Origin of the sequence: Amycolatopsis sp. cmx-11-51, assembly GCF_047608665.1 — a bacterium.
In the GTDB taxonomy this organism is placed as follows: domain Bacteria; phylum Actinomycetota; class Actinomycetes; order Mycobacteriales; family Pseudonocardiaceae; genus Amycolatopsis.
In genome coordinates, this window is the sequence record NZ_JADNQO010000017.1 from 56,570 (window position 1) to 139,468 (window position 82,899).

77 protein-coding genes, 1 tRNA gene and 1 pseudogene (1 of these 79 running past the window's edge) are annotated in these 82,899 nt (G+C 67.5%); 31 read left to right on the forward strand and 48 right to left on the reverse strand.

What is annotated here, in order from left to right; genetic code table 11:
- Positions 1 to 55: the 5' portion of a pyroglutamyl-peptidase I gene (gene pcp, locus ACM6LU_RS34095; RefSeq protein WP_414941954.1), read on the reverse strand. The gene continues 581 nt to the left of window position 1, outside the view; only the first 55 of its 636 coding nucleotides appear in the window; the start codon lies at positions 53 to 55; its stop codon lies off the left edge, out of view.
- Between the two features lie 27 nt (positions 56 to 82).
- Positions 83 to 1,498, reverse strand: coding sequence for a M1 family metallopeptidase (locus ACM6LU_RS34100; RefSeq protein WP_414941955.1), 1,416 nt, complete (start codon positions 1,496 to 1,498; stop codon positions 83 to 85).
- Positions 1,499 to 1,694: 196 nt separating this feature from the next.
- On the opposite strand from ACM6LU_RS34100, the gene ACM6LU_RS34105 reads away from it, so the two are divergent.
- Positions 1,695 to 4,877, forward strand: coding sequence for a BTAD domain-containing putative transcriptional regulator (locus ACM6LU_RS34105; RefSeq protein ID WP_414941956.1), 3,183 nt, complete (start codon positions 1,695 to 1,697; stop codon positions 4,875 to 4,877).
- A gap of 244 nt (positions 4,878 to 5,121) precedes the next feature.
- On the opposite strand, the gene ACM6LU_RS34110 is transcribed toward ACM6LU_RS34105, so the two are convergent.
- Positions 5,122 to 5,919 carry an ABC transporter permease gene (locus ACM6LU_RS34110; RefSeq protein WP_414941957.1) on the reverse strand — a complete coding sequence of 266 codons (798 nt, stop codon included), beginning with the start codon at positions 5,917 to 5,919 and terminating at the stop codon, positions 5,122 to 5,124.
- Entirely contained in the window at positions 5,916 to 6,893 is a 978-nt protein-coding gene (locus ACM6LU_RS34115) for an ATP-binding cassette domain-containing protein (RefSeq protein WP_414941958.1), read from the reverse strand. Before ACM6LU_RS34115 ends, ACM6LU_RS34110 begins: the two co-directional genes overlap by 4 nt.
- A gap of 135 nt (positions 6,894 to 7,028) precedes the next feature.
- Here ACM6LU_RS34115 and ACM6LU_RS34120 point away from each other — a divergent pair, with 135 nt between their 5' ends.
- A complete protein-coding gene (locus ACM6LU_RS34120; protein WP_414941959.1) occupies positions 7,029 to 8,036 on the forward strand; it encodes an endonuclease/exonuclease/phosphatase family protein in 1,008 nt (335 codons plus the stop codon).
- Positions 8,037 to 8,148: 112 nt separating this feature from the next.
- Here ACM6LU_RS34120 and ACM6LU_RS34125 read toward each other — a convergent pair whose 3' ends face one another.
- The 3 genes from ACM6LU_RS34125 to ACM6LU_RS34135 form a co-directional block, all read right to left on the reverse strand.
- Positions 8,149 to 8,961, reverse strand: a complete 813-nt coding sequence (locus tag ACM6LU_RS34125; RefSeq protein WP_414941961.1) for an SIR2 family NAD-dependent protein deacylase — start codon at positions 8,959 to 8,961, stop codon at positions 8,149 to 8,151.
- Positions 8,954 to 9,262 carry an antibiotic biosynthesis monooxygenase family protein gene (locus tag ACM6LU_RS34130; RefSeq protein WP_076155856.1) on the reverse strand — a complete coding sequence of 103 codons (309 nt, stop codon included), beginning with the start codon at positions 9,260 to 9,262 and terminating at the stop codon, positions 8,954 to 8,956. Before ACM6LU_RS34130 ends, ACM6LU_RS34125 begins: the two co-directional genes overlap by 8 nt.
- A 288-nt stretch (positions 9,263 to 9,550) precedes the next feature.
- Complete coding sequence (locus ACM6LU_RS34135) at positions 9,551 to 10,993, reverse strand: M1 family metallopeptidase (RefSeq protein ID WP_414941962.1); 1,443 nt, start codon at positions 10,991 to 10,993, stop codon at positions 9,551 to 9,553.
- On the opposite strand from ACM6LU_RS34135, the gene ACM6LU_RS34140 reads away from it, so the two are divergent.
- Positions 10,992 to 11,774: an alpha/beta fold hydrolase gene (locus tag ACM6LU_RS34140; RefSeq protein WP_414941963.1), complete on the forward strand. Its 783-nt coding sequence runs from the start codon at positions 10,992 to 10,994 to the stop codon at positions 11,772 to 11,774. The genes ACM6LU_RS34135 and ACM6LU_RS34140 overlap by 2 nt on opposite strands.
- A gap of 17 nt (positions 11,775 to 11,791) precedes the next feature.
- Here ACM6LU_RS34140 and ACM6LU_RS34145 read toward each other — a convergent pair whose 3' ends face one another.
- The 3 genes from ACM6LU_RS34145 to ACM6LU_RS34155 form a co-directional block, all read right to left on the reverse strand.
- Positions 11,792 to 12,232: a thioredoxin family protein gene (locus ACM6LU_RS34145; RefSeq protein ID WP_414941964.1), complete on the reverse strand. Its 441-nt coding sequence runs from the start codon at positions 12,230 to 12,232 to the stop codon at positions 11,792 to 11,794.
- Positions 12,233 to 12,263: 31 nt separating this feature from the next.
- Positions 12,264 to 12,614 (reverse strand): rhodanese-like domain-containing protein, encoded by a 351-nt coding sequence (locus ACM6LU_RS34150; protein WP_414941965.1) that lies wholly within the window; start codon positions 12,612 to 12,614, stop codon positions 12,264 to 12,266.
- Between the two features lie 199 nt (positions 12,615 to 12,813).
- The gene (locus ACM6LU_RS34155) at positions 12,814 to 13,767 is read right to left on the reverse strand and encodes a LysR family transcriptional regulator (RefSeq protein ID WP_414941966.1); all 954 of its coding nucleotides are present in this window, start codon (positions 13,765 to 13,767) and stop codon (positions 12,814 to 12,816) included.
- Between the two features lie 166 nt (positions 13,768 to 13,933).
- Here ACM6LU_RS34155 and ACM6LU_RS34160 point away from each other — a divergent pair, with 166 nt between their 5' ends.
- Genes ACM6LU_RS34160 through ACM6LU_RS34170 form a run of 3 tightly spaced genes read left to right on the forward strand, consistent with a single transcriptional unit; the run spans position 13,934 to position 16,910 of the window.
- Positions 13,934 to 14,620 (forward strand): tRNA-dependent cyclodipeptide synthase, encoded by a 687-nt coding sequence (locus tag ACM6LU_RS34160; protein WP_414941967.1) that lies wholly within the window; start codon positions 13,934 to 13,936, stop codon positions 14,618 to 14,620.
- Positions 14,621 to 14,622: 2 nt separating this feature from the next.
- A complete protein-coding gene (locus ACM6LU_RS34165) occupies positions 14,623 to 15,936 on the forward strand; it encodes a purine-cytosine permease family protein (RefSeq protein ID WP_414941968.1) in 1,314 nt (437 codons plus the stop codon).
- A complete protein-coding gene (locus tag ACM6LU_RS34170; protein ID WP_414941969.1) occupies positions 15,933 to 16,910 on the forward strand; it encodes a LysR family transcriptional regulator in 978 nt (325 codons plus the stop codon). The genes ACM6LU_RS34165 and ACM6LU_RS34170 overlap by 4 nt, the downstream gene beginning before the upstream one ends.
- A 113-nt stretch (positions 16,911 to 17,023) precedes the next feature.
- On the opposite strand, the gene ACM6LU_RS34175 is transcribed toward ACM6LU_RS34170, so the two are convergent.
- Positions 17,024 to 18,481 carry a M1 family metallopeptidase gene (locus ACM6LU_RS34175; protein WP_414941970.1) on the reverse strand — a complete coding sequence of 486 codons (1,458 nt, stop codon included), beginning with the start codon at positions 18,479 to 18,481 and terminating at the stop codon, positions 17,024 to 17,026.
- A 770-nt stretch (positions 18,482 to 19,251) separates the two neighbouring features.
- Here ACM6LU_RS34175 and ACM6LU_RS34180 point away from each other — a divergent pair.
- Positions 19,252 to 20,406, forward strand: coding sequence for an MFS transporter (locus ACM6LU_RS34180; RefSeq protein ID WP_414941971.1), 1,155 nt, complete (start codon positions 19,252 to 19,254; stop codon positions 20,404 to 20,406).
- Here the strand turns inward: ACM6LU_RS34180 and ACM6LU_RS34185 are convergent.
- From ACM6LU_RS34185 to ACM6LU_RS34200, 4 genes are all read right to left on the reverse strand, one after another.
- Positions 20,351 to 21,313 carry an N-acetylmuramoyl-L-alanine amidase gene (locus tag ACM6LU_RS34185; RefSeq protein WP_414941972.1) on the reverse strand — a complete coding sequence of 321 codons (963 nt, stop codon included), beginning with the start codon at positions 21,311 to 21,313 and terminating at the stop codon, positions 20,351 to 20,353. The genes ACM6LU_RS34180 and ACM6LU_RS34185 overlap by 56 nt on opposite strands.
- Before the next feature lie 88 nt (positions 21,314 to 21,401).
- The gene (locus ACM6LU_RS34190) at positions 21,402 to 22,277 is read right to left on the reverse strand and encodes an A/G-specific adenine glycosylase (protein WP_414941973.1); all 876 of its coding nucleotides are present in this window, start codon (positions 22,275 to 22,277) and stop codon (positions 21,402 to 21,404) included.
- 131 nt (positions 22,278 to 22,408) lie between these two features.
- Positions 22,409 to 22,900 (reverse strand): beta-class carbonic anhydrase, encoded by a 492-nt coding sequence (locus ACM6LU_RS34195; protein WP_414941975.1) that lies wholly within the window; start codon positions 22,898 to 22,900, stop codon positions 22,409 to 22,411.
- A 52-nt stretch (positions 22,901 to 22,952) separates the two neighbouring features.
- A complete protein-coding gene (locus tag ACM6LU_RS34200; RefSeq protein WP_414941976.1) occupies positions 22,953 to 24,053 on the reverse strand; it encodes a LacI family DNA-binding transcriptional regulator in 1,101 nt (366 codons plus the stop codon).
- Between the two features lie 200 nt (positions 24,054 to 24,253).
- On the opposite strand from ACM6LU_RS34200, the gene ACM6LU_RS34205 reads away from it, so the two are divergent.
- Genes ACM6LU_RS34205 through ACM6LU_RS34215 form a run of 3 tightly spaced genes read left to right on the forward strand, consistent with a single transcriptional unit; the run spans position 24,254 to position 26,905 of the window.
- Positions 24,254 to 25,186 (forward strand): metal ABC transporter solute-binding protein, Zn/Mn family, encoded by a 933-nt coding sequence (locus ACM6LU_RS34205; RefSeq protein ID WP_414941977.1) that lies wholly within the window; start codon positions 24,254 to 24,256, stop codon positions 25,184 to 25,186.
- Positions 25,186 to 26,019: a metal ABC transporter ATP-binding protein gene (locus ACM6LU_RS34210; protein WP_414941978.1), complete on the forward strand. Its 834-nt coding sequence runs from the start codon at positions 25,186 to 25,188 to the stop codon at positions 26,017 to 26,019. Before ACM6LU_RS34205 ends, ACM6LU_RS34210 begins: the two co-directional genes overlap by 1 nt.
- 4 nt (positions 26,020 to 26,023) lie before the next feature.
- Positions 26,024 to 26,905: a metal ABC transporter permease gene (locus ACM6LU_RS34215; RefSeq protein ID WP_414941979.1), complete on the forward strand. Its 882-nt coding sequence runs from the start codon at positions 26,024 to 26,026 to the stop codon at positions 26,903 to 26,905.
- Here the strand turns inward: ACM6LU_RS34215 and ACM6LU_RS34220 are convergent.
- The 4 genes from ACM6LU_RS34220 to ACM6LU_RS34235 form a co-directional block, all read right to left on the reverse strand.
- Positions 26,902 to 28,215 (reverse strand): alginate O-acetyltransferase AlgX-related protein, encoded by a 1,314-nt coding sequence (locus ACM6LU_RS34220; RefSeq protein ID WP_414941981.1) that lies wholly within the window; start codon positions 28,213 to 28,215, stop codon positions 26,902 to 26,904. The two genes, ACM6LU_RS34215 and ACM6LU_RS34220, sit on opposite strands and share 4 nt — an antisense overlap.
- 118 nt (positions 28,216 to 28,333) lie before the next feature.
- Positions 28,334 to 29,557, reverse strand: a complete 1,224-nt coding sequence (locus ACM6LU_RS34225) for a DUF445 domain-containing protein (protein ID WP_414941982.1) — start codon at positions 29,555 to 29,557, stop codon at positions 28,334 to 28,336.
- 50 nt (positions 29,558 to 29,607) lie between these two features.
- Positions 29,608 to 30,834: a DUF445 domain-containing protein gene (locus ACM6LU_RS34230; RefSeq protein ID WP_414941983.1), complete on the reverse strand. Its 1,227-nt coding sequence runs from the start codon at positions 30,832 to 30,834 to the stop codon at positions 29,608 to 29,610.
- A gap of 47 nt (positions 30,835 to 30,881) precedes the next feature.
- Complete coding sequence (locus ACM6LU_RS34235) at positions 30,882 to 32,111, reverse strand: DUF445 domain-containing protein (protein ID WP_414942034.1); 1,230 nt, start codon at positions 32,109 to 32,111, stop codon at positions 30,882 to 30,884.
- 124 nt (positions 32,112 to 32,235) lie between these two features.
- Between ACM6LU_RS34235 and ACM6LU_RS34240 the strand changes: the two genes are divergently transcribed.
- Both ACM6LU_RS34240 and ACM6LU_RS34245 read left to right on the forward strand, forming a co-directional pair.
- Complete coding sequence (locus tag ACM6LU_RS34240) at positions 32,236 to 33,171, forward strand: hypothetical protein (protein ID WP_414941984.1); 936 nt, start codon at positions 32,236 to 32,238, stop codon at positions 33,169 to 33,171.
- Between the two features lie 80 nt (positions 33,172 to 33,251).
- Positions 33,252 to 33,902, forward strand: a complete 651-nt coding sequence (locus tag ACM6LU_RS34245; RefSeq protein ID WP_414942035.1) for a class II aldolase/adducin family protein — start codon at positions 33,252 to 33,254, stop codon at positions 33,900 to 33,902.
- Here the strand turns inward: ACM6LU_RS34245 and ACM6LU_RS34250 are convergent.
- The 5 genes from ACM6LU_RS34250 to ACM6LU_RS34270 all read right to left on the reverse strand — a co-directional run bounded on the left by ACM6LU_RS34250 (position 33,899) and on the right by ACM6LU_RS34270 (position 37,681).
- Entirely contained in the window at positions 33,899 to 34,582 is a 684-nt protein-coding gene (locus ACM6LU_RS34250) for an HD domain-containing protein (protein WP_414941985.1), read from the reverse strand. The two genes, ACM6LU_RS34245 and ACM6LU_RS34250, sit on opposite strands and share 4 nt — an antisense overlap.
- Before the next feature lie 61 nt (positions 34,583 to 34,643).
- A complete protein-coding gene (locus ACM6LU_RS34255; RefSeq protein WP_414941986.1) occupies positions 34,644 to 35,282 on the reverse strand; it encodes a hypothetical protein in 639 nt (212 codons plus the stop codon).
- 40 nt (positions 35,283 to 35,322) lie between these two features.
- Complete coding sequence (locus ACM6LU_RS34260) at positions 35,323 to 36,369, reverse strand: hypothetical protein (protein ID WP_414941987.1); 1,047 nt, start codon at positions 36,367 to 36,369, stop codon at positions 35,323 to 35,325.
- 149 nt (positions 36,370 to 36,518) lie between these two features.
- Positions 36,519 to 37,124, reverse strand: coding sequence for a transglutaminase-like domain-containing protein (locus ACM6LU_RS34265; RefSeq protein ID WP_414941988.1), 606 nt, complete (start codon positions 37,122 to 37,124; stop codon positions 36,519 to 36,521).
- Positions 37,121 to 37,681, reverse strand: a complete 561-nt coding sequence (locus ACM6LU_RS34270; protein ID WP_414941989.1) for a TetR/AcrR family transcriptional regulator — start codon at positions 37,679 to 37,681, stop codon at positions 37,121 to 37,123. Before ACM6LU_RS34270 ends, ACM6LU_RS34265 begins: the two co-directional genes overlap by 4 nt.
- Positions 37,682 to 37,769: 88 nt before the next feature.
- On the opposite strand from ACM6LU_RS34270, the gene ACM6LU_RS34275 reads away from it, so the two are divergent.
- Positions 37,770 to 38,489 (forward strand): alpha/beta fold hydrolase, encoded by a 720-nt coding sequence (locus ACM6LU_RS34275; protein WP_414941990.1) that lies wholly within the window; start codon positions 37,770 to 37,772, stop codon positions 38,487 to 38,489.
- Here ACM6LU_RS34275 and ACM6LU_RS34280 read toward each other — a convergent pair.
- From ACM6LU_RS34280 to ACM6LU_RS34330, 11 genes are all read right to left on the reverse strand, one after another.
- Positions 38,417 to 38,896, reverse strand: coding sequence for an HIT family protein (locus ACM6LU_RS34280; RefSeq protein WP_414941991.1), 480 nt, complete (start codon positions 38,894 to 38,896; stop codon positions 38,417 to 38,419). The two genes, ACM6LU_RS34275 and ACM6LU_RS34280, sit on opposite strands and share 73 nt — an antisense overlap.
- An 8-nt stretch (positions 38,897 to 38,904) precedes the next feature.
- The gene (locus ACM6LU_RS34285) at positions 38,905 to 39,255 is read right to left on the reverse strand and encodes a hypothetical protein (protein ID WP_414941992.1); all 351 of its coding nucleotides are present in this window, start codon (positions 39,253 to 39,255) and stop codon (positions 38,905 to 38,907) included.
- Positions 39,256 to 39,285: 30 nt separating this feature from the next.
- Complete coding sequence (locus ACM6LU_RS34290) at positions 39,286 to 40,719, reverse strand: MBOAT family O-acyltransferase (protein ID WP_414941993.1); 1,434 nt, start codon at positions 40,717 to 40,719, stop codon at positions 39,286 to 39,288.
- A gap of 102 nt (positions 40,720 to 40,821) precedes the next feature.
- The gene (gene rlmB / locus ACM6LU_RS34295; protein WP_414941994.1) at positions 40,822 to 41,778 is read right to left on the reverse strand and encodes a 23S rRNA (guanosine(2251)-2'-O)-methyltransferase RlmB; all 957 of its coding nucleotides are present in this window, start codon (positions 41,776 to 41,778) and stop codon (positions 40,822 to 40,824) included.
- A 36-nt stretch (positions 41,779 to 41,814) separates the two neighbouring features.
- Positions 41,815 to 43,206: a cysteine--tRNA ligase gene (gene cysS / locus ACM6LU_RS34300; RefSeq protein WP_414941995.1), complete on the reverse strand. Its 1,392-nt coding sequence runs from the start codon at positions 43,204 to 43,206 to the stop codon at positions 41,815 to 41,817.
- 46 nt (positions 43,207 to 43,252) lie between these two features.
- On the reverse strand, positions 43,253 to 43,939 hold the full coding sequence (locus tag ACM6LU_RS34305) for an HAD family hydrolase (RefSeq protein ID WP_414941996.1): 687 nt from the start codon (positions 43,937 to 43,939) through the stop codon (positions 43,253 to 43,255).
- Positions 43,940 to 44,045: 106 nt separating this feature from the next.
- A complete protein-coding gene (locus tag ACM6LU_RS34310) occupies positions 44,046 to 44,441 on the reverse strand; it encodes a PPOX class F420-dependent oxidoreductase (RefSeq protein ID WP_414941997.1) in 396 nt (131 codons plus the stop codon).
- Between the two features lie 13 nt (positions 44,442 to 44,454).
- Positions 44,455 to 44,850 (reverse strand): PPOX class F420-dependent oxidoreductase, encoded by a 396-nt coding sequence (locus ACM6LU_RS34315; protein ID WP_414941998.1) that lies wholly within the window; start codon positions 44,848 to 44,850, stop codon positions 44,455 to 44,457.
- 29 nt (positions 44,851 to 44,879) lie between these two features.
- Positions 44,880 to 45,350 (reverse strand): 2-C-methyl-D-erythritol 2,4-cyclodiphosphate synthase, encoded by a 471-nt coding sequence (gene ispF, locus ACM6LU_RS34320; protein ID WP_414941999.1) that lies wholly within the window; start codon positions 45,348 to 45,350, stop codon positions 44,880 to 44,882.
- A gap of 116 nt (positions 45,351 to 45,466) precedes the next feature.
- Complete coding sequence (locus tag ACM6LU_RS34325) at positions 45,467 to 46,102, reverse strand: IspD/TarI family cytidylyltransferase (protein WP_414942036.1); 636 nt, start codon at positions 46,100 to 46,102, stop codon at positions 45,467 to 45,469.
- 74 nt (positions 46,103 to 46,176) lie between these two features.
- Positions 46,177 to 46,668: a CarD family transcriptional regulator gene (locus ACM6LU_RS34330; protein ID WP_005165253.1), complete on the reverse strand. Its 492-nt coding sequence runs from the start codon at positions 46,666 to 46,668 to the stop codon at positions 46,177 to 46,179.
- A gap of 298 nt (positions 46,669 to 46,966) precedes the next feature.
- Between ACM6LU_RS34330 and ACM6LU_RS34335 the strand changes: the two genes are divergently transcribed.
- The 3 genes from ACM6LU_RS34335 (at position 46,967) to ACM6LU_RS34345 (ending at position 50,599) form a co-directional block, all read left to right on the forward strand.
- Positions 46,967 to 47,683 (forward strand): hypothetical protein, encoded by a 717-nt coding sequence (locus tag ACM6LU_RS34335; protein WP_414942000.1) that lies wholly within the window; start codon positions 46,967 to 46,969, stop codon positions 47,681 to 47,683.
- A gap of 149 nt (positions 47,684 to 47,832) precedes the next feature.
- Positions 47,833 to 49,191, forward strand: coding sequence for a DNA repair protein RadA (gene radA / locus ACM6LU_RS34340; protein WP_414942001.1), 1,359 nt, complete (start codon positions 47,833 to 47,835; stop codon positions 49,189 to 49,191).
- A 946-nt stretch (positions 49,192 to 50,137) separates the two neighbouring features.
- Positions 50,138 to 50,599, forward strand: coding sequence for a hypothetical protein (locus tag ACM6LU_RS34345; protein WP_414942002.1), 462 nt, complete (start codon positions 50,138 to 50,140; stop codon positions 50,597 to 50,599).
- A 231-nt stretch (positions 50,600 to 50,830) separates the two neighbouring features.
- Here the strand turns inward: ACM6LU_RS34345 and ACM6LU_RS34350 are convergent, their stop codons facing one another.
- Positions 50,831 to 51,013 carry a hypothetical protein gene (locus ACM6LU_RS34350; RefSeq protein WP_414942003.1) on the reverse strand — a complete coding sequence of 61 codons (183 nt, stop codon included), beginning with the start codon at positions 51,011 to 51,013 and terminating at the stop codon, positions 50,831 to 50,833.
- A gap of 167 nt (positions 51,014 to 51,180) precedes the next feature.
- On the opposite strand from ACM6LU_RS34350, the gene ACM6LU_RS34355 reads away from it, so the two are divergent.
- Complete coding sequence (locus tag ACM6LU_RS34355; protein WP_414942004.1) at positions 51,181 to 51,846, forward strand: C39 family peptidase; 666 nt, start codon at positions 51,181 to 51,183, stop codon at positions 51,844 to 51,846.
- 158 nt (positions 51,847 to 52,004) lie between these two features.
- Positions 52,005 to 52,961, forward strand: a complete 957-nt coding sequence (locus tag ACM6LU_RS34360; RefSeq protein ID WP_414942038.1) for a glycoside hydrolase family 6 protein — start codon at positions 52,005 to 52,007, stop codon at positions 52,959 to 52,961.
- A 555-nt stretch (positions 52,962 to 53,516) separates the two neighbouring features.
- On the opposite strand, the gene otsB is transcribed toward ACM6LU_RS34360, so the two are convergent.
- From otsB to ACM6LU_RS34375, 3 genes are all read right to left on the reverse strand, one after another.
- On the reverse strand, positions 53,517 to 56,045 hold the full coding sequence (gene otsB / locus ACM6LU_RS34365; protein ID WP_414942005.1) for a trehalose-phosphatase: 2,529 nt from the start codon (positions 56,043 to 56,045) through the stop codon (positions 53,517 to 53,519).
- A gap of 51 nt (positions 56,046 to 56,096) precedes the next feature.
- The gene (locus ACM6LU_RS34370; protein ID WP_414942039.1) at positions 56,097 to 57,536 is read right to left on the reverse strand and encodes an alpha,alpha-trehalose-phosphate synthase (UDP-forming); all 1,440 of its coding nucleotides are present in this window, start codon (positions 57,534 to 57,536) and stop codon (positions 56,097 to 56,099) included.
- 93 nt (positions 57,537 to 57,629) lie between these two features.
- A complete protein-coding gene (locus tag ACM6LU_RS34375) occupies positions 57,630 to 59,195 on the reverse strand; it encodes a threonine/serine ThrE exporter family protein (protein WP_414942006.1) in 1,566 nt (521 codons plus the stop codon).
- Positions 59,196 to 59,344: 149 nt separating this feature from the next.
- On the opposite strand from ACM6LU_RS34375, the gene ACM6LU_RS34380 reads away from it, so the two are divergent.
- From ACM6LU_RS34380 to ACM6LU_RS34395, 4 genes are all read left to right on the forward strand, one after another.
- Positions 59,345 to 60,916: an alkaline phosphatase D family protein gene (locus ACM6LU_RS34380; RefSeq protein WP_414942007.1), complete on the forward strand. Its 1,572-nt coding sequence runs from the start codon at positions 59,345 to 59,347 to the stop codon at positions 60,914 to 60,916.
- 46 nt (positions 60,917 to 60,962) lie between these two features.
- Positions 60,963 to 61,035: transfer RNA gene (locus tag ACM6LU_RS34385), tRNA-Thr, on the forward strand.
- Between the two features lie 474 nt (positions 61,036 to 61,509).
- Positions 61,510 to 62,295 carry a hypothetical protein gene (locus ACM6LU_RS34390; protein WP_414942008.1) on the forward strand — a complete coding sequence of 262 codons (786 nt, stop codon included), beginning with the start codon at positions 61,510 to 61,512 and terminating at the stop codon, positions 62,293 to 62,295.
- Positions 62,282 to 63,463 carry an XRE family transcriptional regulator gene (locus tag ACM6LU_RS34395; protein ID WP_414942009.1) on the forward strand — a complete coding sequence of 394 codons (1,182 nt, stop codon included), beginning with the start codon at positions 62,282 to 62,284 and terminating at the stop codon, positions 63,461 to 63,463. The genes ACM6LU_RS34390 and ACM6LU_RS34395 overlap by 14 nt, the downstream gene beginning before the upstream one ends.
- Here the strand turns inward: ACM6LU_RS34395 and ACM6LU_RS34400 are convergent.
- On the reverse strand, positions 63,366 to 63,830 hold the full coding sequence (locus ACM6LU_RS34400; protein WP_414942011.1) for a (d)CMP kinase: 465 nt from the start codon (positions 63,828 to 63,830) through the stop codon (positions 63,366 to 63,368). The two genes, ACM6LU_RS34395 and ACM6LU_RS34400, sit on opposite strands and share 98 nt — an antisense overlap.
- A gap of 618 nt (positions 63,831 to 64,448) precedes the next feature.
- On the opposite strand from ACM6LU_RS34400, the gene ACM6LU_RS34405 reads away from it, so the two are divergent.
- The gene (locus ACM6LU_RS34405; RefSeq protein WP_414942012.1) at positions 64,449 to 65,261 is read left to right on the forward strand and encodes an aminoglycoside 3'-phosphotransferase; all 813 of its coding nucleotides are present in this window, start codon (positions 64,449 to 64,451) and stop codon (positions 65,259 to 65,261) included.
- A 799-nt stretch (positions 65,262 to 66,060) separates the two neighbouring features.
- Here the strand turns inward: ACM6LU_RS34405 and ACM6LU_RS34410 are convergent.
- Positions 66,061 to 66,636 carry a PadR family transcriptional regulator gene (locus ACM6LU_RS34410; RefSeq protein ID WP_414942013.1) on the reverse strand — a complete coding sequence of 192 codons (576 nt, stop codon included), beginning with the start codon at positions 66,634 to 66,636 and terminating at the stop codon, positions 66,061 to 66,063.
- Between the two features lie 107 nt (positions 66,637 to 66,743).
- Here ACM6LU_RS34410 and ACM6LU_RS34415 point away from each other — a divergent pair, with 107 nt between their 5' ends.
- Positions 66,744 to 68,360: an FAD-dependent monooxygenase gene (locus ACM6LU_RS34415; RefSeq protein ID WP_414942014.1), complete on the forward strand. Its 1,617-nt coding sequence runs from the start codon at positions 66,744 to 66,746 to the stop codon at positions 68,358 to 68,360.
- An 89-nt stretch (positions 68,361 to 68,449) separates the two neighbouring features.
- Here ACM6LU_RS34415 and ACM6LU_RS34420 read toward each other — a convergent pair whose 3' ends face one another.
- Positions 68,450 to 68,923, reverse strand: coding sequence for a hypothetical protein (locus tag ACM6LU_RS34420; RefSeq protein ID WP_414942015.1), 474 nt, complete (start codon positions 68,921 to 68,923; stop codon positions 68,450 to 68,452).
- A gap of 438 nt (positions 68,924 to 69,361) precedes the next feature.
- The gene (locus ACM6LU_RS34425) at positions 69,362 to 70,108 is read right to left on the reverse strand and encodes a hypothetical protein (protein WP_414942016.1); all 747 of its coding nucleotides are present in this window, start codon (positions 70,106 to 70,108) and stop codon (positions 69,362 to 69,364) included.
- Between the two features lie 860 nt (positions 70,109 to 70,968).
- Here ACM6LU_RS34425 and ACM6LU_RS34430 point away from each other — a divergent pair.
- On the forward strand, positions 70,969 to 72,186 hold the full coding sequence (locus ACM6LU_RS34430; RefSeq protein ID WP_414942017.1) for an alpha/beta hydrolase family esterase: 1,218 nt from the start codon (positions 70,969 to 70,971) through the stop codon (positions 72,184 to 72,186).
- A gap of 413 nt (positions 72,187 to 72,599) precedes the next feature.
- Here ACM6LU_RS34430 and ACM6LU_RS34435 read toward each other — a convergent pair whose 3' ends face one another.
- Positions 72,600 to 73,043 carry a MarR family winged helix-turn-helix transcriptional regulator gene (locus tag ACM6LU_RS34435; RefSeq protein WP_414942019.1) on the reverse strand — a complete coding sequence of 148 codons (444 nt, stop codon included), beginning with the start codon at positions 73,041 to 73,043 and terminating at the stop codon, positions 72,600 to 72,602.
- 99 nt (positions 73,044 to 73,142) lie between these two features.
- Between ACM6LU_RS34435 and ACM6LU_RS34440 the strand changes: the two genes are divergently transcribed.
- From ACM6LU_RS34440 to ACM6LU_RS34460, 5 genes and pseudogenes are all read left to right on the forward strand, one after another.
- Entirely contained in the window at positions 73,143 to 73,535 is a 393-nt protein-coding gene (locus ACM6LU_RS34440; protein ID WP_414942020.1) for a nuclear transport factor 2 family protein, read from the forward strand.
- An 81-nt stretch (positions 73,536 to 73,616) separates the two neighbouring features.
- Positions 73,617 to 73,667: pseudogene (locus ACM6LU_RS34445) on the forward strand (hypothetical protein); the annotation flags it as partial.
- Positions 73,668 to 73,827: 160 nt separating this feature from the next.
- Positions 73,828 to 74,016, forward strand: coding sequence for a winged helix-turn-helix domain-containing protein (locus tag ACM6LU_RS34450; protein WP_414942021.1), 189 nt, complete (start codon positions 73,828 to 73,830; stop codon positions 74,014 to 74,016).
- A 38-nt stretch (positions 74,017 to 74,054) separates the two neighbouring features.
- Positions 74,055 to 74,588 (forward strand): ABC transporter permease, encoded by a 534-nt coding sequence (locus ACM6LU_RS34455; RefSeq protein ID WP_414942022.1) that lies wholly within the window; start codon positions 74,055 to 74,057, stop codon positions 74,586 to 74,588.
- 30 nt (positions 74,589 to 74,618) lie between these two features.
- Positions 74,619 to 74,813: an integrase core domain-containing protein gene (locus ACM6LU_RS34460; protein WP_414942024.1), complete on the forward strand. Its 195-nt coding sequence runs from the start codon at positions 74,619 to 74,621 to the stop codon at positions 74,811 to 74,813.
- Positions 74,814 to 74,847: 34 nt separating this feature from the next.
- Here ACM6LU_RS34460 and ACM6LU_RS34465 read toward each other — a convergent pair whose 3' ends face one another.
- From ACM6LU_RS34465 to ACM6LU_RS34480, 4 genes are all read right to left on the reverse strand, one after another.
- The gene (locus ACM6LU_RS34465; RefSeq protein WP_414942025.1) at positions 74,848 to 77,151 is read right to left on the reverse strand and encodes a helix-turn-helix transcriptional regulator; all 2,304 of its coding nucleotides are present in this window, start codon (positions 77,149 to 77,151) and stop codon (positions 74,848 to 74,850) included.
- Between the two features lie 120 nt (positions 77,152 to 77,271).
- Entirely contained in the window at positions 77,272 to 78,855 is a 1,584-nt protein-coding gene (locus tag ACM6LU_RS34470) for an alpha/beta hydrolase domain-containing protein (protein ID WP_414942026.1), read from the reverse strand.
- 86 nt (positions 78,856 to 78,941) lie between these two features.
- Entirely contained in the window at positions 78,942 to 80,459 is a 1,518-nt protein-coding gene (gene glpK, locus ACM6LU_RS34475) for a glycerol kinase GlpK (RefSeq protein ID WP_414942027.1), read from the reverse strand.
- Positions 80,460 to 80,623: 164 nt separating this feature from the next.
- On the reverse strand, positions 80,624 to 81,532 hold the full coding sequence (locus ACM6LU_RS34480) for an alpha/beta hydrolase family protein (protein WP_414942028.1): 909 nt from the start codon (positions 81,530 to 81,532) through the stop codon (positions 80,624 to 80,626).
- A 279-nt stretch (positions 81,533 to 81,811) separates the two neighbouring features.
- On the opposite strand from ACM6LU_RS34480, the gene ACM6LU_RS34485 reads away from it, so the two are divergent.
- Positions 81,812 to 82,765, forward strand: coding sequence for an alpha/beta hydrolase (locus ACM6LU_RS34485; protein ID WP_414942030.1), 954 nt, complete (start codon positions 81,812 to 81,814; stop codon positions 82,763 to 82,765).
- Positions 82,766 to 82,899 lie beyond the last annotated feature (134 nt).

Here is an 82,899-nt window from a genome sequence, read left to right on the forward strand (position 1 = left end):
GGTTCACCCGCTCACCGCCGAACGGATCGAAACCGGTGAGGAGCACTGACGTCATGCCTCTCACCCTAACGTGTGACGGAGGTCAGGCCGCCGGCTTGAGGTCCCCGGGGTAGAGGAACTCGGGCGCGGGCTTGGTGTTGCCGTAGAACCACGCGTCGAAGAAGCCTTGGAGGTTCTTGTGCGCCATGCGTTCGGCGAACCTCTGGAACTCCGGCAGGCTCGCGTTGCCGTCGCGGTGCAGTGACGGCCACGTCTTCAGGATGCGGTCGAACGGAGCCGCGCCGATGTAGTTCTTCAGCGCGTGCAGTGCCGCCGGGCCCTTCGAGTACACGTAGGTGAACTCGTTGCCGGGCCCCATGTCGTACAGCTTCCCGGCCCAGAACCGGTCCGTCGCCTTTTGCACGGCGGTCAGGTAGCGCGCCTTGAGGTCCTGGCCCGACTTCGCCTCGGACCACATCCACTCCGCGTAGGAGGCGAAGCATTCGTTGAGGCAGACGTCCTTCCACTTGTCGACGGCGACCGAGTCACCCCACCACTGGTGGGCGTTCTCGTGCACGATCGTCGGGATGTTGCCCGCCGCGCCCGAGTAGATCGGCCTGCTCAGCGTCTCCAGCGAGAACCCGATCGGCTCGGCGAGGAAGATGCCGCCCGCCGCGTCCACCGGGTACCGCCCGAACCTCGACGCCAGGAAGTCGATGATCTCCGGCAGCCGCGCCTCGGCCTGCTTGGTCGCGGCGGGGGTGCCGGGGGCATAGGCGTTGACGACCGGGGTGCCGTCGGACAGCTTCGTCCGCTCGAACTCCCATTTGTCGATCGCGACCGTCGTCATGTACGGCACGGCCGGGGTCTCCTCGGCCCAGACGTACGTGGTGTTCTCGCCGTTCTTGAACCGCCCCCGCTCGCGGCCGTTGGAGATGACGCCCCACTCCGAGGGCACGGTGACCGTGAGATGGAAGGTCGCCTTGTCGCGCGGGGTGTCGTTGACCGGGTACCAGGTCGTCGCGGACTTCGGCTCGCCCGCGACGAACGCGCCGCCGGATTTCGCGAACTGCCAGCCGTTCTCGCCGAGCAGCGGATCTTCGATCGGCCGCGGGACGCCGTGGTAGGCGATTTCGGCGGTGAACCGCTCGTGGCCGCGCAGCGGGCGGGCCGGGGTGATCACCAGTTCGTGGTCACCGGTCCGGGTGAAGGCCGCCTTCCGCCCGTTGACCTTGACCGAGTCGACGGTCAGCCCGCGCAGGTCGAGGTTGAACGAGCTCAGGGACTGCGTCGTCCGGCCGGTGATCGTCTGCAGGCCGGTGAGCTGTTTGGTGGCCGGTTCGTAGCCGATTTTCAGGTGGTAGTCGCCGACGTCGTAGCCGCCGTTGCCGTCCTGCGGGTAGTAGCTGTCGCCCGCGCCGTCGGCGCCGGGTTCGCCGGTGTCGGCGAGGGCGGTCCCACCGCCGAGGACACTCGCGGCCAGGACGGCGGCGATGACGGCCGCACTCCGGTACCTCATTCACGCTCCCAGTCGATCGGCTGTCGCTTCGGACCCGAACGTAGCCCGGTGACCGCGGCCGTCCGCCCGGAAAGCTCCTCCGTGCCCGGATAATCCCCACTTCCGTCGCCTGAACGGAGTCCGGAGTCCGACAGCGCGCTCTGAGATACCCGGCCTGGCCGGGCTGTCCGTTCGCGGGTTCTGGAAAGCTGGGGTCGTGCGTGTGACGCTGCTGGGCCCGGTCGGAGCGGAGGCCGGAGACGGCACCCCGGTCGACATCGGCGGTGTCCGCCTCCGCATGCTCTTGGCGAGGCTGGCGCTGGACCCCGGCCGGGGTGTCCCGGCGACGGTCCTCATCGACGGTCTCTGGGGCGCGGAACCGCCCGCCGACGCGGCGAACGCGCTGCAGTCCCTGGTCTCGCGGCTGCGCAAGGTCCTGCGTGCCGACGGCGTCACCCTCGACTCGGGCACTGGCGGTTACCGGCTGGACGTCGCCCGCGAGGACGTCGACGTGTACCGCTTCGAACGGCTGGCCGCGGAGGGGCGGGCCGAGCTGGCGGCGGGCCGGGACTCCGGTGCGGCCGCGATCCTCGCCGAAGCACTCGGCCTCTGGCGTGGCCAAGCGCTGTCCGACGTGCTCGAAGCCCCCTTCGCGCAGGCACCGGCGACCCGGCTGGAGGATCTGCGTCTCGAAGCCGCCGAAGATCGCTTCGAGGCCGAGATCCGGCTCGGCGGGCAAGACCGGGTCCTGGCGGACCTCAAGGAGGCGGCCGCGGGGAATCCACTGCGCGAACGTCTCGCGGGGCTGTGGATCCGGGCGTTGTGCGCGGCGGACCGGCAGTCCGACGCACTCGCCGTCTACGAGGAGGTCCGGGCTGCGCTGGCCGACCAGCTTGGCGTCGACCCCTCGTCCGAGCTCCAGGAGATCCACCTCGCCGCGCTGCGCGGCGAACTCGGCCCGCCACCCGCGGCCGCCGACCATCTCCCGGTCCGGCTGACCAGCTTCGTCGGCCGTGACGACGAGTTGAAGCTGGTCGCCGAACTCCTCGCCGGCGCTCGGCTGGTGACGCTGGTCGGGTCCGGCGGCGCCGGGAAGACGCGGCTGGCCACCGAGGTCGCGACGCGGCATCCGGCGCACGCGCGCGGGCGTGTCTGGTTCGTGCCGCTCGCCGGCGTCCGCGACCCTGGCGACCTGCCCGGCGCGGTCTTCGCGGCGCTGGAACTGTGGGACCTCGGCCTCTCGCACGGCGACCCGATGCGGCGCCCGGTGGACGCGCTGGCCAGGGCCGTGGAGACGCTCGGCGCCGGTGACGCGCTGCTGGTGCTGGACAACTGCGAGCATCTGGTCGACGCGGCCGCCGAGCTGGCGAACACCCTGCTGCGCCGCGTGCCGACCCTGCGGATCCTCGCGACGAGCCGCGAGGCGCTGGCCATCGACGGTGAGACACTGTGCCCGCTCGGCCCGCTCGCCGTGCCGGACGGGACGCCGACCGTGCCGCAGGCGGCCGAAGCCGGGGCGATCCGGCTGTTCGTCGACAGGGCCGTGGCCGTCCGCCCGGACTTCGTCCTCGACGAGTCCACTGTGGACGAGGTCGCGCAGATCTGCCGACGGCTGGACGGGATGCCGCTGGCACTGGAATTGGCCGCCGCGCGGCTGCGGTCGATGACCGTCGCGCAGATCTCGCAGCGCCTCGACGACCGGTTCCGCCTGCTGACCTCGGGCAGCCGGACGGCGTTGCCGAGGCAGCGCACGCTGCGTGCCGTCGTCGAATGGAGCTGGGATCTGCTCGACGACGCCGAACGCGTCCTCGCCAGACGGCTGTCGGTCTTCGGTGCGGGTGCCGAGGTCGAAGCGGTCGAAAGCGTCTGTGCCGGTGAAGGACTGCCCGCCGAAGACGCCCTGTACGTCCTTGGTTCACTGGTCGAGAAGTCCATCGTGGACGCCATGGCGGGCGATCAGGGCGAGCCCCGGTATCGCATGCTGGAGACCATCCGGGCTTACGCGGCGGAGCGCCTCGACGAGGCGGGAGAGCGTGCGAGGCTGGCGAAGGCGTACCACCGCTACTACGCCGAACTCGCCGAGCGGCTGGAGCCGTCGCTGCGGACGAGGAACCAGCTCGTCGCCATCTCGCGGTACGACGCCGAGAACGGCAACCTCGTGACGGCGCTCCGTCAGGCGATCGACGCGGACGACGTGGAGATGGCGACGCGCCTGTTCGGTGGCTCCTTCTGGTACTGGCTGATCAAAGGTGACAGTGACCGGTTGGAGGGGTTCGTCGCCGAGGTGCTCGCTTTCGGTGACCGCCTGGAGGAGGACTTCGCCGCCGCGTTCCGGGCGATCCGCGCGATGATGGCGATGGTGCCTGGAATCGGCGATCCGGAAGAGGGCGTCGCGTTGATCGACCACTGCGTGCGGACGAACGCGCAGGAACGGTTCGCCGGACTGGCTCTCGGGCTGCCGATGCTCGCGTTCTTCTGTCAGGACAAGGAACTCGCGCACCGCGAGGTGACGCGGGCGCTGCTGAGCCTGGACCCGTGGGCGCGCGCCGCCGCTTCGTGGGCGCAGAGTTTCATCCTCGGTGACGAAGGGGACCCCGAGGGGGCGGGACAGGCGAGGGACCGGGCCTTCGAAGGGTTCTCGGCCGTGGGCGACCGGTGGGGCACCGCGATGGCGGTGGGCATGAAGGCGTCCGACATCTCGATGTCCGGTGACCACGAAGCCGCGATTTCGCTGTACCGGCAAGGGATCGCCCTCGCCCTCGAACTGGGTTCGCAGGACGACGTGATCCAGCAGCGCTGGCGGCTCGCGACGGAGTACGCGCGGGCCGGTGACCTCGACACGGCGATGCGCGAGATCCGGGAGGCGGAGCGCTACGCGATCGACACGGGCAACGATCAGCTCGCGGTGATGGTGCTGGTGGGCAAGGCCGACCTGCTCAGCCGCGCCGGCCGGGTGGACGAGGCACGCGAGGTCGCCGCGCGGTTCCGGGCGCGGATGGCCCAGGTGCCGCTGCCGGGCCTGTTCGGCGAGGAGTTCGGCGGGCTCATCGACACGGAGGTGGCGCTGGCCGCCGGCGAGCTGGACGAGGCCGAGCGCGCGGCCGTCGTCGTCGTGAAGTCCACCAAGGAGCGGGGCGACATGGCCGACCTCGGCCGGATCGTCGAGATCTTCGCCCTGATCCGCTTCCGGCAGGGACGGGCCGAGAGCGCTGTCCGGCTGGTCGGCGCGGCGAAACTCCTCCGCGGCAAGCTTGACCTCGGCGAACCGTCGATCCGGGTGTTGATCGACGACCTTCGCGAGCACTTCGGGGAGGAGCGCTACGAGTCGCTGCTCGGCCAGGACGCTGGACTGCCCCGGGCCGAATTGCTCTCCTGGCTGAGTTCCGAAGCGAGTACGTGAAGCGGGCCTTCAAGGTCCGGGTCCAGGCAAAGTCGACGCCGCGGGGCTATACCGGTTGCGGAGCTTGATCAACAGGGGTTCGAGGACATGCCTCGCCCAAGAACTCCCCGCTCGGCTCTTGCGGGCACGAGCGATGTCAAGTCCCGATTACCAAGAACAGCCCTGACCAGCGGCTCTGCGACTTTGCCGGGACCCTGCCCTCGAGGTAGCGAAGGAGGCCTTAAGCGCGTTCCCCTGACCCCCGTCAGACGCGCTTCCGATAGGCCCAAGTGGCGAGCGGGAAGAAGACCGCGATCGCGGCCGCCATCCAGATCAGCGCGCCGGTGAGCGGCCCGGCGACCGGTCCGCCGTTCATCAGCCCGCGCAGCACGTCGGACATCTGCGTCACCGGACTGATGTCCGCCCACGCCTTCAGCCAGCCGGGCATGGTGCCGGTCTGCACGAACACGTTGCTGCCGAAGGTCAGCGGCATGAGCACCACGAACATCAGGCCCTGAACCGCGCCGGGGCTCTTCACCAGCATCCCGACGAACACCGACGCCCAGCAGAACGCCAGCGCGAACGCGATGACCAGCACCACGGCCAGCGCGAACTCCGCCGGGCCGGTCTGGATCCGGTAGCCCATGATCGTCGCGACGATCATCAGCACGGTGATGCACACCAGGTAGCGCACGATGTCGGCCAGCACGGCGCCGATCAGCGGGGCGGACCTGGCGATCGGCATCGCGCGGAACCGGTCGAACACGCCCTTGGTGACGTCGGTGTTGAGCTGGACCCCGACGGTCATGCTGGCCTGCAGGATGTTGAACACCATGATGCCGGGCACGATCATCTGCAGGTAGTCGTCGATGCTCGGGGCGAGCGCGCCACCGAACAGGTAGACGAACATGACCAGGAAGATGATCGGCGCGATGGTGACGTCGGCCAGCTGCTCCGGGTTCTTGCGGATCTTCAGGATTCCGCGCCAGGCAAGGGAAAGTCCGTGCTGGACGCTGCTGGACAGTGAAACGCGCGCCTGCGCGGGCGCGGCGATGGTCGTCATACCAGGCTCCCTTCCGGAGTCGTGTCCTTTGTGGACTCTTCGGGCCGCTTGCCGGTGAGTGCGAGGAAGACCTCGTCGAGGCTGGGCAGTCGCAGCGCCAGCTCGTCCGCGGTGATCCCGGCTTCGTCCAGTTTGCGGACCAAGGTGGACAGCAGGACGGGGTCGGCGACGGGCGCGGTGAGCAGTCCCGTGTCGTTGTCCCGGTTCGGCCGGACCCCGGTGAGTCCGGCCAGGATGCGCTCGACGGCGTCGAGATCGGCGAGCGCGGTCGGCCGGACCTGCAGCGTCTGGCCGCCGGTCCGCCGCTTGAGCTCGTCGGCCCGGCCGTTCGCCACGACCAGCCCGTGGTCGAACACGGTGATCGTGTCGGCCAGCTGGTCGGCCTCCTCCAGGTACTGCGTGGTGAGCAGCACCGTCGTCCCGTCCGCGACCAGCGTCCGGACCACGGCCCAGACCTCGTTGCGGGCGTGCGGGTCGAGTCCGGTGGTCGGCTCGTCCAGGTAGAGCACCTTCGGACGGCCGACAAGGCTCGCGGCGAGGTCGAGCCGTCGCCGCATCCCGCCCGAGTAGGTCTTGATCGCGCGTCCGGCGGCGTCGGTCAGCTCGAACCGCTCCAGCAGATCGGCAGCCCGCTTCTTCGCGTCGGCCCTGGAGAACTCCAGCAGCCTGCCGATCAGCACGAGGTTCTCCGTGCCGGAGAGGTCCTCGTCGACCGACGCGTACTGCCCGGTCAGCCCGATCATGCCGCGGACCTGCATCGGGTTCTTGACGACGTCGTAGCCGAAGACGCTCGCGTGGCCGCGATCCGGCCGGATCAAGGTGGCCAGGATCCGGACGGCGGTCGTCTTCCCCGCGCCGTTCGGCCCCAGCACCCCGACCACCTTGCCCGACGGGACCTCCAGATCGACCCCGTCGAGCGCCTTCGTCTCCCCATAGTGTTTGACCAGGCCTTCGGCCCTGATCGCGTGAGTCATGTTTCCTCCTGTGGATCTCGCCCCGCGGACAAAGGTGCCCTCCCAGGCTGGCAGACCGCGCACAGCGCGCTGGCAAAACCTGGCAATCCCTGATAAGCGCTGGTAGGCACGGTGTGAGGAGGTTGTGAAGGTGTTGTGGAGGTCGCCGTCACACCGCGCATGATCGGCATACTCGACGTCATGGTGATCGAAGACCGGGTGCGCGTGAGCCCACGGGGGAAGCTGGTCAGCGGGCTGCTGATCGGCGCGCTGGTGCCGTTCGCGGTGCTGACGGTGCTGCGGCTGGTGGGGTACGACGGCAACACGTACACGATCGCGGCGCTCGCGCTGACGCCGTACGCCGGGATCGCGACGCTGGTGCTCGCCGTCCTCGCGCTGGGATCGCGGCGCTGGTGGACAGGGGCGGTCGCACTGGTGCTGACCTTCACGATCGCCGCGCTGGTGCTGCCCCGCGCGTTCGCGAACGAGCAGAAGGCGCTCGGCGGGAAACACGTCCGCGTGCTGGCGTCGAATATGCTCGGCGGGCGGGCGGACCCGGCCACGATCGTCGGCTATGTGAAGGAACACCAGGTCGACGTCCTGAGCCTCACCGAGATGACGGCCGAGGCGATCGCCGGGCTGGAACGCGCCGGGCTGTTCAAGATCTTGCCGTTCCACGTGCTGCACCCGGCGGAGTGGGCGTCCGGCTCCGGGGTGGTGTCGAAGTACCCGCTCACGCCGTTGAAGCTGAGCGGCGACTCGAACCACAAACAGCCGAGTGCGAGCATCGATCTCGGCGACGGGATCCGGATCGAGGTCGTCGCGGTCCATCCGGCGGCGCCGATGTGGGACAGGCACACGTGGGTCGACGAGGCCAAGGACCTGCCCTACGCCGACGCGGAGCACGACATCCGGATCCTGGCGGGCGACTTCAACGCCAGCCTCGACCATTCACTCTTCCGTGAGCTGCTGACCAGGGGATACGTCGACGCGGCCGATCAGCTGGGGAAGGCGCTGCAGGGGACCTGGACGAACGGGATGGTGCCGCCGGTGCCGATCGACCACGTGCTGGCGGACAAGCGGACGGCCATCGCGGACTTCAAGGTGCTGGAGACGCCCGGCAGTGATCACGACGCCGTCTACGCGGAGATCGTCCTGCCCTGAAGCGACTTTCCGCTGATGAGGACCCACGCGGCTGTTCGGGCCGGGACCTGGTCACCGCAGGCGATCGCGGTCGAGTGGAACCAGTCCGAAACGGCGGACCGCGATCTGTGCCTCAGGCGAGCAGGGCGTCCAGCGCCTTGAGGGTTTCGAGGCCGTCGCTCGCCAGCGAGACGCCGCGGTCGTGCCGGATCTGCGGCTCGCGCGGATTGACGCGGACGAGTGAACCGGTCGCGGCGCTGGCCAGCTCCGAATAGCGCCGCACCGTCGGCACGGCCTGTCCGGCGCCGAGTTCCACCACCACGAGGTCGCGATGCGCGCGACGCCACGCTGTCAGCTCGTCGAGCTGGGCCTGGCTACGCCGTTCCAGCCAGTCGTAGTCGCCGAACATCAGGATGTTGGGCCGCGCGAGACCGCCGCAGCGCGGGCACGACGGCAGCGGTTTCAGCGCGCGCATCGTTTCCTCGTCGAGGGGGACCTCGACGTCGTCCGCGGCCCAGATCTCGGTGGTGCACCGGGTGCGGCACTGGAGATGGTGAATGGACCCGTGCGCCTCGGCGACGTGCGGGTAGCCTGCCTTCTGGAACTGTCCGTCCACATTGGACGTGAAGGCCCGCGTGCCCCCGGGTTTCCGCGCTCCCCAGGACAGCAGGATCCGGAATCCCTCGTGCGGGACGGTGTCGCGGTACAGCGCGAGCCGGTGTCCGTAGAAACCCCAGGCCAGCTCGGGGTCATCGGCGAAATGCCGCGGGTCGGCGAGTTCGACGAAGCTGATGCCCAGCCGCGCGTACGGCGGATACGCCTTCCAGAACCCCTGGTCGCCCCGGAAATCGGGCAGGCCGGAGTCGACGCCCATCCCGGCACCGGCGCAGACGAGCAGCGCGCCGGCGCCGTCGATCAGTTCCGCGGCTCGTTCGAGCTCACTCACCCGGCTTCGAAGCCTGGACGACCTCGAATTCCAGCAGGTTCGCCCCGCTGGAGACCGGCTTCGCGCGCTCGCCCGCGTGCGCCTCGCGTGCCGGGCCGGACGCCCAAGCCTGGTATGCCTCTTCGGACTCCCACTTCGTGTAGACGAAGTAGCGCGTCTCGCCGGAGACCGGGCGGAGCAGTTCGAAGCCGAGGAAACCGGGCTGGTTGTCGACGGCGTGCAACCGCGCGGCGAACCTCTTCTCCAGCTCGGGGCCTGCGCCTTCGGGGACCTCGATCGCGTTGATCTTCACGACTGCCATACCGCCACCCTACGGTGAAACTCTTTCGCGCCGCGATGTGACGCGTGGGACCCAGGCGACCGTCGTAGAGCGCGCCGTTCTTGTGCCCCGGCGGCCAGGCCGTCGACCTGCGTGGACGCCGCCTTCTGTCCTTCGCCGCTCTCCGGGCACGAGCGGTCGATGCGGCTCAAGCCGATCGCCGGCCGGACTACCCGCTCCGCGGTGACCGCAACCAGAGGACTAATTGCGTGGTGCCTGAGCCTCCCGAAGCCCCCAAGACCGCAACTAGAGGACTAATTGCGGGGGCGCTTACCCCCGCAGGGTGCCTGGGAGCAGTTCGGCGTCCGGAGGAATCGCCGTGCCGTGGAACCAGGCGTCGAAGAACGGCCGCAGGTCCTGCCCCGCGAGCTTGATCGTGAACGCCTCGAAATCCGCCCAGGACGCGTTGGCGTTCCGGTAGGCCGCCGGCCACTCCTTCAGCAGCCGCGCGAACGCCCCTTCGCCGATCTTCCGCCGCAGCGCGTGGATGGCCAGGATCCCCTTGTCGTACACGCCGTGGAATTCCTGCCCCGCCCCCATGTCGACCAGTTTCGACGTCCAGAAATCCGGGCTGCCCCGCATGATCTCGAGTGCCGCGCGGTAGCGGTCATCGAGGTTCTGGCCGTCCCGCGACTCTTGCCACAGCCATTGCGCGTACGAGGCGAGGCATTCGTTGAGGCAGATGTCGGACCACGAATTCAGTGTCACCGAATCGCCGAACCACTGGTGTGCGGTTTCGTGCACCACGGTGACCAGGTCGGCCCATTTCGCGTAGGTGGGCCTGGTCTGGGTCTCCAGTGAGAAGTGGATGTCCTCGTCGAGGTAGATCCCGCCCGCCGCGTCCACCGGGTACGGCCCGAACTTCGAGGCCAGGAAGCCGATGATCTCCGGCAGCCGCCTGCCGGCGTCTCGCCGGTCCTCCGCGCCCGGCGCGTACGCGTTGACCAGCGGAGTCCCGTCGGGGAGGGACATCCGGTCGACGGTGAACTTGTCGATCGCCACCGTGGTCAGATAGGCCGCCACGGGCGTGCGTTCCTGCCAGGACGTCGTGGACCAGCCGTTCGCCGAGGTCTTCTGGATCTCGCGTCCGTTCGAGATGACGGTCCAGCCGTCCGGCACGCGGGCGGTGAGGTTGAACATCGCCTTGTCGCGTGGGGTTTCGTTGACGGGGTACCAGAACGACGCCGAATGCGGCTCGCCGACGATGAACGCGCCGCCGTCCTTCGACTTCTGCCAGCCGCTTTCGTTGCGGCCCGCCTTGGGTGTCGCCGATGGGTCGCCGCCGTAGACGACCTTCGTGCGGAAAGTGGTCCCGTTCCGGATCGGCTCGATGGGGGTCACCACCAGCTCGAATTCGCCCTCGCGGACGAACTTCGCCGGTTTTCCCTCCACTTCGACGGATTGGACCGTCAAGCCGCGTAAGTCCAGGTTGTACCGGTTGAGGTCCTGGGTCGCTTTCGCGGTCACCGTGGTGTCGCCGTCGAGTCGCCCCTTCGCGGGGTCGTAAGTGATCCCGACCTGGTATTCGCCCGCGTCGTAGCCGCCGTTCCCGTCCATCGGGTAATACGGGTCGCCCGCGCCCGAAGCGCCCGGCGTCGGGTTCGCCGGCGGAGGCGGAGGGGGAGTGGCCGGGGCATCATCGACGCTGCAACCGATAATCAGGGCGCCGACGACCCCCAGAACCAGGCCGGCGGCGGGGACACGGCTGCGCATGGAGGGGAGCTTAGTGGTGATTCACCGCGACGGGTTGATCACTTTCGGCGGCGAAGGGCCGCCGATCGTCCTCCTGCACGGGTTGATGGGCAGGGCGACGACGTGGTGGCGGGTCGCCGGACGACTCGAACGGTACGGGCGTGTCCACGGTCTCGACGCGCGCGGCCACGGACGCGGTCCACGTGGCGGGCCATGGCGCACCGAACGGTTCGCCGACGACTTGGCCGCGGTGCTGCGGACCTTCGACGAACCCGCCGTCCTGATCGGACATTCGATGGGCGGCCTGCACGCTTGGGTCACCGCGGCCACGTATCCCGGCCTCGTCCGCGCCGTGGTCTGCGAGGACTTCGCACCAGACCAGCGGGGACGGTCCGTGGACGACTGGCGCGGCTATTTCGAGTCCTGGCCGGTCCCGTTCCGGTCACTGGCCCACGTGCGTGAGTTCTTCGGGGGAACCGGCGACTACTTCATCGAATGCGTCGAGGAACGGGAAGACGGTTATCACCTGATCGCCTCGCTTCCCGATCTGTACGAGATCGCGGCGGAATGGGGACGGCGGGATTTCTGGGAGTACGTCGAACGTGTCGAATGCCCGCTGCTGGCGATCGAAGGTGAGCGGACGGCGATGCCGCACGGGCAGCAGGCCGAACTCGCGGCCCGCGTGCCCGGCGGCCTAGGCCGTCACATCGTCGTCGAGGGCGCCGGGCACGTCGTGCACGAAGAGGCCCCGGAGACCTACCTCGGTGCCGTCGAAGCCTTTCTTTCCGACGTCATCGGGTAGGTCCCGGAGCCGCACGCTCAGCCCTTGGCCAGCTGGGCGTCGATCCATGCGCGCAACCGCGCCTCACCGGGGTAGCCGATGTTCCGCGAGGACGGCAGTTCGGCGGCGTCGCGGACGCCGACCAGCGTCGGGAGGTAGCGGATGTTGTACCGGCTCGACAGGTCTCGGCTCTGGTCGACGTCGACCTCGCCGAGCAGGAACCGGCCGCCGTACTCCGCGGCGAGCCGTTCGATCACCGGTTTCATCTGGCGGCACGGCGGACACCACGTCGCGCCGAAGTCCATGATGACCAGCTTCTGCTTCGAGATGTTCATGACTTCGGCGTAGTTGGCCGACGTCACCGTGACCACGTTCTCGGCCGTTGGCGACGGTGCGGCCGATGCCGCGCCGGAGCCGACGCCGGTGACAAGCGCCAGCACACCGGCCAGCACGCAGACGAACCGTTTGAACTTGGACAAGACGTACTCCTTTCGATTCAAGTGAGTCCACTCAGGACGAAGACCACGTCGGCAATCCGCCGGAGACCCAGTCTTCGATGCCTTCGCGGTACTTGCGGACGTTCGTGTACCCGAGTTCCAGCAGCCGCCGTCCGACGAATTCACTGTTGCGGCACGGCGTGTTCGCGCAATAGACGACGATCGCGGCGGCCTTGTCCGGAAGCGCCGACGGTGCCAGGCGGTCGGTGAATTCGGCGGCCTGTTCGTACGGGAATCCCGGAATATTGCGTGCTTCCGGAAGATGCTCCTTGTCGAAATAGGCGACCGGCATCGTGTCGACCACGACCACCGTTCCGGCCTCCATCAGGGAGAGCAGTTCCGTACGAGTGATCAACGGCAGCATGGCGCCCCTTCTCAGACAACCGTGATTGACGATTCCCATCGTCGGTCGTCTTCCGGAACGCGCTCTAGTGCCGTCTCGACATGCCGGAGGGTTATCCGGCCGGTGAGGGAAAGGTGGCGTGGAGGTCTAGGGGCGGTGAGTAGAGGTCCGCTCGCCGCATGGTCTCGTAACCGAGGCAGGCTTCGCCATCCATGCCGGGTTATCCGGCGGCCAGCCTGCCGTGGCGGTGCAGCCAGGTCCGGTACGGCGCCGTCCGCTCGGCGAGCCGCCAATATCCCGCCGTCGCCTCATGGGCGAGTTCCCGGACGCCGGTCGCGCACGGACCGTCTTCGCGCCAGGCGAGCACGTGCCGCACGCACATCGGCGCACCCGCCAGCGGCCGGATGACCAGGCGATCCGACGGCGGCCGGGTCGGCTGGACCAGCCCGACGCCGTACCCGCCGCCGACCAGGTCCTCCCGTGCGGTGTCGAAGTCGACGTCGTGGGCGATCCGGGGGTCGAAACCGTGCGCGAGACACATTTCGCGGAACACCACGCGGCAGCCGTCGCCCCCGTTCGACACGATCCAGTCCTCCCCGGCCAGTTCGGCGAGTTCGATCTCCTCCTCGTCGGCCAGCGGATGCCCGGCGGGGACCGCGACGAACGACGGCTCACTGGCCAGGGTCACGGTCCGCACCTCCGGCGGCACCGGCAGGCCGCGTCCGCCGCAGATCATGATCAGCGCGAGGTCGATGCCGCGGTTCGCGACCTGCGCGAGCAGCCGGGTGCGTGAGGTGTCCGCCCGGGTGCGGAACGGTTCGCCCGGCCGCAGGTCGCGCAGCCCGTCGAGCAGCGAACTCGTGATGGCGCTGTCGTTCCAGCCGATTCTGAGCGATTCGCCCGTCTCGGGTTCCTGACGGTGGAAGTCGTGCTCCAGTTCGTCGAAGGTGAGCACGATCGCCCGCGCCCGCCGCAGGATGAGGGAGCCGAGTTCGGTGGGCCGCACCCCTTGCTGGTCGCGGTGGAACAGCGAACCGCCGACCATCCGCTCGATCCGGCGCAACTGGTGGCTGAGCGCGGGCTGCCCGAGCCCCAGGCCGGCTGCGGCACGGTTGAGGCTGCCGGAGGAAGCGATCTCACAGATCACGCGAAGATGCCGAACCTGAATCTCCATGCCCCCGTATACCGCGATTCCGCCCGTGACCGGCACCTCCGAAAGTCGAGATCCGTAATTTCCTATAACCCGATGACAATATTTGCTGGCAATACCCGGGCCGCCCGGGCCGTGGCTACGTTCGATCAACGCCTCTCCCCGCATATCCCGCGAATCAGGAGCCGTCTTGCTGCGACCACTGCCGCTCACCGAGCATTGCGCCGATCCGCTGGCGCGAGCCGAGCACGTTTGCGTCGGCGTCAGCCCGTTCAACAGCTATTTCACGGTGGAACGGATCGCCGATCTCGCCCGCTGGGCCATGTCGGCCTTTCGAGGTTTTCATTTCTTCGTCCCGGACGGGCCGTCCGCGTTCACCATGGAGGCGCTCGGTTACGACCCGATCCGCGCCGCGCGGAAGGCGCAGCGGCAAGGCAACTACACGCGCAACAAGATCGTCCGCGCCTTGCAGCAGGTGTGCCCCTCGGATCCGGACACCCTGATCCTGGACGCCTCGGTGCTCGAAACCGACCGCGCCTACCTCGGCCTGCTTTCCGAGGCGCACCAACGCTTCGCCACCGACCCGGAGTTCGCCGAGCAGTGCCTCGGCGCGACCGGCTGGGTGCTGGACCGGCGGCTTCCCGAAGGTGAACATCCCACCCGCGATCAGCTGCGCAGCGCGGTCCGGTACTTCCTGGCCGAGCTGCCGATGTTCGTCGGCACCGTGGCCGTGGCCGGGGTCGGCAGTTCCGTGTTCGCCTATCACCAGCGGGTCCCGTTCCTCGAACGGCTTTACCGCGGCGAACTCTCCTGGCGGCCACTGCCCGGACAGGGCTTCGTCGTCTTGGAGCAGGCTGTTCCGGAACGGGCGGAGTGACCGTGGAACGCGACGACTTCTCCCTGCGCCGGGTACCCGCCGAACGCCGCTACTCCTGGGTTTCCGTCGCGCTGCAACGGTTCGGGCAGGTGTCCTCGTTCCACCAGTTCCTGCTCGGCGCCGTCCTCGGCTTCGGCATGACCTTCTGGGACGCGGTACTGGCCATCACGATCGGTTCGGTGTTGCTGGAGATCATCACCATCCTGATGGGCATCGCCGGCACCCGGGAGGGGCTGTCCACGTCGGTGCTCGCGCGCTGGACCGGGTTCGGGACCGGCGGATCCTCGCTGGTCGGGCTGCTCATGACGCTGAGCCTGGCGGGCTGGTTCGGCGTGCAGAACGACGTGTTCGCCCACGGTCTCCACGCGTTGATGGGCGGCCCGCCGGTGTGGGTGTGGGCACTCGCGGGTGGCGCGCTGGTCACCGCGATCGTCGTGTTCGGCTTCCACGCGATGGCCTGGACGGCGTATCTGACGGTGCCCGCTTTCCTCGCGCTGGCCGGATATTCGATCATCACCGCGCTCGGCGACCATTCGCTGCCCGCGCTGATGGCCGAACCGCCGCCGGGGCCGTCGATGTCGCTGGCACAGGGCACCACGCTGGTGGCGGGCGCGTTCATCATGGGCGCGATCATTACCCCGGACATGACCCGGTTCAACCGGACCGCGTCCGACGTCGTGAAGCAGACCCTGGTCAGCATCACCCTCGGCCAGTACCTGATCGGCCTGATCGGGGTGCTGCTCGCGCACGCGGCGAAAAGCTCCGACGTGGTCGGGATCATCACCTCGTCGTCCGGTGTGCTCGGTACGCTGATCCTGGTCACCGCGATCCTGAAGATCAACGACTGGAACCTCTACTCCTCCTCGCTCGGGCTCGTGAACACCGTGCAGGTGCTGCTGTCCCGGCGGCTCGACCGCACCACCGCGACCCTGTTCCTCGGCGGTCTCGGCACGGTGCTCTCGGCGATCGGCATCCTCGATCACTTCACCACCTTCCTGACCTGGGTCGGCGTGCTCACGCCTCCGGTGGCGGGGGTGGTGATCGCCGAGTACTACGTGGTCCGGCGCTGGAAGCCAAATCTGGAAGCCACCCGTGCGTCCGGGGAGTTGCCGCCGGAATGCCCGGCCTGGGTTCCCGTCGCGCTGATCTGCTGGGTCGCCGGGGCCGCGGTGGGAATTTGGCTGCCGTGGGGAATCCCCACGGTGAACTCCGTATTCGGCGCCTTTCTCCTGTATGTTCTTCTCGGCAGACGGACCACGGCCGGATCGGTTTCCGTGGCGATGACTTCTTCCGACGGGGCGAAAACCCGTACGTGACAGAGGAGTTCGACGTCGTACAGCTGGATGTTCACCACCTGCGGGTGATTCGGGCGATCGCGGACACGGGCAGCCTTTCCCGTGCCGCGATCGCGCTCGGCGTCACCCAGCCAGCGGTGTCCGCGCAACTCAAACGGCTGGAGAACATGCTGGGCTACCAGTTGTTCGACCGGCGCGAGGGCAGCGTGACACCGACACCGATGGGCGATTTGCTGTTGCGCCGGACAGCCGCTTTGCTGCCACAGCTGGACAAACTGCTCGAAGACATCGAGCAGCGCGTCTGCCCCAGCGGCCCGCCCGACGTCGTCCGGGTGGTCGCGGTGGCCAGCGCGCTGGTCGCGCACCTGCCGTCGCTGGTGACCCGGTTGTGGCCGGAGGTCTCTGAGGTTCAGGTCGTGCACGACGACCATCCCGAGCGGCTGCTGCCGCTGCTGGCACAGCGGCGCGCGGAATTGGGGCTGGTCAAAGACTATCCGGGACACGAGCTCGAAATCCCCGCGAGTGTGGACACCGCGGTGGTGGTGACCGAGCCGACCTTCGTCCTGCTGCCGGAGTTCCATCCGTTGGCGAGCAACGAGATCATCGATCTGAGCGAACTACGGGACGAATCGTGGGTGATGATGTCCGATTCGTCGGCGACCACGTTCACCAGGTACTTCGCGGAGACCTGCGCGCAGCACGGTTTCAGCCCGTCGATCACCCATCAGGTGACTTCGCAGCAGGTGGCGCTGCTGGTGGTCCGGGCGGGCGCGATCGGGCTTTCACAGCCGATCTGCGATCCGCGGAACCACGGCCTCGTGACCCGGCCACTGCGCGGGGATGTGTTGCCGCGCAGGCATATTCTCGCGTGGAACCGGGAGACCTTCGTGGCGGGACGGCAGGCGGAACTGATGGCCGCCGTGGTCGAAGCGTATTGGACCGAAGCGAGGACGGCACCGGTTTACGCCCGATACCTGGACTCACGCGAGCCGTAAGCCGTAAGCCGTAAGCCGTAGTCCGTGAAGGCCTCCTTGAGGGACCCAGAGTCCCTTAAGGAGGCCTTCACGGACTTCACCATTTTAGGGTCACGTCGCCCGGGCGGGGGGTCTCATCGCGCCGGGCGTAACGGCCCGGGGTAGAGGTGCTCGTCCGGCGGCCGTACCGTGCCGTCGAGCCACGCGTGATTGAACTCGCCGAGGTCGAGCTGGGTCATCGCGGCGACGTAGAGTTCGAAGTCGTGCCAGTTCTGGTTGCCCTGCGGGTTGATCATCGGAAAACCCGCGATAATCTGGAAGAACGCGTCGTCACCGATCAGACGGCGCAGCGCGTGCACCATCAGCACCGCCTTGGCCGTCGGCGCGAATTCGGTGCCCTTGCCAGGATCGGTGAGCTTCGGCGCCCAGAATCCCGCGTCCCCGCTCACCCTGGCCACCATGTCGCGGTACCGCCGATCGAGGTCGCCGCCGTTCTTGGCCTCGTCCCACAGCCACACCGCGTACCGTGCGATGGATTCGGGCATCAGCGCGTCGCGCCACATCTTGCCGCTCACCCCGGCCCCCCACCATTGGTACGCGGTGGCGTACACCAGATCGGCGACGGTGGCCGCGCGGCCGTACATCGGCCGGGTCTGGGCGCCGTGCGTGTAACCGAGGGCGCGGTCGAGGAACAGCCCACCCGCTGCGGATTGCGGGTAGTCACCGAACTTCCCGGTGAGGAACTCCAGCACCTCGGGCAGCTTGCCGCCGATCTTCCGCTTGTCGACGGCGCACGGGTGGTAGGCGTTGATCGCCGTCCGGCCGCCGGGCAGCGCGATCCTCTCGACCTCCCAGCGTCCGATGCCGAGCATCGCCGTGCTCGGCGCGAGGGCGGTGTCCTCCGACCAGGTGACGGTGTGTCGTCCGGCGCCGGCGGAGACGTCCGAAACCTGAATACCGTTACCCATCACGGAAAATTCGTCCAGTACGGTGACGGAGACGCGCAGGGTCGCCTTGTCGACTTCGGTGCCGTTGACCGGGAACCACGTCATCGCCGAACGCGGCTGGCCGGTGGCCACGGCGGAATCGCCGGGAGTGGCGAGCCAGCCGACGCGCCCCCGCGCCGTGCCGATCGGCTCCGGCCGCCCGTCGTAACCGATCACCACGGTGAACCGCACGCCTTCCGCCAGGGGGGTCCTCGGGGTGATCACCAGCTCGTGCTCGCCCACCCGCCGGAACGTCGCGGCGACCCCGTCGACGCTGACCGATCGCACGGTGAGGCCGCGCAGGTCCAGATCGAACCGGCTGAGGTCTTGGGTGGCCGTCGCGGTGATCGTCGCCTTGCCGCTCAACAGCGCCGAGTACGGCGAGTAGTCCAGCGCGAGCGAGTACCTGTCGACGTCGTAACCGCCGTTGCCGTCCTTCGGGTAGTAAGGATCAGCGCCGAGGACGGTGCCGTCGGGCGAGACGTGCACGTACCCGTCACTGCCGGGTGCCGGCTGAGCCGCCGCCGACGTCTGGCAGGTGCCGATCATCGTGGTGGCGAGCAACGCGGTGCACAGTGGCTCCTGCCACCGAATCCGCACGGTCATGAACGGGCCTTCTCTCTACGGGGGAGGGTGCCCGGTCATCGTGCGGGCGTCCGTGCCACGCGCGGCACTGCCAGCCGGTCATGCCGTCGGGTTATCTCGTGCGTGGTAAGGACGGTCATTGGACCGAAGGTGTCGTGTCGGGTGGTGGGTCAGGGCGGGGTGCCGGCGTCACGGTCTTCCCAGCGTCACCAGGGATCACATCGGCGGGTAGTTAAGGCCTTTTTCACGTGGCTGATCCGCGTGAAGGGGTCCTTCACGGCATTGCGGTGTGTGGGTAACGCACCCTCACCGCGACCAGAATCCGGGCCCGCCACTGATCCCCGGGAGACCTTCGGCCCTGAAGCGAGTGTCCCCAATGTGGCTTTGGGGACCCTGAGCGTCCCCAATGTGGCTTTGGGGGCAGCGGCCAACCGGCGTTGCCGCGCTGGGGTAGCGAGGGACCTTCGCTACCTCCCACCCCCCGCCCACCCCCTCCCGCAATTTGTCCTCTAGTTGCGGTAGTTCGTGGCACCAACTACCGCAACCAGAGGACGAAACGCGGGGGGTGCGGGGCTCACGAAAGCGTCAGGCGGGACGGTCGGTGAGTGGCAAGTCCGCGTGAGCCGCTCAGACCGGTGCCCCCGATGCCACATTGGGGACACTCAGCGTCTCCAATGTGGCATTGGGGGCAGCGACCCTCAGGCACGCCACCTTTGCCTTCCCCTCGATAACCCCACGGCATACCCGCCCGGGACTACCCCGCGCCACGCCGGCGGAGAGATCGTCGAGGCATGCTGCCCCTTCCGGCGCTGCTCGCGCTGACGACGACGGTCTTCCTCGGCTGCCTCACCGAAGTGCTGCCCGCCGGGTTGCTGCTGGGCATGTCCGCGGATCTGGGCGTGTCCCCGTCGGCGACCGGTCAGCTGGTGACGGTCTACGCGCTCACCACCGCGCTCACCGCCATCCCGCTCACCACCCTCACCCTCCGGGTGCCGCGCAAACGCTTGCTCCTGGCGCTGATCGCCGGGTTCCTGGTGACCAACCTGCTGATCGCGATGTCTTCCTCGTACCCGCTGATCTTGGCCACGCGGGTCGTTTCCGGCGCGCTGACCGGGGTGATGTGGTCGCTCGTGGCCGGTCACGCGATGCGCCTCGCCCCGCCGGGACTCACCGGGCGCGCGCTGGCCGTTGCCATGTCGGGCACGCCGATCGGGTTCGCCCTCGGGGTGCCCGCCGGTACCGCGCTCGGCGAACTGGCCGATTGGCGCTGGGCGTTCGCCGCGATGGCGCTGGTCACCGTGCCGCTGCTGGTGTGGGTGCTCGTCGTGGTGCCCGCCGTACCCGCGGAGCCGGCGGGGCCCACCCGGCCACTGGCCGCGTCACGGCTGCCGGGGATGCGCCCCGTGCTGGCGACGGTGGCGTTGTTCTCGTTGGGGCACAACGTGGCCTACACCTACATCGGCCCCGTCCTCGCCGGAATGGACGTGGCGGGGATGCTGGGCGCGGCGTTGCTGGTGTTCGGCTGCGCCACGGTCGGCGGGCTGGTCGCGGTCGGCACCATGCTCGACCACCACCCGCGTGCCGTTCTGGTGGTCTGCGCGGGTATGACGGGCGTGGCCATCGTCCTCATGGGACTCAGCGGCGGCATCCACGGTCTGGTGTTGACCGCCGCCGCGTTGTGGGGCTTGGCGTTCGGTGGCGCGCCCACCGCGTTCCAGGCCGTCACCGCGCTGATCGCGGGCCCCACCGCCGACGCCGCCCAGTCGCTCACGATCGCGGCCTGGAACGGCGCCGTCGCGGGGGGAGCGCTCATCGGCGGGTTGCTGCTGCCGCTCGGAACGTCCCTGCTTCCTTGGTGCGCGGCCTTCGTGGTGCTCCTGCCGTTGCTGTTCAGCCGGCGAGTCGTGCTTTCAGCGCCCGTAGATCGGTGCCGGGCCCTACGATGAGCGGCCAGACGTCGGAGCCGAGGAACCCGGTCTCGTCGGTCGCCGCGGTCGCGCCGCAGGCGTCGCGCTCCAGTCCGTTCCGGGCCGCCACCGCGGCGACGGCGTCCTTTGTGGACTCTTCGAACAGGCCGTCGGTGGGGACGGCGAACCCGCGTGCCCGCAGGAGTTCCTGAGCGGTTCGCACTCGCGGTCCGGTGTCGCCGGGCTTGAGCAGCGGCCACTCCGGCAGATCCGCCTTCGGTGACGCCGAGCCGAGCACTTTCCGGACCTCGGTGCGCAGTTCCGGAAGCCGGTTGTACAGCACGGTCCCCGGGCATTCGGTCGAGTTGAAGTCCCGGTGTCCCTTGATGAACTCCGGCGAGATCCCGTACCGCGAAGCGATGTACGCGACCATCTTCACCAGCGAGGCCCAGAGCGCGGGTGTGACGTCTTCCTTGCTGTAGAGGCCCTCGTTCTCGATCCCGATGCAGGTGCTGTTGTTGTTGCCGACGTTCGCGCCCAGCACATGCCGCGTTCCGCTGCGCAGCACTTCCAGGCTGCGATGCCGTCCTTCGGTGATGTGCCCGCCGCGGCTGTTCGTGAACTGCTGGCCGCTGTCCACCCAGCCCCGCGTGTCCATGTGGAAGTTCTGGATCGCCCGCGAGGCCCAGAAAGCGTGTTCGAGTGTGTAGTCGGTGACGTTGCCAGGCTCGACGGTGTGGTGCACGACGATGTAGGTCGGCTTGTGATTCTGCACCTCGATCGTTCCGTTCGGCGGCCGGGCGCTCCACGCGGCCGTTCCGTGAATCCGTGGTTCTGGTACCCCTGGCGCCGCGGCGGCGGCGGAAATCGTCGCCGTCCCCAGCAGCCCGGCGGCGCTTACCGTCAGGCCGCCCTTGAGCGCGGTACGTCGGTCGAAGTCGGCCACGGGCGTAACTCCCATCATGCGCGTTGGCCGGAAAACTAACCCGCCATCGCGCCGATGACAACCATTGACCAACTTTTGTCGTAATGCGTCAGTGTTCGCCGGGGAGTGCGAACAGGCCGTCCCCGGTCTGTTCGAGCAAGCCGTCGACCAGCAGGGAGTCGAGGCAGCGGTCGCGCTGCCCTGATTCGTCCCAGACGAGATCGAGGCGCGCCTTCTCGACCGGGCCTTCGGTGCCGCGCAGGACGTCGAGCAGTAGCCCGCGCACCTGGCGATCGGTCCCGGCGAACTTCTGGACCTGCTTCGCGGGACCGGCGTAGGCGGGTTTGCCCGCGTGCTGCCAGGCGCAGTCGTCGTAGATCGGGCAGTCCGCGCAGCGCGGCGACCGGGCGGTGCAGACGAGCGCGCCGAGTTCCATCAGCGCCGCCGAGAGCTTCGCGGCGGGCGCGTCCTCTCGCGGCAGCAGCGCCTCGACGTCGGCCATGTCTCGGGTGTTCGACGGCGGCCCGGCGTCGCCCGCGCCGTGCACCGCCCTGGCCACCACTCGCCGGACGTTGGTGTCCACCACCGGTGCCCGCTTGCCGTAGGCGAAGGCCGCGACCGCGCGCGCGGTGTACGCGCCGATCCCCGGCAACGCGAGCAGGGTGTCCACATCGGACGGAACGACGTCGCCGTGTTCGGCGGCGAGGACGGTCGCCGCGGCGTGCAGCCGCAGCGCGCGCCGCGGGTAGCCGAGCTTGCCCCAGGCGCGTACGACTTCGCCCTGCGAAGACGCCGCCAGCGCCGACGGCACCGGCCAGCGCGCCATCCACTCGAGCCAGATCGGCTGGACACGCGCGACCGGCGTCTGCTGCAACATGATCTCGCTGACGAGTACGCCCCAGGCGGTGCACTCCGGCTCACGCCAGGGCAGGTCGCGCCCCACTTCGCCGAACCACTCGATCAGCACATCCGCGTCGACGCCCACCCGGCCAGCTTAAAAGGTGGGCCCGCGCGTCGAACGTGGGCCCAGGACGTAGCTGAAGGGGACTTTCCCCTCGTCTTACGCGGCGAAGGGCGCTTTCCCCGCATCACATGCGGGGAAAGTCCCCTTCAGCTTCACGCGACCTCGGACAACTGCCCTGTCTTCACGTCGTAGACGAACCCGCGCACGGTGTCGGTGTGCGGCAGGAAGTCGCTGCGCCGCACCCGCTGCATCGACCGGCGCACGCTGTTCTCGACCTCGCGGAACGCCTCGACGGCCCAGGTCGGACGCAGTCCGGAGGCCTCTTCGAGTTCGTCCTTGAAGTCGTCTTCGGTGACCATGGACAGGCCGCATTCGGTGTGCTGGACGATCAGCACCTCGCGCGTGCCCAGTTTCCGCTGGCTCAGCGCGAGCGAGCGGATCATGTCGTCGGTGACGACGCCGCCGGCGTTTCGCAGCACGTGGGACTCACCCTGCAGCAGGCCGAAGATCTCGAACACCCGGATACGGGCGTCCATGCAGGTCAGAATCGACACCTGGAGCGATGGCCTCGGGGACGAGCGGTCGCCAGGAGTGACGTCGCCCAGTTCCTGGTTTCGCTTGAGAAGTACGTCGATGGAGGTCACGTGACCATTTTGAACGGACACGCTCGGTGAGAGCAACGTTTTACGGGCTACATCACGGCCCGAACCAGCGTTCTTCGGCCGTTCGTGGTGGCGCCGACGTGCGGCCGACCCGCAATTCCGTCCGCAGGGTGATCACCTTCGGCCCGACCCGGTCGGCCGAGCTGAGCAGCAGCTTGCCCGCCGCCTTGCCCTTCTCGAGCACCGGCTGGTGGACCGTGGTGAGCCCGGAGCGTTCGGCCTCGGTGATGCCGTCGAAACCGGTGACCGTCAGATCCTGCGGCACCCGCAGCCCACGGCGTTCCGCTTCCGCCAGTGCGCCGAGCGCGAGGATGTCCGAAGTGCAGATCACGGCGGTGACCTGCGGATACGCGTCGAGCAGCTGGCGTGCGGCCGACGCGCCGTCGTCCACGGTGTGGTCGAAGCGTTCGACCACCGGCACCGTCGCCCAGTCGACGCCCGCCGCCGAGAACGCGGCGGCCAGCGCCTCGAGCCGGATCCGCTGGACGTGGAAGTGCGCGGCGCTCTGCCGCTGGATGGAGACGAAGTCGTCGTTGCGCTCACGGGCCAGCCGCATGCACAGCACGCCGATCTGCCGGTGGCCCAGCGAGATGAGGTGTCCGGCCATGGCGGTGACCGCGGCCGCGTCGTCCGGGCCGACCCGGTCGACGCCGTCCACGCGCGGCTGGTCGACGATCACCGTCGGCACCGGGCGCTCCAGCACCGCGCCCAGATGCGGGTCGTCGTCGGGCACCGAATAGACGACGAAACCGTCGACGCCGGCGCGGTGCACGGCCGCGACGTCCTCACGGCCCGGGCTCGCCGGGACCAGGTGCAGGCCGACGCCCGCGTCTTCACAGGCCAGCGCGAGCCCTTCGAGTACGCCGATGGCGGCGGGGTCGCGGAAGGCGTAGGAGAGGTTCTCGGTGAGTAAAAGACCGACAGCGCCCGCCTTGCGCGTCCGCAGTGAACGGGCCACCGGGTCCGGGCCCGGGTAGCCGAGGCGGCGCGCGGTCTCGAGGACGCGTCGGCGCAACTCAGGTGACAGCTGGTCCGGTCGGTTGTAGGCGTTGGAGACGGTGGTCCTCGACACACCGAGCTCTGCGGCCAACGACGCCAGTGTCGCCTGCCTCCTGGTGCGGATAGGACGGCCCATCCGCAAACCGTAACGGTTCAGAACGTTTTGCAGAAGCATCACCCGACGTGTGGCAGGTCTCGATTCAGAGTGACCCTCGGTACAGCTCCCGCCTGGATGGCGGGCACTGTCAGCCGGATGAGGTACAGTTGAATCTGACAACGGTTTCCATTACCCGGCGCCTGGGACACCTGGCCTGGGCATCCGCAGGAGTGCAGTAAATGAATTCCCGCCGTACTAAGAGTGTTTTCGCGGCCGTCTCGGCCCTGGCCGTCCTCGCGCTCGGCGCGACGGCTTGCGCGTCCGGTGACAAGGCGTCCACGGGCTCCGGTTCGCAGAACGCGTCCGCCGCGAACCCGGGCGGCGGCGAGAAGATCAAGGTCGTCGCCTCGACCGACGTCTGGGGCAGCGTCGTGACCGCCGTCGGCGGCGACAAGGTCGAGGTCACCTCGATCATCCACGATCCCTCGGCCGACCCGCACTCCTACGAGACCACCGCGAGCGACGCCATCGCCGCGAAGAACGCGAAGCTGACGCTGTCCAACGGCGGCGGCTATGACGAGTTCTTCTCGAAGCTCGCGGATCAGGCCGCCGGCGCGCAGAAGCTGGTCGCCGTCGACATCGCCGCGACCGGCAACGAGAACGAGCACGTCTGGTACAGCCTGCCCGGCGTCGAGAAGGTCGCCGACCAGGTCGCCGCGAAGCTCGGCGAGATCCAGCCCGCGTCGAAAGACGCTTTCACCGCCAACGCGACCGCGTTCAAGGGCAAGACCCAGGACCTGCTGAAGAAGGTCACCGGGCTGGGCGCCTCGGGCGGCAGGGTCGTCGCGACCGAACCTGTCGCGCACTACCTGCTCGACAGCGCGAAGGTCACTGACGCGACTCCGCCCGCCTTCGCCGAGGCCGTGGAAGCGGAGCAGGACGTGCCCGCCGCCGCGCTCAACCAGGTCAAGCAGCTGATCTCCGGTAAGCAGGTCAAGGCGCTGGTCAACAACGCGCAGACCACCACCCCGGTCACCCAGCAGGTCGTCGGCGACGCCAAGAGCGCCGGGATCGCGGTCGTCGATGTCACCGAAACGCTTCCCCAGGGTGTGACCGACTACATTGCATGGATGACCAAGGCAGTGGACGCGCTGGCGGGAGCACTCAAGTAGTGAGCTCCGTACCTGCCGAGGCGCGTGCGGGCGTCCGTGTCCGCGGGGCGAGCCTCGCGTTCGGCACCAGGACCCTCTGGTCCGGGCTCGACCTCGACGTCGAGCCCGGCGAGTTCCTCGCGATCCTCGGGCCGAACGGCTCCGGGAAGAGCAGCCTGCTCAAGGTGCTGCTCGGTCAGCAGGGACTGCCCGAGGGCACGGTCGAGATCGCGGGACGCCGCCCCGGCGGGCAGAACCGGCGGATCGGCTACATCCCGCAGCAACGCGCCCTCGACGAGGGCCTGACGATGCGAGGGGTGGACCTGGTCGGCCTCGGCCTGGACGGGCACCGGTGGGGGACCGGGCTCTTCGGCATTTCGAAACGACGTCAGCTGGTGTCGAAGGCGATCGAGTCCGTCGGCGCCCAGGCGTACGCGAAACAGCCGGTGGGGCGGCTTTCCGGCGGCGAGCAGCAGCGGCTCCGCGTCGCGCAGGCGCTCGTCGGCGACCCCGAGGTCCTGCTGTGCGACGAGCCGTTGCTCTCGCTCGACCTCGCCCACCAGCGCGCCGTGTCCGAACTGATCGACGAGCGGCGGCGTTCGGCGGACACCGCCGTCCTGTTCGTCACCCACGAAATCAACCCGATCCTGTCCTATGTGGACCGGATGCTGTATCTGGTGAACGGCCAGTTCCGGGTCGGCAAGCCGGACGAGGTGATGAACTCGGAGACGCTGTCCGAGCTGTACGGCACGCGGATCGAGGTGCTCAAGGTAGGCGGGCAGATCCACGTCGCCGGGGCGCAGAGCTCGCTGTGCGAGGACGAACCCCACCATATCGACGAACAGGCCTGCTAGCACCGTGGACAAGATGTTCGACTTCGCCCTCACCGGCGAACTTCTCGGTCTCGACTTCGTACGGACGGCGCTGCTCGCGGCCGCCGTCCTCGGGCTGGTGGCGGGCGTGCTCGGCCCGCTGGTCGTCATGCGGCGGATGTCGTTCGCCGTGCACGGCACCGCCGAGCTGGCCTTCACCGGTGCGGCGGGCGCACTGCTGCTCGGCGTCGGCGTCGAATTCGGCGGCCTCGCGGGCGCGGTCATCGCCGCCCTGCTGATCGGGATCCTCGGTGGCCGCGAGTCCGAACGCGACTCGGTGATCGGCGTGATCCTCGCCTTCGGGCTCGGCATGGGCGTCCTGCTGCTGTCTTTCTACGAAGGCCGCAGCGCCAACAAGTTCGGCATCCTCGTCGGGCAGATCATCACCATCGACTCGACCAACCTGAACCTGCTCGTCGGCGCGTCGGTCGTCGTACTGGTGGTGCTCGCGGTGATCTACCGGCCGCTGCTGTTCGCCACGGTCGATCCCTCGGTCGCGACGGCGCGCGGTGTGCCGGTCCGGCTGTTGTCGCTGATCTTCGCGGTGCTGGTCGGCATTTCGAGCGCGCTTGGCGTGCAGATCGTCGGCGCGCTGCTCGTGGTCTCCCTGATGGTGACCCCGGCCGCCGCGGCCGCTCGGGTCACGGCGAGCCCGTGGAAGGCGACCGTGCTTTCGATCGTGTTCGCGGAGATCGCGGCGCTCGGCGGGATCATCCTTTCGCTCGCGCCCGGGAAGCCGGTGAGCGCGTTCGTCACGACGATCTCGTTCGTGATCTACCTGGTCTGCCGCCTCATCGCGTGGCTGCGCGGGCGTACTTCGCGGGTCCGCGTCGAGCCGACGGCGACGCCGCGGCCCGCCTTGCGCTAGCGGATCGGGCGTTCGGCGAGTGCCTTCTTGACCGCTTCGAGGAACCCGGGGTCGATGAACGCGAGCTGACCCCCGGCCACACTGCGCTCCACGGTTTCGAGGACCACGACGTTCGCGTTCACGAAAGCGTCGACGGCCTCGGCCTGTGACGTCTTCTGGGTGAAGTGCGCCAGCATCGTCAGGTTCGTGAACGCGCCCGAGAGATACCGCGAAGACGCCTTCGTGAACGAGTCGCCGTAGATCAGGATCTTCTCGTCCACAGTCCCGATCAGCGGGCTCGCGGTGCGGTACACCGGCCGGTCGATGTCGCCGTTGGATTCGCCCGCGCGCTCCACCACGCCGTCCGGGCGGAGGCTGTACAGCGTGTTCGTCTTCGTGCCCTGCTTGTTGATCAGCGGCGGCAGGTCCGCGGCCGTGTCGTACTGGCCGACGGGAACACTCACCCAGGTCCGCGTGACACCCGGTTTGATCGCGTTCGCGATGGCGCGCGTCAGCACCAAGGCGCCTTCGTCGGCCCAGTGGGTGTCGTTCGACGGGTAGATCGGCCGCTGCACCCGGCCTTCGGACGCGCGCAGTTCGGGCCGCAGGTCGATCGCGCGGGCGTCCTTGAGCATGCGGTGCCAGGTGGTCGCCTCGGCCGAACGCGAGCAGTCCTTGCCGGGGTAGGTGTCGGGCAGGAACTGCGGGACCATCGTCGACTTGTCCGGCGCGACGACGAGTTCGAACCGCCTCCCGGACTGCTCGACCGCGCGCCGCAACTCGTTGATCTTGGCGATGGTTTCCGGCAGCGGCCGGGACGGATCGCATTTCGCGTCGGCGTCGTAGCCGTAGTACAGCCAGCCGTCGCGGCCCTGGACGACGCGGCGATAACCGGACGCGGCGTTCGGCGTCGGGCCCTGGGTGGGCGCGGTCTTGGGCGGCACGGGCGACGGCGGGGCGGGAATCGGGCCCGCCTGCTGCTGCGGCGGCGGCTGGTCGAGCGGGACATCCTCGCCGAAGACACCGCGGCTGATCGCGTCGGCGGCGGCGATCGCGCCCGGCCGGAACGACAGCTGGTCGATGGCCCAGGTCGGCAGGTCGGTGAAGAAACCCCAGCCCTTGTCGAGACCGGGGAAGCTCGCGAGCTTGTGGTTCTCGATCTCGCCCGGCCGCACGCCGAAGACCCACAGCAGGGCAGGGGTGGTGAAGAACAGCAGCGCGCTGATCAGCGCGGTCAGCTGCCTGCCGCCGTGGCGGGGACGGTGCAGCGCGTGCTCACGCGGAAGCCACGCCTCGTGGACGGCTGGCAGTTGCTGGGATTCGGACGCCACCCCTCCACCGTAATCACCCCTTGTCTCCCGCACGTGAGAACCGCCCCCAAAGCGCGTTTAGCGGGCTAAACGCGGTCCGGCCGCCTGGCCCGGCTCGCGTTTAGCCCGCTGAACGCGCTCAGTGGAGCATGAGCAGGACCTGGAGTTCCCCGACCAGGAAGCCGATGGCCCCGCCGACGGCGATGAGCTTCCACTCGTCCTGCCGGAACGCCGGCCGCAACAGCCCCTCGAACTCCAGCGGCGTCAGCCCGAGCATCCGCCGCTCGACGATCTTCGCGACGTCCATCGCCTCGGTCAGGTAGCCCTCGGCGTGGCGGATCGTCGGCGGCAGGTGTTCGAGCGCCTTCCGCGCGGCCGCTTGCTTGATCTCGCGCAGCCGTTGCCCGCCGACGGCCATCTCGACCATCGGTTTCGCGACGCTCACCTGCTCGTCGATGGCCTGCGCCACCAGCCGTTCGACCAGCGCGTACAGCCGGTCCGAGCGCGGCCCGCGCAGGACGGCGTCGAGCAGGTTCGGCACGGTGAGGATCTCGTTCGCGATCATCTCGCCGTACTGGTGCGCGACCTCGGCCCGCCGCCGCTGGAACTTGCCCTGCAGGACCACCCTGCCGATCCGCACCGGTTCGCGCGGCACGAAGATCAGCTTGATCGCCAGCCAGTCGGTGAACAACCCGATGCACCCGCCGAAGATCGGCAGTACCCAAGGTTCCTTCGTCAGCGCCCACACGAACGCCTGCACGACGCCGAGTCCGAAGCCGAAGTAGATCCCTGTGCGTGCGATGAACGCCATCTCCGGCCGTGACGTCTCGCGGATCAGCCGGACGAGCAGCTTCTTGTCGCTGGTCAGCCGCTGCACGGTCATATGCTGGAAGTCGAGTACCTCGTCGAGGTTCTCGGTCATCTCCGTCATGAACTCGCGCACCAGCCGCGGCGTCGAAGCCTGGACCTGCTTGATCAGCAGTTCCTGCGCCATCGTCGGCATGATCTCCCAGAGCCTGGGATGGTGCCGTTCCAGCACTTCGCGGGTGACCTCGTCCACCGCCCGCAGCAGCGGCTGCTCGATCTCGCGCGTGATGATCGCCGGGTCGATCCGGCGGAAAAGCTCCTTGACGTCCAGCAGGTTCGACGTCAGCAACTCGGTCGCGACGGCGGCCATCCGCCCGCCGTGCCTGGGCACCACTCCCTGCCAGCCGAGGAACGGCTTGATCCCGACGAACTCCAGCGGCTTGAACATCATCTCGATGGCGACGCGTTTGGTGACGTAGCCGATCAGCGCGGCGATGAACGGGATCGCGGCGTACAGCCACCAGTGCCGGGCGAGGTCGTCGAGGACGGCGTCCATGCGACCTCCTCGCTTGCTCTCCGAAGATGGGAAACCGTATCGGCTGGTCGTCAGTGAAGCAGCAGAAGTACCTGAAGTTCACCGACAAGGCCACCGATGACGGCGCCGACGGCGATCAGTTTCCACTCGTCCTGCCGGAACGCCGGGCGTAGCAACTGCTCGAATTCCAGCGGGTTGAGCTGCCGCATTCTGTCCACAATGGTGTTCCGGACGTCGAGCGCGTTGACCGCGTAGCCCTCGGCGTGCCGGATCGTCTCCGGGATCCGTGCCGCCGCCTTCGACGCCGCCGTCTGCTTCATCTCCTGGAACTTCCTGCTCCCGACGGCCATCGCGACGAACGGCTTCACGACGCTGGCCTGCGTGTCGATGGTCCGCTGCACCTCACGGGTGATCATCGTGAACAGTTTGTCCGACTTCGGCCCGCTCAGCACGGCTTCGAGCAGGTTCGGGATGGTGATGATCTCGCGCGCGATCATGTCGCCGTAGTCGGCGGCCACCTGGTCCTTGCGTTTCTGGAACACGCCTTGCCAGGTGTAGAAGCCGAAGAACCGCTTCGGCTCGCGCGGCAGGAAGATCATCTTCAGGGCGATCCAGTCGGTGAACCAGCCGATGGCGATACCGAACAGCGGTAGCACGATCGGCGACTTCGTCAGCGCCCACACGAGCAACTGCACGCAGCCGAGGGAGAAGCCGAACACGATCCCCGACCGCGCGATGAACCGCATCTCCGGCCGCGAGATGTCGCGGATCAGGCGGTTCAGCAACGCCTTGTCACGCACCAGGTTCGTCACGACCATGTGCTTGAGGTCGAGGACGTCCTCGATGTTCTCCGCGATCTCGCCCATGATCTTCGTGATCGCGCGTGGCGCCTCGGCCTGTACGCGTTTCAGGAGCAGCTGCTGGGCGGTGTTCGGCAGTACTTCCCACAGTCGCGGCTGGTACTGCTCCATCACCTCGCGGGTGACTTCCTCGACGACCCGCAGCAGTGGTTGCTCGATCTCCTTCGCCACCTGGGCCGGGTCGAGCCTGGCGAAGATCTCCTTCGGGTCGACGAGATTGTTCGTCAGCATCTCGGTGGCGGTGGCCGCCATCCGCTCGGCGTTCGCCGGCAGCACGCCCTGCCAGCCGAGGAACGGTTCGACACCGACGAATTCCACCGGCTTGAACATCATCTCGATGGCGACGCGTTTGGTGACGTAGCCGATCAGCGCCGCGATGAACGGCATGCTGACGTACACCGGCCAGTGCTCGCCCAGATCGGCGACGACGGCGTCCACTCGAAGCCCCTCCCGCGTCTCGCTAGAGGGAACCTAGCCGCCTGTCCTCAATGGAGGAGGAGCAGGACCTGAAGTTCACCCACGAGCCCGCCGATCACCGCGCCGACCGCGATCAGCTTCCCTTCGTCCTGCTGGAAGGCGGGTCGCAGGATCCCTTCGAACTCGAGCGGGGTCAGTTGCTGCATCTTCACGACGATCGTGTCGCGGACGTCGAGCGCGTCAGTGGCGTAGCTGTCCACGTGTTTCACCGTTTCGGGGAGGTACGCGATCACCTTCTCCGCCGCGGCCACCTTCATCTCCTGGTACTGCTTGCCGCCGACGGTCAGCGCCACCAACGGTTTCGCGATGCTCGCCTGCGCGTCGACGGTCCGCCGGACCTCGCGGCTGATCATCGAGAACAACTTGTCCGACTTCGGCCCGGTGAGCACGGCCTCCAGCACGTTCCGGACGGTGAGCACCTCGTCCGCGATCAGCGCGCCGTAGTCGCGGGCGACCGCCTTGCGGCGTTTCTGGAACATGCCCTGCCAGCTGAAGAACAGGAACCGGCGCGGCTCACGCGGGTAGAAGATCATTCTCAGGGCCAGCCAGTCCGTGACGAACCCCGTGACGAAACCGAAGATCGGCATGATCAACGGCTGCTTCGTCAGCGCCCAAGCGACGAACTGGACCAGGCCGATGACGAAGCCGAACCAGATCCCGGACCGGGCGATGAAGCGGAGTTCCGGGGTCGCGACCTCCTTGATCAGGCGGCAGGTCAGCGATTTGTCCCGGACCATCGCGTTGATCAGCATCTCGTTGACGTCGAGGACCTCGTCGATGTTCGTCGACACCTCGCGCAACAGCCGCGCGACGACCTTCGGCGCCTGCGCCCGGACCTGATCGACCAGCATCCGCTGCGCCCGCGTCGGGAGCAGTTCCCACAATCTGGGCTGGTACTGCTCCATCACCTCGCGGGTGACGTCCTCGACGGCCTTGAGGAGCGGCTCTTCCAGTTCCTTGACGACCTCGTCGGGATCGAGCCGGGAGAAGATCTCCCGCGGATCGACGAGGTTCTTGGTCAGCAGGTCGACGGCGGTGGTCGCCATCCGGCGAGAGTTGGCCGGGATGACTCCCTGCCAGCCGAGGAAGGGTTTGATCCCGACGAATTCCAGCGGCCGGAACATCATCTCGATGGCGACGCGTTTCGTGATGTAGCCGATGAGCGCGGCGATGAAGGGCATCGTGGCGTAGATGTGCCAGTGCTCCCTGATGTCGTCGAGGATCGCCGAGATGTCCAACCGGGCCTCCCCCTGCTTACGACCTGTCGACAATGCAGGATGCCAGGTGATCGGTCGGTCGCCCGCCGAGTGCAGCCGTTTGGCGGTACTACTCGACGGGCCCAAGCTCATTAAGGTGTCCGCCATGGTCGCTCCTGAGAAGACGGCGCCTCAGGCGCCCTCAGCGAAATCGCCCCAGTTCGCGGGCTCCGTCCGCGGATACGACAAGCGTCAGGTCGACGAGCGGCTCGCCGAACTGTCGACCGAACTCAAGCAGACCTCGCGCAACCGCGACGAGGCCGTGGCGACCGCCGGTGAACTCACCAAAGCGCTCGGCCACGCCCAGAAGGAACTGGACGAGACCAAGGCCGCCCTCGTGCGGATGAGCGCGAGCCCGTCCGGCGCCGGCGCGATGGCCGAACGCGTCCGCATGATGATGCAGCTCGCCGAGGAGGAGATCGCCGACCTCAAGGCGGCCGCGGAAGCCGACGCCAAGTCGACCCGCGCCGAGGCGGACAGGTATGCCCACGAGACGCAGCGCGCGAGCGACAAGGCGGCCAAGGACGCTCAGGCCGAGAGCGAGCGGCTGAACTCCGAGGCGGCGCAGAAGCGCAAGGAACTGGACATGGAGAGCGTCCGGACTCGTGCCGCCGCGGACAAGAAGGCCGAGGAGGCTTCGGCGGCTCGTCGCGCGGAGGCGGAGAAGGTCGCCGCGGACAAGATCGCGGAAGCCGACCGGGTCTCGGCGGACAAGCGTGCCGAAGCCGAGCGGCTTTCGGCGGAGAAGATCGCCAAGTCGGAGAAGTCTTCGGCGGAGGACATCGCCGCGAAGCAGGAGCAGGTCGCGGAGGCCCTCACCGACGCGAAGACCAAGCAGGCCGAGGCTCAGCAGGCCCGGAAGCTCGCGCTGGAACTCCGGTCGAAGGTCGCCGAACGGCTCTCCGCCACGGACGTCGCCGTCCAGGAGGCCATCAAGCTGCTGGCTCCCGCCCCCGAGGCACCCGCGGCCGCCGCTGCGCCCAAGGCGGCTGAAGCACCCAAGCCGGTTCCCGCCAAGACCAACGGCCCACGCCCTTCCTGATCTCTCGACGCTGGACGACGGCGAACAGCTCGTCGTCGTCCAGCCCCTGCGATCCGAGGCCTCCCGTGGAGGTTGTGACGGTGATCCTGGCCAAAGAGCGCTTGGCGGTCTGCGAATTCGCCCGCCGGATGACCACCGGCGGACTGGTGGTCGGCACGTCCGGCAACGTCTCCGCGAGGCAGGGCGAGCTGATCGCGGTGACCCCGACCGGGGTCGACTACGCCGGGCTGCGGCCGGAAGACGTGCCCGTGGTCCACCTCGACGGCAAGATCGTCGACGGCTCGCTCGAACCGACCAGCGAACTCCCGATGCATCTCGCCGTCTACCGGCAGGCGGCCGATCCGGACGGCAAGGCGGTCTCCGCCGTGGTGCACACGCATTCCGTGCACGCCACGGCCGTCTCCACCCTCGTCACCGAGGTACCGGCGATCCACTACATGCTCGCCTCGATCGGCCCGACGGTCCGCGTCGCGTCCTACGCGACGTACGGCACCGAAGAGCTCGCCAAAACCATGCTGGAGGCCATGGAAGGCCGCCGAGGCTGCCTGCTGGCCAATCACGGCACGATCACCTTCGGCGACAGCCTCGGCTCCGCGTACAGCCGGGCACAGCAGCTCGAGTGGGCCTGCCAGGTCTGGTTGACGGCGCGGGCGGCAGGAACGCCGAACCTGCTCCCGCCCGCCGAGATCGAGCACGTCGTGGAGAAACTCCGCGGCTACGGGCAGCGTTAGGAGGCGGCGGGCTCCACTTCGAGATCTACCGCGTGCACCGCGTCGAGGAGTTCGACGACGTTGGGGTCGTCGACGGCTTCCTTGATGCATTGCCACAGCTGAAGGTTCGCCAGCGCCCACCGCGAGTAGGTCTCAGCGGCCTTCGGGTTGTAGAAGTAGTAGCCGCCGTCGTGGACATCGCGTTGCTCGCCGACGATCTTGTGCGCCAGCTCGCGGAGGCTCAGCCCGTTCTCCCGCAGATAGCGGTGGGCGAGCACGACGGGCGTCACCGGCAGCGCCTTGAACAGCGTGTCGGCGTCGCTCAACGCCTGGGCCTCCAGCGAGATGTGCCGGCCGCGGGTCGCCATCTCGGCCTCGTCGATGATCTTGTCGATCCACCGGGCCACGGCGTCCTCGACGCCGCACTCCCGCAGGATGCCCAACCGGAGGTCTCGCCCGGCGGCCGCGGGGGAGTTCCGGAGCACGATGTAGTTCACGTCGTGCACCAGTGCCGCCACCTCCACGACGGTGCGATCCGCACCGTTGTGCTCGGCGAACCCCGCGGCCTTGGCCCGGACGAAACTCACGTGATGCCAGCCGTGGAACTGCAGTTTGTCCGCATAGCGCCAGCACAGTCGCCGGACGCGATGCTCGACGGCGTCGATGGTCTGGGAAGGAATCGTGTTCTTTCGCGCGCGCATACACCTCTCCGATCCCGTTTACGGGTGGAGTAATGGTATGCGCTTCGACGGCGGTGTGTAGTTAGATACGGTCGGCCAGGTCCCCCAATCGGACCTCCACCGGAACGTGACGATGCCCGATTCCGGTCTTCGGGTCATAGGAAAGACTGAACTCGCTTACCGGGCGTGATTTCACCAAAAACGTCATAGTCCCTTCGGTGGCTTCGGGAATCCGATGGAACTCGTCCGCGTACATGACGCCTACCGACCCGGCCTGGCACAGTGCGCTACGTCGTAACCGAACCGATGTGATCAATCCGGAGAGCTGGTCGCGCAGGGTCGAATAACGCTCGTGGACGTAGTGGCCACGGAGGATCGTGGTGCAGAAGTGATATCTGTGGTTGTGCACGGAATCGGCGTAGCCCTCACGCCAGTCTTGCGGTGCCTTGTACTCGTGGAGCCAGAGTGAAAAGGGATCCGTCGGGGAATCGAGCAGGCACCAGGCGAAGTGGGTGGTCGTCTCGCGGGATCGGCCGAGTACCGCGCTTGCCTCGTCCGGGCTCAGCGAATCCAGGTGCTGCCGAAGGTCCGTGCGCAGCTCGGGTCTCGACGTCCAGTCCCGGAAGATCTCGTCGACGACTTGCCAATGCTGCGCCAGCGGCAGGTCCGTCGTGCGGAGCAACGCGGACAACCGGGTGAGGGGGGACAAGCGAGTGAGCAACTTCAGCTCCTCAGTTCTAGTAATTCGTGACGCCGAGAGGTCAGGGGTTCAACTCGGCGAGTGTGGTGAACTCCTTCCGGAAGGCGTGGAATTTCGCTTCCAGTTCGAGGAAGTTCTGTTCGGATAGGGGTGAGCCCGTGATCTTTTCGTACAGGGCGAGGAAATCCGCCCTCGTCGTCGTGGTGGAGATGCGGAAGTGCCGTCCGGCGCGGGACTGGGACACCCGCAGGAATTCGGAGCGCTCCTTGTTGTACAGGAAGGAACCTTCGCTGAACCGTAGTGTCCGCGGATACAGCGTGGTCGCGCCGCGGATGTCGCTGTACAGGGTCACCCAGACGCTCTCGTCGAATACCTCGAGCCGGTCCAGCGGCGGGTCGGCTACGACGGTGATGTCCACCAGCGAGCAGCGGCTGCGGGCCAGGAACAGCCCGACCAGGCCGATGCTGATCTCGTCGTTGAGCCGGGATTGGATCGTCTCGTAGTCCATGCCCGCCTCTTCGCTGCGCAGGAGATAGCGCGCCCTGCCGCTGATGGCCCCCTCGTCGCGCGGGTCGGCGATGACCACGCGAAGCTCCCTTTCCGTGCGGGACAACAGCAATCGGGCCGCGGCGTGCCTGCCGGAGAAGCCGCGGAAGAAGTAGTGCCTTGCCACGTCGAGGTCTTCGGTCATGACCCGGTTGAACAACGGATCCGGGTCGGCGGTCGCCTCGAAGACGTGGGTGGGAAAGAATTCCTTGTTGAGCGAACGGTATTCGGCGCTGAGCGCTTCCAGCGCGCGGCGGCTTTCCTCGATCACCGGGGTCACCATCGCGCGCTGTGACGCGGCCGCGGTGATCAGGGTCTGGCCGAAGCCGACCACGGCGGAGATCAGGGTGCCGGTGCCCAGTGAAGTGAGCAGGGTCTTGCCGGCGCCGGGATCCATCATGCTGGAGATCCACAGGCTGAGGCCCGCGATGACGACCAGTACGGTGAGCAACAGGCTCGTCCTGGTCCAGAAGATCTCTTGCAGTGGGGTACGGCGGAGCCGGTCGGCGTCCGCGGGCACGGGGGTCACCTCCTTGATCCGCACCCGAACGGACGAACGCATTGCGTATCTGTTCGAGTGCGGGGAGTTACTCTACGCGCCTGGTGACCATGCCGAAATAAGAAATTCGGGGGAAAGATACCAACAGCGAACGTAACGCACGGCTATGCCTTATTCGCGGCCGAGGTTTCGCCGAAACGCGGAAAAACCGCTCACGGAGCGTGCGGAAGGATCCCTTCGTACCAAGCGGGGCCGGGCTTCGCGGACGACAGTGTTTCGACAACGGCCGAAGAGGGCGCGGAGTACACCGTGGGGAAGTCGATCTCACCTCTGGTGGGGTCCAGGGTCCACGCGAGTCGCTCATCTTCCGGCGAACTCTTTCGCAGGAAAGGAAAGTGTGCGTCCGCGCCGTTCTTGTTACCTCTCGGGTCGAGCCGGATCCACCGGTCCAGACCGGCGATGTACACGCCGTTGAGCCCGTGCAGGACGCCGATCCGCTGATAGCAGAACCCGGCCGGGATACCCTGGCTGCGAAGCAAAGCGGCCAGCAGATGGGCCTTCGCGTAGCAGAGGCCGACCCGCTCGCGCAGAACCTCGGAGGCCATAAGAGTGACTCGGGAATCGGCGGCGTCCACCGAATGGGCGATGTCGTCGCGCACGAAGTGAAACATCGAACGAATCACGTCGACTTCGGTGCCGCCGGTCGGTGACAGCACGTCAGCCGTTTCGCGGATCAGCGGATGATCGTGATCGATGACTTCGTCGACGGCGAGATAGTCTTCGAGCCGCTCGGATTCGATCTTCAAGGTGATTTTCACGTTGCGCCGTCCAGTACGGTGTCGATGGCTTCTTCGAGGAATTTCGGACCGGCTTCGCCGCCGCGTAGCAGTAGCCGGAACCAGATCGCTCCCGCGAGCAAATCCATCACCACGACCGGGTCGGCGCCTGCCCGTAGTTCGCCCCTGGTGGCGGCGCGTTCGAAGATCGGCTTTTCTCGAGTCGAACGGTCGGCGAAGAAGCTTCGCGACACATCGCCGAGTTCCGGACGGCGGGGGGCCGCCGTCAGTGTCGCCGTGACGATCGGCGCGGTGTGCTCCGAGGTCAGCAGCCGGTGGATCTGCGTTGCCACGGCGAGAAGATCTCCGCGAAGGCTGCCGGTGTCCGGGACGGCGAGCGCGAAGAGTTCCGAGTCGCGCAGCGCCGCGGCCAGGAGCGCGTCCTTGGACGACCACCACCGGTACAGCGTCGTCTTGTTGACGCCGGACCGGGCGGCGACGGCCTCGATGGCGAGCTTCTCGTAGCCGTACTCGGCCAGCAGCTCGAGGGTTGCGGCGAAGATCGCCTCGGCCTTGCGGGGACCGTTCCGCGTGCTCACCGGACGACAATACAACGCACCGTTGCGTCGTGCGACGATCGCCAGTACTTTGCAACGCAACGGTGCGTTGCATTCAGGAGGTAGATCCATGGTCCCCCTCGTCTTCGTCCACGGCGTCCGGCTCAGCGGTGCCGCCTGGGCCGAGCAACTCGAATACTCGGGCGCTTCCGCACGAGCGATCGATCTGCCGGGGCACGGCACCCGCCGAGGCGAGCGGTTCACCCTGCACGATGCGGTGGACGCCGTCGTCGACGGTATCGAGGAGCCCGCCCTGGTCGTCGGGCACTCTCTCGGCGGCTACGTCGCCATCGCCGCCGCGGCACGTCATCCGGATCGTGTCGCCGGCCTCGTCGTCGCGGATTCGACCTATCTGCCCGGGCGGACGCTGGAGACGCCGTTCCGTGTCGCGCACCGCCTGCTCATGCGCCGCCCGGACCAGGGCGAACGGCTCAGCCGGTGGCTGTTCGAGAGTGTCCTGCCGCCGAAGCTCGCCAAAGCGGTGATCGAGGGTGGCATCGCGACCGAGGTGATCCCGGAGATCGCCAAGGCCTTCGCCGAGTTCGACGTGCTCGCCGAACTCGCGACCTATCCGGGCCCGACCTGGCTGATCAACGGCTCACGCGACCACTTCCGGCGCCACGAACGCCGCTTCCTCGGCGCTTGCGCCGATGGCAGGCTGATCACCGTTCCGAAGGCCGGGCACTACCTGCCGATGGCGCGTGGCAAGGAATTCTCTCAGCTCGTGCTCGACGCGGCCCGCAGCCTGTCGATCTCTCGCGCCAACTCCAAGCGGAGCGAGTCGTGCTGAGGACCCAGAGACTCACCCCAGTTTTCACGCGGGTAAAGCCAGACCGGCCGCCCGACGAGGTCCGTCGGCTCCCAGCCGTAGCGCGGCCAGATGTGCGCGTGCAGGAACGGATCCGTGTTGCCGAGGATCTCCAGGTTGACGCGACGGAAGCCGGGATCCCTTCGCCTGCAGACGTTTTCGACCGCTTCGCCGAGCAGCTCCATGTCCGACAGGAACTCCAGCCGCCGTTCGCGTGGCAGCTCGGTCAAGCGGCAGGCGGCGGGATCGTCGGTCAGGAGAACGCAGTAGCCCGGTAGGAACTGCGTATCGCCGATCACCGCGAATCCGGTGTCCAGCCGTCGCAGCACCGTCGGGTTCTCGCCGCGCAGCGCCGACCCGACCCGATCCCGTTTCCAGTCGTCGGTCATGAGTCAGGCTAGCCGACCGGCATGAGCGAGCCTTCGGCGTTGGTCGTGAACTGGGTCGCCAGCCGGACCGGAGCCGGGTGCGGGGCCAGGACGATCGACGCGAACGGGGTCGAGGTCACCCCGGTCGCGTAGTTGGTCTGCAGATGCACGCTGACATGCACGTTCCGGTCGGCGGGGATCTCGAACGTGACGGAGCCCCACGAGACCACGTACTGCCTGCCGTCGATGCTCGTGAAAGGCGCGTAGTGGCGCACCGCGTTGGCGCTGAAGGGAGATATCTCGACAACGAGCAGCCGGCGCGGACCGTCGTGGTTGTCGACGTAGGGGATCACGCCGGGCTGAGTGGCCAGGTCGGTCATTCTCGGTGCTCCATCAGAACTGCGGCCTCTCTAGAACTGGTAGTACAGGAACGGGCTGAACGTCCCGGTCGCGATCAGGATGGCCGCGTACACCAGCCCCACGGTCATCACGCCGATCCGCAGCGCCGTCGCCGGGCGGCTCCGCGAGGACTCCAGCAGCGGCCCGGTCACCGGATGCGCGGGCAGGAACACGATCGCCAGCGCGCACAGCAAGATGATGAGCCGCTGATTGGTCACCGCGCTCTCGACGACGTCGGTGAGGCCGGTGAAGTCGGGCAGCACCATGTGCCCGATCATGCCGAGCGCGTGCGGCAGGTCCTCGGCGCGGAAGAACACCCAGCCGAAGACCACGAGCACGAGCGTCAGCGCGCGGCGGCCGATGCGGGCGGCCCGGGTCTTCGGGGTGACGTCGTAGCCGAAAGCGCGTTCCACGATCAGCAGCGCGCCGTGGTAGATGCCCCAGATCACGAACGTCCACTGCGCGCCGTGCCAGAACCCGGTCAGCACGAACACGATGCACAGGTTCCGGTACGTGTGCCCGGCGCCGGTGCGGTTGCCGCCCAGCGGGATGTAGACGTAGTCGCGGAACCAGCGCGACAGCGACATGTGCCAGCGCCGCCAGAACTCGGTGATGGTCACCGACGAGTACGGCCGCGCGAAGTTCTCCGGTAGCCGGAAGCCGAGCATGCGGCCGAGCCCGATCGCCATGTCGGAGTATCCGGAGAAGTCGAAGAACAGCTGGAGGGTGTAGCCGATCGCGCCCAGCCAGGCGATCGCGAAGGTCATTTGATCCGGTGAGGTGTTGAAGCACGCGTCCACCATCGGGCTGAGCGAGTCCGCGATGATCGTCTTCTTGCACAGCCCGAGCGCGAAGCGCGGGAAACCGGCGGCGATGTCGTCGAGGCGGTGTGACCGTTGCTGCGGCAGCTGGTCGGCGATCTCGCGGTAGCGCACGATCGGCCCGGCCACCAGCTGCGGGAACATCGCGATGTACGCGGCGAACGACACCGGGTCGCGCAGCGCCCGGCGTTCGCCGCGGTAGATGTCCACCACGTACGAGATGTGGTGGAACGTGTAGAACGAGATGCCGATGGGGATGACCAGGTCGGCCACCGGGAAGCCGCCGCCGAACCAGTGCGTCACGGCCGCGATCTGCTGGGTCGCGAAACCCGCGTACTTCCAGATCAGCAGCATGCCGACGTTGAGGCCGATGACCCCGAGCAGCAGCCGCTTGCGCCGCTTGTTCTGCAGGTCCCAGGCGTTCGGCTCCAGCGCGGGCCCGGCCAGGAAGTTGACCACCATGCAGCCGATCAGCACCAGCGTGTACGGTCCGGCGCCGGTGGCGTAGAAGATCAGGCTGCCCGCGGCGACGATGCCGTTCCGCCAGCTGCGCGGGCACACCAGCACGGCGAGCAGTACCGCCGGCATGAAGTACCACAGGAACAGTGGCGAAATGAACGACATCGGTGCGGGGTCCCCCAGGAACGGTTACGCCTTATCCGCTGGTGACCTTAGCCTGAGGTCCCCGCCCGATGTCGATGAACTGCGTGTCCGCGAAGTGCGGGGTCAGACACGTCCCGCGCTGCGGCGGCGGCGGGCCACCTCGGCCAGCAGCACACCGGCCGCGACCGACGCGTTGAGCGACTCGACACCGGCCGCCATCGGGATCGACACGGTCGCGTCGCAGGTCTCGCGCACCAGCCGGGAGAGGCCGCGGCCCTCCGAGCCGAGCACGATGACCAGCGGGTCCGCCGCGAGGTCGAGCTCGTCGATGTCCACCGAGCCGTCCGCGTCGAGGCCGACGACCATCAGGCCGTCGTCCTTCCACGCCTTCAGCTGGCGGGTCAGGTTGGTCGCGACGGCGATCGGCAGCTTGGCGGCGGTGCCGGCGGAGGTCCGCCACGCGACCGCGGTCATGCCCGCGCTGCGCCGCTCCGGCAGCAGGACGCCGTGCGCGCCGAACGCGGCGGCCGAGCGGATCACGGCACCGAGGTTGCGCGGGTCGGTGACGCCGTCGAGCGCGACGAACAGCGGAGTGCTGCCCGAGTCCTTCGCCGAGGCCATCAGGTCACCGGGGTGCGCGTACTCGAACGGCGGGACCTGCAGGCCCAGGCCCTGGTGCATGGCCCGGTTGGTCTTGCGGTCGAGTTCCTCGCGCGGGATCTCCAGTATCGAGATGCCCTTGTCGCCGGCGAGCCGGACGGCGTCGTTGACGCGGTCGTCGATCTCGATGTTGAGCGCGACGTACAGCGCGGTGGCGGGCACGTCGGCGCGCAGCGCCTCGACCACCGGGTTGCGGCCGGCGATCAGCTCCGGCTTGTCGGCCTTCTTCTGCCGTGCCTGTTCCTTGCGGTCACGCGCGCCTGCCATGCGGTACGCCTTGTGCCCTGGCCGGTCCTCGGCCTTGGGGGTCGGGCCCTTGCCTTCCAGGCCCTTCCGGCGCTGGCCGCCGGAACCGACGACCTGACCCTTCTTCGTGCCGGGCTTGCGAATAGCGCCCTGGCGCCGGGAGTTGCCTGCCATCAGTGAGAATCCTTGAGCTAGAAAAGCGAGTAAGTGTCAGACTTCCTTGACGGTCCACTGTGGACCGTTCGGGGTGTCCTCCACCACGATGCCCGCCTGCTGGAGACGGTCACGCGCGGCGTCCGCACGGGCGAAGTCCTTCTCGGCGCGGGCCTGCTGCCGTTCGGTGAGCAGCCCTTCCACGAGATCGGACAGTGCCTGCCGGGTGGGCGTTTCGTTGCCGCCCGCCTCGGACCAGCGCGCGGAGAGCGGGTCGAGGCCGAGCACGTCGGTCATCGCGCGCACGGAGGCGGCGAATTCGAGTGCCTTGGAATTGTCGGCTGCGTCGAGGGCAGCGTTACCGTCGCGGACCGTGTTGTGCAGCACTGCGAACGCCTGCGGGGTGGCCAGGTCGTCGTCGAGCGCGGCGGCGAAGTCTTTCGCGACCTCGCCGAGGTGGACGTCACCGACGACGCCCGCGGTACGCCGGAGGAACTGCTCGATCCGCCGGTAGCCCTGCGCGGCTTCGGCGACGGCCCCGTCGGAGTAGTCGACCGTCGACCGGTAGTGCGGCTGGACCAGGTAGTACCGCAGTTCGGGTGCCCGGTAGTTCTTGAGCATCTCCGGGATCGACACCGTGTTGCCCAGCGTCTTGGCCATCTTCTCGCCCGCCATGGTCACCCAGGCGTTGTGCAGCCAGAACCGCGCGAACGGGTCACCCGCCGCGTTGGACTGGGCGCGCTCGTTCTCGTGGTGCGGGAACACCAGGTCGATGCCGCCGCCGTGGATGTCGAACTCGGGGCCGAGGTAGGTCGTCGCCATCGCGGAGCACTCGAGGTGCCAGCCGGGACGCCCGGAGCCCCACGGCGTCGGCCACGACGGTTCGCCCGGCTTCGCGGTCTTCCACAGGGTGAAGTCGCGCGGGTCGCGTTTGCCCTCGGCGAGGCTCTCGCCCTGCTGGACCTCGTCGAGCTTCTGGCCGGACAGGTCGCCGTAACCGTCGAACGCCTTGACCGAGAAGTACACGTCGCCGCCGGAGGCGTACGCGTGCCCGCCGTCGATCAGCCGCCGCATCAACTCGACCATCTGTGTGACGTGCCCGGTCGCCCGCGGCGAGATCGAAGCGGGCAGGCAGCCCAGCGACTCGTACGCCGACTCGAACGCGCGCTCGTGCGTGGCCGCCCACTCCCACCAGGGACGACCCGCTTCGGCGGCCTTGGTGAGGATCTTGTCGTCGATGTCGGTGACGTTGCGGACCATCAGCACATCGAGTCCACTGTGGACGAGCCAGCGGCGCAGGACGTCGTAGTTCAGCGCGCCGCGGATGTGGCCGATGTGGGGGATGCCCTGCACGGTGGCACCACACACGTACATGGACGCCGTTCCGCTACGGGCGGGGTGGAATTCCCGCACGCTCCGGGTCGCGGTGTCATAGAGGTGTAGTGCCACCCTAAAAGGGTACGGGGTCGGGGTGAGCGATGTCGCAGTGACCGTGTTACAGCACGTTGTGGGTGCGGAGGGCGTGGAGGAGAGCGTCCGGGCGCTCGGTCGTCGGCAGCGGCTCTACCAGCGCGAACGCGCAGCCGACCTCGCGTGCGGCACCGTCGGCCTCCTCGCTGTCGCCGACCATCAGCGTCTCCGCCGGTTCGACGCCGAGCCGTTCGACGGCCGTCCGGAAGATCTCCGGCTCCGGTTTCACGGCCCCGACCTCGAAGGACAGGATGAATTCGTCGACGAAGGCGTCCCAGCCGCGGCGGCTGAAGGCCGGCCGGATGTCGAAGGCGATGTTGCTCAGCACCCCGACCCGGACGCCCTTGCCGGAGACGCCCTTGAGCACGGCCTCGGTGTCCGGGTACGGCGTCCACTGGCTGGGATCGATCAGCCGGGTGTAGAGCGCGACGGCCTGGTCGGCGTGCGGGACCCCGGACCGCTTCAGGACCTCGAGGTACACCTTGCGGTGCAGCACCGGGTCGCGGTCGCGGTGGTGCCAGGCGTACAGGTGCGCCTCGTCGAGGTCCACGACCTGGCCGACTGGCGCGGTCATCCGACGCATCAGTTCGGTCTGGGCCTCGACGTCGAGGCTCTCCCCCTCGTGGTCGGTGAGGTCGGCGAGCCAGGTCTCATCCTGCTCGAGCCGGAAGACCGTGCCGGAGAAGTCGAACAACACAGCGCGATAGGTCACGAGTCCCACACTAGCCACGATCGTGGGACTTGACCTCTCCCCGCGTGTGAGATGAACGGTCCGTTCCTTGCGAAATTCGCAAGGAACGGACCGTTCATGGCGCGGGTCAGGCGGCGTTGCCGGTGATCTTGGTCGGCGTGATCCGGACCAGCACGCGCACGACCTCCGCAGGCTCGTCCGGGTAGTCCTTGTCGAGGTACTTGTGCGAGAGCTCGTTGATCAGCTCGCGCCCGCCCTCGTCGGTCATTTCCACGGTCCCGCGGATCTCGACGTAGTCGTACGGGTTCTCCTGGTCGAACACCGACACGGACACCCGCGGGTCCCTGGCCATGTTCCGCTCCTTGAGACGGCCGCGGACGGTCGCGAAGATCACCGTGTCGCCGTCCCGCTTCGCCCACAGCACGGACGTCTGCGCGGAGCCGTCGGCGTTGATGGTGGCGAGGACGGGGAAGTTGTTGCCGTCCAGGAGTTTCTTGGTCTGGTCGTTGAAGGTCACACCCATGACGAGAGCCTAATCAACGAACGTTCCCGGCGATCCTGTCCACCCGCAGCCGGACGATCACTCGCTCGGCTTCCGGGCCTTCCGGCGGCGGGTCCTGGCCGAGGTACTTGTGGCTCAGCCGCTTCGGCAAGGTCTTCTCGGGATCGGGAATGATCGTGACCGTGCCGCGCAGTTGCGTGTGCCGGTAAGGGTTCTCCGCGTCGGTGATCGACACGCTCGCGCGCGGGTCTCGACGGAGGTTCCGCACCTTCAGCCTGTCTTCGGTGGCGCTGAAGACCAGATCGCCGTCGTCGAGGCCCACCCAGATGACCGAGGTCTGCGGGCCGCCGTCGGCGTCCAGCGTGGCCACGGTCGCGAAGTTCTTGCCGTCCACCAGTTCTCGGACCGGTTCGGGAAGTGTGACTGCCATGACAGGGGAGAACAGGCTCCCGGCGCGCCCTATTCCTGCGAGGTTAAGAGCAACGCCGTCGCGAACGCCGCGATGCCCTCGCCGCGTCCGGTCAGGCCGAGCCCGTCGGTCGTCGTCCCGGAGACGCTCACCGGCCCGCCGACAGCCTCGCTCAGCACTTTCTGCGCCTCTTCACGGCGCTTCCCGACGCGCGGCGCGTTGCCGACGATCTGGACGGTCGCGTTCCCGACGGTCCAGCCGCCCGCTTCGACCAGTCGCCGTGCCTCGGCGAGGAACTCGACGCCGTGCTTGCCTGCCCACCGCGGATCGCCGGTGCCGAACACCGCCCCGAGATCACCGAGCCCCGCCGCGGACAGTAGCGCGTCGCACAACGCGTGCGCCGCGACGTCGCCGTCGGAATGCCCCGCGCAGCCGTCGACGCCGGGCCAGAGGAGACCGGCGATCCAGCATTCGCGGCCCTCCTCGATGGGGTGGACGTCGACGCCGTTGCCGATCCTCACAGGGTTTCCTCTTCTCTTCGCCTGTTCGCGCGGTGTGTTGGCAGCCTCGGCGAGTTATGGGTCATCTTTGGAGGGGTGCGCCCGTCCGCCCACACCAGCGGCGCGGCGCGAGTGAATCAGAGGGTTTCCTCTTCTTCTCCGGCCACGGCAATCGCCTCGGCCAGTTTCAGTTCGAACGTATTGGTGACCCGCATCGCATCGGGGTGACCGGCGACGGTGTGCGCGCCGTCGAGAGACGGTTTATCGGCATACGAGAGAAAAGTCTCACGAGTGAAGCCGAGCGGGGTTTGCGCCGTGCGCAGGTACGCGCGGTCTTTGGTGCCCGTGATGACCTTCGCCGCGTCAGTCACTTTGACCGTGTCAGCCATCGGTAGTACGGGAACGACGAACGGTGAGCCCGCACGGACCGCGTCCGTGACGGCACGGATCGTGTCCGCGGGAGTGAAGGCGCGCAAAGCGTCGTGCACGAGGAAGACGGGATCCCCGGCGATTTCTTTTTCGACGGTGTCGAAAGCGTCTTTGAGCGAAGAGCCGGGTATCATCCGGCAACGCTCCGGGAAGTCGAGGAGAGCGGCCGAAAACGACAACGCACACCGCTCGGGGGCCGCCACGACCACCAGATCGAGATCCGGCAGCGCGAGCAGCCCCCGCACAGTGTGCGTGAGTAGAGCTTCACCATTGACCGGCGCGAGAGCGAGCTCCGCGTCGGAGGCGTGGTGTTGAACGGCAGTGACGAACGCGATCGTGCTCATGGGGACGGTGCTCATATGTGCACGATCGTAGAGGTCTCCCGCGCAGCCTCACCCGGCGTGGGACACCCGCCGATTCAGACTGCCGCGGTCTCCAGAACTTCGTCGAGGAGGACTTCAGCCTTGTCCTCGTCGGTACCCTCTGCGAGCGCCAGCTCGCTGACCAGAATTTGCCGCGCCTTCGCCAGCATGCGCTTCTCACCGGCTGAAAGTCCGCGGTCCTTCTCTCGCCGCCAGAGGTCGCGCACCACTTCGGCCACCTTGTTCACATCGCCAGAGGCGAGCTTCTCGAGGTTGGCCTTGTACCGACGAGACCAGTTAGTGGGCTCTTCGGTGTGCGGAGCACGCAGAACGTCGAAAACCTTGTCCAGTCCTTCTTGCCCGACGACATCACGAACACCGACGATCTCGGCGTTGTCAGCGGGCACGCGAACCGTAAGATCCCCTTGCGCGACTTTGAGGACGAGGTACTTCTTCTCCTCGCCCTTGATCACGCGGGTCTCGATGGCTTCGATGAGTGCGGCACCGTGGTGCGGGTAGACGACGGTCTCTCCGACCTTGAAAACCATGTGTCCTCTGCCCCTTTCGCTGAATTCATCTTAGCACGTGCCGACGAGGCCCACCTAGCGACCCGCGATCGTCGTTGCAGGTCAGCGGCCTGACGGTGGTCCGCCCGGGGGTTGACAAACCCAATTCGCCCATGCTCATGCAGGTGAGAAGCGAACGCTTTCCAATTCCTTTGTAGACGGTTGATCTTGGGCACGTCACCGCATTGGGTCGCGTGTCAACACGCACCGGGTTCTCCGGCCGCGACGCCGCCCGGCTAGTCTTCGCGGTGAAGAGGCCGTGAGATGGAAGGACTCCGACGTGAGGCTGCAGAATCGTCGCGTGTTCGGCGCAGGGGTGCTGGCGCTCGGCGCCGCGCTCGTGCTCGCCGGCTGCAGTGCTGGTCAGATCACCCAGACCGACTCGCAGCAGCCCGGGGTCAACGGGACGTACGCGCAGGCGAAGGATCTTGTGCTGCGGAACGCCGCGCTCCAGTTCCCGGAAGAAGGCCAGGCGTACCCGGCCGGTGCCGCCGTGCCGCTGTCGCTGACCATCGTGAACCAGGGCAAGCAGGACGACGAGCTCGTCTCGGTCTCCTCCGAGGCCGCCACCGGTGACGCCAAGATCTCCGGCGCCAAGGTCGTCGTCTCGACCCACGCGCTCGTGATCGGCCCTTCCGGCGCGGTCGAGTCGACCAAAGAGGTCGCCCCGACGAGCGCCGCCTCCTCCGCGCCGTCCTCCTCGGGTGCCCCGTCGTCCTCGGGTGCCCCGTCGAGCAGCGAGTCCGGTGCGCCGTCGTCGAGCGTCGCCGGGACGGTCACGCCGTCCGCTGGCCCGGAGCAGCCCGCCGAGGTGGGCAAGGCCACCGTCGTGCTGCAGGGCTTGAAGCAGCCGCTGTGGGCCGGGCAGACGATCAAGGTCACCTTCGTCTTCAAGAACTCCGGTTCGGTCACGCTGGACCTGCCGGTCGCGGCGCCGTCGCACCCGGGCAGCCGGGCGCCCGCTCCGGAGAAGGAAGCCAAGGGCGGCGGCCACTAACTCCCGTAGCCGAGCTGAAGGGGCCCTTCACCGCATCACACGCGGTGAAGGGCCCCTTCGCTGCATCTGATGCGGGGAAAGTCCCCTTCGGCTACCGGCGAGGTCGGTCGCTGCCGGGGATTGTCGGTGGTGGCCGCTAGCCTCGCGGGGTGGTCAAGAAAGGCAGCACCTACCGCTGCGGTGAATGCGGGTACGAGGCGCCGAAGTGGGTCGGGCGCTGCCCCGAATGCCAGGCATGGGGAACGATCGAGGAACGCGGCGACGCCCGCCCCGCGGTAGCCAGGGTCGCCGCCGGCGCGCCCAGCGCCCCGGCGCGTCCGATCGGCGAGGTCGACGTCGAGACGGCGCGTGCCAAGCCCACCGGCGTCTCCGAACTGGACCGCGTCCTCGGCGGCGGCTTCGTGCCGGGCGCGGTCATCCTGCTCGCCGGTGAGCCCGGCGTCGGCAAGTCGACACTCCTGCTGGAGGTCACCTATCAGTGGGCGGCCACCGCGGGCCGCGCGCTGTACGTCACCGGCGAGGAGTCGGCCGGGCAGGTGCGGTTGCGCGCCGAGCGCACCGGCAACGTCCACGATGAGATGTTCCTCGCGGCCGAAAGCGATCTCGCCGCGATCCTCGGCCACGTCGACGCGGTCAAGCCGGGCGTGCTGATCGTCGACTCGATCCAGACCATGGCCTCGCCACAGGTGGAGGGCTCGCCGGGCGGGGTCACCCAGGTCCGCGCGGTCACCTCCGGGCTGGTCGCGCTGGCCAAGGAGCGCGGGCTGCCGATCGTGCTGGTCGGCCACGTCACGAAAGACGGCTCGGTCGCCGGGCCGCGGGTGCTGGAGCACCTGGTCGACGTCGTCCTGCAGTTCGAGGGCGACAAACATTCGACGCTGCGGATGCTGCGTGGCATCAAGAACCGCTTCGGCGCCGCGGACGAGATCGGCTGCTTCGAACTGGTCGAGGAGGGCATCGTCGGCGTGCCCGACCCGTCGGGCCTGTTCCTGAGCCACACCGCCGAGCCGGTCGCGGGCACCGCGGTCACGGTGACCATGGAGGGTAAGCGCCCGCTGCTGGGCGAGGTACAGGCGCTGGTTTCGGCGACTCAGTCGCCGCAGCCCCGGCGCGCGGTGAGTGGTCTCGACTCGGCGCGCGTCGCGATGGTGCTGGCCGTGGTCGAGAAGCGGGCGGGTATCAAGGTCGGTGACAAGGACGTCTACGTGGCGACGGTCGGCGGCATGAAGATCACCGAGCCCGGCATCGACCTCGCGGTGGTGCTGGCCCTGATGTCGTCGGCGACGGACACCGCGCTCTCGCCCAAGCTCGTGGCGATGGGCGAGGTCGGCCTTTCGGGTGAGGTCCGGCGGGTGCCGGGCATCGGGCGGCGGCTCGCCGAGGCCGCCCGGCTCGGCTTCACCTACGCGCTGGTGCCGCCGGACTCCGGCAAGATCCCGCCGGGCATCCGGGTGCTGGAGGTCGCTGACGTCGCGAGCGCGCTCAACGCCGCCAAACACGCCCGCTAGAAGTCCAGGGTGCGCGAGAGGCCGCCGCGGCGAACCGCGCGAAGCTGCGGGCTTTGCCCGGGTGGCGGTTCCGGAAATCAAGCGAGTCGCGCTGGACGCGGAACCGTCGCGGCCACGGAGTTTTTAAGGACCGGGTATCTCGCCGCGGCGAGATACCAACGAGGCGATCAAAGTAATCGAAGCTGCGAAACTATCTGATTGAGCAGGCGAAGTCCACGCGAGAGAAGTTCAATTCGGGTGAGTTCGGAGACGTGGTAAACGGGGTTGCCGAGATGAACCTCTTATCAAGATGTTGAAGACTACGTAAGCATGCGAGACCTGAAATTTCTTGCTCAGGTTTTCGCTGTCGGCCATGTATTGAGTGTGAATTTGGCTTCGTCTCCAAATGAATGAGAGACGAAGCTGGGGGAGTCGCTACATCGATGTCCGCCGTAAGCCGCTCATGCGCCGTGACTTCGGCTTGCTTGAAGTCGCTTTCCGACGAAGAGAGGGAAGTTGACTTTGTTATAGTGTGGCTATCCAAGTTCATCGGCTCACCAATGATTTGACCGGACTTGTTCCTGCTTTTGGAAAGGTGCGGTACGGTGATATCTCTGCCCCGGGCGTGGCTGTTGTTTTGAAACGAATAAGGAGATATCGATCCGGTCACTGTCGGCGATGAGGGCGTGGCGAAGGACCGATGACCGGGTTGCCCGCGTCGAAACAAATCAGTGCGGTGATTGTCGACGAAGGTAAGAGCGTCTTGTTCAGGTCACGGTCGATCAAGGTGCGGTTTCGAGGTCAGAGTGAACGGGGTGTTCAAGCGACGCCAACTGTACTGGGATGCCGAGAAGAGGTCGCACTTCAGGGTAATGGTGGGGAGCGGTCGCACCGGTCAGAAATGGGCGATCAAATGTACTAGAATCAGGACTGAATTCGAAGTAGTTCTACGTGGTAACATTTGGTAGTGAATATGCACTACGGAACTCATCCGAATTCCCTGCGGCCGCTGTTCGATGCCATAGGCTCAGACAGGCGAGTCTTGGTAAGACAATTGACTCTTGTCGAAGACAATGAATACGGTTCGGTCAGTGTCAACCGGTTTCCGATCGACCTGGCCACAACTGGCGCGAAGGACTGGTCGGTGACTCGGATCGTGGAGCAGCGAGTCGAACATGATTACGACGACGCGGCTCGAGTTCTCGGTGAACTCATAGTCAGGAACACTGATCCTCGCGCCGAAGCCATCGTGTTCTGGGGAAATGTGGTAATCCCATCGATCGGCATTCCCGCACGGCTTGCGGCGGCGAACGCCGGCCTGCTCATGGACATCGGCGATGACGTCTGGATCTATTTGCCGGACAAGGACATCGTCATCGAATACTGGCACTCGGGCCGGATCACGGCCGGTGAAATACCGGACAAATGAAGAGGGGAGCATGAGAAAAGGATCTAGCGTACTTTCGCGAGCTTTGATCACGGTCACCACGGCCGCTTTGATGGCAGGCGTGGCCAGTGTGCCCCGGTGGCGGCCACGCCAGTGAATTCGCCGCCGACGGCCGGCGCGGCGGTGTCGGAGTCGTCGATGGAGGACGAGGTTCGGGTGGCGGCGGTGCCGGGAATTTGGCGGGGACGACCTGCTCATCCTGGATGACCGCAACTACGTGATCGCCCTGTGGGCAAGGTCGTGCGCGGTCTCCGTGCCGACACGGCGCGCGAGATAGCGCTGCAGCGGGGCCGCGTGGGCGTCGAAGAGCATGCCGAAGACGGGCGCGGGGTCGGGACCGCCGAGATCCGGCCGGTCCGGCCCCTGTGAGCCCGCCTGCCCGTGATCGTTCTTCATCACCTGCACGATCGCTCTTGCCCGATCGTCTCCCGAGCGTTCATCTGACCCTACTTTCGTCGTACGCCGATCGGGGAAAGCCCAGGTGGAGATCAAGACAAAAGCCGCCGAAGAGGCGACTCTGTTCAGTATTCACCAAGGAAAAGTGAAGCTGGGGAAGGATTACCATGCGTCGACTCAGGACAGCGGTCGTCGCCGCGCTCGCGGTGTCCGCACTGATCACCGCGCCGTCGGTGGCCGTCGCTCAAGACGAGTACGTCGTACCCGCTCCCGACTTCGTGAAGTCGATGGCGCCGCCCGCCAAGGTCGAAGGGGTCAGGGCGGCCGCGGAGCTCAACATCCAGTACCAGATCCAGCAGACCGGGTATTGGTGCGGCCCGGCCGCCACCCGCATCGCCATCTCGGCGAAGAACGGCAACCCGCCGAGCCAGCAGCAACTCGCGAACGAGCTCCCGACCAGCACCAACGGCACCGACTGGATCGGCCAGGTCACCCGCGTCCTCAACGCCCACATCGGCGGCGGCTGGTACGAGACCAAGGAGATGCCGAACGACCCGCCGACCCAGGCGCAGCGCGACCTCCTGTGGCGCGACATCGTCCTCGACGTCGACAAGGGCTACGCGATCGTCGCGAACATCGTCGCCCCGGCGAACAACCACCCGCCGGGCTACCCGAACTACACGATCTACCACTACTTCACGATCATCGGCTACAACAGCGGCAACATGACGGTGAAGATCGCCGACCCGGCCAACTTCGGCGGCAACCAGATCTATTGGCTCACCTTCAACCAGCTCGCCACCCTGATCCCGCCGAAGGGCTACTCGGCCTGACCCCTCCTCCCGCGTTTCGTCCTCTAGATGCGGTACTTGCACGCGCAAGTACCGCAACTAGAGGACTACTTGCGATGGTTCGACGCCGAAACGTCGCAACTAGAGGACGAAACGCGGGTTGTACGAATCTTGTACGCGGGTGCTCGAAGATGATCGACATGCGCATCAAGACGCTCGGTCTGCTGGCCGCCTCAATGCTGGCCCTCATCGCCGCGCCGGCCCAGGCCGCCGACGGCAACCCCCTTGAGAAGACCAATGGTTTCTACACCGACCCGAACTCCAACCCCGCGGTCTGGGTGAGGGATCACCCTGGCAGCACCGCCGACAAGATCAAGGCCGCCATCTCCACCAAGGCGGGCGCGCGCTGGTTCGGCAACTGGAGCGGTGACGTCAAGAAGGCCGTCGACGGCTACACCTACGCCGCCGACGTGGCCGACAAGCTGCCGATCCTGGTCGCCTACAACATCCCCGGCCGTGACTGCGGTGGTCACTCCGGTGGCGGCGCGGGCAGCCCGGAGGCGTACCGCACCTGGATCTCGAACTTCGCCGATGGCATCGGCGGCAAGCCCGCGGTCGTCATCATCGAGCCGGACGCGCTCGCGCAGCTCGACTGCCTGCCCGCCGGTGAACGTCAGACCCGCCTCGACCTGCTCAAGTTCGCCGGTCAGCAGTTCGCCACCAAGGCCCCGAACACCTGGGCGTACATGGACGGCGGCAACTCGACCTGGATCCCCGCCGCGACCATGGCCGACCGGCTCAACGCCGTCGGGGTGAAATCGATCCGCGGTCTCGCGATCAACGTGTCGAACTACAAGACCACCACCGACTCGGCGAACTACGGCAAGGCCGTCAGCGCCGCGCTGTCGAGCAAGTACGGCTACACCAAGCCGTTCGTGATCGACACGAGCCGCAACGGCAACGGCCCCAAGGGTGCCGAGTGGTGCAACCCGGCCGGGCGCAAGCTCGGGACTCCCTCGCAGACCGGCGGCGGTGCCGAGATGCTGCTCTGGGTCAAGGTGCCCGGCGACTCCGACGGCAAGTGCGGGATCGCGCCGAACGTAGAAGCCGGTCAATTCAGCTCCGACCTGGCCCTGCGCCTGATCAGCGGTACCTGACCCACCCGAAACCCGTCGCGCCGGCTGTTCGTCTGTGACTTTCGTTCTGCCGAGAAAGCGAAGGCCACGACCCCTAGGACAGCAGCCGGCGCGACGACTCCAAGTACCTGAAGGCGTCCTTTGTCACGGTGACGTGGCAAAGGACGCCTTTTCGAATTGTGTGGGGTGGGTGGTCCGTGAAGGACTCCTTGAGGGACCCAGAGTCCCTCAAGGAGTCCTTCACGGACGTATTGGTGCAAGTCGTCACCAAGGATCACAGCGGTGGGGGCTGAGGGCCTTCGCTACCGCGAGGTCAGGGTCCCGGCAAAGTCGCAGAGCTGCTGGTCGGCGCTGCTGTTGGAAACGTCGCTGAACCTCTGTTGATCAAGCTTCGTGACCGGTGTGATCCGCGGCGATGGAGGAATGGGGACACTCGACGTCCCCATTCCTCCATCGTCAGCCTTACACAGCGACGAATAACGCCTGACCTGCGAGACCTCGACCTTTCCGACACCCTGACCCCTCAGGGTGTCGGAAAGGAGGCCTTTACCACAGACGACAGTGGACGTCGCGCGCCTAGCGGGAGAGCAGGTTCGCGCAGCGGATCAGCCCGATGTGCGAGTACGCCTGCGGGTGGTTGCCCAGCGAGCGCTCCGCGATCGGGTCGAACTGCTCGGGCAGCAGGCCGGTCGGGCCCGCGGCGTCGACGATCTGCGTGAACAGTTCTTCGGCCTCGGTGCGCCGCCCGGTGAGCAGGTACGCCTCGATGAGCCAAGCCGCGCAGATGTGGAAACCGCCTTCGCCGCCGGGAAGACCGTCGTCGCGGCGGTAACGGTACACAGTGGACCCACTGCGCAGTTCCGCCTCGATCGCGGTCACCGTCGACTGGAACCGCGGGTCGGCCGGATCGATCAGCCCGGTCAGCCCGACGAACAGCGACGCGGCGTCGAGGTCGGTGCCGTCGTAGGCGGTGGTGAAGGCCTGGACCTCTTCGTTCCAGCCCTTGTCCAGTACGTCCGCGGCGATCTCGTCACGCAGTGAGGGCCACGCGCCCGGCACTTGGCGGCCGTAGATCTCGCCCAGCTTGACGGCCCTGTCGATGGTCACCCAGCACATCACCCGCGAGTACACCCGGTGGCGCGGCACGTGCCGCTCCTCCCAGATGCCGTGGTCCGGCTCGTTCCAGCGCCGCGTGACGGCCTCGGCCATCGCGCGCACCATCTGCCAGTCCTCGTCGCGCAGTTCGCCGCGCGCCTCCGCCAGTGTCTGCACGAGTTCGACGACCGGGCCGAAGACGTCCAGCTGCACCTGGTGGTTCGCCAGGTTGCCGACGCGGACCGGCCGCGAACCGGCGTACCCCGGCAGCGACTCGATGACCGCCTCGGCGCCGATCACGCTGCCCGCCAAGGTGTACAGCGGGTGCAGCCGTTCCGGACCGGCCAAAGTGGACAGTACGCCGTGCAGCCAGCGGAGATAGCCTTCGGCCTCCTCGGTCGAGCCGAGGTGGACCAGTTCGCGCACGGTCATGGCCGCGTCGCGGATCCAGCAGTAGCGGTAGTCCCAGTTACGGACGCCGCCGATCTCCTCCGGCAGCGACGACGTCGCCGCCGCGAGCACGCCGCCGGTGTCGGTGTTGACCAGCCCGCGCAACGTCAGCGCCGAGCGGCCGACGAGGTCGGTCTGGACGCTGGGCAGCTTGAGCGTCCGCGCCCAAATGCTCCAGTAGTCGCCCGCGCGGGACCGCCGCTCCACTTCGGACAGTTCGTGTGCGACGAGATCCGAGGTGCCACAACGGAGTTCGAGCACCACCGGGCTCTCGGGCGTGGGCGTCACCAAGGCCGTCGCGGTGTCGTTCATGCCGTCGGAGGTGATCTCCCACTCCACGCCCGGCGAACGCAGCGCGAACGGTTCCGAGGTGCCCTGCACCACCAGCCCGTCGCCCTGCGCGACCAGCTTCACCGGCACACCGCCGAACTCGGGACGCGGCGCGAACACGATCTCCGCCGCCGTCTCGCCCGAGATCACCCGGACGAGGTCCGTGCGGTGCGCGGGGCTCTCCGGCTCGATGTAGTCGGTGACGAGCAGCCGGGACCAGCGGGTCTCGACCGTCATCGTGTTCGGCAGGTAGCGCTGCCCGAGGGGCAGGCCGTTGCGGTACGGCTTGATCGAGAAGTGCCCGGCACCGGGGCCGCCGAGCAGATCCGCGAAAATCGCGGGCGCGTCGGGGCCAGGGTGACACAGCCAGGTCAGCCGGGCGTCCGGCGTGACGAGCGCGACCGAACGTTCGTTGGCCAGCATGGAAAGCCGCTCGATCGGCGGCGCCTGCTCGCCGTAGAGCCAGTTGCGGCGCTCTTCGAGCAGGAAGGCGAGCGCCATCGCGACGTCGACGGTGTCCGGAACCCGGTACTGCGCGAGGCTTTCGCCCTCGCCGACCTTCACACCGATGTCCGGGCCGGAGATCCGCGCGAACGCCTTCTCGTCGGTGACGTCGTCGCCGAGGAAGATCGCCGCCGTCGCGCCGACCTGGTGGCGCAGGGTGTCCAGCGCGCGGCCCTTGTCCGTCTGGACGACCGCGAGCTCGACGACCTCCTTGCCGTCGGTGGTGGACACGCCCTCCCACTGCGAAGGTCCATTGTGGACATCGCGAAGGACGCGGCGGCCCGCCTCGTGCTCGGCGCGACGGACGTGCACCGCGATGCTCGCGGGCTTGACCTCGAGTGAGACGCCCGGCACGTCGAGCACCAGGTTCTCCAACTCGGCTTCGAGCCGTCTGTGCAGTTCGCGGGCCTTGTCGTCGAGCGCGTGGATGAAGCCGATATCGAACTCGGATCCGTGGCTGCCGACCAGGTTCACCTCGGCAGGGAGACGGGACAGCGTGGCGAGATCACGCAACGCACGGCCGGAGATGACCGCGGTGGTCGTCTCGTGCAGGCCGGCCAGCGACCTGAGCGCGCCCACCGATTCGGGCAACGGCCGGGCTTCGTCCGGGTTGGCCGTGATCGGCGCCAGCGTGCCGTCGTAGTCGCAGGCGACCAGCAGCCGCGGGGTGCGCGCGACCTGGACAATCGCGCGCCGCAGCTCGGCGGGCAGTGCCTCGGCGGTCAACGATTTCTCCTCGGGGACTAAGCGGGGCGGGGTGGTGTTATGGGGACACGGTCAGTCGGTCGGTTCTCCACCGAGCGCTTGAAGGAACGAGCGCGCCCAGCGGTCGACGTCATGCGTGAGGACCTGCCGGCGCATGGCGCGCATACGACGGCGTCCCTCTGCGGGGTCGAGCGTAATGGCAGTCTCCAACGCGTTCTTCACCCCGTCCAGGTCATGGGGGTTGACCAGGAGAGCACTGGTCAGCTCCGCCGCGGCGCCGGCGAACTCGGACAGGACGAGCGCGCCGCCGAGGTCGTGGCGGCAGGCGACGTACTCCTTGCAGACGAGGTTCATCCCGTCACGCAGGGGGGTGACCACCATGACATCGGCCGCCGAGAAGAACGCGGCCAGTTCGGTCCGGTTCACGGACTGATGCAGATAATGCACGACCGGGCGACCCACGCGGGCGAATTCACCGTTGATTCGCCCGACCATCTGCTCGATGTCGCCGCGCATCCGCTGGTAGTGCTCGACGCGCTCCCGGCTCGGCGTGGCCAGCTGGACGAACGTGACGTCCTCCGGGCGGACGCGGCCTTCGTGCAGCAACTCGTGCAGCGCCTGCAGCCGCAGGTCGATGCCCTTGGTGTAGTCGAGCCTGTCGACGCCGAGCAGGACCTTCTTCGGGTTGCCGAGGTCACGCCGCAGCTGGGCGGCGCGTTCGGCGACGCCCTTGGTCTTGGAGAGCTTGTCGAGGCCGACGGCGTCGATGGAGATCGGGAACGCGCCGACCCGCACCGTGCGGTCGCCGACCTGCATCAGGCCGGGGCGGGTGCGGATGCCGACCGCGCCGCGGCTGGATTCGAGCCCGGCCAGCTGCCGCGCCAGCCAGAGGAAGTTCTGCGCGCCACCCGGCCGGTGGAAACCGACGAGATCGGCCCCGACCAGGCCGCGGACGATCTCGGTCCGCCACGGCATCTGCATGAACAACTCGACCGGGGGGAACGGGATGTGCAGGAAGAACCCGATCCGCAGGTCAGGGCGCAGTTCGCGGAGCATCGCCGGTACCAGTTGCAGCTGGTAGTCCTGGATCCACACGGTCGCGCCCTCGGCGGCGACCTTCGCGCTCGCCTCGGCGAAGCGCCGGTTCACCCGGACGTAGGACTCCCACCAGCTCCGGTCGAACACCGGCCTGGCCACCACGTCGTGGTACAGCGGCCAGAGCGTCGCGTTCGAGAAGCCCTCGTAGTAGTCGCGGACCTCGTCCGACGTCAGGGAGACCGGGTGCAGGACCAGGCCGTCGTCGTCGAACTCCTCGACCTCGACGTCGGGCACACCCGGCCAGCCGACCCAGGCGCCCTTGCGGGACCGCAGGAACGGTTCGAGCGCCGACACCAGCCCGCCGGGGCTCGCCGTCCAGCGCCTGCTCCCGTCGGTGGTCCGTTCGAGGTCCACCGGAAGGCGGTTCGCCACCACGACGAAGTCCGCGGAAGCCGTTCTGCCCGTCTCAGCCATCACTTCGTCCACCAGCCGCTCCCTGAAATCGCGGGTCGCTGCCCTAAGGGGAAACCTTATCGCGCGCCCACGCGACGGCCGGTCGTCGCGCGTTCACTCCAAGCGTCGTTCGGCGGGTTCCATCGGGCCCGCCATCCTCGGCCCGGCGAACTTGCGTTCGAGCCTGCCGAGCCCCGTGCGCACCGGCTGCGCCAGGTACTCGCCGAGTACCACACCCGCTGCCAGGGCAAGCCCGATCGCGACCGCGGTCATCAGTGTGGAGATGTTCCCACCCTGTTCGACGCCCAATTGGTATAGACCACGATAGGTGGAGAGACCGGGAAGGAGGGGCGTGATGCCGGACACAGCCACTACGAGCGGCGTCACCTTGAGCCGCCTGGCGAGCACGCCGCCGCAGAAGCCCACCAGCGTCGCGGCCATCGCGGACGAGCTGACGGCTTCGAAATCGGTCAGCATCAGCGCGCCGTACACCGCGCCGCCGATCGCGCCCGCCGCTCCCGCGACGAGCATCGCGCGCATCGTCGAATACGAGGCGAGCGCGAAGCAGGCGGAGGCGCCGATGCTGCCGATGATGATGATCGGGAGTTGCTGGGGCGTCGAGGAGACGACCTCGGGCAGCGGCGTGAGCGACAGGCCGAGCAGCAGAGCGATCTTCAGGGCGAGCACCACACCCGCGATCAGCCCGGCACTCATCAGCGCGGTTTCCATCGTGCGCCCGGCCGCCGTGACGTAATAGCCGGTGATGGCGTCCTGCACGGCGGAAACCGTGGAAAGACCGGACAGCAGCACGGTGACCGCCGCCGCGACGACCAGCGTGGGTTTGTTCGTGGTGAGCAGGTCGCTGCTGACTATCGCCATCGCGGACAGGGTCGCGACCAGGCCGCCGATCACCTGCTGGAAGAAGAACGGCAGCGCGAAGCGGTTCAGGAAGCGGCCGAGCCGGTCGATGACCGCGCTGATCACGAGCGCGACCAGGGCGATGTCGATGCTGCCGCCGAGGATCAGGGTGATGAACGCGGCAAGGCCACCCCAGGCGGCCGTGGCCACCCAACGGGGGTACGGGTGCGGCGCGGTCGTGATCCGCTGGAGTTCCTGCTGCGCCTCCTCGGCGCCGATGTTCCCGCGGACGATCCGGCGGACCAGGGTCTCCGTCTGGGTGAGCCGCGTGTAGTCGAGGCTGCGCGAGCGGACCACGCGCAACGCCGTCACGGGCGCCATGTCGGTGCCGCGGTGGCAGGTGACCGTGATCGACGTGAAGATCACGTCGACCTCGCAGTGCGGGAGGCCGAGCGCGGAGGTCAGCGCGATGATCGTCGCCGTGACGTCGGAGGCGCCGGCGCCGCTCGACATCTGGACCTCGCCGATGCGCAGGACGAGGTCCAGGACGAAGTTGACCGTCGTGTCGTCGGGCGGCTTCGGGCCCATCGTTTCGTCGCCGTCGACGGCGGGCTGCTCGGCCGTCGGGGCTTCGAGGATCTGCCAGGCGCGGCGGCGCAGCAGGTTCGGCCGGTGCGAACGAGCCTGGTGGATCGATCGCTCACCGTCACGTTGCCGCGGCGCTTCCAGCAGCCATTCGCCACGTTCGGGTGTTTCGTCCTGGTTCTTTTCGACACCGCGTTCGCCGCCCTGGGCCCTCTTGGTGTGCTCGTTGATCTTCATGATCGATCCACCTCCTCGGTCTCGTTCGAGGGACTTTCCCGAGGACCATCGGGGCCGATGCCCTGCCCGTTGCAGGTAATCCGAAGTGGCGTACACCACGCCTTAGGAAGATCATCGCGGTCTCGCCGGTTTGCGGCACACTGCATGTCATGACGTCCTCTGTAAGCAGGCGTTCCTTCCTTCGCGCGGCCGGTGTCACCGCGGCCGGAACTGCGGCGACATTCACCCTTTCGGGGGCATCTAGCGGGGCGGAGGCCCCGGTTTTCGCGCACGGAGTCGCTTCGGGTGACCCCAAGCCCGATTCGGTGCTTCTCTGGACCCGGGTCACGCCTTCGGCCGAGGCTGTTCCGGGATCCGGAAAAGGGGCGCCGGTGAACGTCCGATGGGAGGTGGCCGCCGACGCAGATTTCGTGGACGTCGTCGCTCGTGGTCACACCCGGACCGGGCCCGAACGCGACCACACGGTGAAGGTGACGGCGGGTGGGCTGCGCGCGTCGACCGCGTACTACTACCGGTTCACGTCGCGCGGCAAGGTCTCGCAGACCGGGCGCACCCGCACCGCGCCCGCGCACGAGGAGGAAGTCGCACGGCTGCGGTTCGGCGTGGTGTCGTGTGCGAACTGGGCTGTCGGTCACTTCGCCCCCTACGGCTATCTGGCCGGTCGCGACGATCTCGACGCCTTCATTCACCTGGGTGACTACCTCTACGAAGGTAACCCGAACCCCGCGGGTGATCTCCGGCCTTCGGTTCCGTCTCACGAGTTGGTCACCCTGTCGGACTATCGGCGGCGCCACGCGATGTACAAGACCGACGACCACCTCCAGCGGTTGCACGCCCGCCATCCGGTCATCGCGACCTGGGACGACCACGAGGCAGCCGACAACGCTTGGTCCGGTGGATCGCCATCACACGATCCGGCGACCGAGGGCGGCTGGCCCGACCGGATGCGGGCGGCGCACCAGGCGTACTTCGAATGGATGCCGGTGCGGCATCGCGGCGACCGGCTGTACCGGCGGCTGAAGTTCGGGAGGCTGGCCGACCTCACCATGCTGGACCTGCGGACATACCGGACGCGGCAGCCCGGGCCCGAGGAGGATCCGGAGGGCACGATCCTCGGCGCCGACCAGCGGCGGTGGTTCCTCGAGGGTCTCGCGCGGGGCACGGCGTCGTGGAACGTCGTCGGGAACTCGGTGATGGTCACGCCGATCAAGGTGCCCACCCTGCCTTCGCGTGAAAAGCTCGCGCTGGCCGGCCTGCTCGACGGCCAGCCGACCACCGTGAACACCGACCAGTGGGACGGCTACACCGCGGACCGTCGCCGGGTGCTGGACACCATCGCCGCGCAGGGGCGGGGCAACACGGTGTTCCTGACCGGCGACGTCCACTCGTCGTGGGCGAACGACGTACCCCGCGACGGGACGAGCGTCGCGGTGGAGTTCGTCTGCCCGTCGGTCACCTCCGACAACCTCGACGAGCAACTCGGTGTCCCGCCGCGGACCGGCTCGCTCAAGGTCGAGGCCGCCATCCGCGCGCTGAACCCGCACGTGCGCTTCGTGGAACTCGACTCGCACGGCCCCGGCGTCCTCGAAGTGACCCCGGACGCCGTCCGGATGAACTGGTACTACGTCGCCGACCGCCGCGACCCGGCGACCGCCGTGACGTTCGCGCACGCTTTCCGGACCGTGGCGGGGGAACCGTGGGTGCACCCTGCGAACCGCTGAACGGGCGCCGATATACTGGGCTCGCCTGGGGGTGACTCCGGGCGAGGCCGCTATAGCTCAGCTGGTAGAGCATCTGTCTTGTAAACAGAAGGTCAGGGGTTCGAGCCCCCTTGGCGGCTCAAGATCAACATGATCGCTGACCTGCGGGTATGGTGCTTAATGTGACTAGTGTTCATGTTTGACTCGGCCCGATTGGGCTCCGTTTCGTCTCCGTTTGCTCTGCTGTGCTGAAAGCTGCGGATTCGGGTGCGCTTCCTTCAGTAGGAATTTCACGGCGTGGTCGGGATGGGTGCTGGCCGCGACTGGATCGTAGCTGCGTGACTTGGGCTTCCGAGTGGTCCTATCTGCGCGAACTTGGCAGAGGAGTGGCGGCTGGACCTGAAGTCCGTCACGTCGGTCCGGGCGGCGGCCAGCCGCCTCAGGTTGCAAAAGGCGTGTCGGCCGGTCGCGCCCAGGCGCACGGGTGTCTCTCGGGTTGCTTGATCGTCGACACGCCGACCTCCAGTGCTGAAAAATTCTTGTCGTCAGCTAAAGTGCTTGAGAGTACTTTCGCTGGATGCTGAAGTGTGCTCGGCGACGCGGCAGGAGTGACAATGGATCTTCGAGTTGCCCGGGACTGGGCGGATGGCGCTTTCGGCGAGAACGCCCACGCTCTGCGCCGGCGGATTCCCCAAGCGCTCGCGACCGCTCACGGTCGCGCGAGGGACGGGCACGACGCCACTCGTTCGACAACCAGGCGGATTTACGGGAACGGGCTGTGGGAATTCCAGCATGAGGAGCTGGTTCGCGAGCTGCTGTCCATCGACGGCGCGAAGGTTGCCAAGTTCGGCGGCTATCAGCTTGTCGTCATCGCGGACCAGGCTTTCTTCCCTTTGCGCTACGCCGACCGAGCTGGTGTGCCTGTTGAGCGAGCTCGGCTCGGGCGACCGGTGTCGCCGCAGCGGCAGCGGCTGTTCGGTGCGCACGCGCCGGAAGTCGAACGTACCGAGCCATTTCTCGATGAGGCATGGGAAGAACTCGACGCACACGACGAATATGAGTCCTTCCCGCAGCTCGGTGAAGGCGTCCAGCTGGTCGTGATCGCCTATGCCTGCAGCCTCGAAGCTGGCGTGCTGCATGTCGAGTGGGGACAAGCCGAACACATCGGGGAAGGCGAGCTGCGGTGGGGCGATCACTCCGCACTCCCCCTGGCTGCGACTGGAGTCGCTGGCGGTCTGAGCCTCGCCGGGCGCGGCACCGGCACCTCATGGTTCGATTCCGGTAAAGAGCCCGAGATCGCGTTGGGCTTGCGGCAACCTGGTGCTGACGAGCTAGGTGTGCCGCCGCAGACTGAACCCCACCCCGACGAACCTCACGCCCAGGACGATGACCAAGACTGACGATCCGCAGCTTCTTCTTTTGCAACCTCGCCTCACAGCGTCGCCCAGCCCGGGTGTTGTGGCCAGTGCGTTCGATCCGGCGCGGCTCACCCAGGCCCGGCACTTGGCGGGGATGACGAAGAAGGAGCTGGCGGACAACCTTCACGTGAGCCCGGCAGCGGTCGGTCAGTACGAGGCCGGGGTCAGCCGCCCGCGGCCCGACATCCTGATCCGCCTGGCTGATCTGCTCGACGTCCCGGTCCACTTCTTCGCGGCGGGTCGTCCACATGCTGCCCTCGACACGTCCGGGACCCATTTCCGAAGCCTGCGCTCAACCCGTCTATTTCAGCGAGACCGCGCCGTCGCATTCGCTGCCCAGGTATGGGAACTGACCCACGCCCTCGAGAGGCGAGTGCAGCTCCCGCTGGTGGACCTGCCTGGCTTCGCCGGCGGCGAGGTCACCACGAACGAGGACGTCCCACTGGATCCTGTCGGCGCCGCCCGCGCACTTCGCCGGCACTGGGGACTTGGGCAAGGGCCGATCGCGCACCTGGTCCGGCTCATGGAATCCCGAGGCATAATCGTCGCGATGCTGCCCTTCGAACGCAGCGAAGCCAAACGCATTGATGCCTTCTCCACCTCGCGCTTGCCCCGGCCGCTGATCGTGCTGACGCCCGACCGTGCCGACGACGTCTACTGGTATCGCTTCAGCGCAGCGCACGAACTCGGCCACCTCGTCCTGCACGGAGACACCCCCGCGGGCGATACTCAAACCGAACGAGAAGCTGACGCATTCGCGGCCGAGTTCCTCACGCCGCGCGCGAGCATCGCACCGGACCTGCCCGTCCGCGTCGACTTCGGCGTCCTCGCCAAACTGCAGATCGAGTGGGGAGTCTCCATCCGGTCTCTGCTCTACCGCTGCCGCGAGCTGGGCCTATTCTCAGCGCCCACAGCAAGCAGGGCATACCAACGGCTCAACACTCTAAGAAACCAAGGCATGTTCGCCGACGAGCCCATCGCCGGCTACCCCGGAGAAAACCCCGTCCTGCTCGCACAAGCCTTCGAGCTAGCCGCAAACCACGGCACCACCGTCACCAAACTGGCGGCTGAACTCGCCTGGTCCACCGGGCGCGTTCACGAACTGCTCGGAACTCGCCAAGATCGCCCGCATCTCCGCCTGGTTCTATAGGGAGCGCAACCGCCCCGGGTGCGCAAGAAACGATGCTGCCGCTGCAGCGGCGGGAACCCGCACTTACGTGGTGAGGTCCGGGAGTACCTGACGCTGTAGGTGGGTGTCCCCGCGGCGCAGGGAAGGTACGGCCCGCCTGATAGGGAGATCGAGATGAGCGCGGGTCGGTACCGCAGGCAAGACCGGGTCGTCCTGGTGGGTGCTGACGGTGGGGTCCGGCTTCACCAGGTCTCGCGGTTAGGTAGTATTCGAGGCTTGCCTCGGGGAACACGGCCGTGCCGATGTCTTGCCCTTCGATGATGCACTGCTCGTGTTCGGCGGCCCATTGTCTGACGAGTTCGGTGATGTGCAGACGTACTCCCGGCATCCTGGCAACCACGTGCTGACGGACGTTCCTCCGTCGCTTCGATAACGCGAGCACACGTTTCGCCTGTTTGGGCAGACTCTCGGCTGGACTCGGCCCCGGCTACGGCAGCCTGAGGCCGCCGACAGGTGGACGTAGTTTGGTGCTGGCCGCGCACGCCCAACTCAGAGTGACTCGACCGCTGCTCGCCAACCTGCGCCACCCAAGGGAACGCCCCGCCGAGCTGGCCAAGACCAACCCCGGCCAGGGTCCTGCGCGGGTTTCGCAACATCTCTACGGAAACTCCTTTTCCAGCGGACGCACTGAAACCCGCCCCCGGTCGGGTCCGGGACGACCACGGCAGGTGTAGTCAAGCTGCCACAAGATGTCAATGGCCAGTTGGGATTCCCCAGTGGCGGCCAGTTAGTGGGGAGGTATCTGGCCGCGCATGGTCACCGAGCGTCGCCTACCTACCGCGTCGTAGTCTGTCTGCGTTTGATCTGGTCGCCGCGTTGGCCGCTGTCGCCCGGCTGCTCAACCGTCGTGCCGTCGGCACTGGGCTCGTTCGCCGCTGACACCTGCGATCAGCGCTCGGGAAATCGATTGGCCGGTAGGGCCCGGCCCTGTCAAGATCGTGATCTTGTGAGCAGTCGCCCCGTCATTTCCGAGGTTCTGGCCGGGCCGGTGCCCGTCCCCGACATCGTCACAGCGCTCGCCGGTGACGCCGCCATCACCCCCGTGTGGCGCAACGAGCTCGGCGGCCTGACCTTCCGCCTGGACGGGGGCGACAGCGCCAGATACGTCAAGTGGGTCGCTGCCGGGACCCCCGAGATCGACCTGCCCGGCGAAGCCGAGCGCCTGGCCTGGGCGCAGCGCTGGGCGCGCGTCCCACCGGTCCTCGACCACGGCATCGATGCCGAGGGCGCGTGGCTGATCACCGCAGCCGTCCCCGGCCGGTCGGCGGTGGAGCCCCGATGGAAGGCCGAGCCTGCTGCTGCGGCGGCCGCGATCGGCCGCGGACTGCGCCTGCTCCACGACACCCTGCCGGCGGACCGGTGCCCGTTCGACTGGAGCGTCGAGCGGCGGCTCGTACGCGCCGACGAGCGCATCGCCGACGGCGAGGGCCCGGCCGACTGGTCCCCCGAGCACCAGCACCTCGGGCTGGCCGAGGCCAGGGCTCGGCTCGGTGAACCGCCCGCGATCGACCGTCTCGTGGTCTGCCATGGAGACGCCTGCACCCCGAATACCCTGCTGCACGACGACGGCACCTTCGCCGCGCACGTCGACCTGGGTTCGCTCGGGGTGGCCGACCGGTGGGCCGATCTGGCGGTCGCGACGTGGAGCCTCGACTGGGACTACGGTCTCGGCTTCGACGGCATCCTGTACGACACGTACGGGATCGCCCCCGACCCGGAACGCATCGCCTACTACCGCTTGCTCTACGACTTGGCGTGACCCGCTCGCACCCAGGGCGGACAGTTCGGCCGAGGTAGTCAGCCAGGTGGTCCAGAGCTGTGACGTCGTGGGCGTACGGGCCGGGGCAAGGCGGCCGAGCCGCCCGCGGTGCTGGGCAGGCCGCTGCAGAGCTGGACACCGGGCGGCTGGGACACAGGCCGGTGGCAGATGGGTCTTGTTCACGGCGGGCGCGGAGGTGGTCCCGGTATGGGTCGACCATGCAGGCCCGATACTTGGGAACCCGCTGAATTCGGTCCGGGGTGGCGGCGCGGGCGTATCGCTTGACCGTGTTCGGTGCCGTCCTCGGCGTCGTGTATCAGGGCGCTGTGGCGGCGCTGGTGGAGTGTCCAGCCGTCCAGGTCCTCGATGTCGTCGGGTGAGGCGAGAGGGTTGGCCAGCAGCCGGGTGTTTTCCTCGAAGATCTCTTCGGCGCGGCGGCAGGAAAGCCGGGCCCGGCCGGTCTCCGGGCACACGTCCAACGTCGGTGTTCCGGCCGGGGCCTTGCGGTCGGTGAGGAACAGCGGGCCGCGGGTGCGGCGGGCGATGAGTCGGGGCAGGAGCTGGGCGGTGCCGGACTGCCAGTGAATCCACGGCGACGGCGGAAGCGAATCTGTGAACGACTAAATCAGGATCACTGGGCGTGCACAGGACTTCGGACATCCGTGCAGTCCACTTCGGACACCGACAGACGCAGGTCGCAGTGATCACGGTAGCGGGTCCGCCGCAGTAAATCCGGCATCTACTGCGGATGATGCACTGCGCCGCCGGGGGCTTTGCGGCGGGGGCCCAGCGAATCTGCTCACGTTTCGGAAGGTTGGCGCTGGTGCGGGTCGGCAGCCTCGGCTCGATCGAGTTGCTCCAGGGCCCAATGGGCCCACCGCTGCTGCGCCTGATACTGGTGGACCCCGTACTCGATGGCCAGCCGGCCGAACCGCAAACGACCACGAGGATGGGACTCGGTATCGGCGGCATCGGCGAGAACGCGTAGTTCGGCCGCCACCTGGTCGGCTTCTTCGAGGTGGCGGAGCACCAATTCGCGCGCCTGCGGGATGTCCAGTACGGACAGCAGGGACATGCGCAGCACGTGTTCGTCACGGACGGCCCGGGGCCTGGGTGAAGACAGCAGCCAGACGTGCAGCTCCGCGCGGCCCGCGTCGGTGATCGCGTAGGTACGGCGTCCGCGCGCGCCTTCCTCGGTGACGGCGATCAAACCGCTGTGGGCGAGGCGCTTCAGCTCTGGATAAATGTGGCTCTGCCGGGCGGTCCATGCGTATTTCTGCAGCGAGCGTTCGAAGCGCGCGGTCAGGTCGTAGCCGCTGGCAGGCCCATCTTCCAGCAGGCCGAGAAGGGCGTGACGCAGGGACATCGTGTCCATCCTCCGAAGACAGGTACCAATTGACAGGTCCAATTGTAGGTGTCAGAGTGAGTGAGGGCCAGAGGTCGACTAGACATGACCTGCGCTGCCGGGAGAGGGATGGGGCAATGAACGACGTTGATGTACTGATTGCGGGGGCCGGGCCGACCGGATTGACTCTGGCCTGTGACCTGGCCCGCAGGGGAATCGGATGCCGAGTGATCGAACAGGCCCCCGGTCCCACGGAGGGTTCGCGGGGATTCACCCTCAAGCCGCGCAGCCTGGAGGTCTTTGACGACCTCGGCATCACCGGCCGCATCGTCGCGGCTGCTGACATCCAGTCAAGGACCCGCTTTCACCTCGGTACTCCGTTGCTGTTCGACATGCGGGTACCACCCGCGCCGCCCACTCCCTCTCGCCCCTACCCGAACTCTGTGGCGCTGCCCCAGTGGCGAACCGAGTCGATCCTGCGCGATCGACTGGCCGAGCTGGGCGGAAAGGTGGAGTTCGGCCGCCGTCTGACCGGCTTCACGGCCGATGGCGAAGGCGTGACCGCCACCGTCAAGAACACGGACGGAGCCGGGACGGAGCCCGTCCGGGCCAGCTACCTGATTGGGGCCGACGGCGGACGCAGTCAGGTGCGCCGCACACTTGCTCTGTCGTTCTCCGGGTCCACCGACGAGGACACCAGAGCACTCATCGCCGACGTGCGCATCGACGGGCTGCCCGACCGCGACGCAGTACATCTGTGGATGGCGACCAGCGGCCACATCCTTGTCGCCCGCCCCACCCCGCACGCCGAAACCTGGCAAGTCGTGGCCTCGCTCCAGCAGGACCCCAGCGGCCAGTGGCCGCAGCCGTCGCTCGAGACGCTCCAGCGCGCGGTTATCGAGCGGACCGGGCGCCGCGAGATCCGTCTGGCGGACCCGACCTGGTTGTCGGTGTGGCGCTACAACCTGCGCATGGTCGACACCTACCGGGCCGGACGCGTGCTGCTGGCCGGTGATGCCGCCCACGTGCACAGCCCATTCGGTGCGCACGGCATGAACACCGGCATCCAGGATGCCTACAACCTCGCGTGGAAACTCGCTCTGGTCCTTCAAGGCGTCTGCGCTGAAAGCTTGCTGGACACCTATGAGGACGAACGGTTGCCGGTTGCCCGCGCAGTGCTGGCCGACAGCGACCGGCGATTCTCAGCGGTTACCCCACCCCGGGCCGTCCGTCCGGTGGTGCGGTTCGCCATCAAGTCGTTCCTCGCCCGGCAGCAACGCCGCGACCGCAACGACCACCCCACCTACCGAACCGGCCCGCTGACCACCCACCTCGCCGGTCGGCGCAGCTCTCTGCGCGCTGGTGATGTCGCCCCCGACGGCCCTGTGCAGACCGTCGACGCTGCGGCACGGCTATTCGACATCCTCCGCGGCCCCCAGTTCACCCTCCTCGCCTTCGGCGCCAGGCCCGCCCCAGAGATCTACCAGGCGATCAGCGGACTCGAAGACCACTTGCACGCCTACACCGTTGTCCCGGCGCTGGACTACGGCACGGCTGCCGGTCCGACAGTGCTGGTCGACCGGACGCGCCGTCTCTTCCGTGTCTATGGTGCACGCGAAGGCACGCTTGTGGTCATCCGTCCCGACGGCTATATCGGGCTGATCGCCCATCGCCCGACCGCCTCCACTCTTCGCGCCTACCTTCATCGGATGGGCATCCAGCTCCCGCATGCGGAAGGTGATGCCGCTCTGTGAAACGGCGCAAGACCAGGACCTCACCGGCGTCACCACCAAGACCGTCCTCGGCGGCTCCTACCTTGTCGGCCTCGCCCTGGCCTTCCGCCTCATGGTCGCGGCCCGGCGCTACTCGCCCCCACCCGCGCCTGACACCGCAGCACGAGACAAGCGGCGCCCCAAGCCATAAGAGGTGGCTTCGGGCGCCGCTTCGGCTGCTCGGGCACTACCCACGGCGCGGACCCGGCGTTGCTGTAGCGCTCCATGATCCAGGCGTCACCGATGATCGAGTGCACGAGCTCTACGTCTTTCCTGGTGCGGGCTTCGGCGATGTAGGGGATCGCCTCTGCGAGCAAGTCGTAGCGCTTCCCGATCTCGTTGCCTTCAGCATCAGGTGCCAGGAGATCGCCGTCGGCCGCCTCCTGGTTGTGGCGATGCAGGAATCGGAGAGCAGAGATGGCTCCGCCAATCTTGTCCCTGCCGTGCTCGGTGAGCGCCTTCGTTCGCTCGAATTGGTGCTGAGCCTTCAGCTCCTTCTGGGATCGGCGCCCACCGAGCCAGCCGCCGAAGCCAGCGGTGATCATCGCGCCAATGATCGTTGCAGTTGGGGGGAACCACTCCAGGGCCACGTTTGTGCTCCCGCTCTGTTACGCGTGAAATGACGGTGTCGAGTTGTCCGATTCTGCTGGATACAAGACGGCATAGCGAGCCCAATCGGATCCAGCGTGTTCGGCGCGCACATCGCGGTCGACGGGCTGATGCCGAGTGCGTTGGCAAGAACTTGGGGTGGCGCCTCGCGGACGAGCTGTTGCCAGCTGGTGTTCCGGATGATCCGATGCGGGAAGTCCAGGCCCCTCTGTCGTGCGCGGGCTTGTGGAGGAGGACCGGTGACCTCACGCCCGCCTGCAGTGAACGCCGCCATTGAGCATGTCCCGTGTCGGTCACACCCTCAGCCAGAACGGCGCCCCGGCGCCGTCAAAGTGTGCCACGGGTTCGTCCGAATCGGGGCGAACGAGTCCGCTTCACAGCTCGGTGTCGCCGAGTGGGAATTGTGCTGTGTCCCATTGTCGGCGTAGTGAGAGCAGGGCGCTCCGGTTGATCACGGTGACTTCGGTGCTGCCGCCTTCCGGATTCCGGTCGATCATTCCTTGTGATTCGAGGAAGGTGAGCGATCTGCGAAGTCGATAGGTGGCGTAGGAGCCCTTCTGCTTACTTGTTGCGGCCTTCGCGGCGTCTGATTCCAGCAGGTCCGGGGTTCGTTGGTTCCACAGTTCGACAAGCTGGCTGCGGTCGCAGGTCCGTTGGGCGTTGTCGGTGATTTCGAGGAGCAGGTCGGCGACGTCGACATTTTCGCCGGTCACGTGTGAGCCTTGATACTGGATGGAGCTGTTCTTGAGGTGCCGGGCGGTTGTTCGGCGGCCTCGTTCGGCGGCCACCGCGTCTACGAGTCGATGGCCGGCGTCGTCGGCGGTGGGCCAGGGGAGCAGCCGCAGGCGAGCCCAGAGGGCGGTGTCGACGAGGGACTCTTCTCCGGCGTGTGCCTGGCGGTGGTCGTCGACGGCGATCGCGAGGGCCAGCAGCGCGGACGGCAACGATTCCGCGACGCTGTCGTGGTGGACTGGGCGGACGCGATCGGCGGCCAGGTCAAGGTATTGGTGCAAGACGGTGTTGAACCGGCTCGCGCGGTTACGCCAGGTCGTGAACTGGCGATAGTGATCGGCGTACTCGGCAGCGGTGATGAGCCCGGCGTGGCGCTGGTGTCTGGTCAAATCAGGTTGGTCGAACTACGACTGGGTCTTCTGACACCTCTGCGAGGTCGGACCGTGGGCGGGCACGGCAAGGCGTACGTGCCCGCCCATTGTTATGTCCGTCAGCTATGGAGCGGAGAGGCGGCTGCACGCCGTCTCCGATTGGGCTCCGTTGCCGACGTAGAGCCCGACACGGCCCGATACAGCCTGGCACTCGGATGGACCGCAAGACCCACGCTGACCTGCACAGATGGTCGAAGTTTGACCCTTTGCGGCACTGGCCGACCTTGCGGCGGAGGGGACTTGTAAACAGAAGGTCAGGGGTTCGAGCCCCCTTGGCGGCTCAAGATCAACATAACTGCTGGCCGCCGATATGGCGCGTTACGCGAGTTTTGTTCACGTTTGGTTTGGCGTCATTGGACCCCATTTCGTCTCCGTTTTCACAGTCGTGCTGATTTGGGTTGAGCCGGTTCCTTTGGTAGGGCCATCTGATGCGAGGACCTCCTCGGCCTCATGGCGCCCTCGGCAATGGCTTCACCCCCGCCGGAGGTTTCGTCGACAGTGGCCTCGGCGCCTTGAAGTCTGGCGAGATTCGGTCGTCACACTCCAGGCACGAGGAACCCGGTTTCGGATATGTGCCGACGCCACACTTTTCTGATCCTGGAGGTGTGCCATGTGCCCTGTCAACGATCTGGACCAGCTGCAACGCGCCGAAACAGGCCGTCCGGTCATGGGCTGGTGTGTCGGGTGAACGACATAGCTCTGCGCCATACCCGGGCGATGGGAAGAATGGTGATATTCACCAGAGACAAACGGTTTATACGTTTCTAGTCTCTCCACACATCCCTGATTCCTGATCGCCTCAATGTGGAGGTTGCGTCATGTCGGATCGTTCTTCTTTGTCCATAATTCGTGGGCCTGTCGCGGTGATCATGGCTTTGTTCGCCGTGCTGGCGGCCGTCGCGATCGTCCTTGTCGCCACGCCGCGCCAGGCGGCCGCGGCCAGTCTGCGCGAGGTCACGGGCTTCGGTTCCAACCCGGGGAATCTGCAGATGTTCCGCTACGTGCCGGACAACCTGCCGTCCGGCCGCCCGGTCGTGCTCGCGATGCACGGCTGCACGCAAAACGCCTCGGGCTACGCCTCGGGCACCGGCTGGATGCAACTGGCCGACCGGCACCGGTTCACCGTCGTGTTCCCGCAGCAGCGATCGGTGAACAACGCCAACTCCTGCTTCACCTGGTTCGAGCCGGGCGACACCCGCCGCGGCTCCGGCGAGGCCCTGTCGATCAAGCAGATGGTGGACAAGGCCAAACAGGACAACGGCGCCACGTCCGCCTATGTCAGCGGGCTGTCCGCGGGCGGCGCGATGACCGCGGTCATGCTCGCCACCTACCCCGATGTCTTCGCCGGCGGCGGCGTGATCGCGGGCTTGCCCTTTGGCTGCGCCACCTCGGTGGCCACCGCCTACAGCTGCATGAGCCCCGGCGTGAACCGGTCTCCCGCCGAATGGGGCAACGCGGTCCGCGGGGCGTTCACCTACTCCGAACCCCGTCCGAAGGTCTCGATCTGGCATGGCACCTCTGACGCCACGGTGCGCCCGATGAACGCCAACGAACTGGTCGAGCAGTTCACCAACGCCAACGGCACCGACCAGACGCCGGAGGTGCGTGACACGGTCGCCGGCTACCCGCACCGCGTCTACGGCGACACCGTCGAGCAGTACGAGATCACCGGCATGGGACACGGCCACCCGGTCGACCCCGGCAGCGGCGTCGCGCAGTGCGGCACCGCCGGGGCCTACATCCTCGACGTCAACATCTGCTCGGCCAACTACCTGGTCAAGTTCTGGGATATCGACGGCACCGAGCCCACACCAACCGCAACGACGACCCCGACCGGGCCGACCAGCAGCCCGACCACCACCCGCCCGCCCTACACCGACACCGCGACCGGCACACCGACCGACCACTACACCGCCAGGCGGGTTGACGTCACCGAGTACAACATCTTGGGCGCGCGACACGGCTACACCACCACGATCACCCTCTACCAGTGCGGGAACGACTGGACCGACAAACCCGACTGTTCCCCCATCTGATCCCGTTATCCCGGTAGGCGGCCCGGGGCAGGTCGCGTAACCCACCCGAGCCAGCCGGCGTCGGGAGACCCAGCTGTCCCCTTCACCGCGCCTCTGGTGAAGGGGACGGCGCGGTACGGCAATGGCGTGCACGCGTGCGCGACTCCCGGCTGGTCGTCGCGGTCCGGAACGGAGACATCGCTGCGTATGGCGAGTTCTATGAGCGGCATGTGGGGCCTGCTCGGAATCTGGCCCGTCAGCTTGTTCGTTCGAGCATTGAGGCTGACGATGTGGTGGCCGAGGTGTTCAGCAGGGTTCTCGAGTAATTCGTTCTGGCCGAGGTCCGCTTTTCGTCCGTACCTGCTCACCGCGCTGTGAACCACGCCTATACGAAGTCGCGTAGAGATCGGAGCCGTTGAGGGCTGCTCGACGGCTCAGGTAAAGGGGCCTTCGGTGACGAACCGGCGCAGACCGCGGGCGAACGTCTGGGCTTCGCCTGGCGGCCAGGTGGTGAGGCTTGCGGTGATGTGAGCGGCCAGACGGCGGCGTAGCTCGTCCACCACGCGTGCACCGGGCTCGGTGAGGACCAGCAGGGTCGCTCGCCGGTCGAAGGGGTCGGGTTCGCGGCAGAGCAGCCCGGCCTGTTCCAGTCTGGAGGCGTGGCGGGTGACGCCGGAGCGATCGAGACCCACCTCTGAGGCCAGGTCGGCTGCGCTTCGGGGGCCTATCCTGGCCACCGCGCTCAAGACTGGGTAGGTCAGTTCGTCCAGCGCTTCATCCACGTCGGCGGTCAGCGTCTTGTACAGCTGGATCCGCGTAGCGCGCCTGAGCAACACACCCAGCGCGTCGGCGATCTCGCCTCCTGCCTCGTTCTGCATCTCTGCAGAATACCGTGCGCCGCGCACGCATCGTGTGTTAGTTTCCCTGTAGTGCGTGCGTGGCGCACGCATATCGACTGTAGCTGTGAAAGGATCTCGATGAACCGGACCGGTATCCGTGCCGCCCTCACCGACCTGTTGTTCACCCGCGATCTCGACCTGTGCGAGGCCACCAACCGGCACTTCACCCCCGGCTACCGCCAACGCACCGACGGTGAGTGGGCTGACCGCGAGGGGTTTGTCGAGCACATCGCCCACCTGCGCACGATCGTGACCGCGGGGTCTATCGAGGTCCATGACGAGCTGTACGACGGCGCCCACTACGCCGATCGCCACACCGTCGAGGTCACCAAGACGGACGGATCGACCGTACGCACGGAGGTCTACGTTTTCGGCGAGTTCGCGCCCGACGGGCGCTTCAGCCGTATCGAGGAAACTACGCTCATGCTCCATGGCTCCGATGCGGACCGGAACATCGGTCGCGCCCGCTGAGGTTCGGTGCACGCCGGTCATCTACTCGGCGGCCTCGACGTGTGCCGGGTGCTACGGCGGGAGTCGGACGTCCCGGTGCTGATGGTGACCGCGAGGTCCACCGGCGAGGACAAGCTGATCGGCTTCGACCTCGGCGCCGACGACTACCTTACCAAGCCGTACGACCCGCGGGAGTTGATGGCGAGGGTGCGGTCGCTGCTTCGCCGTGCGCAGCCGGCCACGGAGCCTGCCGTGCTGCCGATCCGCGTCGGCGATCTCGTGCTCGACCCCGTTCGGCACGAGGTGCGGGCGGGTGGACTGCACGCCGGTGGAGTTCCGGATCTTGGCTACGTTGGCGTCCAGCCCCGAGCGGGTGTTCAGCCGTGCGCAGCTGCTCGAACAGACGTACGGAGTGGACGGTTTCATCACCGCGCGGACCGTGGACGTGCACGTGATGAACCTGCGCAAAAAGATCGAGGCCAATCCGCGCAAGCCGACCTAACCTGCTGACCGTGTACGGCGTCGGATACAAGATGACCGATGGCCGCTGATTCCCCGTGGCGGCACAGCCTGAAGATCCGGCTGCTCGGCGGCACGATCCTGGTGGCGATCTGCTCGATCACCGCGACCGCCTGGCTGTCCGTGCAGGGCACGGCCGGGTCCATCCAGCAGGAGCGCGGCCAGGAGCTGGCCACCGACGCCCACATCTACGACACGCTGCTCGGCTATGCCGCAACCCAGCCGAACCGGGACGCGGCGGGGCCCGTGCTCGCCGCCCGGACCGACCCGCTACCCGTCATCGGCGCGAAGATCGGTTCCGGCACTTTCCTCGACCAGGCCACCGGTTCCTTCCCCGCCGCCGTGCTCGGCGACAAGGCCGCCACCAGGCTGGGAATCACCGAACTCCGGCCGGGCGAGCCGAAACCCCAGGTGTGGCTAGGCGACCAGTGGTTCGTCGTAGTCGGCATCCTGGACGCGATCCCGCTCGCACCGGACGTGGAACGCGCCGTGCTCGTCGGATGGGACGCGGCACGCACCCGGTTGGGCTTCGACGGTCATCCCACGGTGGTGTGAATCGCCCCGGGTTTGATGGCGGCTCCTCGTGTGAGTAATCATGGCCCGGAGGACGAAGTTCTCGCCTGGCTGTCATGGCACAAGAGGAAAGACGTCGAGATCGCCGACGCGGCATGGACTGAGTGGTACAACGACCGGCGTCTACACGAGGCTTGTGGCTACCGGCCACCGACCGGGTTCGAGACCCTGTACGAGCCAGGCGGCCTGGTCAGTCTGGTCGCCTGATTCCAACAACGAGTTCAACCGAACCTGGGGCGGTTCAGTTCGGTGTGGATTCGGTGGAGGTTATCCAGGTGGCGATCCGGGTGCGGTTGCTCACGCCGAACTTGGTCATGATGTTCTGCACGTGTGTTTCCACCGTGCGAACGGAGATGACCAGTTTCGCGGCGATGTCCCGGTTGGACAGTCCTGCGCCGACGAGAAAGGCGATCTCACGTTCGCGGATGGTGAGCGATTCGCCCGGTAAGCCCAAGTCTGCGGGTGCCACGCTCTTTCCGAGCGCGTAGGCCATCGCCGTGTCTTCGGGCAGGACCGCGCCGGCGGCACGGGCCCGGTCGAAGCGGGCTTCGCCAAGGGCGTCGCGGGCCTTGTTCAGATGGTCGAAATGCGGCACGGCAAGGGATCCTGCCGCCTCGGCGGAGGACCCGACGAGGTGCCAGAGCCTGGCGGCGACGCCGAAGAGGATCGCCGACCGCAGGTGTTCGCTCTGCCGTGCGGCCAGCCACGCCAGAATCTCGATGTGGTGGGCGGCGCCGAAACGGTTGCCGATTCGCAGAGAGGCCCGCAGACCCGAGTGCGAGGCTTCCATGGAGACTGTGGCGTCGCCATAGAGCGCCTCGACGCACGAGCAGGCGTACTCAGCCATACTGAGGTAGTACGCTTCGCCCGCCGCCTTGGTCAGCGTGAGCATTCGTCCCGCAACCTCTCGCGCCCGGTCCAGGTCTCCGAGTACGGAGATGCTTACGGCGAGGATGAACAAGGGATGGAATTCGCGGCGAAGATCTCCTTGGGCTCGGAAGGCCGCTGCGGTGCCGGCCGACAACGTGACCGCCGACTCGAAGTCGCGCTGCAACATCGCACCCAGCGCGCGTACATGCTTGACGAAGGTCTGTGCTGGTTCAGCTGAGGTCGCTATCAGCAGTGTGTCCGCCTCGGCCAGCAGTGTCTCGGCGTTCTCGACGTCGAACTGCCATAACGCGTGCAGCGCGCAGACTCCCAGACCCATCGGGCGATCAGGATGGCCGGCAGGTGTCTTGGCGAGCGCTCGCTCGAGCCACGTGCGGGCTTCGGCGAGCGATCCGCGTAGCGTCCAGTACTCGTCGAGCCGGGTGGCGATCCGCAACGCGGACAAGGCCTCACCTGGTTGCCGCAGCGCCCAGTCCAATGCGGCCCGCAGATTCGCGTGCTCTCGATTCAGTCTGCTCACCCAGCCGTCCTGTGCGGCGCTGACCCATTCCGCTTCGGCCGTCGCGGTCAGCCGGTCGTACCACTGACAGTGGCGCCGCATCGTCTCGGTCAGTTCACCGGACCCGGCGAGCAACTCGTGACCGTACTCGCGCAGCGTCTCCAGCAGCCGGTACCGCACGACGTCACCGTGTTCCTCGCGCAGGAGCACGGATTTGCCCAGCAAGCCGTCGATCAGATCAAGCACGTTCAGAGCGTCAGTCCCCGCGCAGACGAACTCGGCCGCAGCGAGCTCGAAACTGCCGGCGAAGACCGAGACCTGCCGCCAGACCGCCTGCTCCGACGGCGAGCACAGCCGATAGCTCCAGTCGATGGTGGCGCGCAGGGTGTGTTGTCGCTCCGGTGCGGTGCGCGGGCCAGTGGTGAGCACCGGCAGGCCTCGGTCCAGCCGATCGGCGATCTGCCGCGGTGACAGTGCGCGTACCCGCGCCGCGGCCAGTTCGATGGCGAGCGGTAGACCGTCCAGCCGCCGGCACAGAAGCGCCACGTCGGCGAGTGTGTCGTCGTCGACCAGGAGAGTGGGCACCACCGCCCGCGCCCTGTCCAAGAACAACTGGACCGAGGGGAAGTCCGCAAGCGCGTCGGATCCGGCCTCAGGAGGGACGGAAAGCGGCGGTATCGGCAGTACCCGCTCACCCGGGACGTCGAGGGACTGCCTGCCGGTGGCCAGCACGACGACGCCCGGACAGGTGTGCAGGACGGCCTCGACTACGTCGGCGCACGCGCTGACCACGTGCTCGCAGTTGTCCAGCACGAGCAGAAGCGCCTGAGTCCGCAGGTGGGCGAGCACAGTGTCGAGGGTGGTCTCGCCGGGCCGGTCGTGCAGGCCGAGGCGGTCGGCGATGAGATTGGTGATCAAAGCGGGGTCGCGCAGTTCGGCCAGACCGACGAACACCGCGCCGCCCGTGTAGTCCGGTGCGGTCTGCCGCATCACCGTGATCGCCAACCGGGTTTTGCCGACTCCTCCCGGTCCGGTCAGGGTGGTCAGCCGTCCGGTCTCGATGAGCCCGCGTACCTCGGCACCTTCGGCTTCACGCCCGAAGTAGCTGGTTGAACGGACTTGACCGGTGTCGTCGGCGCGGCGAGCGAGCCAGTACATGCGGCCGAATCGTACGGCACCGTGAAGCAGACGACAGGTCCGTGACCGGATAGTCGACGCCACACGCGACCTGGCGTTTTCTGCTGGAGAGGACAAACCCGCTCGTGGCGCCGCGCTGTGTCAACGCTGGGGTTGCCGACGCGGGGCCGTGCCCCGATCGGGGACGGGGGCATGGATGGCTTCCCTGATCAGCCGTGTGCCGTCGGCGGGGGTGATGTACCGGGCTGTGACCAGCCTGGCGGTGCTGGCAGCGACCTGGCGGACGTAGTGGTCATGGGTGGGGTAGAGCTGGGCGAGGGTAGCGGCGGGCAGCGGGGTGACATGTCCGGCGATGGCGCAGAAGGAGGGGCCGGTGGATGTTCCCGACCACGTGGCGGTGGGCACGTCGAGGTAAGGGGAGCGCAGGCCGCCCATGACGTTGCCGAATCGGTCGGTGGCCGGTGTTCCGTTGTCTACGGTGATGGGGGCGGCGCGAGGCGGGATGGCTTTCCCCGTGACCCAGTGGTCGAGGTTGCGTAGCGCGGCGTCGAAGAAAATCTGGCTGGGGAAGGGACTGCGGGGCCCCTGGTCACAGCCGGGGGCCGGCACTTGCCGTCCGGCTTTGACGATGTCGGCGGGTTTGGCGGATGCGTGCAGTTCGTCGGGGGTGGCGTGGCCGGCGCCTGCCATCTCGTAACCGCGGTAGTGGTCGCCGGGCATGTCGCTGTCGGGGCGACGGGAGTCGATTCCCAGCAGGTAGTCCGATTGGGACATCAGATGCAGGATCGGTGTTCCAGCGTGGTCGAACTGCCTGCGGGGGTCACCGATGGGTGGTGCGGGGTCGCATTGGTTCATCGGCGCGGCACCCACGAAGGAGCCTCCTGCGACCGCGACGAGGTAGCCGTCGTAGAGCGGGCGTCCGGTCGCGCGGACCACGAGGGGCTGGATGCCGTTGACGTAGTTGTAGAGGTAGCCGCCGGTTTGCGAGTAGCCGAACCCGTATAGCCGTTGGACCGGCGGGTTGTGACGTTCTCCGTACCGCAGAGGATTGTCGGTCCGGTTGCCGCGTAGGAGAGCGCCGACTTGGCTGTAGATGTCCCACGCCAGGCCGTTCTCGGTCACTCGGGAGCTGTCACCGGGAATGAGTGTGAGCGGGTTGGCGCAATTGGCCGGATCGGTGACCGGTAGCGGGTTGGCCAGGGAGAGCGGCGCGTAACGCACAGGATCGAAGTTCTGGAGCGCGGCGACGGACACGGGTTTGATGGTGATCCCGACCCAGGCGTCGCCGTCGGCAATGAGCTGACGGCGCAGCATCGCCCAGCCGATGTTGAGGTCGAAGAGGTTGGAAGGATTGAGCATCTCGACGACGACCTTGCCGCTGAATCGCTTGCCTGTCGCGGGTTTCCGCACCAGCAGCCGCGTGGTGTAGGGAGCGTTCGGGGTGCGGACGGCGGCCGGAGCACCCGCTGGCCAGGTGTAGACGTTCGCCCGGCCGCTGAGGAAGTACTCGGCCTCGGTGTATCCGCTGGCGGCGAGGTTTTCCGGCACGGCCTGGTGGGCTGCGGCGCCGAAGGCGTGGGACCGGCTGTTCTGGGCGATCGGGCCGGTCACCCTGGGCAGGACACCGCCCGGGGTGGCTGCGGCGGGAACGGCGATCAGGCCGGCCAGGACTGGTGCCAGGAGGCCGGCTGCGATGCCGCGGCGGAGTGCGGATTCAGTGCGCATTGAATTCCTTGGGCTGTTGTGGACGGTGTCGTCGGGGGGCGGCTCCGATGGCGACTTGCCGGGTGCGACCTGTGGCGGCAGAGAGGTCAGTCGTCTTCGTCGACCCAGTCAAGGCTGCGGCGGACGGCTTTGCGCCATTTGCGGTAGCGGCGTTCTCGGAGCTGCTCGTCGAGGTGGGGGTGCCATTCGGCGGCTTTGTGCCAGTTGCTTCTGAGGACCGCGAGGTCGGCCCAGTAGCCGACCGCGAGGCCGGCGGCGTAGGCGGCACCGAGGCAGGTGGTCTCAGCGACGGTCGGCCTGCTGACCGGTATGCCGAGGGTGTCGGCCAGGAGTTGCATGAGCAGGTTGTCGGCGGTCATGCCGCCGTCGACGCGTAATTCGGTGAGGGTGGTGCCTGTATCGGCGCGCATGGCGTCGACGACCTCGCGGGTTTGCCAGGCGGTCGCCTCAAGGGCGGCACGGGCCAGATGGCCGGGTTTGACGTAGCTGGTGAGGCCGGTGATCACGCCGCGGGCGGTGGTGTTCCAGTGCGGGGCGAACAGGCCGGAGAAGGCGGGGACGATGTAGCAGCCGCCGTTGTCGGCGACGGTTGCGGCGAGGGTTTCGATTTCGGCGGCGGTGTGGATGAGGCCGAGGGTGTCGCGGAACCATTGGACCAGTCCGCCCGTGACCGCGATCGACCCTTCCAACGCGTAGGACGCGGGGTGGCCATCGAGCTGGAACGCCACTGTGGTCAGGAGTCCATGCGCCGATCGCACCGGTTCGTTGCCGGTATTGAGCAGGAGGAAGCTGCCGGTGCCGTACGTGCTTTTGACATCTCCGCGGGAGAACGCGGTCTGGCCGAACAGGGCGGCGTGCTGGTCGCCGAGTGCGGCCGCGACGGGCACGCCCTCGAGGACACCGGTGGCGACGCCGTAGGGATGTGACGACGGCCGGATGGCGGGAAGCATGGCTCGGGGAATCCCGAATTCACGCAGAATGCTCTCATCCCAGTCAAGCGTGGTGAGATTCATCAGCATGGTGCGGCTGGCGTTGGTGACGTCGGTGACGTGTAGTCCGCCGGTGAGGTTCCAGATCAGCCAGCTGTCCATGGTGCCGAACAGCACGTCACCCTGTTCGGCACGCGCGGCGAGACCCGGGATGTTGGCCAGCAGCCACGCCAGTTTCGGTCCGGAGAAATACGTTGTCAGCGGGAGACCTGATCTTTCGCGGAAACGGTCCATATCGGACTCCGCCGCGAGGGCCTCGATCGTGGTCGAGGTTCTGGTGTCTTGCCAGGACACGGCGTTGTGCACCGGGAGCCCGGTGGCTCGGTCCCACACCACGGTTGTTTCGCGCTGGTTGGTGACACCGACAGCGGCGAGCGAGGGAGCCGTTATCCCCGCATAGGCCAATGCCTCTTTGACGCTCTGTTCCACACAGGTCCAGATCTCCCGCGGGTCGAACTCCACCCAACCCGGCTGGGGGAAGATCTGGCGGTGCTCCCGGCGCGCGAGGGAGACGATACCGCCGCGGCGATCGAAGATCATGCAGCGGCTTGAGGTCGTGCCCTGGTCGATGGCCGCGACATACCGACCGCGTCGGTCGGCTCGGACGGGGATCATGGCTCCTCGCAGAGGTTTTGCCCGGACAGAGAGAGCCATCAGTCTTCAGGCCCCGCGGGGGTATCGGATATCCGGAAGGCTACGGAGATCGCCACGTACGTAGTGGACGTTGGTGGCTGCCCGCCCCCTGATCGGCGGGCAGCCACCCATGAGGAGTCTGTGGGTCAGGACATCGGGCAGGTCGCCCGGAATTCGCTGACACCATTGCCGGTGGTGGCGGGGCACAGGAACTGGGTGTAGCGGGTGTCGTTGTCGATGAACCGCTTCATCCAGGCCTCGGTGAACTTGCCGATCACCGGGTGCTCCCTGGTGAAGGTGCCGTGATCGGCGCCGGTGACGTTGATCAGACCGCGCTCACGAGCGCTGGTCATGCTGTTGTACATGGGGCGGGCATGCTGCGTGATGCCGGCGACGTTGTCGGCGGTGCCGGCGAGAAGCAGGGTGGGTGTGGTGATCGACTCCCACGTCTTGTCCTGGTTGTAGGGGGCCAGTGGGACGCCGGCCTTGATGGTCTTGCGGACCGATTCCGCGTAAAGGGTGCCGCCACCGCCCATGGAATGCCCCATGACGCCGAGCCGGGTGCTGTCGAGGCGCTGCCGGACCTGGGTCGGGGAATTCCGGGTGAGGTAGTCCAGCGCGGCGAGCAACTGATTGCCGCGGGAGGTGGGCTGGTCCTGGGTGTTGATCGTCGCCATGGTCATGACCACGAAGCCGCGCGACGCCAGGTGCGGTCCCAGCCACGCGATCGCGCTCTCGGGCGAGGTGTACCCCGGGACGACGGCGATGCCACCGTACGTGCCTTGACTGGTGTCGGTCGGGTAGTAAATCGTCCCGCCTCCGAACCCGGTCACCTGTGAACGCGCGATCGTCACCGAGGCCACGGCGAACGTGCCTCGCGGGGCACGAACCGATTCCTCGGTCGGTGCGGGGCCGCGTTCATAGGCGTTCGCGGCCACCGAGGCGGCGAGTTGCGGCGCTGATGTCGCACCGTGGGCGGTACCGCCGATCACGGCACAGGCCAGAACCGCCGACAGGACGGCAGCGCTCCTCCGGGTCATGAGCTGAATTCGCATGAAGTTTCTCCTCGTTGAGTCACCTGACTGCGCAAACCCGGGCTTCCGACTCGCATCCTCATACCCGGCGGGTGGCAAGAATCTGCCACAGCGGACCTTTGCCGCCAAGAAACCTCGTTCGACAATGTCGAACGTTCTCGGATCGGTTGCGGTTCGCTCTCGATCGTAGGCCGAGTCAATCGGTTTCGGAGGAAACACTTGTTCGGCATTGTCGAACTGCGTATGTTTACGGCGGCTCGCGTCCCAGTGCGAGCGGACATCGGGAAATGAGGACATCACATGGTTCAGCGACGAACTGTGCTAGGCGCTGCGACGGCCGCGACGGCCGCGACCCTCTTCGGCAACGCGAGTGCCGATGCCACCGGCGGAGCGAAGGGGGAGACCGTCGCCCTCCGGATGCGGAGCCGGATCCTGGGTGCGGACGTGCCGTATTCGCTCTATACGCCGCCTGGCTACCGTCGCGGCGGGGCCCGGAGCTACCCAGTCCTGTACCTGTTGCATGGTCTCACCGGGGATCACGCCGAATGGGTGCGGCTCGGCCGGGTACGCGCGATCGTCGACGCGGCGATCGCGGCCAGACGACTACCACCGACCCTGGTCGTGATGCCCGACGCGCGCCGCGACACGACCAGACCCTCCACCGATCAGTTCGTGACCTACTACATGGACGACGCCGACGGCGCGTTCCGCTACGCCGCCATGTTCCTCGACGAGTTCATTCCTTACGTGGAGAGCGCCCACGGCGCAGGGGGCAGTGCGGCGCGTCGTGGGATTTGCGGCCAGTCCATGGGCGGCTTCGGCGCCCTGTCGTTCGCGCTGCGGAGACCGGGCCTGTTCGCCGCGGCGTTCGGCTTCAGCGTCGGGCACCGCACCGCCGAAGAGATGAAGGCCTTGCCCGTCGCCGAGTACAACTGGCGCTTCGCGCGTGCCTGGGGCGCGGATCTGCAGGGCCGTGCCCGGCTCACCAACCCGCTCTACCGGCAGTGGAACCTGCTCGACACCATCACCCGGTCGGCGACCGCGGACCTGTCCCGCACCGCCTGGTTCCTCGATTGCGGCTCGTACGACCAGTTCTTCCTCGGCAACGTCGAGCTGCACACTGCCCTGACCCGCAAATCCGTGCCCCATCACTTCATCGCACGCGAAGGCGCCCACGAGTGGGCCTACTGGACCAGCGGACTGCCCGCGGCACTGGACTTCATGGCCGCGTCGTGGAACGGACGCGCACAATGACACGCTCGGAGGCAAAGGTGCCTACACCGCCCGATGCGGCGCCGCGTCGCCGAGACAAGATGCATTACCTGTACCTGGCCGTGATCGCGGCGGTGGTCCTCGGCGTCATCGTCGGGTTCGCCGCGCCGGGTCTC

Coding starts and splice junctions, on each gene's coding strand:
- ACM6LU_RS34100 (WP_414941955.1), bottom strand. CDS start 1,498: ATGAGGTACCGGAGTGCGGCCGTCATCGCCGCCGTCCTGGCCGCGAGT.
- ACM6LU_RS34110 (WP_414941957.1), bottom strand. CDS start 5,919: ATGACGACCATCGCCGCGCCCGCGCAGGCGCGCGTTTCACTGTCCAGC.
- ACM6LU_RS34115 (WP_414941958.1), bottom strand. CDS start 6,893: ATGACTCACGCGATCAGGGCCGAAGGCCTGGTCAAACACTATGGGGAG.
- ACM6LU_RS34130 (WP_076155856.1), bottom strand. CDS start 9,262: ATGGCAGTCGTGAAGATCAACGCGATCGAGGTCCCCGAAGGCGCAGGC.
- ACM6LU_RS34140 (WP_414941963.1), top strand. CDS start 10,992: ATGGAGGGGAGCTTAGTGGTGATTCACCGCGACGGGTTGATCACTTTC.
- ACM6LU_RS34135 (WP_414941962.1), bottom strand. CDS start 10,993: ATGCGCAGCCGTGTCCCCGCCGCCGGCCTGGTTCTGGGGGTCGTCGGC.
- ACM6LU_RS34150 (WP_414941965.1), bottom strand. CDS start 12,614: ATGCTGCCGTTGATCACTCGTACGGAACTGCTCTCCCTGATGGAGGCC.
- ACM6LU_RS34155 (WP_414941966.1), bottom strand. CDS start 13,767: ATGGAGATTCAGGTTCGGCATCTTCGCGTGATCTGTGAGATCGCTTCC.
- ACM6LU_RS34175 (WP_414941970.1), bottom strand. CDS start 18,481: ATGACCGTGCGGATTCGGTGGCAGGAGCCACTGTGCACCGCGTTGCTC.
- ACM6LU_RS34180 (WP_414941971.1), top strand. CDS start 19,252: ATGCTGCCCCTTCCGGCGCTGCTCGCGCTGACGACGACGGTCTTCCTC.
- ACM6LU_RS34200 (WP_414941976.1), bottom strand. CDS start 24,053: ATGGGCCGTCCTATCCGCACCAGGAGGCAGGCGACACTGGCGTCGTTG.
- ACM6LU_RS34205 (WP_414941977.1), top strand. CDS start 24,254: ATGAATTCCCGCCGTACTAAGAGTGTTTTCGCGGCCGTCTCGGCCCTG.
- ACM6LU_RS34225 (WP_414941982.1), bottom strand. CDS start 29,557: ATGGACGCCGTCCTCGACGACCTCGCCCGGCACTGGTGGCTGTACGCC.
- ACM6LU_RS34240 (WP_414941984.1), top strand. CDS start 32,236: ATGGTCGCTCCTGAGAAGACGGCGCCTCAGGCGCCCTCAGCGAAATCG.
- ACM6LU_RS34250 (WP_414941985.1), bottom strand. CDS start 34,582: ATGCGCGCGCGAAAGAACACGATTCCTTCCCAGACCATCGACGCCGTC.
- ACM6LU_RS34260 (WP_414941987.1), bottom strand. CDS start 36,369: ATGCGTTCGTCCGTTCGGGTGCGGATCAAGGAGGTGACCCCCGTGCCC.
- ACM6LU_RS34275 (WP_414941990.1), top strand. CDS start 37,770: ATGGTCCCCCTCGTCTTCGTCCACGGCGTCCGGCTCAGCGGTGCCGCC.
- ACM6LU_RS34280 (WP_414941991.1), bottom strand. CDS start 38,896: ATGACCGACGACTGGAAACGGGATCGGGTCGGGTCGGCGCTGCGCGGC.
- ACM6LU_RS34285 (WP_414941992.1), bottom strand. CDS start 39,255: ATGACCGACCTGGCCACTCAGCCCGGCGTGATCCCCTACGTCGACAAC.
- ACM6LU_RS34290 (WP_414941993.1), bottom strand. CDS start 40,719: ATGTCGTTCATTTCGCCACTGTTCCTGTGGTACTTCATGCCGGCGGTA.
- rlmB (WP_414941994.1), bottom strand. CDS start 41,778: ATGGCAGGCAACTCCCGGCGCCAGGGCGCTATTCGCAAGCCCGGCACG.
- ACM6LU_RS34310 (WP_414941997.1), bottom strand. CDS start 44,441: ATGGGTGTGACCTTCAACGACCAGACCAAGAAACTCCTGGACGGCAAC.
- ACM6LU_RS34315 (WP_414941998.1), bottom strand. CDS start 44,850: ATGGCAGTCACACTTCCCGAACCGGTCCGAGAACTGGTGGACGGCAAG.
- ACM6LU_RS34325 (WP_414942036.1), bottom strand. CDS start 46,102: ATGAGCACGATCGCGTTCGTCACTGCCGTTCAACACCACGCCTCCGAC.
- ACM6LU_RS34330 (WP_005165253.1), bottom strand. CDS start 46,668: ATGGTTTTCAAGGTCGGAGAGACCGTCGTCTACCCGCACCACGGTGCC.
- ACM6LU_RS34350 (WP_414942003.1), bottom strand. CDS start 51,013: ATGAAGAACGATCACGGGCAGGCGGGCTCACAGGGGCCGGACCGGCCG.
- ACM6LU_RS34355 (WP_414942004.1), top strand. CDS start 51,181: ATGCGTCGACTCAGGACAGCGGTCGTCGCCGCGCTCGCGGTGTCCGCA.
- ACM6LU_RS34360 (WP_414942038.1), top strand. CDS start 52,005: ATGCGCATCAAGACGCTCGGTCTGCTGGCCGCCTCAATGCTGGCCCTC.
- ACM6LU_RS34370 (WP_414942039.1), bottom strand. CDS start 57,536: ATGGCTGAGACGGGCAGAACGGCTTCCGCGGACTTCGTCGTGGTGGCG.
- ACM6LU_RS34375 (WP_414942006.1), bottom strand. CDS start 59,195: ATGAAGATCAACGAGCACACCAAGAGGGCCCAGGGCGGCGAACGCGGT.
- ACM6LU_RS34380 (WP_414942007.1), top strand. CDS start 59,345: ATGACGTCCTCTGTAAGCAGGCGTTCCTTCCTTCGCGCGGCCGGTGTC.
- ACM6LU_RS34390 (WP_414942008.1), top strand. CDS start 61,510: ATGGATCTTCGAGTTGCCCGGGACTGGGCGGATGGCGCTTTCGGCGAG.
- ACM6LU_RS34395 (WP_414942009.1), top strand. CDS start 62,282: ATGACCAAGACTGACGATCCGCAGCTTCTTCTTTTGCAACCTCGCCTC.
- ACM6LU_RS34400 (WP_414942011.1), bottom strand. CDS start 63,830: ATGCCGGGAGTACGTCTGCACATCACCGAACTCGTCAGACAATGGGCC.
- ACM6LU_RS34410 (WP_414942013.1), bottom strand. CDS start 66,636: ATGGACACGATGTCCCTGCGTCACGCCCTTCTCGGCCTGCTGGAAGAT.
- ACM6LU_RS34415 (WP_414942014.1), top strand. CDS start 66,744: ATGAACGACGTTGATGTACTGATTGCGGGGGCCGGGCCGACCGGATTG.
- ACM6LU_RS34420 (WP_414942015.1), bottom strand. CDS start 68,923: ATGATCACCGCTGGCTTCGGCGGCTGGCTCGGTGGGCGCCGATCCCAG.
- ACM6LU_RS34430 (WP_414942017.1), top strand. CDS start 70,969: ATGTCGGATCGTTCTTCTTTGTCCATAATTCGTGGGCCTGTCGCGGTG.
- ACM6LU_RS34435 (WP_414942019.1), bottom strand. CDS start 73,043: ATGCAGAACGAGGCAGGAGGCGAGATCGCCGACGCGCTGGGTGTGTTG.
- ACM6LU_RS34440 (WP_414942020.1), top strand. CDS start 73,143: ATGAACCGGACCGGTATCCGTGCCGCCCTCACCGACCTGTTGTTCACC.
- ACM6LU_RS34455 (WP_414942022.1), top strand. CDS start 74,055: ATGGCCGCTGATTCCCCGTGGCGGCACAGCCTGAAGATCCGGCTGCTC.
- ACM6LU_RS34465 (WP_414942025.1), bottom strand. CDS start 77,151: ATGTACTGGCTCGCTCGCCGCGCCGACGACACCGGTCAAGTCCGTTCA.
- ACM6LU_RS34470 (WP_414942026.1), bottom strand. CDS start 78,855: ATGCGCACTGAATCCGCACTCCGCCGCGGCATCGCAGCCGGCCTCCTG.
- glpK (WP_414942027.1), bottom strand. CDS start 80,459: ATGATCCCCGTCCGAGCCGACCGACGCGGTCGGTATGTCGCGGCCATC.
- ACM6LU_RS34480 (WP_414942028.1), bottom strand. CDS start 81,532: ATGCGAATTCAGCTCATGACCCGGAGGAGCGCTGCCGTCCTGTCGGCG.
- ACM6LU_RS34485 (WP_414942030.1), top strand. CDS start 81,812: ATGGTTCAGCGACGAACTGTGCTAGGCGCTGCGACGGCCGCGACGGCC.